Origin of the sequence: Klebsiella sp. HMSC16C06 (assembly GCF_001808325.1) — a bacterium.
Classification (GTDB): domain Bacteria; phylum Pseudomonadota; class Gammaproteobacteria; order Enterobacterales; family Enterobacteriaceae; genus Klebsiella; species Klebsiella variicola.
Genome location: NZ_KV792994.1, coordinates 20,389 through 131,260, shown reverse-complemented (window position 1 = coordinate 131,260; position 110,872 = coordinate 20,389). Strand labels below are relative to the sequence as shown.

At 57.5% G+C, this 110,872-nt stretch carries 113 protein-coding genes, 2 tRNA genes, 3 pseudogenes and 1 other annotated feature (2 of these 119 running past the window's edge); of the genes and pseudogenes, 57 read left to right on the top strand and 61 right to left on the bottom strand.

The window, feature by feature from the left end:
- Nucleotides 1–46, bottom strand: a sequence feature (Thr leader region); it reaches 72 nt to the left of the window's first position.
- From thrL to yjjY, 3 genes are all read right to left on the bottom strand, one after another.
- Nucleotides 1–53 carry the 5' portion of a thr operon leader peptide gene (gene thrL, locus HMPREF3142_RS27600; RefSeq protein ID WP_004222578.1) on the bottom strand. The gene continues 16 nt to the left of window position 1, outside the view, so only the first 53 of its 69 coding nucleotides appear in the window; its start codon is at nucleotides 51–53; its stop codon lies beyond the left edge, outside the window. It overlaps the preceding feature by 62 nt.
- Before the next feature lie 211 nt (nucleotides 54–264).
- Nucleotides 265–951: a tRNA/rRNA methyltransferase gene (locus HMPREF3142_RS08390; RefSeq protein WP_008807510.1), complete on the bottom strand. Its 687-nt coding sequence runs from the start codon at nucleotides 949–951 to the stop codon at nucleotides 265–267.
- Between the two features lie 396 nt (nucleotides 952–1,347).
- A complete protein-coding gene (gene yjjY / locus HMPREF3142_RS28975) occupies nucleotides 1,348–1,488 on the bottom strand; it encodes a YjjY family protein (RefSeq protein WP_001541509.1) in 141 nt (46 codons plus the stop codon).
- A gap of 95 nt (nucleotides 1,489–1,583) precedes the next feature.
- On the opposite strand from yjjY, the gene arcA reads away from it, so the two are divergent.
- Complete coding sequence (gene arcA, locus HMPREF3142_RS08385; protein WP_002887843.1) at nucleotides 1,584–2,300, top strand: two-component system response regulator ArcA; 717 nt, start codon at nucleotides 1,584–1,586, stop codon at nucleotides 2,298–2,300.
- A 62-nt stretch (nucleotides 2,301–2,362) separates the two neighbouring features.
- On the opposite strand, the gene creD is transcribed toward arcA, so the two are convergent.
- Genes creD through creA form a run of 4 tightly spaced genes read right to left on the bottom strand, consistent with a single transcriptional unit; the run spans nucleotide 2,363 to nucleotide 6,378 of the window.
- Nucleotides 2,363–3,721, bottom strand: a complete 1,359-nt coding sequence (gene creD / locus HMPREF3142_RS08380; protein WP_043875811.1) for a cell envelope integrity protein CreD — start codon at nucleotides 3,719–3,721, stop codon at nucleotides 2,363–2,365.
- A gap of 60 nt (nucleotides 3,722–3,781) precedes the next feature.
- Nucleotides 3,782–5,206, bottom strand: a complete 1,425-nt coding sequence (gene creC, locus HMPREF3142_RS08375; RefSeq protein WP_044613952.1) for a two-component system sensor histidine kinase CreC — start codon at nucleotides 5,204–5,206, stop codon at nucleotides 3,782–3,784.
- Nucleotides 5,206–5,895 carry a two-component system response regulator CreB gene (gene creB / locus HMPREF3142_RS08370; protein WP_043875812.1) on the bottom strand — a complete coding sequence of 230 codons (690 nt, stop codon included), beginning with the start codon at nucleotides 5,893–5,895 and terminating at the stop codon, nucleotides 5,206–5,208. Before creB ends, creC begins: the two co-directional genes overlap by 1 nt.
- A 12-nt stretch (nucleotides 5,896–5,907) precedes the next feature.
- Nucleotides 5,908–6,378, bottom strand: a complete 471-nt coding sequence (creA, locus tag HMPREF3142_RS08365) for a protein CreA (RefSeq protein ID WP_070611978.1) — start codon at nucleotides 6,376–6,378, stop codon at nucleotides 5,908–5,910.
- 209 nt (nucleotides 6,379–6,587) lie between these two features.
- Here creA and robA point away from each other — a divergent pair, with 209 nt between their 5' ends.
- The gene (robA, locus tag HMPREF3142_RS08360; protein WP_023322045.1) at nucleotides 6,588–7,457 is read left to right on the top strand and encodes an MDR efflux pump AcrAB transcriptional activator RobA; all 870 of its coding nucleotides are present in this window, start codon (nucleotides 6,588–6,590) and stop codon (nucleotides 7,455–7,457) included.
- Here robA and gpmB read toward each other — a convergent pair.
- On the bottom strand, nucleotides 7,454–8,101 hold the full coding sequence (gpmB, locus tag HMPREF3142_RS08355; protein WP_008807516.1) for a 2,3-diphosphoglycerate-dependent phosphoglycerate mutase GpmB: 648 nt from the start codon (nucleotides 8,099–8,101) through the stop codon (nucleotides 7,454–7,456). The genes robA and gpmB overlap by 4 nt on opposite strands.
- A 113-nt stretch (nucleotides 8,102–8,214) precedes the next feature.
- Between gpmB and yjjX the strand changes: the two genes are divergently transcribed.
- Nucleotides 8,215–8,730 carry an inosine/xanthosine triphosphatase gene (gene yjjX, locus HMPREF3142_RS08350; protein ID WP_008807517.1) on the top strand — a complete coding sequence of 172 codons (516 nt, stop codon included), beginning with the start codon at nucleotides 8,215–8,217 and terminating at the stop codon, nucleotides 8,728–8,730.
- On the opposite strand, the gene trpR is transcribed toward yjjX, so the two are convergent.
- Together trpR and sltY are read right to left on the bottom strand one after the other, a co-directional pair.
- Nucleotides 8,717–9,046 (bottom strand): trp operon repressor, encoded by a 330-nt coding sequence (gene trpR / locus HMPREF3142_RS08345; RefSeq protein WP_008807518.1) that lies wholly within the window; start codon nucleotides 9,044–9,046, stop codon nucleotides 8,717–8,719. The genes yjjX and trpR overlap by 14 nt on opposite strands.
- Nucleotides 9,047–9,134: 88 nt before the next feature.
- Nucleotides 9,135–11,072 carry a murein transglycosylase gene (gene sltY, locus HMPREF3142_RS08340; protein ID WP_048964730.1) on the bottom strand — a complete coding sequence of 646 codons (1,938 nt, stop codon included), beginning with the start codon at nucleotides 11,070–11,072 and terminating at the stop codon, nucleotides 9,135–9,137.
- 228 nt (nucleotides 11,073–11,300) lie between these two features.
- Between sltY and ettA the strand changes: the two genes are divergently transcribed.
- Entirely contained in the window at nucleotides 11,301–12,968 is a 1,668-nt protein-coding gene (gene ettA / locus HMPREF3142_RS08335) for an energy-dependent translational throttle protein EttA (RefSeq protein ID WP_012968984.1), read from the top strand.
- 175 nt (nucleotides 12,969–13,143) lie between these two features.
- Here ettA and nadR read toward each other — a convergent pair whose 3' ends face one another.
- Genes nadR through serB form a run of 3 tightly spaced genes read right to left on the bottom strand, consistent with a single transcriptional unit; the run spans nucleotide 13,144 to nucleotide 16,761 of the window.
- A complete protein-coding gene (nadR, locus tag HMPREF3142_RS08330) occupies nucleotides 13,144–14,376 on the bottom strand; it encodes a multifunctional transcriptional regulator/nicotinamide-nucleotide adenylyltransferase/ribosylnicotinamide kinase NadR (protein WP_002887802.1) in 1,233 nt (410 codons plus the stop codon).
- 21 nt (nucleotides 14,377–14,397) lie between these two features.
- The gene (radA, locus tag HMPREF3142_RS08325; protein ID WP_002887800.1) at nucleotides 14,398–15,780 is read right to left on the bottom strand and encodes a DNA repair protein RadA; all 1,383 of its coding nucleotides are present in this window, start codon (nucleotides 15,778–15,780) and stop codon (nucleotides 14,398–14,400) included.
- Nucleotides 15,781–15,789: 9 nt separating this feature from the next.
- Complete coding sequence (gene serB, locus HMPREF3142_RS08320) at nucleotides 15,790–16,761, bottom strand: phosphoserine phosphatase (RefSeq protein ID WP_016160266.1); 972 nt, start codon at nucleotides 16,759–16,761, stop codon at nucleotides 15,790–15,792.
- Nucleotides 16,762–16,865: 104 nt separating this feature from the next.
- On the opposite strand from serB, the gene HMPREF3142_RS08315 reads away from it, so the two are divergent.
- Complete coding sequence (locus tag HMPREF3142_RS08315) at nucleotides 16,866–17,513, top strand: YtjB family periplasmic protein (protein WP_012542920.1); 648 nt, start codon at nucleotides 16,866–16,868, stop codon at nucleotides 17,511–17,513.
- Nucleotides 17,513–18,529, top strand: a complete 1,017-nt coding sequence (gene lplA / locus HMPREF3142_RS08310) for a lipoate--protein ligase LplA (protein WP_012542921.1) — start codon at nucleotides 17,513–17,515, stop codon at nucleotides 18,527–18,529. Before HMPREF3142_RS08315 ends, lplA begins: the two co-directional genes overlap by 1 nt.
- A 79-nt stretch (nucleotides 18,530–18,608) precedes the next feature.
- Here lplA and deoD read toward each other — a convergent pair whose 3' ends face one another.
- From deoD to HMPREF3142_RS08250, 12 genes are all read right to left on the bottom strand, one after another.
- Nucleotides 18,609–19,328 (bottom strand): purine-nucleoside phosphorylase, encoded by a 720-nt coding sequence (deoD, locus tag HMPREF3142_RS08305; RefSeq protein WP_002887789.1) that lies wholly within the window; start codon nucleotides 19,326–19,328, stop codon nucleotides 18,609–18,611.
- A 102-nt stretch (nucleotides 19,329–19,430) separates the two neighbouring features.
- Nucleotides 19,431–20,654, bottom strand: a complete 1,224-nt coding sequence (gene deoB / locus HMPREF3142_RS08300) for a phosphopentomutase (protein ID WP_012542922.1) — start codon at nucleotides 20,652–20,654, stop codon at nucleotides 19,431–19,433.
- A 52-nt stretch (nucleotides 20,655–20,706) separates the two neighbouring features.
- On the bottom strand, nucleotides 20,707–22,029 hold the full coding sequence (gene deoA / locus HMPREF3142_RS08295) for a thymidine phosphorylase (protein WP_070611976.1): 1,323 nt from the start codon (nucleotides 22,027–22,029) through the stop codon (nucleotides 20,707–20,709).
- 113 nt (nucleotides 22,030–22,142) lie between these two features.
- Nucleotides 22,143–22,922, bottom strand: a complete 780-nt coding sequence (gene deoC, locus HMPREF3142_RS08290; RefSeq protein ID WP_002887784.1) for a deoxyribose-phosphate aldolase — start codon at nucleotides 22,920–22,922, stop codon at nucleotides 22,143–22,145.
- A 416-nt stretch (nucleotides 22,923–23,338) separates the two neighbouring features.
- Nucleotides 23,339–24,124, bottom strand: a complete 786-nt coding sequence (locus tag HMPREF3142_RS08285) for a metal-dependent hydrolase (protein WP_012542923.1) — start codon at nucleotides 24,122–24,124, stop codon at nucleotides 23,339–23,341.
- Nucleotides 24,121–25,194, bottom strand: coding sequence for a patatin-like phospholipase family protein (locus tag HMPREF3142_RS08280; protein ID WP_032756177.1), 1,074 nt, complete (start codon nucleotides 25,192–25,194; stop codon nucleotides 24,121–24,123). Before HMPREF3142_RS08280 ends, HMPREF3142_RS08285 begins: the two co-directional genes overlap by 4 nt.
- Nucleotides 25,195–25,347: 153 nt before the next feature.
- Nucleotides 25,348–25,509 carry a DUF1328 domain-containing protein gene (locus HMPREF3142_RS08275; protein WP_002887716.1) on the bottom strand — a complete coding sequence of 54 codons (162 nt, stop codon included), beginning with the start codon at nucleotides 25,507–25,509 and terminating at the stop codon, nucleotides 25,348–25,350.
- A 129-nt stretch (nucleotides 25,510–25,638) separates the two neighbouring features.
- Nucleotides 25,639–26,259, bottom strand: coding sequence for a molecular chaperone OsmY (gene osmY, locus HMPREF3142_RS08270; RefSeq protein WP_008807528.1), 621 nt, complete (start codon nucleotides 26,257–26,259; stop codon nucleotides 25,639–25,641).
- A 219-nt stretch (nucleotides 26,260–26,478) separates the two neighbouring features.
- Nucleotides 26,479–28,068 carry a peptide chain release factor 3 gene (prfC, locus tag HMPREF3142_RS08265; protein ID WP_008807529.1) on the bottom strand — a complete coding sequence of 530 codons (1,590 nt, stop codon included), beginning with the start codon at nucleotides 28,066–28,068 and terminating at the stop codon, nucleotides 26,479–26,481.
- A 90-nt stretch (nucleotides 28,069–28,158) separates the two neighbouring features.
- Nucleotides 28,159–28,836, bottom strand: coding sequence for a pyrimidine 5'-nucleotidase (yjjG, locus tag HMPREF3142_RS08260; protein ID WP_008807530.1), 678 nt, complete (start codon nucleotides 28,834–28,836; stop codon nucleotides 28,159–28,161).
- Between the two features lie 14 nt (nucleotides 28,837–28,850).
- Nucleotides 28,851–29,297 (bottom strand): ribosomal protein S18-alanine N-acetyltransferase, encoded by a 447-nt coding sequence (gene rimI / locus HMPREF3142_RS08255; protein WP_008807531.1) that lies wholly within the window; start codon nucleotides 29,295–29,297, stop codon nucleotides 28,851–28,853.
- Complete coding sequence (locus HMPREF3142_RS08250) at nucleotides 29,266–29,679, bottom strand: DNA polymerase III subunit psi (protein WP_004146046.1); 414 nt, start codon at nucleotides 29,677–29,679, stop codon at nucleotides 29,266–29,268. Before HMPREF3142_RS08250 ends, rimI begins: the two co-directional genes overlap by 32 nt.
- 102 nt (nucleotides 29,680–29,781) lie before the next feature.
- On the opposite strand from HMPREF3142_RS08250, the gene rsmC reads away from it, so the two are divergent.
- From rsmC to HMPREF3142_RS08235, 3 genes are all read left to right on the top strand, one after another.
- Nucleotides 29,782–30,810 (top strand): 16S rRNA (guanine(1207)-N(2))-methyltransferase RsmC, encoded by a 1,029-nt coding sequence (gene rsmC / locus HMPREF3142_RS08245; RefSeq protein ID WP_016160258.1) that lies wholly within the window; start codon nucleotides 29,782–29,784, stop codon nucleotides 30,808–30,810.
- Between the two features lie 171 nt (nucleotides 30,811–30,981).
- Nucleotides 30,982–31,068: transfer RNA gene (locus HMPREF3142_RS08240), tRNA-Leu, on the top strand.
- 28 nt (nucleotides 31,069–31,096) lie between these two features.
- A tRNA-Leu gene (locus HMPREF3142_RS08235) sits at nucleotides 31,097–31,183 on the top strand.
- A gap of 21 nt (nucleotides 31,184–31,204) precedes the next feature.
- On the opposite strand, the gene HMPREF3142_RS08230 is transcribed toward HMPREF3142_RS08235, so the two are convergent.
- A complete protein-coding gene (locus HMPREF3142_RS08230) occupies nucleotides 31,205–31,444 on the bottom strand; it encodes a DUF1435 domain-containing protein (RefSeq protein ID WP_023297035.1) in 240 nt (79 codons plus the stop codon).
- A 70-nt stretch (nucleotides 31,445–31,514) separates the two neighbouring features.
- On the opposite strand from HMPREF3142_RS08230, the gene HMPREF3142_RS29360 reads away from it, so the two are divergent.
- From HMPREF3142_RS29360 to fhuF, 3 genes are all read left to right on the top strand, one after another.
- Nucleotides 31,515–31,685 carry a hypothetical protein gene (locus HMPREF3142_RS29360; RefSeq protein WP_012542929.1) on the top strand — a complete coding sequence of 57 codons (171 nt, stop codon included), beginning with the start codon at nucleotides 31,515–31,517 and terminating at the stop codon, nucleotides 31,683–31,685.
- A gap of 23 nt (nucleotides 31,686–31,708) precedes the next feature.
- Complete coding sequence (locus tag HMPREF3142_RS08225) at nucleotides 31,709–32,755, top strand: GGDEF domain-containing protein (protein ID WP_008807534.1); 1,047 nt, start codon at nucleotides 31,709–31,711, stop codon at nucleotides 32,753–32,755.
- A gap of 111 nt (nucleotides 32,756–32,866) precedes the next feature.
- The gene (gene fhuF / locus HMPREF3142_RS08220; RefSeq protein ID WP_016160257.1) at nucleotides 32,867–33,655 is read left to right on the top strand and encodes a siderophore-iron reductase FhuF; all 789 of its coding nucleotides are present in this window, start codon (nucleotides 32,867–32,869) and stop codon (nucleotides 33,653–33,655) included.
- A 48-nt stretch (nucleotides 33,656–33,703) separates the two neighbouring features.
- Here the strand turns inward: fhuF and HMPREF3142_RS08215 are convergent, their stop codons facing one another.
- A complete protein-coding gene (locus tag HMPREF3142_RS08215; protein WP_008807536.1) occupies nucleotides 33,704–35,047 on the bottom strand; it encodes a PTS cellobiose transporter subunit IIC in 1,344 nt (447 codons plus the stop codon).
- Nucleotides 35,048–35,380: 333 nt separating this feature from the next.
- Between HMPREF3142_RS08215 and HMPREF3142_RS08210 the strand changes: the two genes are divergently transcribed.
- Nucleotides 35,381–35,839 carry a YbaK/EbsC family protein gene (locus HMPREF3142_RS08210; protein WP_008807537.1) on the top strand — a complete coding sequence of 153 codons (459 nt, stop codon included), beginning with the start codon at nucleotides 35,381–35,383 and terminating at the stop codon, nucleotides 35,837–35,839.
- A gap of 5 nt (nucleotides 35,840–35,844) precedes the next feature.
- On the opposite strand, the gene bglJ is transcribed toward HMPREF3142_RS08210, so the two are convergent.
- From bglJ to pobA, 4 genes are all read right to left on the bottom strand, one after another.
- Complete coding sequence (bglJ, locus tag HMPREF3142_RS08205; RefSeq protein ID WP_016160256.1) at nucleotides 35,845–36,519, bottom strand: DNA-binding transcriptional activator BglJ; 675 nt, start codon at nucleotides 36,517–36,519, stop codon at nucleotides 35,845–35,847.
- Nucleotides 36,480–37,202, bottom strand: coding sequence for a helix-turn-helix transcriptional regulator (locus HMPREF3142_RS08200; RefSeq protein ID WP_008807539.1), 723 nt, complete (start codon nucleotides 37,200–37,202; stop codon nucleotides 36,480–36,482). Before HMPREF3142_RS08200 ends, bglJ begins: the two co-directional genes overlap by 40 nt.
- 264 nt (nucleotides 37,203–37,466) lie before the next feature.
- On the bottom strand, nucleotides 37,467–38,348 hold the full coding sequence (locus HMPREF3142_RS08195; protein ID WP_049157500.1) for a helix-turn-helix domain-containing protein: 882 nt from the start codon (nucleotides 38,346–38,348) through the stop codon (nucleotides 37,467–37,469).
- 16 nt (nucleotides 38,349–38,364) lie between these two features.
- A complete protein-coding gene (gene pobA, locus HMPREF3142_RS08190; RefSeq protein ID WP_022065581.1) occupies nucleotides 38,365–39,549 on the bottom strand; it encodes a 4-hydroxybenzoate 3-monooxygenase in 1,185 nt (394 codons plus the stop codon).
- 281 nt (nucleotides 39,550–39,830) lie between these two features.
- On the opposite strand from pobA, the gene HMPREF3142_RS08185 reads away from it, so the two are divergent.
- The 6 genes from HMPREF3142_RS08185 to opgB all read left to right on the top strand — a co-directional run bounded on the left by HMPREF3142_RS08185 (nucleotide 39,831) and on the right by opgB (nucleotide 45,562).
- Nucleotides 39,831–40,607, top strand: a complete 777-nt coding sequence (locus tag HMPREF3142_RS08185; RefSeq protein ID WP_032731593.1) for a threonine/serine exporter family protein — start codon at nucleotides 39,831–39,833, stop codon at nucleotides 40,605–40,607.
- Complete coding sequence (locus HMPREF3142_RS08180) at nucleotides 40,598–41,071, top strand: threonine/serine exporter (RefSeq protein ID WP_012542936.1); 474 nt, start codon at nucleotides 40,598–40,600, stop codon at nucleotides 41,069–41,071. The genes HMPREF3142_RS08185 and HMPREF3142_RS08180 overlap by 10 nt, the downstream gene beginning before the upstream one ends.
- A 102-nt stretch (nucleotides 41,072–41,173) precedes the next feature.
- Nucleotides 41,174–41,713 (top strand): primosomal protein DnaT, encoded by a 540-nt coding sequence (gene dnaT / locus HMPREF3142_RS08175; protein ID WP_008807544.1) that lies wholly within the window; start codon nucleotides 41,174–41,176, stop codon nucleotides 41,711–41,713.
- Between the two features lie 2 nt (nucleotides 41,714–41,715).
- Nucleotides 41,716–42,453, top strand: a complete 738-nt coding sequence (dnaC, locus tag HMPREF3142_RS08170) for a DNA replication protein DnaC (protein ID WP_008807545.1) — start codon at nucleotides 41,716–41,718, stop codon at nucleotides 42,451–42,453.
- A gap of 65 nt (nucleotides 42,454–42,518) precedes the next feature.
- Complete coding sequence (locus HMPREF3142_RS08165; protein WP_008807546.1) at nucleotides 42,519–43,013, top strand: YjjA family protein; 495 nt, start codon at nucleotides 42,519–42,521, stop codon at nucleotides 43,011–43,013.
- 257 nt (nucleotides 43,014–43,270) lie between these two features.
- On the top strand, nucleotides 43,271–45,562 hold the full coding sequence (opgB, locus tag HMPREF3142_RS08160) for a phosphatidylglycerol--membrane-oligosaccharide glycerophosphotransferase (RefSeq protein ID WP_070611974.1): 2,292 nt from the start codon (nucleotides 43,271–43,273) through the stop codon (nucleotides 45,560–45,562).
- A gap of 60 nt (nucleotides 45,563–45,622) precedes the next feature.
- Here opgB and HMPREF3142_RS08155 read toward each other — a convergent pair whose 3' ends face one another.
- The 10 genes from HMPREF3142_RS08155 to HMPREF3142_RS08110 all read right to left on the bottom strand — a co-directional run bounded on the left by HMPREF3142_RS08155 (nucleotide 45,623) and on the right by HMPREF3142_RS08110 (nucleotide 56,808).
- A complete protein-coding gene (locus HMPREF3142_RS08155; RefSeq protein ID WP_165451823.1) occupies nucleotides 45,623–46,561 on the bottom strand; it encodes an Rpn family recombination-promoting nuclease/putative transposase in 939 nt (312 codons plus the stop codon).
- Nucleotides 46,562–46,694: 133 nt separating this feature from the next.
- A complete protein-coding gene (locus tag HMPREF3142_RS08150; RefSeq protein WP_070611972.1) occupies nucleotides 46,695–47,705 on the bottom strand; it encodes an SIS domain-containing protein in 1,011 nt (336 codons plus the stop codon).
- Nucleotides 47,706–47,722: 17 nt separating this feature from the next.
- Nucleotides 47,723–48,784 (bottom strand): SIS domain-containing protein, encoded by a 1,062-nt coding sequence (locus tag HMPREF3142_RS08145; RefSeq protein WP_064171333.1) that lies wholly within the window; start codon nucleotides 48,782–48,784, stop codon nucleotides 47,723–47,725.
- A gap of 12 nt (nucleotides 48,785–48,796) precedes the next feature.
- The gene (locus tag HMPREF3142_RS08140) at nucleotides 48,797–49,648 is read right to left on the bottom strand and encodes a PTS system mannose/fructose/sorbose family transporter subunit IID (RefSeq protein WP_008807551.1); all 852 of its coding nucleotides are present in this window, start codon (nucleotides 49,646–49,648) and stop codon (nucleotides 48,797–48,799) included.
- Nucleotides 49,626–50,405, bottom strand: a complete 780-nt coding sequence (locus tag HMPREF3142_RS08135) for a PTS mannose/fructose/sorbose/N-acetylgalactosamine transporter subunit IIC (protein ID WP_008807552.1) — start codon at nucleotides 50,403–50,405, stop codon at nucleotides 49,626–49,628. Before HMPREF3142_RS08135 ends, HMPREF3142_RS08140 begins: the two co-directional genes overlap by 23 nt.
- 16 nt (nucleotides 50,406–50,421) lie before the next feature.
- Nucleotides 50,422–50,892 carry a PTS sugar transporter subunit IIB gene (locus HMPREF3142_RS08130; RefSeq protein WP_012542941.1) on the bottom strand — a complete coding sequence of 157 codons (471 nt, stop codon included), beginning with the start codon at nucleotides 50,890–50,892 and terminating at the stop codon, nucleotides 50,422–50,424.
- A gap of 14 nt (nucleotides 50,893–50,906) precedes the next feature.
- On the bottom strand, nucleotides 50,907–51,329 hold the full coding sequence (locus HMPREF3142_RS08125; RefSeq protein WP_012542942.1) for a PTS sugar transporter subunit IIA: 423 nt from the start codon (nucleotides 51,327–51,329) through the stop codon (nucleotides 50,907–50,909).
- Between the two features lie 99 nt (nucleotides 51,330–51,428).
- On the bottom strand, nucleotides 51,429–54,194 hold the full coding sequence (locus HMPREF3142_RS08120) for a sigma 54-interacting transcriptional regulator (RefSeq protein WP_044612941.1): 2,766 nt from the start codon (nucleotides 54,192–54,194) through the stop codon (nucleotides 51,429–51,431).
- Nucleotides 54,195–54,328: 134 nt separating this feature from the next.
- Nucleotides 54,329–55,774: a tagaturonate reductase gene (locus HMPREF3142_RS08115; protein WP_046882146.1), complete on the bottom strand. Its 1,446-nt coding sequence runs from the start codon at nucleotides 55,772–55,774 to the stop codon at nucleotides 54,329–54,331.
- A gap of 11 nt (nucleotides 55,775–55,785) precedes the next feature.
- Entirely contained in the window at nucleotides 55,786–56,808 is a 1,023-nt protein-coding gene (locus HMPREF3142_RS08110; RefSeq protein ID WP_032756154.1) for a zinc-binding alcohol dehydrogenase family protein, read from the bottom strand.
- Nucleotides 56,809–56,944: 136 nt separating this feature from the next.
- Between HMPREF3142_RS08110 and HMPREF3142_RS08105 the strand changes: the two genes are divergently transcribed.
- Together HMPREF3142_RS08105 and HMPREF3142_RS08100 are read left to right on the top strand one after the other, a co-directional pair.
- Complete coding sequence (locus tag HMPREF3142_RS08105; protein ID WP_008807558.1) at nucleotides 56,945–57,859, top strand: GntR family transcriptional regulator; 915 nt, start codon at nucleotides 56,945–56,947, stop codon at nucleotides 57,857–57,859.
- A gap of 179 nt (nucleotides 57,860–58,038) precedes the next feature.
- Nucleotides 58,039–59,400 (top strand): MFS transporter, encoded by a 1,362-nt coding sequence (locus HMPREF3142_RS08100; protein ID WP_012542946.1) that lies wholly within the window; start codon nucleotides 58,039–58,041, stop codon nucleotides 59,398–59,400.
- A gap of 3 nt (nucleotides 59,401–59,403) precedes the next feature.
- On the opposite strand, the gene HMPREF3142_RS08095 is transcribed toward HMPREF3142_RS08100, so the two are convergent.
- Nucleotides 59,404–60,240 (bottom strand): GNAT family N-acetyltransferase, encoded by an 837-nt coding sequence (locus HMPREF3142_RS08095; protein ID WP_070611970.1) that lies wholly within the window; start codon nucleotides 60,238–60,240, stop codon nucleotides 59,404–59,406.
- 32 nt (nucleotides 60,241–60,272) lie between these two features.
- Between HMPREF3142_RS08095 and HMPREF3142_RS08090 the strand changes: the two genes are divergently transcribed.
- Nucleotides 60,273–60,806 (top strand): GNAT family N-acetyltransferase, encoded by a 534-nt coding sequence (locus HMPREF3142_RS08090; RefSeq protein ID WP_032736636.1) that lies wholly within the window; start codon nucleotides 60,273–60,275, stop codon nucleotides 60,804–60,806.
- Between the two features lie 28 nt (nucleotides 60,807–60,834).
- Here the strand turns inward: HMPREF3142_RS08090 and HMPREF3142_RS08085 are convergent, their stop codons facing one another.
- The 5 genes from HMPREF3142_RS08085 to HMPREF3142_RS08065 all read right to left on the bottom strand — a co-directional run bounded on the left by HMPREF3142_RS08085 (nucleotide 60,835) and on the right by HMPREF3142_RS08065 (nucleotide 66,989).
- Nucleotides 60,835–61,845, bottom strand: coding sequence for an Ldh family oxidoreductase (locus HMPREF3142_RS08085; protein ID WP_048267421.1), 1,011 nt, complete (start codon nucleotides 61,843–61,845; stop codon nucleotides 60,835–60,837).
- An 11-nt stretch (nucleotides 61,846–61,856) separates the two neighbouring features.
- Nucleotides 61,857–63,458: an APC family permease gene (locus HMPREF3142_RS08080; RefSeq protein WP_012542949.1), complete on the bottom strand. Its 1,602-nt coding sequence runs from the start codon at nucleotides 63,456–63,458 to the stop codon at nucleotides 61,857–61,859.
- 15 nt (nucleotides 63,459–63,473) lie between these two features.
- On the bottom strand, nucleotides 63,474–65,078 hold the full coding sequence (locus HMPREF3142_RS08075; RefSeq protein WP_070611968.1) for an aldehyde dehydrogenase (NADP(+)): 1,605 nt from the start codon (nucleotides 65,076–65,078) through the stop codon (nucleotides 63,474–63,476).
- A gap of 14 nt (nucleotides 65,079–65,092) precedes the next feature.
- The gene (locus HMPREF3142_RS08070; protein ID WP_008807565.1) at nucleotides 65,093–66,013 is read right to left on the bottom strand and encodes a dihydrodipicolinate synthase family protein; all 921 of its coding nucleotides are present in this window, start codon (nucleotides 66,011–66,013) and stop codon (nucleotides 65,093–65,095) included.
- A 151-nt stretch (nucleotides 66,014–66,164) separates the two neighbouring features.
- Nucleotides 66,165–66,989 (bottom strand): helix-turn-helix domain-containing protein, encoded by an 825-nt coding sequence (locus HMPREF3142_RS08065; protein ID WP_008807566.1) that lies wholly within the window; start codon nucleotides 66,987–66,989, stop codon nucleotides 66,165–66,167.
- A gap of 310 nt (nucleotides 66,990–67,299) precedes the next feature.
- Between HMPREF3142_RS08065 and HMPREF3142_RS08060 the strand changes: the two genes are divergently transcribed.
- The 4 genes from HMPREF3142_RS08060 to HMPREF3142_RS08045 are packed head-to-tail and all read left to right on the top strand — an operon-like array spanning nucleotide 67,300 to nucleotide 70,856.
- The gene (locus HMPREF3142_RS08060; protein WP_048267419.1) at nucleotides 67,300–68,247 is read left to right on the top strand and encodes a 4-hydroxyproline epimerase; all 948 of its coding nucleotides are present in this window, start codon (nucleotides 67,300–67,302) and stop codon (nucleotides 68,245–68,247) included.
- The gene (locus HMPREF3142_RS08055) at nucleotides 68,244–69,353 is read left to right on the top strand and encodes an NAD(P)/FAD-dependent oxidoreductase (protein WP_070611966.1); all 1,110 of its coding nucleotides are present in this window, start codon (nucleotides 68,244–68,246) and stop codon (nucleotides 69,351–69,353) included. Before HMPREF3142_RS08060 ends, HMPREF3142_RS08055 begins: the two co-directional genes overlap by 4 nt.
- Nucleotides 69,350–69,613, top strand: a complete 264-nt coding sequence (locus HMPREF3142_RS08050; RefSeq protein WP_023322030.1) for a (2Fe-2S)-binding protein — start codon at nucleotides 69,350–69,352, stop codon at nucleotides 69,611–69,613. The genes HMPREF3142_RS08055 and HMPREF3142_RS08050 overlap by 4 nt, the downstream gene beginning before the upstream one ends.
- Nucleotides 69,594–70,856: an NAD(P)/FAD-dependent oxidoreductase gene (locus HMPREF3142_RS08045; protein ID WP_012969002.1), complete on the top strand. Its 1,263-nt coding sequence runs from the start codon at nucleotides 69,594–69,596 to the stop codon at nucleotides 70,854–70,856. Before HMPREF3142_RS08050 ends, HMPREF3142_RS08045 begins: the two co-directional genes overlap by 20 nt.
- A 3-nt stretch (nucleotides 70,857–70,859) precedes the next feature.
- Here HMPREF3142_RS08045 and hpaR read toward each other — a convergent pair whose 3' ends face one another.
- The gene (hpaR, locus tag HMPREF3142_RS08040) at nucleotides 70,860–71,300 is read right to left on the bottom strand and encodes a homoprotocatechuate degradation operon regulator HpaR (RefSeq protein ID WP_002887503.1); all 441 of its coding nucleotides are present in this window, start codon (nucleotides 71,298–71,300) and stop codon (nucleotides 70,860–70,862) included.
- A gap of 64 nt (nucleotides 71,301–71,364) precedes the next feature.
- On the opposite strand from hpaR, the pseudogene HMPREF3142_RS29355 reads away from it, so the two are divergent.
- The 12 genes and pseudogenes from HMPREF3142_RS29355 to HMPREF3142_RS07985 all read left to right on the top strand — a co-directional run bounded on the left by HMPREF3142_RS29355 (nucleotide 71,365) and on the right by HMPREF3142_RS07985 (nucleotide 82,013).
- Nucleotides 71,365–71,529: pseudogene (locus tag HMPREF3142_RS29355) on the top strand (hypothetical protein).
- Nucleotides 71,530–71,587: 58 nt separating this feature from the next.
- Complete coding sequence (locus tag HMPREF3142_RS08035; RefSeq protein ID WP_012969003.1) at nucleotides 71,588–72,220, top strand: fumarylacetoacetate hydrolase family protein; 633 nt, start codon at nucleotides 71,588–71,590, stop codon at nucleotides 72,218–72,220.
- Nucleotides 72,217–72,981 carry a fumarylacetoacetate hydrolase family protein gene (locus HMPREF3142_RS08030; RefSeq protein WP_008807571.1) on the top strand — a complete coding sequence of 255 codons (765 nt, stop codon included), beginning with the start codon at nucleotides 72,217–72,219 and terminating at the stop codon, nucleotides 72,979–72,981. The genes HMPREF3142_RS08035 and HMPREF3142_RS08030 overlap by 4 nt, the downstream gene beginning before the upstream one ends.
- Complete coding sequence (hpaE, locus tag HMPREF3142_RS08025) at nucleotides 72,978–74,444, top strand: 5-carboxymethyl-2-hydroxymuconate semialdehyde dehydrogenase (protein WP_008807572.1); 1,467 nt, start codon at nucleotides 72,978–72,980, stop codon at nucleotides 74,442–74,444. Before HMPREF3142_RS08030 ends, hpaE begins: the two co-directional genes overlap by 4 nt.
- 1 nt (nucleotide 74,445) lies before the next feature.
- Complete coding sequence (hpaD, locus tag HMPREF3142_RS08020; protein WP_002887492.1) at nucleotides 74,446–75,303, top strand: 3,4-dihydroxyphenylacetate 2,3-dioxygenase; 858 nt, start codon at nucleotides 74,446–74,448, stop codon at nucleotides 75,301–75,303.
- 9 nt (nucleotides 75,304–75,312) lie between these two features.
- On the top strand, nucleotides 75,313–75,693 hold the full coding sequence (locus tag HMPREF3142_RS08015; RefSeq protein ID WP_070611964.1) for a 5-carboxymethyl-2-hydroxymuconate Delta-isomerase: 381 nt from the start codon (nucleotides 75,313–75,315) through the stop codon (nucleotides 75,691–75,693).
- 108 nt (nucleotides 75,694–75,801) lie between these two features.
- Entirely contained in the window at nucleotides 75,802–76,605 is an 804-nt protein-coding gene (hpaH, locus tag HMPREF3142_RS08010) for a 2-oxo-hept-4-ene-1,7-dioate hydratase (protein WP_002887487.1), read from the top strand.
- Between the two features lie 10 nt (nucleotides 76,606–76,615).
- The gene (gene hpaI / locus HMPREF3142_RS08005) at nucleotides 76,616–77,413 is read left to right on the top strand and encodes a 4-hydroxy-2-oxoheptanedioate aldolase (protein ID WP_015368432.1); all 798 of its coding nucleotides are present in this window, start codon (nucleotides 76,616–76,618) and stop codon (nucleotides 77,411–77,413) included.
- A 21-nt stretch (nucleotides 77,414–77,434) separates the two neighbouring features.
- Nucleotides 77,435–78,793, top strand: coding sequence for a 4-hydroxyphenylacetate permease (gene hpaX, locus HMPREF3142_RS08000; RefSeq protein ID WP_004222447.1), 1,359 nt, complete (start codon nucleotides 77,435–77,437; stop codon nucleotides 78,791–78,793).
- Nucleotides 78,794–78,802: 9 nt separating this feature from the next.
- Nucleotides 78,803–79,693: a 4-hydroxyphenylacetate catabolism regulatory protein HpaA gene (hpaA, locus tag HMPREF3142_RS07995; protein WP_023297015.1), complete on the top strand. Its 891-nt coding sequence runs from the start codon at nucleotides 78,803–78,805 to the stop codon at nucleotides 79,691–79,693.
- Nucleotides 79,694–79,918: 225 nt separating this feature from the next.
- On the top strand, nucleotides 79,919–81,481 hold the full coding sequence (hpaB, locus tag HMPREF3142_RS07990; protein ID WP_002887473.1) for a 4-hydroxyphenylacetate 3-monooxygenase, oxygenase component: 1,563 nt from the start codon (nucleotides 79,919–79,921) through the stop codon (nucleotides 81,479–81,481).
- Between the two features lie 19 nt (nucleotides 81,482–81,500).
- A complete protein-coding gene (locus tag HMPREF3142_RS07985; protein WP_012542962.1) occupies nucleotides 81,501–82,013 on the top strand; it encodes a 4-hydroxyphenylacetate 3-monooxygenase reductase subunit in 513 nt (170 codons plus the stop codon).
- A gap of 74 nt (nucleotides 82,014–82,087) precedes the next feature.
- On the opposite strand, the gene HMPREF3142_RS07980 is transcribed toward HMPREF3142_RS07985, so the two are convergent.
- Both HMPREF3142_RS07980 and HMPREF3142_RS07975 read right to left on the bottom strand, forming a co-directional pair.
- Complete coding sequence (locus HMPREF3142_RS07980) at nucleotides 82,088–82,798, bottom strand: transcriptional regulator (protein WP_074183194.1); 711 nt, start codon at nucleotides 82,796–82,798, stop codon at nucleotides 82,088–82,090.
- A 127-nt stretch (nucleotides 82,799–82,925) separates the two neighbouring features.
- Nucleotides 82,926–83,550: pseudogene (locus tag HMPREF3142_RS07975) on the bottom strand (hypothetical protein).
- A 384-nt stretch (nucleotides 83,551–83,934) separates the two neighbouring features.
- On the opposite strand from HMPREF3142_RS07975, the gene HMPREF3142_RS07970 reads away from it, so the two are divergent.
- From HMPREF3142_RS07970 to HMPREF3142_RS07955, 4 genes are all read left to right on the top strand, one after another.
- Nucleotides 83,935–86,085, top strand: coding sequence for a carbon starvation CstA family protein (locus HMPREF3142_RS07970; RefSeq protein ID WP_008807580.1), 2,151 nt, complete (start codon nucleotides 83,935–83,937; stop codon nucleotides 86,083–86,085).
- 109 nt (nucleotides 86,086–86,194) lie between these two features.
- On the top strand, nucleotides 86,195–86,398 hold the full coding sequence (locus HMPREF3142_RS07965; protein ID WP_048267412.1) for a YbdD/YjiX family protein: 204 nt from the start codon (nucleotides 86,195–86,197) through the stop codon (nucleotides 86,396–86,398).
- A gap of 11 nt (nucleotides 86,399–86,409) precedes the next feature.
- Nucleotides 86,410–87,366, top strand: a complete 957-nt coding sequence (gene yjiA / locus HMPREF3142_RS07960) for a GTPase (protein WP_023322022.1) — start codon at nucleotides 86,410–86,412, stop codon at nucleotides 87,364–87,366.
- 393 nt (nucleotides 87,367–87,759) lie between these two features.
- Entirely contained in the window at nucleotides 87,760–88,305 is a 546-nt protein-coding gene (locus tag HMPREF3142_RS07955) for a YfaZ family outer membrane protein (protein ID WP_004204167.1), read from the top strand.
- Between the two features lie 96 nt (nucleotides 88,306–88,401).
- Here the strand turns inward: HMPREF3142_RS07955 and HMPREF3142_RS07950 are convergent, their stop codons facing one another.
- Together HMPREF3142_RS07950 and HMPREF3142_RS07945 are read right to left on the bottom strand one after the other, a co-directional pair.
- Nucleotides 88,402–89,772, bottom strand: coding sequence for an NAD-dependent succinate-semialdehyde dehydrogenase (locus HMPREF3142_RS07950; protein ID WP_022065036.1), 1,371 nt, complete (start codon nucleotides 89,770–89,772; stop codon nucleotides 88,402–88,404).
- 158 nt (nucleotides 89,773–89,930) lie between these two features.
- Nucleotides 89,931–90,869 (bottom strand): Rpn family recombination-promoting nuclease/putative transposase, encoded by a 939-nt coding sequence (locus HMPREF3142_RS07945; protein WP_070611959.1) that lies wholly within the window; start codon nucleotides 90,867–90,869, stop codon nucleotides 89,931–89,933.
- A 217-nt stretch (nucleotides 90,870–91,086) separates the two neighbouring features.
- Here HMPREF3142_RS07945 and HMPREF3142_RS07940 point away from each other — a divergent pair, with 217 nt between their 5' ends.
- The 8 genes and pseudogenes from HMPREF3142_RS07940 to HMPREF3142_RS07905 form a co-directional block, all read left to right on the top strand.
- Entirely contained in the window at nucleotides 91,087–91,902 is an 816-nt protein-coding gene (locus HMPREF3142_RS07940; protein ID WP_048267410.1) for an AraC family transcriptional regulator, read from the top strand.
- Between the two features lie 47 nt (nucleotides 91,903–91,949).
- On the top strand, nucleotides 91,950–92,612 hold the full coding sequence (locus HMPREF3142_RS07935) for a LysE family translocator (RefSeq protein ID WP_008807586.1): 663 nt from the start codon (nucleotides 91,950–91,952) through the stop codon (nucleotides 92,610–92,612).
- Nucleotides 92,605–93,897, top strand: coding sequence for a DUF445 domain-containing protein (locus HMPREF3142_RS07930; protein WP_008807587.1), 1,293 nt, complete (start codon nucleotides 92,605–92,607; stop codon nucleotides 93,895–93,897). The genes HMPREF3142_RS07935 and HMPREF3142_RS07930 overlap by 8 nt, the downstream gene beginning before the upstream one ends.
- Nucleotides 93,898–93,950: 53 nt before the next feature.
- The gene (gene mdtM, locus HMPREF3142_RS07925; protein ID WP_070611957.1) at nucleotides 93,951–95,198 is read left to right on the top strand and encodes a multidrug efflux MFS transporter MdtM; all 1,248 of its coding nucleotides are present in this window, start codon (nucleotides 93,951–93,953) and stop codon (nucleotides 95,196–95,198) included.
- A 25-nt stretch (nucleotides 95,199–95,223) separates the two neighbouring features.
- Nucleotides 95,224–95,463: a DUF2164 domain-containing protein gene (locus HMPREF3142_RS07920; RefSeq protein ID WP_008807589.1), complete on the top strand. Its 240-nt coding sequence runs from the start codon at nucleotides 95,224–95,226 to the stop codon at nucleotides 95,461–95,463.
- Nucleotides 95,464–95,560: 97 nt separating this feature from the next.
- Nucleotides 95,561–96,712, top strand: a complete 1,152-nt coding sequence (locus HMPREF3142_RS07915) for a double-cubane-cluster-containing anaerobic reductase (RefSeq protein WP_038422075.1) — start codon at nucleotides 95,561–95,563, stop codon at nucleotides 96,710–96,712.
- A 9-nt stretch (nucleotides 96,713–96,721) separates the two neighbouring features.
- Nucleotides 96,722–97,489 carry a putative 2-hydroxyacyl-CoA dehydratase activator YjiL gene (yjiL, locus tag HMPREF3142_RS07910; protein WP_008807591.1) on the top strand — a complete coding sequence of 256 codons (768 nt, stop codon included), beginning with the start codon at nucleotides 96,722–96,724 and terminating at the stop codon, nucleotides 97,487–97,489.
- A pseudogene (locus HMPREF3142_RS07905) lies at nucleotides 97,486–97,737 on the top strand (DUF3343 domain-containing protein); the annotation flags it as partial. The gene yjiL and the pseudogene HMPREF3142_RS07905, both read left to right, overlap by 4 nt.
- A 134-nt stretch (nucleotides 97,738–97,871) precedes the next feature.
- Here the strand turns inward: HMPREF3142_RS07905 and HMPREF3142_RS07900 are convergent.
- Genes HMPREF3142_RS07900 through HMPREF3142_RS07890 form a run of 3 tightly spaced genes read right to left on the bottom strand, consistent with a single transcriptional unit; the run spans nucleotide 97,872 to nucleotide 100,139 of the window.
- Entirely contained in the window at nucleotides 97,872–98,975 is a 1,104-nt protein-coding gene (locus HMPREF3142_RS07900) for a M20 peptidase aminoacylase family protein (protein WP_048267409.1), read from the bottom strand.
- A gap of 20 nt (nucleotides 98,976–98,995) precedes the next feature.
- Nucleotides 98,996–99,463, bottom strand: a complete 468-nt coding sequence (locus HMPREF3142_RS07895) for a YjiG family protein (RefSeq protein WP_038422074.1) — start codon at nucleotides 99,461–99,463, stop codon at nucleotides 98,996–98,998.
- Nucleotides 99,456–100,139, bottom strand: coding sequence for a nucleoside recognition domain-containing protein (locus HMPREF3142_RS07890; RefSeq protein ID WP_008807594.1), 684 nt, complete (start codon nucleotides 100,137–100,139; stop codon nucleotides 99,456–99,458). Before HMPREF3142_RS07890 ends, HMPREF3142_RS07895 begins: the two co-directional genes overlap by 8 nt.
- Before the next feature lie 363 nt (nucleotides 100,140–100,502).
- On the opposite strand from HMPREF3142_RS07890, the gene HMPREF3142_RS07885 reads away from it, so the two are divergent.
- Nucleotides 100,503–101,417, top strand: a complete 915-nt coding sequence (locus HMPREF3142_RS07885; protein WP_008807595.1) for a LysR family transcriptional regulator — start codon at nucleotides 100,503–100,505, stop codon at nucleotides 101,415–101,417.
- 2 nt (nucleotides 101,418–101,419) lie between these two features.
- On the opposite strand, the gene HMPREF3142_RS07880 is transcribed toward HMPREF3142_RS07885, so the two are convergent.
- The 4 genes from HMPREF3142_RS07880 to HMPREF3142_RS07865 form a co-directional block, all read right to left on the bottom strand.
- Nucleotides 101,420–102,484, bottom strand: a complete 1,065-nt coding sequence (locus HMPREF3142_RS07880) for a DUF2955 domain-containing protein (protein WP_008807596.1) — start codon at nucleotides 102,482–102,484, stop codon at nucleotides 101,420–101,422.
- Complete coding sequence (locus HMPREF3142_RS07875; protein WP_008807597.1) at nucleotides 102,474–103,541, bottom strand: HlyD family secretion protein; 1,068 nt, start codon at nucleotides 103,539–103,541, stop codon at nucleotides 102,474–102,476. Before HMPREF3142_RS07875 ends, HMPREF3142_RS07880 begins: the two co-directional genes overlap by 11 nt.
- A 6-nt stretch (nucleotides 103,542–103,547) precedes the next feature.
- Nucleotides 103,548–104,012 carry a MarR family winged helix-turn-helix transcriptional regulator gene (locus HMPREF3142_RS07870; protein ID WP_012969020.1) on the bottom strand — a complete coding sequence of 155 codons (465 nt, stop codon included), beginning with the start codon at nucleotides 104,010–104,012 and terminating at the stop codon, nucleotides 103,548–103,550.
- A 165-nt stretch (nucleotides 104,013–104,177) separates the two neighbouring features.
- On the bottom strand, nucleotides 104,178–104,342 hold the full coding sequence (locus tag HMPREF3142_RS07865) for a DUF1127 domain-containing protein (protein ID WP_008807599.1): 165 nt from the start codon (nucleotides 104,340–104,342) through the stop codon (nucleotides 104,178–104,180).
- A gap of 177 nt (nucleotides 104,343–104,519) precedes the next feature.
- On the opposite strand from HMPREF3142_RS07865, the gene HMPREF3142_RS07860 reads away from it, so the two are divergent.
- Nucleotides 104,520–105,932 (top strand): aminotransferase-like domain-containing protein, encoded by a 1,413-nt coding sequence (locus HMPREF3142_RS07860; RefSeq protein ID WP_012969021.1) that lies wholly within the window; start codon nucleotides 104,520–104,522, stop codon nucleotides 105,930–105,932.
- A gap of 72 nt (nucleotides 105,933–106,004) precedes the next feature.
- Here the strand turns inward: HMPREF3142_RS07860 and fosA are convergent, their stop codons facing one another.
- Together fosA and HMPREF3142_RS07850 are read right to left on the bottom strand one after the other, a co-directional pair.
- Complete coding sequence (fosA, locus tag HMPREF3142_RS07855; RefSeq protein ID WP_016160220.1) at nucleotides 106,005–106,424, bottom strand: FosA5 family fosfomycin resistance glutathione transferase; 420 nt, start codon at nucleotides 106,422–106,424, stop codon at nucleotides 106,005–106,007.
- Entirely contained in the window at nucleotides 106,418–107,326 is a 909-nt protein-coding gene (locus tag HMPREF3142_RS07850; RefSeq protein ID WP_016160219.1) for a LysR family transcriptional regulator, read from the bottom strand. Before HMPREF3142_RS07850 ends, fosA begins: the two co-directional genes overlap by 7 nt.
- A gap of 86 nt (nucleotides 107,327–107,412) precedes the next feature.
- Between HMPREF3142_RS07850 and HMPREF3142_RS07845 the strand changes: the two genes are divergently transcribed.
- From HMPREF3142_RS07845 to HMPREF3142_RS07825, 5 genes are all read left to right on the top strand, one after another.
- On the top strand, nucleotides 107,413–108,195 hold the full coding sequence (locus tag HMPREF3142_RS07845; protein ID WP_012542981.1) for an NAD(P)H-dependent oxidoreductase: 783 nt from the start codon (nucleotides 107,413–107,415) through the stop codon (nucleotides 108,193–108,195).
- 141 nt (nucleotides 108,196–108,336) lie between these two features.
- Entirely contained in the window at nucleotides 108,337–108,921 is a 585-nt protein-coding gene (locus HMPREF3142_RS07840; protein ID WP_004182816.1) for a TetR/AcrR family transcriptional regulator, read from the top strand.
- A gap of 21 nt (nucleotides 108,922–108,942) precedes the next feature.
- Nucleotides 108,943–109,746, top strand: coding sequence for a winged helix-turn-helix domain-containing protein (locus HMPREF3142_RS07835; RefSeq protein ID WP_048267404.1), 804 nt, complete (start codon nucleotides 108,943–108,945; stop codon nucleotides 109,744–109,746).
- On the top strand, nucleotides 109,743–110,261 hold the full coding sequence (locus HMPREF3142_RS07830; RefSeq protein WP_023297001.1) for a FidL-like protein: 519 nt from the start codon (nucleotides 109,743–109,745) through the stop codon (nucleotides 110,259–110,261). The genes HMPREF3142_RS07835 and HMPREF3142_RS07830 overlap by 4 nt, the downstream gene beginning before the upstream one ends.
- Nucleotides 110,262–110,707: 446 nt before the next feature.
- A partial coding sequence (locus HMPREF3142_RS07825; RefSeq protein WP_077270037.1) for a BMC domain-containing protein occupies nucleotides 110,708–110,872 on the top strand: 165 nt, incomplete at its 3' end.

Sequence of the window (110,872 nt, the reverse complement as noted above, 5' to 3'; positions counted from 1 at the left end):
CCTGTGGTAATGGTGGTGGTGATAATGGTGGTAATCATGCCGATGCGATTCATGGATGTTGTGTACTCTGTATTTTTATCTGTCTGTGTGTCCTGCCTATATTGGTTAAAGTATCTGCCTTCTTAAGTCAATGAATTTCTCAATTAACCCCATTTCAGCCAGCTTACGTATTGCGCCGTCATGGCAAGAAAAAACATCCAGTTCGGCGGAATTCAGCCCACAAAAACAGCACAGATAACTATAAACAAAAAATATGACAGAGCTTTATTCTGGCAGGTTTTTTTCAATATCATGCAGCAATCGATGCAACATTGCCGTGTCGCGCTGCTGCAGCAGCCCCATTCGTTGCGCCAGCCAGTCGGCCAGTTTGGCATCCTCTTCCACGCCTAAACGCGAAAGCAATGCCTCGGTGCGGATGCGTAATGCCTGCAGCTGATGATGATCTGCCGCGGCGGCGGCGGGAGCCGTTTGTTGCATAAGCGATGCTAATTGATAACAGTAGACCATCACCGACTGGCCGAGATTGAGCGATGGATAATCCGCTACCATCGGCACGCCGGTGAGCACATCGGCCAGGGCCAGCTCCTCATTGCTCAACCCGGAGTCTTCACGGCCAAAAACCAGCGCCGCGTGCGTCATCCACTGCGCCTTCTCCTCCAGCAGCGGCAACAGTTGCTGCGGCGTGGCGTAGTAGTGAAACCGCGCGCGACTGCGGGCGGTGGTGGCGACGGTAAAATCGACGTCGTGCAGCGCCGCAGCAAGGGTTGGATAGGTAGTGACGCCATCGAGGATGTCACCTGAGCCATGCGCCACCCAGCGTGCCGCTGGCGCCAGGTGGGCTTCACTGTCCACGATCCTGAGATCGCGAAATCCCATCGTTTTCATTGCTCTGGCAGCGGCACCGACGTTTTCTGCCCGGGCTGGGGCGACTAAAATAATCGTTAAACGCATTGCGGTTTCTTTCTCTCTCTCAGGCGTTGGCGAAGCGCTGGCCCCACCATTTTACGCGGTGAAAATTTACAAATTTGCAACAAAAATCACTAAAATTGCGTTTGCTTACCCATAAAAAAATCTAAACTGTTCTCAGGAGGCCATGACGAGGAGTATGTTAACAGAACCCATTTATCCATATGATGGGCAATGAAATTTCATCTGAGCCATCGTTCCATGCATTGGATTCACTGTATTTATTAATTTATCCACGCAACTAGTTGAGCTGTGTAAGGATTGTGACTATAAAGAGCATGACGATGCAATGATTTCACAAGACTGTTAACGTGCTACAATTGAACTTGATATATGTCAACGAAGCGTAGTTTTATTGGGTGTTCGGCCTCTCTTAGCCTGTTATGTTGCTGTTAAAATGGTTAGGATGACAGCCGTTTTTGACACCGTCGGGTCCAGAGGGAAAGTACCCACGACCAAGCTAATGATGTTGTTGACGTTGATGGAAAGTGCATCAAGAACGCAATTACGTACTTTAGTCATGTTACGCCGCGCATGTTAATTTGCGACATGCAGCAGGCAGGTCAGGGACTTTGGTACTTCCTGTTTCGATTTAGTTGGCAATTTAGGTAGCAAACATGCAGACCCCGCACATTCTTATCGTTGAAGACGAGTTGGTAACACGCAACACGTTAAAAAGTATTTTCGAAGCAGAAGGTTACGATGTATTCGAAGCGACCGATGGCGCGGAAATGCATCAGATCCTGTCTGAAAATGATATCAACCTGGTAATCATGGATATCAACCTGCCGGGTAAAAATGGTCTTCTGCTGGCGCGCGAGTTGCGTGAGCAGGCTGACGTCGCGCTGATGTTCTTAACCGGCCGCGACAACGAAGTGGATAAGATCCTTGGCCTCGAAATCGGCGCTGACGACTATATCACTAAACCGTTTAACCCGCGTGAGCTGACCATCCGCGCGCGCAACCTGCTCTCCCGTACCATGAATCTCGGTACCGTGAGCGAAGAGCGCCGCAGCGTGGAGAGCTACAAGTTCAATGGTTGGGAACTCGATATCAACAGCCGCTCACTGGTGAGCCCGAACGGCGAGCAGTACAAGCTGCCGCGCAGTGAATTCCGCGCGATGCTGCACTTCTGCGAAAACCCGGGCAAAATTCAGTCTCGCGCCGAGCTGCTGAAGAAAATGACCGGTCGCGAGCTGAAGCCGCATGACCGTACCGTTGACGTGACCATTCGTCGGATTCGTAAACACTTCGAATCCACTCCGGATACCCCGGAAATCATCGCCACCATTCACGGTGAAGGCTACCGTTTCTGTGGCGATCTGCAGGAATAATGCGTTTTATTCCGCAGCCATGATGTGAAAACGGCGCCTCAGGGCGCCGTTTTTTTATGTCATCACTCTTTCCAGAGGCGCAGTTTGTCGTCATCGGCAGCCGGCGGCGGGGGCGCACTGCCTTTCGGTAACGATAACGCATACCAGTCCACCCGGCGGGTCAAAAACATCAGGACGCTCAGCGCCAGTACCAGTACCCCGGTACCCAGCAGTAGCGCGCTGTCCTCGGAATGCAGCAGAAACCACATCACACCATCCAGCAGCAGCAGCGCGGCGACAAACAGCAGGCTGTTACGCCATCCCCTGAGCACTGCCTGTAAATAGACCCCGTTCATCACCGCGCCGGACAGGCTGGCCGCCAGCCAGGCGGCGGTAAATCCAACGTGCTCCGAGAGCGCCAGCAGCACCAGGTAAAACAGCACCAGCGACAGGCCCACCAGCAGATACTGCATCGGATGCAGGGGACGACGGGTCAGGCTCTCGAACACGAAAAAAGCCATAAAGGTGAGCCCGATTAACAGGATGGCATATTTTGTCGCCCGATCGGTTAGCTGGTACTGGTCGGCAAGGGACATCACATCGGCACTGAACGCCGGCAGCCGCGACCACGGGATCTCCATATCATCCTTAAAATAGCTCCCCATATCGTTGGCGAACCAGCTGCTTTGCCAGTGGGCGCGATAGCCGGCAGCACTCACTTCCCGTTGCGTTGGCAGGAAGCTGCCGAGAAAGCCGGGATGCGGCCAGTTACTGGTTAACTGCAGCTCGCTGTTACGCCCGATCGGCACCAGTGAAAACTCTCCCGTCCCGTTCAGATCGAGTGAAAAGGCAATCTCAAGCGGCTTGTTGTCCTGCGCCAGCGCAGGCATTGGCATATGAATACCTGCGCCATCGCCGCTTATCCCCAGCCCCGGCTCCACGCTTAATACGTTACCGTTGACCTCCGGGGCATGGATGGCGCCAATACCGCGGGCATCGCCGACGCTCACCACCAGCCGCGGCGGGCCTAAGACGATATTCGTTTTTCTCAGCGCCGCCAGACGCAGCGGATCAAACGAGGCCTTAATCTGCAAGGCGTTATGCCAGACCTGGCCGCTGTAGATGCCCACCCTCCTCGACTCCACGGTCTGTTTGCCGGTGACCGCCAGCGACTCCGGCAGCCAGTAGTACTCCCAGCTCCGCTGATAGTTGACCTCTTTTTGGTTCTCCATGCGGGACAAGGTCTCGGTTATCGGAATAGCGATCAGCGGCCCGGCAAGTTTTTGCGAACCACTGGTGCTTTGCTCAATGGCGTCCACCACTTCGCTACGATAATCCGCCCGCTCATTAATAAGCTCCCTGACCATCATTAACGGCAAAGATAACAGCACAACACAACCGATTAACGTGGTGATTTTCCAGAATAACGGTGATTTCAACATAGCCTTTCTCCCTATCGTGATGGCCTCACTGTAGAGCGGCTATGTGGGGGGAATTTGAAGCTATGTGAAGGGACGGTGAAGTCGCAGCGTGGCCACCACGCCGCCTTCGGGCCGATTGTGCAGATTGATATCGCCGTGATGCAGGCGCGCGACTTCACGAACGAACGCCAGTCCCAGGCCGCTGCTCTTATGGCCGTCTTCGCGCGGTAGCGAGTAGAATCGCTCAAAGATTCGTTCCAGGGCATAGTCCGGAATACCGCACCCGTTGTCGATAACGCTCAATTGCACCTCTTCATTTCGCTTCTCCGCAGCCAGGGCGATCTCGCCGCCCTTGGGGGTAAAGTCAATCGCGTTGTCGAGCAGATTACCCAGCGCCTGGGCCAGCAGCTCGCCATCGCCATTGACCAGCATCCCACTCTCCCGCCAGCGCAGGGTGATAGCTTTCGCCGCCAGAGCGATGTCACGCTCCTCCGTCAGCCGTTGGTATAGCGCATCTATCGACACCGGCTGCGGCTTTATCTCCAGCCGGCTTTCCAGTCGCGCCTGCTGGAGCAGCCGCTCCACCAGCAGTTGCATCCGGGTGTTTTGCGCGAGGATATTATCAGTAAACCGCGCCGCCACAGCAGGCGGCGGCCCTTCGCGCAGGATCTCCGCCGCGCCGCGGATGGCCGCCAGCGGGCTTTTCAGTTCATGGGTCAGGTCATAGACATAGTTTTCGATGGCATTCTTACCTTCGAGCTTTACCCGCATGCTCTCCAGGGCCTGGGCCAGCTTGCGCAATTCGCTGCTGCCAACCTCCGGCAGCGGCAGCGGGCGCTCAGCGGTCACCGAGTCCGCATAGCGCACCAGCTTGCCGATAGAGAAATTGATCCACCAGACGACGCCGACGCCAATCAACAACGCAATGCCCAGCAGGGCGCCGCCGGCCCAGAGGATCCGCCGTTCGCTGCGCTTGATGACCGGCGTCATCGCCAGGTTGGGTTTACCGACGCTCAGCACCCCGATAATCCGCCCCTTATCCATCACTGGCGCGGCGATATACATGACTGAGCTGGTTTCATCATGCGGATCGCTGCGCGTACTACGCGCGCCGTACTGGCCGCGCAGGGTGAGCCAGACGTCATTCCAGCGCGAATAGTCCTGCCCTGTCGCCTGTCCGCTGGAGTCAAACACTACCTTGCCCCTGGCATCGGTCAGATAGACACGGTACTCATTACGCACCTTTTTAATTCCGCCAATATGGGCGTTGATCGGCTGCTGGTTGAGCCGTTGAAAGGCCTGAGCCAGCCTGCCCTGCTGCGGATTTGCCGCCAGCAGATCCTCACGCGCCAGCGCCGCCAGCAGCGTGGCGGTATCGTTGAGGGTCCCCTCCGTCGCCCGGCGCACGCCTGGCTTCACTTCCTGGACAAAGATCGACAGCACAAACCACGCGGCGATAGCGACGATAAGAAAATAGCCCAGCAGCAGGCGCATGCCGATACGCATCAGCCACGCCCCAGGCTGTAGCCCATGCCACGATGGGTATTGATCGGCGTAACCTCGGGATTCACGGCCCGCAGCTTGGCGCGCAGGGTTTTGATATGGGTATCGACGGTACGGTCGAGGCTTTCCCAGGCATCGCTCCACACCAGCTCCATCAATTGCTGACGGGAGAAGACGCGACCAGGCGCGTGAAGCAGGGTTTTCAACAGCAGGAATTCGTAGCGCGTCAGGTTCAGCGGCTGGCCGAACCAGCTTATCGACGCCGCCTGCTCATCGAGCACAAACTCGCCGACGCGCACCACCGGCGAAGGCGCGGCAAACTTCTGCAGTCGCCGCAGCACGGTTCGCACCCGCGCGCAGACTTCGCGCGGCGAAAACGGCTTGGCGATATAATCGTCAGCGCCGATTTCCAGCCCCAGCAGCTTATCGACCTCGTCGCTCCGCGCCGTCAGAAACAGCACCGGCAGCGCCGGATAACGCGTCTGCAGGCGCCGACAGAGCTCAAAGCCGCTGATATCCGGCAAGCCGACGTCAAGGATGGCGACATCGGGCGCCTGATGCGCCGCCGCCTCCAGCGCGGGCAACCCGCGGCCAAAGACGGTGACCTGGAAGCCCTCCTGCTGCAGCATGTAAACCAGGGTATCAGCGATACTCTGTTCATCCTCAACTAACCAAATCCGTGGCTGCTGCATGCGCGCTCCCGTTTATTTATTCCATGGCATGATCGGCACGGCGCTGATGGCGTTCTTCGGCGAGCCATCAACCACTTTATCCGAGTAGGTCAGATAGACCAGCGCATTGCGCTTCGCATCATAGAAACGCACGACCTGCAGTTTTTTAAACACCAGCGAGGTGCGCTTCTGGAACACCACGTCACCCTGGCTTTTGCCGTTTTTGATTTTGTCCGTCAGCTCAATCGGCCCGACCTGCTGGCAGGAGATGGCCGCGTCAGAGGTATCTTCCGCCAGCCCCAACCCGCCTTTGATCCCGCCGGTTTTCGCCCGGCTGATATAGCAGGTCACGTTCTGCACATCCGGATCGTCAAAGGCTTCGACGACAATTTTGTGATCCGGCCCTAACCATTTGAAGACCGTATCCACGGAACCAATCTGCTCCGCCTGAGCCATCTGGCAGCCGGCCAGCAGCAGGCCCATCGCAAACTTCTTGTATTTCATATTGTTACCATTATTAAAAAATATAGCTGAGTGATTATCACGCACTTAGCAGAAAAGGTTTATAGATCACAGCTTTACAAAATTATCGTTCAGCTCCACTGACCTTCCGCATTTAAAAGCAAAAAAAACACTGAATGCTAAAACATCAAAAAATGCTATTATCCGCTACTTTAATATCAGGCACCTGTGTTTAAGGATGGGGACATTTTATGGATCAAGCAGGGATTATTCGCGATCTCCTTAGCTGGCTGGAAGGTCACCTGGATCAGCCGCTTTCTCTGGACAATGTGGCGGCGAAGGCAGGTTATTCCAAGTGGCATTTACAGCGAATGTTTAAGGATGTCACCGGCCATGCCATCGGTGCCTATATTCGCGCGCGCCGGTTATCGAAATCTGCTGTCGCATTACGTCTAACCGCCCGTCCAATCCTTGATATTGCGCTTCAGTACCGTTTCGACTCCCAGCAGACCTTCACCCGGGCATTTAAAAAGCAGTTCTCGCTGACGCCGGCGCTCTACCGCCGCTCCCCGGACTGGAGCTCGTTCGGTATGCGTCCGCCGCTGCGTCTTGGCGAATTCACGCTGCCAAAACATGAATTTGTCGCCCTGCCCACCACTCAGTTGCTCGGCGTCACCCAGAGCTATACCTGTAAGCTCGAGGAAATCTCCGATTTCCGCAACCAGATGCGCGTCCAGTTCTGGCGGGACTTCCTCGGCAATTCGCCGTCGATCCCTCCGGTGCTCTACGGGCTGCATGAGCCGCGTCCGAGCCTGGAGAAAGACGATGAGCAGGAAGTGTTCTATACCACCGCGTTGACGCCGGAGATGGCTAATGGTCATCTGCAGAACGCCCACCCGGTCACCCTGGAGGGCGGCGAGTATGTCATGTTCACGTATGAAGGACTGGGCACCGGCCTGCAGGAATTCATCCTGACGGTCTACGGTACCTGCATGCCGATGCTAAACCTGACCCGTCGCAAGGGGCTGGATATTGAACGCTTCTACCCTGAAGATGAAAACCGGGATCAGGCTACGCCGATTCAGTTACGCTGCGAGTATCTGATCCCGATTCGTCATTAACGCTGCAGCTCGTCCATCGCGGGGGCGTCAAGATGCGAGACGTCGCCCGCCGTTTCCACCACCCAGCCGGAAGCCAGCCACGGGCTTTGCTGATAGTCAACGCGCGAGATAGAGCAGTTGCGCAGTCGCAAACGACGCTCAGCGTATGCTGGCAGCCCTAAAATCGTGCTCACCAGGCAGCCCAGCGCAATCCCATGACTCACCAGCAGTGGTCGGCTACCGGCCGGTAATTCCAGACAGGATGCCAGCGCCGCATGCATCCGCTCGCTGAGCTCCTGCATCGATTCGCCCTGCGGAATACGGCCATCCGGCGTGCCGTTGACCAGTTGGCGACGCCAGCCCTCTTCTTCGTCGCTGAGCGAGTCGATATGGCGCTTCTCCAGCACCCCCATATCCAGCTCGCGCAGACGCGCATCGGCGATCACGCTGCAGCCGCAGGCTTCGGCGATAATCTCTGCTGTGCGGCGGGTTCGTCCCAGATCGCTGGTAATAATATGGGTGATCCCCAGCGTTCTGGCGCGCTCGCCAACCTGCCAGGCCTGGCGCTCACCGTGTGCGGTCAGCGGGCTATCGGACTGACCCTGAATACGTCGCTCGGCGTTCCACTGCGTTTCACCGTGGCGAACAAGGTATACCTGTAACATGCTTTTTTTCCGTTCTGGACTCGTTATCAACCGGGTTTGGGCATTACCGCCTGCCCTGAGGGTGATTTAGAGTATACTGCGATGACGTTAGTTTATTCTGAGTTGTTTTGATTATGCACCATGTTGTCTCAGCGACCACTAATCCCGCCAAAATTCAGGCAATTCTGCAGGCTTTTAACGAGATTTTCGGCGAAGGATCCTGCCATATTGAGTCCGTCTCCGTCGAGAGCGGCGTGCCGGAACAGCCCTTCGGCAGCGAGGAAACGCGCGCTGGCGCACGAAATCGCGTCGCCAATGCGCGTCTTGTCCAACCCAGTGCCGATTTCTGGGTGGCCATTGAGGCCGGTATCGACGATGGCAGCACCTTTAGCTGGGTGGTCATTGAAAGCGCTGATCGGCGCGGAGAAGCGCGCTCAGCCACGCTGCCGTTACCTGAGGTTATTCTTGAGCAGGTTCGCGCTGGTGAAGCCCTGGGACCGGTCATGTCGCAGTATACCGGCATCGACCAGATCGGTCGTAAAGAGGGAGCGATTGGAGTTTTCACCGGTGGAAAATTAACCCGCAGCAGCGTTTACCATCAGGCGGTCGTGCTGGCGTTGAGCCCGTTTCATAACGCTATTTATCGCTAGCCAACAGCGTCTGTTCCAGCCACTGACGCAGTTCGGCCGGCGCTGATTTCAGGCTGTTCGACCCGCGGGTAATGGTCGCAATCCCGGCGCCGAGCTCATTTTTCAGTTCGCGCTGGCTCATCTCACCGCGCAGCAGCTCTTCAATAATGCGCACCCGGGTGCCCAGCGCTTCGCGCTCGTCGGGGGTCAGCATCAGCTGCAGCAATGGCAGATGCAGATCCTCAGCATAGGCCTGCTGTAACAGCGCCACAAAGCGCAGCCACTCCTGATGACGTTGTTCGGCAACGGCCGCGGAATAAGGAGATTGTTGGGTCATATCGCGCCACCATATTGAGACGGGCAGCTTACGCTGCCCGTCGAATGTACTCTTCAACGAGTACAAAGCATAACATACTTCCCGGCGATCAGTAACGCTGCCGCCACTCCGCATCGCTGAAGAGCTTATCCTGCTGCCCCATAAAGTAACGATAGTAGGCATCATAGGAGAGGACATTCTTCACGTAGCCGCGGGTTTCAGAGAACGGAATACTCTCGACAAACGCCACCGCATCGATCCGTCCGGCGCTGTTCCCCTGCCAGGTACGAACCCGGCCCGGCCCGGCGTTATAGGCCGCCGAGGCATAGATACGGTTATTGCCGAACTGCTGGTAGACATACTGCAGATAGCTGGTGCCGATGTTGATGTTGGTTTCCGGATCCAACAGCTGCGACGGGCCGCTGTAGCCGGGAATGCTGAACATGCTGACGGTATGCGTCGCGGTGCCCGGCATAATCTGCATCAGTCCGCTGGCGCCAACCGGCGAGCGCACTTTCGGGTTCCAGGCACTCTCCTGGCGGGCAATCGCCATCGCATAGCTCTGCGGGATATCTTTGCCACTGATGTAACGCGCGAACAGATCGTTATACGCCAGCGGGAAGCGCTCCTCCAGCTGATCCCACAGTTTGCCGGCGATCGTCGCCTGCACGCTCAGATCCCACCAGTGCTGATCAAAAGCGTAACGCGCCAGCTGCGCCTGCTGGGATTTGGTTCGGCTGGTGACGAGGTTCGCCCATTCGGTGCGCGCGGTGTTATCCATATTCCAGTACATCAGCTCGCGTACCCGCGCCATCTCCGGACCGGAAGCCAGCGCCGGATCGATCGTTCCCGAGGCTTTATCGATGCGGAAGGTATACTCCTCGCCAAGTCGCTGCGCAGCGACCATCGGATAGAAGCCTCGCTGTTGCATCAACGAGCGAAGGATCGCCTGCGCCTCCTCGTCCCTGCCGCGCTCCAGCAGCAGATCCGCTTGCCAGTAGCGCCATTCGTCTTTCTCTTTCGCCTCCATCGGCAGGCGCGCCAGCCAGGTGTTCAGGCCATGGCGATCGCCCGTTCCCAGCGCCATCCGCACGCGCCGCTCCACCAGCGGCGTGGACTGTGAGCGCATAATCGCGTCATCGCGCCAGATAGCCTGCTCTTCGGTTACATCGGTACCCATCAGGCGCCAGGCGACAATATCACGTAGCTCCTGAGTTTGATCCTCGTTGAGCTGCTGAGCCTGCACCAGCGAAGGGATCATCAGGCGGGCATTTTCCACATCCTGACGGGCGACGCTGGCGAAGGCGACGGCGGCCATCTGGCGGGTAAAGTCCGTCGCCCCGGTGGTGCGGGCGAAGGTCAGAACGCTGTTTGGATCGTTAGCCAGGGCGACGACGGCGGAAGCGATGCTCTGATAGTTGCCGGGCATTTGCTGAGCCAGCGATTTGACCAGCCCGATATTGCCGGCCTTCATCGCCAGGCGGATCCGTTCGAGATAGGCCAGCGGATCCTGCTGTCCGGAGTCGCGCCAGGCGTTGAACAGCGGCTCACAGGCGCCAGGCTGGTTCTTGCCCGTCAGCCACAGGTCTTTCGCCCCGCTCCAGGCTTCCTGCGACTGCCCCACGCTCAGCTTGGCGTAGTAATAGTTGCACTGTGCCTCGGTGCTGGTCGGCTTATCGGGACTAAACGCCAGTAGGCCGCGCCAGTCGCTGCGCCGGGCCAGTTCATTCACGAAGCGCGAACGTAATGAACGCGCCGGGGGCAGCGTCGGATTGGCGTCAATAAAGTTTTTCACCACCAGTGCCGGCTGGTTCATCAGATCGTCGGTGATCTGCCGGTACTGCAAATAGGGGTACAGGGGATAGGTGCTTAACGTGGGCATCAGCTGGTCGACTACATCCATCTGCCGGTTATCCCACGCCTGCTTAATTTGTGCGTAGCGGTTGCGCTGTTCATCCAGTGAATCCGCATGCGCCAGCTGACTCAACGTCAACAGACCAACGCTGGCAGCCAAAAGACGCCACGCCATTTTTTTGGCTTTTTCCACAAGCTCTTCCTCTTTCCGGTGCATTTTCGCAGCATCGTGCCGCTTAAAAGCCCCCGCCGGTTCGGCAGGCAGCTTTACTTATGCTAATCAGACAACGCTAAACGCGCCATGTCCTGGACATTTTTTTACGCTTCTGTGAATCCTGTCGCCTCGCTGGGATTAGCGCGCGAAAAAGGCTACACTTCGGCTTTGAACTATCTATCAAAATAGAAAGAGGCGAAGTCCAACGTGGCTCAATTCGTTTATACCATGCATCGTGTCGGCAAAGTGGTTCCGCCGAAACGTCATATTTTGAAAAATATCTCCCTCAGCTTCTTCCCTGGCGCGAAAATCGGTGTGCTCGGTCTGAACGGCGCCGGTAAGTCCACCCTGCTGCGCATCATGGCCGGTATCGACACCGAGATCGAAGGTGAAGCGCGTCCGCAGCCTGGTATCAAAATCGGCTACCTGCCGCAGGAGCCGCAGCTCAACCCGGAGCACACCGTGCGCGAGTCCGTTGAAGAAGCGGTCGCCGAAGTGGTTAACGCGCTGAAGGGTCTGGACGAAGTGTATGCCAAATACGCCGAGCCGGATGCGGACTTCGATAAGCTTGCCGCCCAGCAAGGCAAGTTCGAAGAGATTATCCAGGCGCACGACGGCCACAACCTGAACGTGCAGCTGGAGCGCGCGGCCGATGCCCTGCGCCTGCCGGACTGGGATGCGAAAATCGCGAATCTTTCCGGTGGTGAACGCCGCCGCGTCGCGCTGTGCCGCCTGCTGCTGGAAAAACCAGATATGCTGCTGCTCGACGAACCGACTAACCACCTGGACGCCGAGTCCGTCGCCTGGCTGGAACGCTTCCTGCACGATTTCGAAGGCACCGTGGTGGCGATTACCCACGACCGTTACTTCCTCGATAACGTCGCCGGCTGGATCCTCGAACTTGACCGCGGCGAAGGTATTCCGTGGGAAGGCAACTACTCCTCCTGGCTGGAGCAGAAAGATCAGCGTCTGGCGCAGGAAGCTTCTCAGGAAGCGGCGCGTCGTAAATCCATCGAGAAAGAGCTCGAGTGGGTTCGCCAGGGCGCGAAAGGCCGTCAGTCCAAGGGCAAAGCCCGTCTGGCGCGCTTTGAAGAGCTTAACAACGTCGAATACCAGAAACGCAACGAGACTAACGAACTGTTCATTCCGCCAGGCGCGCGTCTGGGCGATAAAGTTCTGGAAGTCAGCCATCTGCGCAAATCCTACGGCGACCGCGTGCTGATTGACGATCTGAGCTTCTCGGTACCGAAAGGCGCTATCGTCGGCATCATCGGTCCGAACGGCGCGGGTAAATCCACCCTGTTCCGTATGATGTCCGGCCAGGAGCAGCCAGATTCCGGCACCATCACCTTGGGTGAAACCGTTAAGCTGGCCTCCGTCGATCAGTTCCGCGACGCGATGGACAACAGCAAGACCGTGTGGGAAGAAGTATCCGGCGGCCTGGATATCATGAAGATCGGCAACACCGAGATGCCGAGCCGCGCCTACGTGGGCCGCTTTAACTTCAAAGGCGTCGATCAGGGCAAACGCGTTGGCGAGCTGTCCGGCGGTGAGCGTGGTCGTCTGCACCTGGCGAAACTGCTGCAGGTCGGCGGTAACGTCCTGCTGCTCGATGAACCGACCAACGACCTGGATATCGAAACCCTGCGCGCGCTGGAAAACGCCCTGCTGGAGTTCCCGGGCTGCGCGATGGTTATCTCGCACGACCGCTGGTTCCTTGACCGTATTGCCACCCACATTCTGGATTACCAGGATGAAGGTAAGGTTGAGTTCTTCGAAGGTAACTTTACCGAATACGAAGAGTATAAGAAACGCACCCTCGGCGCCGACGCGCTGGAGCCGAAGCGAATCAAGTACAAGCGTATCGCGAAATAAAACGCAAAAAGGCAACTTCGGTTGCCTTTTTTAGGGTTTGCTCCCTCTCCCACCGGGAGAGGGTTGGGGTGAGGGCAAGGTAAATGCAAAAAGGCAACGCAAGTTGCCTTTTTTAGGGTTTGATCCCTCTCCCACCGGGAGAGGGTTGGGGTGAGGGCAACAGCCCGCAGAGGACCTACCCCTGCTCGCCCATCAGCTGCTTCACCAGCTCAACGCAGCGCAGGAACCGGGCATCGTAGTCCGACTCCTTAACATGGACGAATTCGATCTCGTTCTCTTTCAGCAGCGACACCAGCAGCGACTGAAACTCTTTACGATCCACCGAGCTCCCAAGGCTGCGTAACCCATCGGCCACCCACGGGGTATTGTTCTCCAGCAGGATCACCAGGTCGAAACGGTATTCATCAATCAGCGCCTGCACGAACGGGTGCTCACGCCCCTCGTACTTCAGGCAGAAGGCCTGAGTGCTGACGAAGTCGGTATCGATAAACGCCACCTTGTTGGCGTATTTCACTGCAAAATCAATATACTGCGCATGTCCGAGGGCAATTTTATCGTAATCCGAATACTGGAGCGCCATCTCATCGCCGCCGAGATGTGAAAAGACATAATCCCGGCCATATTCCCAGGCGCTGGTGGTATTGAAGATATTGGCGAGCTTATTGACCAGCGTCGATTTACCGCTCGACTCGCCGCCGAGGATCGCCACCGTCCGCACAAAGAACGGTTTCACTTCCGTCGGAATATATTCCCAGTAGCGGAACGGGTTCTCGCGGATCTGCCCGCCGCTAATATTCATAAAGGTCCGCTTAGGATCGATAAGCACCGTCTCGATCCCCAGATGCTCAAGGTACTGCGGCGCATCGGCCTCTTCCGAGGTATAGATCCGGTTCGGCTCGATCCCTTTTTCACTCATAAAAGCGCGGATCCCATGGCTCCAGACGTCCCAGCCATGCGGATAGGGCTCCATCCCCTCTTCATTGAAGGCGTGGATGCGAATATTCTTCTGATATTTAAAGGTCTGCAGCAGCCAGCGCAGGCGGTCAGGCACCGTCGGCTGCTGCGACATGGCGCTCTCTTCAAACAGCTCGCGGTCGCGGGTATCGTCATAGCCCATGATGATATGCAGCTCATCGACCTGGCTACAGGCGCGCTGTATCAGATAGATATGCCCGGTATGCAGCGGGTAAAACTTACCAAACACCACCCCGACGCTTTTCTGCCGGCGGGGAAACTCCAGCCCGAGGAAACGATGCAGCGCTTCAAGCTTCTGCGCGCTCGGGCTTTTGATTTTGGCATTCAGCAGCTGGCTGAGATACCCCTTGGTCATTCCGCTGGCTTCCGCCACCTGCTGCAGGGTACAGCCTTTCTGCTTAATGGCGCTTTTTAAATAGTCAAATGACGACATCGCTAATCTCCTTTTAACTTATTATAAGTCGTCAAAAACGCTTAGCGCGTCTGAAAGCTTTTTCACACCAAAGATTTGCATGCCTTCCGGTACTTTTTTCGGCACATTGGCCGCCGGGACGATGGCGCGGCGGAAACCATGCTTCGCCGCTTCGGATATACGCTCCTGACCGCTCGGCACCGGGCGAATTTCCCCGGCCAGCCCGACTTCGCCAAAGACCACCAGATCCTGCGGCAGCGGGCGATCGCGCAGGCTGGAAACCATCGCCAGCAGCAGCGCCAGGTCAGCGCTGGTTTCGGTGACCTTCACCCCGCCAACCACGTTGACGAAGACGTCCTGATCGGCCATCTGCAGGCCGCCGTGACGATGCAGCACCGCCAGCAGGATCGCCAGACGGTTCTGTTCCAGCCCCACCGCCACGCGGCGCGGGTTGGACATCATCGAGTGATCCACCAGCGCCTGGATCTCCACCAGCAGCGGGCGGGTCCCTTCCCAGACCACCATCACCGAACTGCCGGAGGTGATTTCATCTCCCCGGCTAAGGAAGATAGCGGAGGGGTTGCTTACTTCGCGCAGGCCCTGCTCGGTCATGGCGAAAACGCCGAGTTCATTGACCGCGCCAAAGCGGTTTTTGTGGCTGCGCAGGGTGCGGAAACGGGAATCGGCATCGCCGTCCAGCAGCACCGAGCAGTCGATACAGTGCTCCAGCACCTTCGGACCGGCCAGCGAGCCATCTTTGGTGACGTGGCCGACCATCACAATCGCCACGCCGCGAGTTTTAGCAAAGCGCGTCAAATAAGCCGCGGTTTCACGTACCTGGGCGACACTGCCCGGCGACGACTGCACGTCGGCCATATGCATCACCTGGATGGAGTCGATCACCATCAGCTGCGGCTTTTCTTCATCGGCGATCTGACAGATCTGCTCAATGCTGGTTTCCGAGAGCATGTTCAGGTTGGCCGTCGGCAACCCGAGACGATGGGCGCGCATCGCCACCTGTTGCAGGGACTCCTCCCCGGTGACGTACAGGGTTTTCATCCCCTCCGCAAGTTTGCAGAGGGTTTGCAGCAGCAGCGTCGATTTCCCGGCGCCGGGGTTGCCGCCAATCAGGATCGCGCTGCCCGGCACTACGCCGCCGCCCAGCACGCGGTCAAACTCTTTAAAGCCGGTGGAGAAACGCGGCAGCGCCTCCAGGCTGATATCTGACAGCTTCTGCACCTTCGACACGCCGGCGTTACCGGCATAGCCTGAAAGACGCTCGTTTCTCGCCACCTGCGGCGACGCGGCGATGCGCATCTCGGTGATGGTGTTCCAGGCATGGCAGGCGCTGCACTGCCCCTGCCAGCGCGGATAATCCGCACCACATTCATTACAGACAAATGCGCGTTTTGGAGCTTTCGCCACGTTTACCTCTTACTTTTGGTTCATGCTGCCCGAGAGAATACAGAATACCCCCATCAGGTCAGCGTGGCGGATAGTCACTTCCGCCTGTTCATTCACTTTAGGCTTCGCGTGATAGGCGATGCCGAGGCCTGCCGCCTTAATCATCGGCAGGTCGTTGGCGCCATCACCGATAGCCACAGTTTGCGCCGTTGGGATCTCATACTTTTCCGCCAGCTTGCGCAGCGTATTGGCTTTATATTTCGCATCGACGATATCGCCGAGCACGTTGCCGGTGAGCTTGCCGTCGCGGATCTCCAGCTCATTGGCGAACACCGCGTCGAGATGCAGCTTGTCGCGCAGGTACTCCGCAAAGAAGGTGAAGCCGCCGGAGGCGATCGCCACTTTCCAGCCTAACGTTTCCAGCTTGAGCACCAGCTGCGCCAGGCCCGGCATCAGCGGCAGCGCGTCGCGCACCTGCAGCAAAATACTGGCATCCGCATCTTTCAGTGTCGCCACGCGCTGGCGCAGGCTGGCGGTGAAGTCCAGCTCCCCACGCATCGCCCGCTCGGTCACTTCCGAGACCAGCTCGCCGGTGCCGGCCAGTTTCGCAATCTCATCGATGCATTCGATCTGGATCGCCGTGGAGTCCATGTCCATCACCAGCAGGCCCGGGGTGCGCAGATGGGGGATTTTACCCAATGGCGCGACGTCCAGCCCCGCCTCATGCGCCAGTCGCGTCGCACGGGGAGTCAGCGAACCGGCCAGGCGGATCACCTGGTAATCCTCGACCACCCAGGAGGCAACGATCACTAACGCGGCGCCCAGCTCGCGCTGCCAGTCCGTCAGACGGCGCTTATTCAGCCCACGCCCGTACAGCAGCCAGCCGCTGCGCCCGGCGTGATAATCCAGCGGCATGACCTCATCGCCGCTCAGGGAAAGCGGCAACCCAGGCCACAGGGAAACGTCTTCAGGCAGGTCGCACCAGGTCAAACTGTTAGGCATTACGGCTCCACATCTCTTCATTCAGGCGAGGAAAATAACGCATGAGGCTACCTTGTAACCAGCGCTTCTGGCAACATTAAGCTGCAAATTTTCAAAGGTGGAATATGGTTCGCGCAAAACTGAAATTCCGGCTGCATCGTGCGGTCATTGTCCTTATCTGTCTGGCGCTGCTCGTCGCACTGATGCAGGGCGCCTCGTGGTTCAGTCAGAACAGTCAGAAACAACGCAATCCGCAGCTGGAAGAGCTGGCCCGCACGCTGGCGCAGCAGGTGGTACTGAATCTCGTGCCGCTGATGCGCAGCGAAACACCGGACGAGAAGCGCATTAATCAACTGTTGACGCAGCTGACCCATAACAGCCGCGTACTGGACGCCGGCGTGTATGACGAACAGGGCGACCTGGTGGCACGCTCTGGCGAAAGCGTCGAGGTTCGCGACCGGCTGGCGCTGGATGGCAAAAAAGCCGGCGGCTACTTCAACCAGCAGATTGTCGAGCCGGTTCCGGGAAAAAACGGCCCGCTGGGCTACCTGCGTCTGACCCTCGATACTCATACCCTGGCGACCGAGGCGAAGCAGGTGGATAATACCACCAATATATTACGCCTGATGCTGTTACTGTCCCTGGCTATCGGCGTGGTGCTAACCCGCACGCTGCTGCAGGGCAAACGCACCCGCTGGCAGCAATCGCCCTTCCTGCTCACCGCCAACAAGCCGGTTGAGGATGAAGACGATGAAAAGAAAGGAAATCTATAATGTCCACATTGCGCCTCCTGCTCTCTGACTCTTACGACCCGTGGTTCAACCTGGCGGTCGAGGAGTGTATTTTCCGCCAGATGCCCGCCACCCAGCGGGTGCTGTTCCTGTGGCGCAATGCCGATACCGTGGTCATCGGCCGCGCGCAGAATCCGTGGAAGGAGTGTAATACTCGCCGCATGGAGGAAGATCACGTGCGGCTGGCCCGTCGCAGCAGCGGCGGCGGCGCAGTGTTCCACGACCTCGGCAATACCTGCTTTACCTTTATGGCAGGCAAACCGGAGTACGACAAAACCGTCTCCACCGCTATCGTGCTGGCGGCGCTCAATTCACTCGGCGTAACCGCCGAAGCCTCCGGGCGCAACGATCTGGTGGTCAAAACCGACAGCGGCGATCGCAAGGTGTCTGGTTCCGCCTATCGTGAGACCATAGACCGCGGTTTCCATCACGGCACCCTGCTGCTGAATGCCGATTTAAGTCGCCTCGCTAACTACCTTAACCCGGACCAGAAAAAGCTACAGGCCAAAGGCATTACCTCGGTGCGCGGTCGCGTGGCGAACCTGGTTGAGCTGCTGCCGGGCATTACCCATCAGCACATTTGCGAGGCGATTCAGGAGGCGTTCTTCAGCCATTACGGCGAACGGGTGGACGCCGAGGTGATCTCCCCGGACAACACGCCGGACCTGCCGAATTTTGCCGAGACCTTCGCCCGCCAGAGCAGCTGGGAGTGGAACTTCGGCCAGGCGCCGGCCTTCTCTCATCTGCTGGACGAGCGCTTTCGCTGGGGCGGCGTTGAGCTGCATTTTGACGTCGAGAAAGGCCATATCACCCGCACGCAAGCCTTTACCGATAGCCTGAACCCGGCGCCGCTGGAGGCCCTGGCGGCACGCTTAGTTGGCTGTCAGTATCGGGCGGAAGTCTTGCTGCAGCAGTGTGAGGCGCTGGTCGGCGATTTCCCGGAGCAGGAAGCGGAACTCAAAGAACTGTCGGCGTGGATGGCCGGCGCGGTGCGCTAATAAAAAAGCCCGCTGCGCTTAGCGGGCCTGGAAAACCGTAGGCCGGGTCAGGCGAAGCCGCCACCCGGCACAACAGGTCTTATTCTTTATCGCCCAGCAGTACCGATTCCAGCGCGATTTTGATCATATCGTTGAAGGTCGTCTGACGCTCAGCGGCAGTGGTCTGCTCGTGGGTACGGATGTGGTCGGAGACGGTGCAGATGGTCAGCGCTTTCGCGCCGAACTCCGCCGCCACGCCGTAGATCCCGGCCGCTTCCATTTCCACGCCCAGGATGCCGTATTTTTCCATCACGTCGAACATGGACGGATCTGGCGTGTAGAACAGGTCAGCGGAGAAGATGTTGCCCACGCGCGCGTCAACGCCCAGCGCTTTCGCCGCGTCTACCGCGTTACGCACCATGCCGAAATCGGCAATCGCCGCGAAATCATGGTCTTTGAAACGCAGACGGTTCACTTTAGAGTCGGTACACGCGCCCATGCCGATCACCACGTCACGCAGTTTGACATCTTCACGCACCGCGCCGCAGGAGCCCACGCGGATGATTTTCTTCACGCCGAAATCGGTGATCAGCTCTTTGGTGTAGATTGAGCAGGACGGGATACCCATCCCGTGGCCCATCACGGAGATTTTGCGGCCTTTATAAGTACCGGTGAAGCCCAGCATGCCGCGCACGTTGTTCACTTCACGAACGTCTTCAAGGAAGGTTTCTGCAATGTGCTTCGCGCGCAGCGGGTCGCCCGGCATCAAAACGACGTCAGCGAAATCGCCCATTTCTGCGTTAATGTGAGGAGTTGCCATCTTCAGTTCCTTTTACATTGTTGTTTTTGCCGGGTGGCGGCTACGCCTTACCCGGCCTACAAATCGTAGGCCCGGATCGCTGTGCGCCACCGGGCAATGACCTCAGAACATGGCTTTGCCATATTCCATGTCAGACGTACCAAAGTATTTCGCAATAGTCTGGCCGATGTCCGCGAAGGTTTCACGGTGACCGAGCGAACCCGGTTTCACTTTCGGGCCGTACACCAGCACCGGAATATGCTCGCGGGTATGGTCGGTACCGGTCCAGGTCGGGTCACAGCCATGGTCGGCGGTGAGGATCAGAATGTCGTCCTCGCCAACCAGCTCCATCAGCTCCGGCAGACGGCGGTCGAACAGCTCCAGACCCGCCGCGTAGCCGGCGACATCGCGACGGTGGCCCCAGGAGGAGTCAAAGTCGACGAAGTTAGTGAAGACGATGGTCTCGTCGCCCGCTTCCTTCATCTCTTTGATGGTCGCGTCGAACAGCGCGTCCAGCCCGGTGGCTTTCACTTTCTTAGTGATGCCGCAGTTGGCGTAGATGTCGGCGATTTTACCCACGGACACCACGTGGCCGTTCTTCTCGTCAACCAGCTTCTGCAGCACGGTCGGCGCCGGCGGTTCGACCGCCAGATCGTGACGGTTGCCGGTACGCTGGAAGTTACCGGCTTTGTCGCCGATAAACGGACGGGCGATGACGCGGCCAATGTTATAGCCGCCTTCGGTCAGCTCTTCACGCGCGATTTCGCACAGCTCATACAGCTTGTCGAGGCCAAAGGTCTCTTCGTGACAGGCGATCTGGAACACCGAGTCAGCGGAGGTATAGAAGATCGGTTTCCCGGTTTTCATATGTTCTTCGCCGAGCTGATCGAGGATCACCGTCCCGGAGGAGTGGCAGTTGCCGAGGTAGCCCGGCAGGTTCGCACGCTTCACCAGCTTATCCAGCAGCTCCTGCGGGAAGCTGTTTTCATGGTCGCTAAAGTAGCCCCAGTCAAACAGCACCGGCACGCCGGCGATCTCCCAGTGGCCTGACGGCGTATCTTTACCAGAAGAGAGTTCATGCGCCCAGGCATAGGCACCAATCACTTCGGCATTGCCATCCATTCCGGCGGCAATTTTACCGGTAGAACCTTCATGCGCTTTCACCAGACCCAGACGGGTCAGGTTCGGTAAATTCAGCGGGCCTTTGCGGCCATTGTCAGCCTCGCCTTTGGCGCAGGCTTCCGCAATGTGGCCCATCGTATCGGCGCCGACGTCGCCAAAGCGGTCTGCGTCTTCCGTTGCACCAATCCCAAAGGAGTCCAGCACCATGATAAATGCACGTTTCATCTTGTTCTCCATACATCTTGCGCTGCAAAAAAGCGATCAGATCAGTATATCGCTATTCAGTGATGCGGCGATAGACTGTCGGTGTAATTTCCGGGGCTTTATCGTCCAGTTTAATGGCCGCTTTGACCGCTTTCGCGGCCTCCTGCCAACTGTTCTCGTCTTTGGCATGGATCACCGCCAGCGGACGCTGTCCGTCAACGTGGTCACCCAGACGCGCCATATCGGTAAAGCCAACGCTATAGTCAATGGTATCTGATGCCTGGCGGCGGCCGCCGCCCATAGAAACCACTGCCATTCCCAGCGCGCGAGTATCCATCGCGCTGATAAAACCTTCGGTATCAGCATAGACCGCTTTGCTCAGCATCGCCGTCGGCAGATAATGATCATAATTCTCGACAAAGTCGGTCGGCCCTTTCTGCGCCGCGACCATGCGGCCAAAGACTTCCGCCGCTTTACCGTTATCCAGCACCGCCTGCAGCTTCGCGCGCGCCTCGGCGTCATCCGCCGCCAGCTTGCCGGAGATCAGCATTTCCACACACAGCGCCATCGTCACGTCGAACAGGCGTGGGTTGCGATATTCGCCGGTCAGGAACTGCACCGCTTCGCGAACTTCAACGGCGTTGCCGGCGCTGGATGCCAGCACCTGATTCATATCGGTCAGCAGCGCGGTGGTACGCACGCCGGCGCCGTTGGCAACACCCACGATCGCTTCGGCCAGCGCGGCAGAGAGTTCATAAGTCGGCATAAAGGCGCCGCTGCCGACTTTGACGTCCATCACCAGCGCGTCCAGCCCTTCCGCCAGTTTCTTGGCCAGAATCGAGGCGGTAATCAGCGGGATGGAGTCCACCGTCGCGGTAATATCGCGGGTGGCATAGAAACGTTTGTCAGCCGGCGCGAGCGAGTTGGTCTGCCCGATAATCGCCACGCCGACATCTTTAATAATTTCGCGGAAACGCGCGTCGTCCGGGAAGATATCAAAACCCGGGATCGCTTCCAGTTTATCCAGCGTACCGCCGGTATGGCCGAGACCACGCCCGGAGATCATCGGTACGTAACCGCCGCAGGCGGCCACCATTGGCCCCAACATCAGCGAGGTCACGTCACCCACGCCGCCGGTGGAGTGTTTATCGACGATCGGGCCGTTGAGGTTAAGGCTTTTCCAGTTGAGAACGGTGCCGGAATCCCGCATCGCCATGGTCAGCGAAACACGCTCCGGCATGGACATATCGTGGAAGAAAATGGTCATCGCCAGCGCGGCGATCTGCCCTTCTGAGATAGTATTGTCGCGGATGCCGTTGATGAAAAAGCGGATCTCTTCATCGCTTAATGCATGACCATCACGTTTTTTACGAATAATTTCTTGTGCGAGAAACACGGTAACCTCCCAAAGAGAATAAATTGCCGGATGACGGCGCGAGCGCCTTATCCGGCCTACAGGCATCCATTCGTAGGCCGGATAAGCGCAGCGCCATCCGGCAAATCAAGGGATTAGTAGCTGCTGGCGCTCTTGCCGTCGCCGTGACCCAGCGCTTTCAACAGGCTAGCCAGCAGGCTGGATGCGCCAAAACGATAGTGACGAGAATCGGCCCAGTCGGCGCCGAACAGTTCATCAGCGATCGCCAGGAACTGCTGCGCATCTTCCGCGCTGCGTACGCCGCCGGCAGGCTTGAAGCCAACGGTTTTCTCAACGCCCATATCGCGGATCACTTCCATCATGATGCGCGCGCTTTCCGGCGTCGCATTCACCGGCACTTTACCGGTCGAAGTCTTGATAAAGTCAGCGCCTGCCTTGATAGAGATTTCAGACGCTTTGCGGATCAGCGCTTCTTCTTTCAGCTCACCGGTTTCGATGATCACTTTCAGCAGCACGTTGGCCGCCGCGCAGGCCTCTTTACAGGCTTTCACCAGCTCGAAACCGACCTGCTCGTTGCCGGCGATCAGCGCGCGGTACGGGAAGACCACGTCCACTTCATCGGCACCGTAAGCGATCGCTGCGCGGGTTTCCGCCAGCGCAATGTCGATATCGTCATTACCGTGCGGGAAGTTGGTGACCGTGGCGATGCGAATATCCGGCGTTCCTTGCTCGTTCAGCGTTTTACGGGCAATCGGGATGAAGCGCGGGTAGATACACACCGCCGCAGTGTTACCCACCGGGGTTTTCGCCTGATGACACAGGGCAATGACTTTCTCATTGGTGTCGTCGTCATTCAGGGTGGTCAGGTCCATCAGTTTTAACGCGCGCAGGCTGCTTGCTTTTAAATCAGTCATTTCATACTCCGCCGGCGTCATGCCGGATCAATAGTTTGTTCACCTTGCGAGTCTGTTACTATTGTAACATCCACTCGCTGTTACACTTCGACATTCATCACAGTTAATGAAAACTACTTACTAATTTGCATTACTGTGATGTGATGTGAGTCACAATTAATCATCCATCATCGCGACGCTTACCTTTACGTCCTGTTTAAGCATAACCGGCAAAGCGCAGTGAGTGATGATGTTATTATTCTAACATACCCTACTAAGGTTTCTCGACTCCATGGCGCACAATTTGTGCACATCGTCGCCATAAACAACAGTTTATTATTGAGATATAAAGAATTTTAGATGGACAATAAAATGATGGAATTATCACAGCAGGCCAAAATCGAGGCCTGCTTCGTCTCAGGCGGAAAAGGAGAGGCTTAGCCCGCGAGCGCGGAAAAGAGGCTTTTTGTATTCGCCAACACCGCGGCTTCAATCGTCGGTGCCGGTTCCGCGCGCAGTTCACATAGCGCGTCAAATACGCGCGCCACCTGTTCAGGGCGGTTGGGCTGACCCTGAAAACCATTCAGCGGCATATCCGGCGCATCGGTCTCCAGCAGCAGCGCGGAAAGCGGCAGACGCGCCATCACTTCGCGGGTTTTGCTGGCGCGCGGATAGGTAATAGTGCCGCCAACGCCAATCTTATAGCCGAGCTGAACGAAGCGCTCGGCCTGCTGTAGGCTGCCGGCGAAGCCATGTACCACGCCGGTGCGCGGCAGGGCATGTTTTTTCAGCAGCATCGCCAGCTTATCGTGGGTACGTCGGGAGTGGAGGATCACCGGCAGATCGTAACGCTTCGCCAGCCTCAGTTGCTCCTCCAGCAGCGCTTGCTGGCGGTCAAACTGCGGATCGTCGCGATAGAGATCGAGGCCAATCTCCCCCACCGCCACCAGTTTTGGCGGACGCAGGGACAGACACCTCTCCAGCTGCGCCAACCCCTCATCGGCATGCTGCTCAATGACGATCGGATGCATGCCCAGCGCGGCGTACAGCGCCTCATGCTGCGCCGCCAGCGCCAGCACCCGGTTAAAACGCGCAGCGGAGATGGCCGGGACAATGATCTGCCCGACACCGGCCTGGGCCGCGCGCGCCAGGCTGGCGGTTTCATCCTCGGCGAAGGGAGGAAAATCGAAGTGGCAGTGGGTATCGATAAAACGGTGGCTCATGCCAGATCCTCATGATCAAAGCTGGCGTCATTCGCCTGCGGTGCAGGAATGACAGTCGCCTGAGGCGCTTCATTGGCCACCGGTACGGGCGGCACCACCACCGGCGCAGCCCGGGCAATACGCGGCGCATGGCGCAGCAGCGGCGGCTGGTCGGCCAGCAGTTTACCCACCGTCGCCAGGAAATAGCGGCCACACTGACGTCCGGTTTTGTAGTCCTCCAGCAGCGCCGGCAGTCGACTGCCAAGCGCCATACTGCGCAATGGCCGCTGCGGGTAGATTTCGAAGATCCGCAGCTTACCGGGCGGCTTCTCGATGAACTGCTGGATAGCGCGGTAAGTGTTTTCGTGGTGGTGCACCAGATTGACCAGCGACTGCAGGCTGCTCTCCCCCAGCCAGCGCTCCATCCGCTTAAACCACTGCGGGGTATAAAACATCTGCGAGGGGACGGTACGGATCACCACGATGGTCTGCGCGCCGCGGCGGGCCGCCTCCTGCACCGGGATCGCATCGCTGACGCCGCCGTCAAGGTAGCTGACGCCGTCGAGCAACACGCCGCTGCGATAAAAGCCGGGGATGGCGCTGGAGGCGCGGATCAGGTCCAGCCAGGTTTGCGGCGTCGGCGAAAAATAGCTGGCAGAGTAATCGTCACCGCGGCAGGCGCACAGCCACAGCTCTTTCCCCAACGCGAACTGCGCTTCAGCATAATTCATGGCCAGCGGCATCTGCTGCGAAGTGGCCTCCACCAGCCAGTCGAGATCGATAAGGTTGCCGCCGCGCACAAAGCGCATCGGATCGAAAAACTGGCGTGAGGTGGTGTAGCGGGTGATAACTTTGCGGGCATAGCCTTGCTGATTACACATGTAGGCGGAGAGGTTTTGCGCGCCGGCGGAGGTCCCCAACATCAGATCAAAGGGGTTAAATCCGGCGCGCATAAATTCGTCCAGCACCCCGGCAGTAAAAATCCCTCGCTGTCCCCCGCCTTCGCATACCAGCGCCAGCTTACCTGGTCGGAAGGGTTTAACCGCCAGCGGGGCGATATTGCCCAGCGTGACGGGAATGCGTTGCCCCACCCTGCTTTCCTGTTCGATTGGTCTTCTCCTGACAAGGTAACGCAATTTGCCCATCGCTTAAACCGCGAAAGCCAGTCCGCAGGACTGGCTTTGTGTAAGATGACGTGTCAGTAAAAATGCTCAGGCTTCAGCATCGCCCGCATCGCGGGCCACCTAAGGACGTCTGCGTCCTGTAAACAGGCTCACCAGGAACAGGATAATCCCGACGACAAAGACGATTTTCGCGGCGCCAGCGGCAGTACCCGCCAGACCACCAAAGCCCAGGGCCGCAGCAATTAATGCAATGACCAGAAAAATAATTCCCCATCGAAACATACTTTTCTCCTTACCATAATGGACGGTGAACAGCGGTTTGCGCACCCTTTCTGTATAGCTCATCGCTCAGAGGATGCTGCTATTCGTTCGGCAACCTTGGCCAGACAACACTTTTGTTAATAACTCGATTTACTTAACGCTAAGATCGTTGCGGACGCTTTTCACGCCGGAGACCGCTTTCGCAATCTCTGCCGCACGCTCCGCCTGCGCCGCGGAAGCCACCGTACCGGTCAGATGCACCGCACCGGCGTTGGTTTCGACTTTCACATTGCGCGAAGGGACAATGTCATCCGCCAGCAGCTTGGCTTTCACTTCGCTGGTAATGGCGGTATCCCCGGCATAGCCTTTCAGCGTCGCCGTCTCGCTCGATGATTTATGATGGACCGTCAGCTTGTCGTTAACGTGCGAGACGCCTTCGACCCCTTTCGCTACGCTCAGTGCCTGACTTTTCTGTTCAGTACTGGTGACGTCGCCGCTGAGGGTGACCACTTTATTCTCTGTTTTCACCGAAATATCGCCGGAGTTAATATCTTTATGGTCGATCAACGCCGCTTTTACCCGCGCGGTAATGGTGCTGTCATCCATAAAATCGCCGACTTTATTAATCGAATTGTCTACCGCCTCTCCCGCATTGCTGGCAGCCGACTTCGCACTGTCTACCGTTGTTTTTTCCGTCTCTGCCGAGGCGTTCAACGCGGCTAAGCCTAAGAAGAGCGCCAGCAACATATTGGCATTCTTTAGTCTGGTCATCGTGATGTCCTCGTTTTTTCACCAGCGCTGGCGTCTGAAAGCAGTGAATTACGCCAGCATTTTTAAAATCACGAATTAAATATAGTAGACAGACGAAGGGGTTGCGGATGATATGGACAAAAAACAGACGAATTAGCGGTGTTTTAAGAACTTTCCAGAAGGAGGGAAACGCGAGCTTGGAAAGAAAAAAGCGCGGGCTATGCCGCGCTTCATCAGGGATTAGTGCTCGCGCGTTTTGCGGAACACCACGTCAGGATAACGCTCCTGCGTCAGGTTCAGGTTGACCATTGTCGGGGCGATATAGGTCAGATTATCGCCGCCATCCAGCGCCAGCTGAACTTCGTTTTTACGTTTGAACTCTTCGAATTTCTTCACATCCGTGGATTCAACCCAGCGCGCGGTGGCCACGTTGACCGATTCGTAAATCGCTTCCACGTTGTATTCGCTTTTCAGACGCGCTACCACCACGTCAAACTGCAGCACACCAACGGCGCCGACGATCAGGTCGTTATTGGCGATCGGACGGAAGACCTGTACCGCGCCCTCTTCAGAGAGCTGAACCAGCCCTTTCAGCAGCTGTTTCTGCTTCAGCGGATCCTTCAGGCGAATACGACGGAACAGTTCCGGTGCGAAGTTCGGAATACCGGTGAACTTCATCATCTCGCCCTGGGTGAAGGTATCGCCAATCTGAATGGTGCCGTGGTTATGCAGGCCGATGATATCGCCCGGATACGCTTCTTCAACGTGAGAACGGTCGCCGGCCATAAAGGTCAGCGCGTCGGAAATCACGACGTCTTTACCGATACGCACCTGACGCAGCTTCATGCCTTTTTCATATTTGCCGGACACCACGCGCATGAAAGCCACACGGTCGCGATGTTTCGGGTCCATGTTGGCCTGAATTTTAAACACGAAGCCGGTAAATTTCTCTTCCGTGGCGGTGACTTCACGCGTGTCGGTGTTACGCGGCATCGGCGCCGGCGCCCACTCCACCAGGCCATCCAGCATATGGTCAACGCCGAAGTTACCTAACGCAGTCCCGAAGAACACCGGGGTGATTTCGCCCGCCAGGAACAGATCTTTATCGAACTCGTTTGACGCGCCCTGCACCAGCTCCAGCTCGTCGCGCAACTGCTGCGCCAGGTCTTCCCCCACCGCTGCGTCGAGTTCCGGGTTGTTGAGCCCCTTCACGATGCGCACTTCCTGAATGGTGTGGCCTTTACCGGTCTGATACAGGTAGGTTTCATCTTTGTAGAGATGATAAACGCCTTTGAACAGCTTGCCACAGCCGATAGGCCAGGTAATCGGCGCGCAGCCGATTTTCAGCTCATTCTCAACTTCATCCAGCAACTCCATCGGATCGCGGATATCACGGTCGAGTTTGTTCATAAAGGTGAGGATCGGCGTGTCGCGCAGACGGGTAACTTCCATCAGCTTACGGGTCCGGTCTTCAACGCCTTTCGCCGCGTCGATCACCATCAGACAGCAGTCAACCGCCGTCAGAGTACGGTAGGTATCTTCGGAGAAGTCTTCGTGCCCCGGCGTATCCAGCAGGTTCACCAGGCAGTCGTGATACGGGAACTGCATCACCGAGGTGGTGATTGAGATCCCACGCTGCTTTTCCATCTCCATCCAGTCGGACTTTGCATGCTGGCTGGAGCCACGGCCTTTTACGGTACCGGCGGTCTGAATCGCCTGTCCGAACAGCAGCACCTTTTCGGTGATGGTGGTCTTACCGGCATCCGGGTGAGAAATAATGGCAAAAGTGCGGCGTTTGGCCACCTCTTGCAGATAAGGAGACAACGTCATAATTAATCTTCTAAGTAAACGCAGCAACGGGCTGCGCATGTGGAATACGAAAAATTGCGGCTATTTTACCCATCAATGGGGGGGAGGCAATCAGTGTTTACACAGGAGCTGCTCCAGTTCGCTTAACGAGGTCACCGTCCAGTCGGGCTGCAGGTCTACCGGCAGCGTTTGCTGGTGCGCATTCAGCCAGCAGGTCGCCAGGCCGGCATTCACGCCGCCGCGGATATCCGACTCGGCGGTATCACCGACCATCAGTACTCGCGAGCGCGGTGGATTACCCGCCTGCGCCAGCGCGTAATCGAAGATGCGCGCATCCGGCTTGGCGACGCCGACTTCTTCAGAAATAATCAGTAAATCAAAGTGATCGCGTAAACCTGTGCGTTCCAGACGAGTCTGCTGCAGCGAGGTAAAACCGTTGGTGATGATGCCCATCCTGACCTTGCCCTGCAGCGCGTTGAGCAGCGAGACCGCCCCCGGCAGCGGGGCACAGATTTCCGCCATCGCATTCATAAACGCGTCGTTGAGCTCACCCGGCTTAACATTCAAACGTTCCGCCCAGCTGTCAAAGCGCTGGTGCTGCAGCTGCAGCGAGGTGATGACGCCGTTTTGATAATCCACCCACAGCGGCTTATTCACGGCCTGATAGTCCTGAAAATCTTCGGCGGTAAATGTCACGCTGTAGTCGAGAAACATCCGCTGTAAGCCGCTGAAAGAATCAAACGAAAACAACGTTTCATCGGCATCAAAGAAAATCCAGTCCCATTTCATCGTATCACCTTGTCTTACATACTGATTGGCAGAGCCATAATAATGGCGTCTTCGCGCCCGTCGACCGTCGGATAGTAGTTGCGGCGGATGGTCGCTTCGTTAAAACCCACGCTTTCATAGAGCGCAATGGCGGCAGCGTTGGAAGCGCGCACCTCCAGCCACAGCGTGACGACGCCGCGTTTTTCAACTTCATCAATAACATGTTCCAGCAGTTCCCGTCCCAGGCCACGGCGCTGGTATGCGGGGTCGACGGCGATGTTAAACAGCGTCGCTTCATCAAGGACAATCTGAGTAATGGCAAATGCCGCCATTTCCCCATCCACTGCCAGTTGGTAATTCAGATAACGTTCACCCTGATTGCTGGCGAAGGTCTGTTCGCTCCACGGGAAAGCGTGGGCGCGTTTTTCGATTTGCCAGGCGTTGGATAAATCAGCCGTGCTGAGGGTAGAAATCGTGTTCATGTGCGCAGATTTGTTGCCAGAGCGCCCTGCGAGCAGGCGCGCTGGTCTGAAGTTCATCAAAAGCGGGGGTGGACACCTGGGCGCCCGCCAGCGGCAGCGACGCCTCTGTGCCCAACCGCCAGCTGTTGCAACGGCTGTCCTGCGGCAGCATCGCCACCCGCTCGGGGGTAAGCTGCAGGACCTGATCTGGCGTCACGGCCAGCGCGCGTAATATGTCGCCAATCAGCGGCTCTGTCAGCGACGGCGGGGTTTCTGCCACCATCACCAGACGAATATGTTCAGGAAGCGAGATAGCGATTTCGCCCTGCAACGCCCCCGGTCGGCGCAGCGACCACTGGGTAATGCCCAGCTGCTGTAATTGCCAGTCTCGTCGGGATGTCATAGCGAAACACTCCTGGTAAACAAGCGCGCAATATAGCAAATCCGTCGTATCTGCGCCAACAAACTACTATAATCGGCGCCAGTCTTAATGAAGGAGTGTTTCATGTCCGCTTTTACCCCGGCAAGTGAAGTCTTGCTGCGCCACAGTGATGATTTCGAGTCCGCCCGCGTTCTGTTTGCCGGTGACCTGCAGGATGACCTGCCTGCGCGTCTGGATACCGCGGCCAGCCGCGCTCATACCCAACAGTTCCACCACTGGCAGGTGCTGAACCGTCAGATGGGTGACAACGTCCGTTTTAGCTTAGTGGCCGAGGCCGCCGACGTCGCCGATTGCGACACCCTGATCTACTACTGGCCGAAGAACAAACCCGAGGCGCAGTTCCAGCTGATGAACCTGCTCTCTCTGCTGCCGGTGGGAATCGATATTTTCGTCGTCGGGGAAAACCGTAGCGGCGTTCGCAGCGCAGAGCAAATGCTGGCCGAATATGCCCCGCTGAATAAAATCGACAGCGCCCGTCGCTGTGGCCTCTACCATGGTCGTCTGGAAAAGCAGCCGGCCTTCGACGCCGAAGCATTCTGGGGCGAGTATGCGCTGGATAATCTGACGATTAAAACGCTGCCTGGCGTGTTTAGTCGCGACGGTCTGGACGTCGGCAGTCAGCTGCTGCTGTCCACTCTCGAGCCGCATACCAAAGGGAAAGTGCTGGATGTCGGCTGCGGCGCGGGCGTGCTGGCCGCAGTGCTGGCCAGCCATTCGCCGAAGGTGCGTCTGACCCTGTGCGACGTCAGCGCCCCGGCGGTCGAAGCCAGCCGCGCGACGCTTGCCGCTAATGGTTTTGCAGGCGATGTGTTTGCCAGCAACGTCTTTTCGGAGGTCAATGGTCGCTTCGACATGATCATCTCCAACCCGCCATTCCATGATGGGCTGCAGACCAGCCTCGAAGCGGCCCAGGCGCTGATCCGCGGCGCGGTTCGCCATCTGAACAGCGGCGGCGAACTGCGCATTGTCGCCAACGCCTTCCTGCCGTATCCCCAGGTGCTGGATGAGACATTTGGCTTCCATGAAGTGATCGCCCAAACAGGACGGTTTAAGGTCTATCGCACCATCATGACCCGCCAGGCGAAAAAATAATCGTCTTCTGGCGCCAGCGGCCCACTTGCGGTGCCGCTGGCTCTTCTTCGCGGCAAACCCGCCCATTTTTGCAGCAATCGATACAACCTGCATAATTAACTATTGACGTGCCGCCGAAAACCACTAGAATGCGCCTCCGTGGTAACGATACTTTCATAGTATCGATGGTATGCGAAGGTGGCGGAATTGGTAGACGCGCTAGCTTCAGGTGTTAGTGTCCTTACGGACGTGGGGGTTCAAGTCCCCCCCCTCGCACCATAATCCACAAAGATATTGCTCGCACTGGGCGAAGGTGGCGGAATTGGTAGACGCGCTAGCTTCAGGTGTTAGTGTCCTTACGGACGTGGGGGTTCAAGTCCCCCCCCTCGCACCAATATTCTTTTCTCTTCCGGCATTATCCCCCCAGTTTAAAATCCAGAATCATCAGCATTATTCCACCAATCAATGCAACGCAAGATGGCAGCAGGATAAAATGGCGCAGTTGACGATGCCATATCATCGCTGCGGACATCAGCATGCCCACCGTGACCAGCGTCCGCCACACATCGGCCGAGACTCCGGCATACCCGAGAGCGGCAATCAGCACGCCGGGAACCACCACACCCCAACCACTCCCTAATGCCCGCTGCAACATGGTTTCACCTCTCAAAACGATAATGATAACCAATATCATATGATAACATTTATCATTTGTCATTTGCGATGTGCTTTGCGTCTTTTTCTTTACGTTCGCGGTAATGACATACATTCATGAAGGTGATAAATTAAGCGGATTATCGATATATATTAAATATTTTGCTTATTTTGCAAATAACCTTTTTTTGCACATTGTTATCAGACTCTTCATTTTTGGCTTTCATCATTTTGAAATTTAACGACTAATAATGATTCTTCCGATATGACTGCACAAACCTGGCGAGCACACTACGCACAAAAATATCAATATTCCTTACGGCTTTTTTTACTGCTTAATTTCATTTCCTCCTCTCTGTCGCTGGTCAGCCCACTATTTACGGTAGTTCGTTTTACGCTGCCCTGCGCCCTGATCGTGGCCTGCAGCGGGCTGTTGCTGCTCTGGCACTGGAAATGGCCGCAAGCGAAAATAAATATTCCGGCTATCTCGTTGTTATTTGGCATGCTCTGGGCATGGCACGTGGTGGCAAAAGCGATGCTATTGACACCGCCGCATTTTAACTATCTGGTAATCGCCCTATTAAGCATTCTGTTTATCGGCACCATCGCTTTTTCCAATAATATCACTGCCTTTACCCTTCACTCTTTACCGACTTTCCTTATCTGCCTGATAATGTCAGAGGGGGAACAATGGTTGCGCATGACCTACTGTTTTGTGCTGCCTATTGCCGGTATTACCCTGCAAAATATTATCCAGAAGCGCAACGATGCCTTCACGCAAGGATTAATGGATAAACTGATGCAGGAACGCAACACGCTCAACGATCTCAGTATGCTGGATCCCCTGACCGGTTTGTATAATCGCCGCGGGCTACAGAACCGCCTCGACACCCTGCTGGCGCTGGACGGAGACAACCACTTTGTGCTGCTCCTCGATATCGATCACTTTAAAGCCTATAACGACCACTATGGTCATATGATGGGCGACCAGGCGCTGATTCGCGTCTCTGCCGCGATCCGCAACGCCGTGCGCTCACGCGATATTGTCGCTCGTTTTGGTGGGGAAGAGTTTATGGTCCTGCTGACCAACAGCAGCGAGGAAACCGCCTGGCAGGCTGCCGAACGCATTCGCCAGCGGGTCTATGATCTGAAGATCCCGCATATGTTTAATGAAAGTGTCGCCACAAACGTGACCATCAGCATTGGCCTGACGCCGCTCATTGATGACAACATTGAGCAAGCGCTGGCACGAGCCGATGGCGCACTGTATGAGGCCAAAAATAAAGGACGCAATATTATTCTTGCCAGTTAGCTTTTCCTTCGCGCGCCGCGGTATCGCGGCGCCGACAAACTCCTTGCCATGCCGCCTGCAAACAACTAATATCAGGAATCATTATCATTTAGATTTGTATCTGGAAATCAAATGGCCTGGCGCTCCCTTTCTCTTAGCGACGAACTCATCTGGCGGGCTCCCTTCCCGACGGCTGAACGCGCGCTGGCGGAGAGTCTTCGGGCAAAAATCACTGCCCTGCGCCCTCATCTGCTGGATTTCCTGCGTCTGGATGAGCCTGCCCCGCCGCATGCGTTAACGCTCGCCGAGTGGTCGCAACCCATCGCGTTACGCTCCCTGCTGGCCACCTGGTCCGATCATATCTATCGTCATCAGCCCACGCAGCCGCGTGAACAGAAGCCCCTGCTCTCGCTCTGGGCCCAGTGGTATATCGGCCTGCTGGTGCCGCCGCTGATGCTGGCGCTGCTTAATGAACCGCAGGGACTCAGCCTGGCGCCAGAACATTTCCATGTCGAATTTCACGAGAGCGGTCGGGCTGCCTGCTTCTGGATTGATGTGCATAACGATGCCAGGATAGCAGCGCTTTCACCGCAGGCGCGGATAGATGCCCTGGTGATTCGTACCCTGCAGCCGGTTGTTGAGGCGCTGGAAGCGACGGGCGAGATCAATGGCAAACTTATCTGGAGTAATACCGGCTATCTGATCAACTGGTATTTAGGTGAAATGCGCACGCTGCTGGGCGATGAGCAGGTCGCCGCTCTGCGTCAGCACTGCTTCTTTGAAAAACAGCTCGCCGATGGTCAGGATAACCCGCTGTGGCGAACGGTGGTGCTGCGTGAAGGGCTGTTAGTCCGACGCACCTGCTGCCAGCGCTATCGCCTGCCGGATGTCCAACAGTGCGGCGACTGCACGCTGAAATAACGCCCCCTACCTCAAAATTAACGGGCGGCCCTTGCCGCCCGTTGCTATTTATGCGGTCTGTTGACTCTCCTGCTCCGCCCGCTCGGCCTCTTCCGCTTCCTGAGCAAGCAGCTGTTTCTCATACACCTTAAAGAACGGGAAGTAGATAATCGCCGACACGCAGGCCAGAACGATCACCAGAACCGCCGCCCGAAAATCCCAGCCCAGCGCCCAGGCGCCGCCAATCGGTGCTGGCGCCGTCCACGGTACCACCGAGATAACGCGGCCAATCAGATCCAGCTTCATTGCTGCCCAGGCCAGCACCGCGTTCACCATTGGCGCCAGCAGGAACGGAATAAAGAACACCGGATTCATGACGATAGGCGTCCCAAAGATAACCGGCTCGTTAATGTTAAACAGGCTTGGCACCACGCTCAGACGGCCAATGGAGCGCAAATGCGCTGAGCGGCTACGCAGATAACAGAACACCAGCCCCATGGTCGCCCCGGAACCACCAACCACTATGAAGAATGTCCAGAACGCCTCCATGAAGATATGCGGCAGAGGCGCCCCCTGGGCCAGCGCCTGCTGGTTCATACCGAGGTTGGTCAGCCAGAACATCTGCAGCATCCCGGACACAATCGCGGCACCGTGGATCCCGGCGAACCACAACAGGTGGCCAATAAGCACCGCCAGCAGAATTGCCGGCAGAGAGTCGGCTGCCGAAACCAGCGGTTTGAAGATGGCCATAATGGCCTGCGGGATCAGCATGTCAAAATGGTGCTGGATAAACAGACTCAGCGGATACAGCGTCAGCACGACCACCAGCACCGGGATCAACAGATCAAAGGAGTTTTTGATCATCGGCGGAACCTGGTCCGGCAAGCGGATCCCAATGTTGTGCGCTTTCAAAAAACGCATCATTTCCACGCAATAGATCGCCACCAGAATCGCGGTAAAGATCCCGGTCCCCCCGAGGCTATCCACCGGCAGCGTGCCATTGGTCTTCGGCGCAGCAATCAGCAAAAAGGCCATGATCGACAGCATTGCGCACATAAAGGGATCGAGCTGATTGGATTTCTCGTAGTGCTTACCGAGGTTATAGGAGATCGCCGCGCAGATGTAGATCGACATGATCCCCATCGTCATATCAAAGGGGGTCAGAATACGCCCCTCAAACTCTTTTGCCAGATCCAGCCAGGCGCGGGCAAAACCCCAGGTGGTATCCGGTGAGAAAGGTGGATAAGCAAACACCAGCAGGAACGATCCGACGATCATAAATGGCATCGCTGAGATAAAACCGTCACGGATAGCCATGACGTGGCGCTGCGATGAGATCCGCCCTGCTATGGGGCTTATGTAATTTTCTACAAAGCGAAATATCAAATTAAACGCAGCATGGTTAGCAGACATAGTAGCCCTCCTGACAGGCTATTGATACTGGCCCAACAACGATTACCCTGCCGTTACGATGACCGCTTTTTGATGCAGCAGGCCGCTGATGGATTACCGGCTATACTGCTCATGACGCAACGATTCATACACGGCTCTTATGTTATAAATAAAGTGAGAAGTGACTGTTCCAGTATTCATCTCTACGCGCCCAACCGCAACCGGTTACAGTAACCGGTTACGGTGAATGTGAAGGAGATCGACAAAATAGAAAGAATCTGGATTGTCCGCGCTGTTATTTACACTCCGCCAGGCTTGTGACAGATTTAACCAGGCTTAAATCAGGAGAATCCAATGAGTCTGCAGTCTGTACGGCAGTTTTTTGCCGAACACGCCCCCGATATCGAAATTATTGAGTTAAATCAGAGTACCGCCACCGTCGCGCTCGCCGCTGCCGCACACAACGTTGAGCCTGGACAAATCGCCAAAACGCTGTCGCTAAAGATCAAGGATAAGATTGTACTGATCGTCGCCAGGGGCGATGCGCGGCTGGATAACAAAAAGCTGAAAGAGACCTTTGGTGCGAAAGCCAGAATGTTAAGCAGCGATGAGGTGGTGACCTGGACCGGTCATCCGGTAGGCGGCGTGTGCCCTTTTGGTCTGGAAAATCCGCTGGCCGTCTATTGCGACGTCTCGCTCAGGCACTATCAGGAGGTGCTACCCGCAGCGGGAGCCATTCACAGCGCCGTTCGTATTGAACCAGAACGATTGGCGCAGCTCACCGATGCGACATGGGTAGACGTGTGTTTATAGCCGCGTTACGCCACCTGTTTAACGGCGTTGTTCGCGCTGCTCATCGGTAGATGCAGCAAGATATCCGCCGCGTTTAATAAACCGATGTCTGAGCGAACCCCGAGCTTGGTCATGGCGTTAAATTTATGCGCGCGGATAGTTTTAATGTTCCGGTTCAGCTGTATCGCAATATCAGAAAGCGAATATCCCCACGACATATACCGAAGGATGGCGTGCTCCGTTGGACTTAGCGGATCGTTGCACGCCTCTCTGTCGCAAAATTGTTCGCTGCCGCTGAGGTGATGATTGTCCAGCAACTGTAACAAACGCTCCTGTAACCCGCGTCGCGGCGCGGATTTATTCAGTATGCCGTGCAGACAAGCCGGCATAAGATGGCCGATCAGATGCATTTCACTTTCATTATTAGCCAGAATAATTGCCTGGACTTCCGGCCGACACCGCGCCATTTCATGAACAAAAAGCAGACTCTCAGCTCGTGAAGAACGGCTTCCCGAAAGAGAAAAGATAATGGCCGACCAGGAAAACGATGTTTCCGCCGCCCTGAGCATACTGACATTTTTAAACAGATGAATATGATATCGGCTATTATCTTCACGACTAAAGATATAGCGCCAGGCCATTTCCGTCATCACACATTTCTCTACGATGGCGACATGGCGGGTTGTGCTATTTTTTTCCATTCCATTTGCTCCCCGTAAGCTGAATTGATATTCAGCTCTTGCATTCCCTGCACGCTGTTGATCCAGGCATACATTTCAGCATTGCTTCGCAGTGATAAGCGTCGCATTGCGCTATTTTTCTGCGCACTGATGGTTTTATTGCTCTTTTTCAACAGCGCAGCGATCTGATTGATTCCCCATCCCTTTGCCAGAAGACGCAAAACCTTGCGTTCCGAAAGGGTCAGCATCGCCGCAGAGTGGTAGCTTGCGAAATCGCTATCCTCGTCTCCGGTGAACAACGTCCGGCTAATTTGCTCAGCGGCACGACTGCCGGCGCAAATCACCTCAATCAACCGGTTAACCGGCTCACTCTCCGAGATCAGCGAGCTTTCAGGGCGAATTAAAAGCTCAACGGCCAATGGATAGAGGCTGTCACTGACCATAAAAACCCAGTGAATATCACGATACTGCGTCATCAGAGAGTAATAACGCTCGCAGACGGCACGGGGATGCGCAATCTCGCCGGAGATATCCGCGACGACCAGCACTGCCCGCCGCAGTTGCAAAAGGGTGAGCTCATCATGAGAACGACAAAAACTGAGTTCGTAATCAGGGAGATTTTCATTGAAGATAACCTTTAACCCTGACTGCATGACGGGAATTTTACTAATAACAACACCAAACTTACCTTGTCCTGGTAACATAACACCTCCGCTTCCTGTCGAAGTTCTTTCGCCTGCCGGCAAACAATCGGCGCTTAACATCATCGCCTTATCATTCTCTGAATGAATATAAAAAGTATATTCATGGCCTGCGTACACGGTATACGTAACGACCGAACCGTGGTCATACCGTGTAAATATTATTGCTGTGTATACTTGCGATTAATATTAGCACAGACGCTCCTGCGCTAATAAATTAGAAAAGATAAAACTATTATTTAGCAAAAGTAATTTCAGGCACGTGAGTTATAAAGCATTATCTTTGATTGTTTCTCTAAATGCTTTAGGCGACATCCCGCTATAGCGGCGGAAAAAGCGAGAAAAATAGGCAGCATCACTAAACCCTAAGTAATCAGAGAGTTGTGTTACCGTCATGCGGGTGTACTGCAGATTGCGTCGCGCTTCCAGCATCAGGCGTTGATGCAATACTCCCAGCGCGCTACAGCCATAGAACTCGCGGCATAAATAATTTAAGTGCGTGACCGACAACCCAATTAGCTTCGCATACTCCGCCAGCGGGAGATGCTGCCGGTAGTGGCTCTCAATAAGCCGGGAAAAGTGGCGCATCATACTGCGCTTCCGCTCCGCTTTATCTTCCGCGGGCGGTGCGGGACGGCACTGCCGGTTCAGCCAGACCAGCAGCGTCCCCAGCAACGAGTACAGCATCATCTCCCGGGCATCATGCTCTTCGCAATATTCCTCGCGAAGCGCCGAAAATAGCGTATGCATATGCCCCCGGGAACGGCCTACCGGCACGCACTGCGGTACGCTAAGCACATCCAGCGGCTGGCCGAACTGGTTTTCAAACCGGCTCAGCAGCGGCAGCGCCAGGGAGAGCACATACCCTTGTGTCCCGGGTGAAAAATGAAACCCATGAATACAGAGGGCGGGAACCACCTGGATGCAGGACGCCGTCATCACCGCGGTGGCGCCTTCAATTTCGATCTCCGCCCGGCCCTGATGCAGGTAGAGGAGCTGGACCATTTCCGCATGCTGATGAACGCGAATATGCCACTCGTACAGACTGCTACGCTGCAAAATCGACTCGCAGTGCAGCAGGTCCGGCGTTGGCCAGCCGCGCTCTTCGCCATACAGCTTAAATACGGGGACGGCTTGCATGGGCGGCATAATCACTCCTCTTTAGTCAGGTAACGCGTTCCATGGGCAAGCCCACGTAGTTTTCCGCGATGGTGGTCAGCCCGGCGCGGGAGCCAAGGTAGTAGCGGCGGTCGGCGGCCTGCATTTTGGCGTCGAACGCATTCTGGTCCGGGAAATCATGCAGCAGGCGAGTCATAAACCAGCTAAAGCGTTCCCCTTTCCACACCCGATCCAGCGCCAGTTGCGAGTAGGTCGCCAGCAGATCGCTGCGGCCACGATGATAGTATTCACGCAGGATCCGCCACAGGTAGTTAACATCCGATGCCGCCAGGTTTAACCCTTTGGCGCCGGTTGGCGGAACGATATGCGCCGCATCTCCCACCAGAAACAGCCGCCCATACTGCATCGGCTCCACCACGAAACTGCGCAGCGGGGCAATGCTCTTCTCAAGTGAGTGACCAGTCACTAACCTGGATGCCAGGTCCTCCGGCAAGCGGCTTTTCAGCTCCTGCCAGAAACGTTCGTCCGACCAGGCTTCAACCTTATCGCTCAGCGGAACCTGTAGATAATAGCGGCTGCGCGTAAGTGAGCGCTGACTACACAATACAAACCCCCGCTGATGGTGTGCATAAATCAGCTCCGGATTGACCGGCGGCGTATCCGCCAGCAGGCCTAACCAACCAAACGGCCACACGCTCTCGTAGGTTTTGAGAATGTCAGCGGGAATGCTTTGCCGTGACACCCCGTGAAAACCGTCGCAACCGGCGATAAAGTCGCACTCCAGGCGGCAGGTTTCACCTTCGCTGAGGTAGGTGACCGTCGGTCGGTCGCTTTTCGCGTCATGAATAGCCACCTCGCTCACGCCATAGACGATCGGCGCGCCGCTGGCGGCCCGGGCCGCCATCAGATCGCGGGTCACTTCCGTCTGGCCATAAACCATCACACTCTTGCCGTCAGTCAGCTCGCTCAGTGCGACGGGTACCCGCTGGCCATCAAACAGAAACTCCACCCCATGATGCACCAGGCCTTCGGCATCCATCCGCTGCGCCACGCCCGCTTCGCGTAGCAGATCGACGGTGCCGCTTTCCAGAATTCCCGCGCGGATGCGCCCCAGCACATACTGTGGCGTTTGACGCTCGAGGATCACGGTATGGATCCCGGCGTTGTGCAACAACTGCCCCAGCAGCAGCCCGGAGGGACCTGCGCCAATAATCGCGACCTGTGTTTTCATAGGGTTGTCTCACTCTTGCAGGGTTAATTATTTGTATATTTTTTGTTTAATAAAAGTGCTTTCCTGCATTTTTGATAAGTCAGACGGGAAAAAGAAGGGATGAATGGCGGCAAAAATTGCACTTTTCACCAAACTGGCAAAAGTGTGGGATGCTTCAAATTCTGCCGCCCCGCCAGCCGGGACATTTTTGCATATTATTTGATCCCGCCCCCCTCAGTCGCTACGGCGCTTCAGGTTAAAGTATCGACAGATAACCAGACGTCGCGGACAGCAGAGGAATTATGCAGGTTGATCGGTCACAGCAGCGGGCAATCACACGATTGTGCATCCAGTGTGGTCTTTTTTTGTTACAGCACGGCGCCGAAAGTGCGCTGGTGGAAGAGCTATCCACCCGCCTCGGACGGGCGCTGGGAATGGACAGCGTCGAAAGCGCCATCTCGTCTAATGCCATCGTGCTGACCACCATTAAAGATGGCGAATGTCTCACCTCAACGCGTAAAAATGTCGACCGCGGCATCAATATGCATGTGGTAACGGAAGTGCAGCACATTGTGATCCTCGCCGAACATAAGCTGCTCGACTATCGCGATGTCGAGAAGCGCTTTTCGCAGATCGTTCCCTTGCGTTATCCGCGCTGGCTGCTGGTCATCATGGTGGGGCTCTCCTGCGCCTGTTTCTGCAAACTGAATAACGGCGGCTGGGACGGTGCGCTGGTCAGCTTCTGCGCCAGTACGGTAGCCATGTACATTCGCCAGGTGCTGACCCACCGGTCCATGCATCCGCAGATCAACTTCTGCATCACCGCCTTTGTCGCCACAACCATCTCCGGGCTGCTGCTGCGCCTCCCGGCCTTTGCCAGTACGCCGACCATTGCCATGGCCGCCAGCGTCCTGCTGCTGGTTCCGGGTTTTCCTTTGATCAACGCCGTCGCCGATATGTTTAAAGGGCATATTAATACGGGGCTCGCCCGCTGGGCGATCGCGAGCCTGTTAACCCTTGCCACCTGCATTGGCGTGGTGATGGCGATGACCGTATGGGGGCTGCGCGGATGGGCATAATCTCGTTTATTTTCGCACTGGCGGAAGACATGCTGCTGGCGGCAATCCCTGCCGTTGGTTTTGCCATGGTCTTTAATGTCCCCCAGCGCGCCTTGCGCTGGTGCGCGCTGCTGGGGGCGATCGGTCACGGCTCGCGCATGGTCATGATGAGCGCCGGTTTTAACATTGAATGGGCCACCTTTCTCGCCGCGCTGCTGGTGGGCAGCATCGGCATTCAGTGGTCACGCTGGTATCTGGCGCATCCGAAGATTTTTACCGTCGCCGCCGTGATCCCGATGTTTCCCGGCATCTCGGCCTATACCGCGATGATCTCCGCGGTAAAGATCAGCCATTTTGGCTATTCTGAAGAGATGATGATTTTGCTGCTGAGCAATTTTTTAAAGGCGTCGTCTATTGTGGGCGCCCTTTCTATTGGCCTGTCGATACCCGGTCTGTGGCTGTATCGTAAGCGCCCTCGCGTCTGACCCCGGCGTCGCGGTACAGCCGCGACGCTCCTTCCGCGATGGGCTCTGTGCTACTATGTGCAGATCACCCCACTCTTTGCAGTTCAGAGTTGAGATAGAGTTATGTCTTCGCGAATTTTAACCTCCCATTTTAGCGGCCTGGAAGAGTTCCTCCAGCAGCACGCGGCGCTGCTGGCGAAATCAACTGACGGCACCGTTGCCGTTTTTGCCAATAACGCGCCGGCATTCTATGCGCTGACGCCAGCGCGGCTGGCGCAGTTGCTGGAGCTGGAAGCCAGGCTGGCGCGCCCCGGCAGTGACATCGCCCTTGACCCGCAGTTTTTCGAGGAGCCATCCGCGGCGCCAGTTGCGGTGCCAATGGGCAAATTTGCCATGTACGCCGACTGGCAGCCTGACGCCGATTTTCAGCGCCTGGCCGCGCTATGGGGCATTGCCCTGAGCCAGCCAGTCACGCCGGAAGAGCTGGCTGCCTTCGTCGCTTACTGGCAGGCGGAAGGTAAAGTGTTTCACCACGTGCAGTGGCAGCAGAAGCTGGCGCGTAGCGTGCAAATCAGCCGCGCCAGCAACGGCGGACAGCCGAAGCGCGATGTGAACAGCGTGAGCGAACCCGACAGTCATATTCCGCGAGGTTTCCGAGGATGAGCATGAAAAACGTGGGCGACCTGATGAAGCGTCTGCAGAAAATGATGCCGGCCCATATCGAACCGGCGTTTAAAACCGGCGAAGAACTGCTGGCCTGGCAAAAAGAGCAAGGCCGGCTGCGTTCCGAAGCGCTGGAGCGGGAGAATCGCGCGATGAAAATGCAGCGCACCTTCAACCGCTCAGGGATCCGCCCGCTGCATCAGAACTGTTCCTTTGATAACTACCGCGTCGAGTGCGAAGGACAGATGAACGCCCTCGCCCGCGCACGTCAGTATGTGGAAGAGTTCGATGGCAATATCGCCAGCTTTATCTTCTCCGGTAAACCGGGGACCGGCAAAAATCACCTGGCGGCAGCCATCTGCAACGAGCTGCTGCTGCGCGGGAAGTCGGTCTTAATCATCACCGTGGCCGATATTATGTCGGCGATGAAAGATACCTTTGGCAACCGGGAAACGAGCGAAGAGCAGTTACTGAGCGACCTCAGCAAAGTCGACCTGTTAGTGATTGATGAAATTGGTATGCAGACGGAGTCTCGCTATGAGAAGGTCATTATCAATCAGATAGTTGACCGTCGTTCTTCATCCAAACGGCCTACCGGGATGCTCACCAACAGTAATATGGAAGAGATGAACAAGCTGCTCGGCGAACGGGTAATGGACCGTATGCGGCTGGGGAACAGTCTGTGGGTTATCTTCAACTGGGAAAGTTACCGGCACCGCGTCACTGGCAAGGAGTATTAAGAGATTTCCGGACGATGACGGCGTTATACTAAAGCGATTATTCAGTCACGCTTATGAGTCCGTCTATGAAATCGTTTAAAAATGGCTTACTTGCCGCTTTTGCCGCCAGTGCATTTACCCTCGCCGGCGCTCACGCTGCCTCCTGGCAGGATTCTCTTAACAGCGCCGCCAGCCAGCTTAGCGGCAGCAGCACCCAGGCTGGCAGCGGCGGCATGTCCGTCTCCTCGCTAACCAGCCTGCTCAGCGGCAGCAGCCAGTCTCTGACCGCCAGCAGCATGAATAATGCGGCCGGGATCCTGTCATATTGCGCGCAACAGAAACTGGCCTCCGTGACCAGCGCCGATAACGTCAAAAACCAGGTGCTGGATAAACTGGGACTCAGCACGCCGGAAAAACAGAAACAAGACACCAACTATCTCGATGGCCTGCAGGGCTTGCTCAACAGTAATAACGGCCAGCAGCTGGACCTGAATACGCTTGGCAACAGCTCGCTGGCGAAACAGGTGAAAACCAAAGCCTGCGATCTGGTCTTAAAACAGGGCGTTAACTTCCTCTCCTGATACGTACTGCTCATGCCGCGTTTGTTGCCTTCGCGACGGCAGCGCGGCCTGAAACGGTTTTTTTACCCTTTTTCCCTCTCCGCTTCCCCGCCACACCCGATGCGACACCGATCAAAAAAGGCAACATCTAAACCAATTCTGAATAACTGCACAGTTTCATGACGCTAGAATTGCAGCAAGATGGCGCTGCAATTACAGTGTGGCGTGAAAAGTAATCTATTCTGCCAGCCGACAACTGGCGCTAATGAGGATGAGCTGTGTCAGAGTTGTTATCCATCGCCTTATTTTTAGCTTCGGTGGTGCTGTATGCCTGGAAAGCGGGTCGTAACACTTGGTGGTTTGCCGCCACGCTCACGGTGTTAGGTCTGTTCGTGGTGCTGAACATCACCCTCTACGCCAGCGACTACTTTACCGGCGACGGCATCAACGACGCGGTGCTCTATACCCTGACCAACAGCCTGACTGGCGCCGGGATCGGCAAATACATTCTGCCGGGCGTCGGGGTGGGCGTCGCGCTGGTTGCCGTCTTTGGCGCGCTGGGCTGGGTGCTGCGCCGCCGTCGGCATCATCCTCATCACGTCGGTTACAGCCTGGCGGCGCTGCTGCTGGCGCTGGCCTCCGTGGATGCCAGCCCGGCCTTCCATCAGATCAGCGAGCTGGTGAAATCGCAGTCACGGGAAGGTGACCCGGACTTTGCCGCATACTACAAAGAGCCGTCGAAGCGTATCGACAATCCACAGCTGAACCTGGTCTATATCTATGGCGAAAGCCTCGAGCGTACCTATTTTGATAACGATGCCTTTCCTAACCTCACCCCTGAGCTCGGCAAAATAAAAGATCAGGGCCTCGATTTCAGCAATACCATGCAGCTCCCGGGGACGGATTACACCATCGCCGGTATGGTCGCCTCGCAGTGCGGCATTCCGCTGTTCGCGCCGTTTGAAGGCAACGCCTCGGCCTCGGTCTCCAGCTTCTTTCCCCAGAATATCTGCCTTGGCGATATCCTGAAAAACTCCGGCTATGAAAACTATTTTGTGCAGGGAGCCAACCTGCGCTTTGCCGGCAAAGACGTGTTTCTCAAATCCCACGGCTTCGATCACCTGTACGGGGCGGAAGAGCTCAAAACTACGGTAGCGGATCCCGCCTATCGCAACGACTGGGGCTTCTATGACGACACCGTGCTCGATGAGACGTGGAAAAAATTCGAAGAGCTGTCGCGCTCCGGTAAACGCTTCTCGCTGTTCGCCCTGACGGTGGATACCCACCACCCCGATGGCTTTATCTCGCGCACCTGCGAGCGTAAACGCTATGACGTGGACGGTAAGAAAAACCTCTCCTTCAGCGCCGTTAGCTGCAGCCAGGAACATATCGCCGCGCTGATAGAGAAGATTAAAGCCTCACCCTATTTCAAAAACACGGTCATCGTGGTCTCTTCCGATCACCTGGCCATGAAAAACAGCGCCTGGGATTACCTCAACAAGCACGATCGCAGCAATCTGTTCTTCGTCCTGCGCGGCGATAAACCGCAGCAGGAGACCCTGGCGGTGAAACGCAACACCATGGATAACGGCGCGACGGTGCTCGATATTCTCGGCGGCGATAACTATATCGGCCTCGGGCGCAGCAGCCTCTCCGGCCAGTCGCTCTCCGGTATTTTCATGAATATGAAAGAGAAGGTCCTGGCCTGGAAACCGGACGTGATCCGCCTGTGGAACTTCCCGAAAGAGATGAAAAACTTCACCATCGATTCGCAGAAGAACATGATCGCCTTCTCCGGCAGCCATTTCCGTCTGCCGCTACTGCTCAGGGTATCAAACCAGCGCGTTGAACCGCTGCCGGAGAGCGAATACTCTGCGCCGCTGCGCTTCCAGCTGGCCGATTTCGCGCCGCGGGATAATTTCGTCTGGGTCGATCGCTGCTATAAAATGGGGCAGCTGTGGGCGCCTGAACTCGCGCTCTCTACCGACTGGTGCGTCTCGCAGGGGCAGCTGGGCGGTGAGCAAAAGGTTCAGCACGTCGATAAGCCGCAGTGGCAAGGCAAAACCGCTTTCAGGGATACCCTTATCGATATGGAGCGCTATAAGGGGAACGTCGATACGCTAAAAGTCGTCGACAACGATATTCGCTACAAGGCCGACAGCTTCGTGTTTAACGTCGCCGGCGCCCCGGAAGAGGTCAAGCAGTTCAGCGGCATTTCGCGTCCCGAGTCCTGGGGTCGGTGGTCCAATGCCCAGCTGGGCAGCGACGTGAAGATTGAATATAAAGAGCCACTACCGGAAAAATTTGATCTGGTGATCACCGCCAAAGCTTACGGCCCAAACGCCAATAAGCCGATCCCGGTGCGGGTAGGTGAAAGTGAGCAAGTGCTTACGCTGGCCAATGATGTGACCACTACGACGCTGCATTTCGACAACCCGTCGCGCAGCAACACCCTGACCATCCCTCCGCCGGACCCGCAGTCCACCAACGAGGGCAATATCCTTGGTCACTCCCCACGTCAGCTGGGGATCGGCATGGTGGAGATCAAAGTGGTGAAAAGCGAAGGCTAAAACCATCCTGCCCGGCGGGTTTCCGCGCCGGGCAACGGTTGCCGTGGCAGGGCGTTAACCCTACAGCGGCTGTAGTTCATCAGCCGACAGTCCGGTAATTTTCTGTACCATCTCTTTGTCGAGGCCATTTTGTAACATACTGCCGGCAATGCGCAGCGCCTCGCGCCGGCTTCCTTCCTGCAAGCCCTCCTGGTGCCCTTCTTCCCGGCCTTCTAGTCGACCTTCCTGCCGACCTTCCTGCTTAAGCTTTTGCGCGATAGACATCAGTGTCTCCTCATACTGTGGCAGACGGCGGGCCAGCCGGCGGAGAAACACGCCCGGCTCGGCCGTATTACCGTACTGCAGCATATAGTGAAACAGCATTCTCAACTGCCGACGGTTAGTGTATCCCAGCATCACAACGGCCGCCAACGACTCCGTTATGCCGCTGAGATCGCGCTGACGAATATGTTTTTGCATCAGCTCCAGCAAGGCGACTCGCCGATGCTGCACGATGTCATCGTCCGGCATCACCGTAACGTCGATCAACGGAAACGAACAGCCATACAGCGTCTTCGCCATTTGCGGGTCGGCAAATTCATCCAGCCAGTTGAGGGAAAAGGGGTATGGACTGGTCACACCGTGATAAAAAAGCATCGGCACCACCAACGGCAGCGTTTTGTGCCCGGCATCCAGATGGCGCTGCATTGCGGCAATCGCATAGCGCATCAGGCGAAACGCCATATGGTTATCCGGTGAGCTCTGATGCTCTATCACCACATAAACATACCCCGCACCGCAGGTAGTTTGCACCGACCAGAGGACGTCCGAATACCAGGCGCGCAGATCCTCATCGATAAAGCTCGCCGATTGCAGTCTCAGGGTAGCGAAATCGCACTGCTGGCGGATCGCTTCGGGAAGGTAGAGGGCGAGGAAATCATTCGCCGTCTCCGGGTGGCGAAGAAATCGTTTAAAGACCGCATCGTGCGGCGTCGAGGTCATCCGTTTTTTCATGGCCATCCGCTTGCCTGAAAGAGAAGGAAAGCCGGACTCTACCACCGGTTTTTACCCGAATGGATTTGACGATAATTTTCTGGGAAGCGCCTCGGAGAATAGCATGGCGGCCAGCCCGGCTGGCCGCCATCAACACAGCTTAGTAATCAAACTGACGGTAGTAACGGCGGATATTGAGGTCGTGGCCGGTATGGTGTTCAAAGTGGGCCGCCAGCCGATCCACCAGCAGGGTGGACACCACGCACGGCGCCATAATCCAGCGGAACGCGTCATCAATGCCGTTCAGCGGATAGTCGCGCGGGTCGATTACCACCAGATGGTCAGTTATCTTTTCGGCAAAGCGTTCGACGCGCTCGTCCAGCGCCCGGCATTTCCCCTCTCCTTTCACCAGAAACAGCGGGACCTCTTTTTCCAGCAGCTCCAGGGTGCCGTGGAAAAATTCAGCCGAGCTCACGGATTTCGTCCGCTTCCACTGCATCTCTTCGAGAATACACATTGAGAACAGGTAGACCTCGCCCCACATTTCCGCGCCGCCAATCCACATCATATAGTCGCAGTCGTGGTATTGTGCGGCAATGCTATCCGCCTGGAGATCGAACTGGCGTTTGGCCTGCAGGAGATTTTCCGGCAGTAATTCGAGCTGGCTGGAAAATCGCGCATAATTTTCAAACTCGCCGTGACGATAAATAACGCGGAAGAATAACCAGTACAGCAGCATATATTCATATTCCACACCGTTTTTGTGGCACATCGGAATATGCCAGCTGGCGGCGGCGGCCAATGGCGAGTCGGCATGACGGGTAATAGCCACCACGCGGATCCCCTGCGCCTTGCACCACTCGGCAATAGCCACCGACTCTTTGGTATCACCGGATTTAGATAACGTTACGACAACTGCATCTTTATTTAATTTTTTATGTCCGCGATGAATTAATTCGGCCGCCTGCTCAAGATATACCGGCACACTGGTTAATTCTTTGGCAAACTCATTAATGGCCATCATCGGTGCCAGAGAACCGCCTACCGAGGCAAAAAATAATGCGCTGCAGCCGCTGTCATAAATATCGTCGGCCACGATTTCAGCCTGTTTACGCGCAGCGATGATCTCGCGAGCACTGGTCAGGTACTCGTCCTGATTAAAACCCAACATAGTTTTCTCCTGAATATTCAGATTTTACTTTTTAATACGCGGTCAAAATCGTCAAAAATACGTTTAGCCAGATCGATGCCTTTCAGTCCGGCGGTATGCCAGGCCAGCATCTGGACGGAAACAATCAGCAACAGCGGCGCCAGGTGATGCTCGCACGGACAGTTTAGCGCCAGCGTCTGCGCATCCTCGTCATCGCTCAGCGTTAGCGTAAAAGCCCGGGCAATGGACGGCGCCATATAGTCCCGCAGCGCCCGGGTTCGCGCATCCGGCGCATCTTCAATAAACAGCATCACATGGCGGGCGTTGGCTTCCAGATAGGGACCGTGCATATAGGCTTCCAGCTCAAAGCCGCTGGAAGGCACGCGCACCGTTTCAGTAAATTTGGTTTCAAATTCCTTCGCCACGCCAACCAGCGCACCGTAGCCGGTGGCGACAAAGCGCTCCCCGCTCCGCAGCGTTTCGCTATACCGGTCGATAAAGCGCGAGGTGCGGGCGATAACATCCGGGATCGCCGCAACCAGCCGCTGGAATTCAGCGAGATAGTGCTGCTCCTCGACCTCGCTGACTTTCCCCTGCTGACGAGCAATGATCAGCGCTATCAGCAACAGATTCAGCACCGTCGCGCTAAAACCGCGGGTCACAAACCCTACGCTCTCGATCCCGGTATTGATATCCAGAACGCCATCGCAAGCGCGGGCTATCGGGCTTTGCGGGTCGGAGGTCAGGGCAAATACCGGCAATCCTGAGGCCTGTACCTTACGCATCGCCTCCAGCGTTGACGCGCTTTTCCCGCTCTGTGAAATCGCCACCACCAGATCGGTATGCGGGTCGATCGCTTCGTAATGGGTAAAGTTGTACGGCTCTTTAATGTCAACCAGCACGCCGAAGCGTTGTTCAAAGAAATAGCGCGCGCACAGCGCGGCATTCAGCGACGATCCGGTCGCCAGCAGCAAAATTCGGCGTACCGGGTGCTGGCGGGCAAAGGTCTCAATCGCCGCCAGCTTTTGCCGGTAGCCACGCAGGATCTGCGCCAGGCAGGCCGGCTCTTCACGGATATAGGTCATCATTGTTGGTCGCATAGCTCACTCCCGTTAAAACAATCCGATCCACGAACCCAGAATGCCCACCAGCGCCATGCCGCCAATAATTGAGAGCGGTTTAACTTTCCGTCCCAGCAGCCAGTAGACGATGCCAAAACTCACCAGCGGCAGCATGCAGGGCAGAATGTCATTGATAATGTCCTGCACCTGAGTTTTGGCTTCTCCGGCACCAAAGGAGAGAGGGATGGTGATATCGATCATTGAGGCGGTCATCGCCCCGACCACCATCAGGCCGATAATCGACGCTCCGTAGGTCAGGCTCTCCATCATTCCGCTCTTCTGGATCCGCTGCAGGACCCCGGTTCCCAGCACGTAGCCCCAGCGGGTAAAGCACCAGCGCACCAGAATGTGCGGCACGTTAAACACCAGCAGAAACAGGATCGGCCCGAGGATGTTGCCCTTCAGCGCCAGGCTGGTGCCGATCCCGGTGGCGATCAGGCGCAGCGTCCCCCAGAAGAAAGAGTCCCCCAGCCCGGCCAGCGGCCCCATCAGCGAGGCTTTGACGTTATCAATCGCAGTGGCATCCATGTTTTTCTGCTGGCTGTTTTTCTCCTCCATCGCCGTGGTGATCCCCAGCAGCAGGGTGACGATATGCGGCGTGGTATTGAAAAACACCAGATGACGTTTCAGCGCCCTGGCTAGCTCCTCTTTGCGCGGATAGAGCTTTTTCAGCACCGGAATCAGCGCGTAAACAAAGGCGAGATTCATCTGCCGCTCATAGTTCCACGAGAACTCCATCTGGAAGGAGCGCCAGAACACCCGGCGTAAATCTCGTGGCGTAATCTGGGTTTCTTCCTGCTCCTGCGGTTGCAGGGTCTCTTCAGAAATCGTCTTCGTCGTCATCGCTGACTCCTTGTTCTGTCGTCGTACGAGGTGAATTCAACGCGGTGACGTTAACCATGACCACCGCCACGATGGCGCCGAGAATGGCGATGCCGGTCACCGGGATTTTCAAATAAGCCATTAGCACAAAGCCGAGGAAAAAGTACGGCGCCACTTTCTTGTTAATCAGCAACCTGGCAAGCATCGCGAAGCCGAGCGCCGGGATCATGCCGGTGGCGACGCTGAGCCCGTGTTTGATAAATTCCGGGATGGTATCGAGCAGGGATTTCACCGCGTTGCTGCCCACCAGGAATGAAACGGTGACCACCGTGGCCAGCATCAGCGACAGCCCGAAGCCGGCAATCAGATGCATCCGCTCAATGCCCCGCGTATCCGCCCGTTCCGCATACCCGTCCGCCTTCTGGCTGAGCATCGGGATAAACATCCCCAGATAAACGTTTTTCAGGATCAGGGTCAGGGTGGCGATAGGCAGGCCGAGCAACAGCGCCGTTTCCGTGCCCGCGCCGGAGGTGATGGCGAACGCCACGCCGAGAATACCGCCCGTCACCACGTCGGGCGGGATCGAGGCACCAACGGAGAAAGAGCCGATAAACGCCAGCTCCAGCGTCGCGCCCATAATGACGCCGGTCTGTACATCCCCCAGCACCAGTCCGGTCAACAGCCCGGTGACGATAGGCCGGGAAATCAGCGACGTCCCTAAGGCATATTCCGATTGCGCGATAAACGCCACCAGACCCAGTAAGAGAGCCTCTACCATAATCTGTCCTCCGGAATTACACGCATTCCGTAAAAAGCTGTTTGCGATCGTTCGGGACCTGGCGAATCTCCACCTCGACGCCCTTCCCCACCAGTTGTTGTAGCTGCTCTATTTCTGTCGGCAGTAAATTAATCGCCTTAGAGATATTTTTACTGCCCTCTTTAGCCTTAATTCCGCCGAGATTTATGCTTTTTATTTCCCCGATAGCGCAGGCAATACGCCAGGCGTCATTGACCGATTCCACGACAATAAATAAATTATATTTATCGGTCACCCCACTTTTTATCGCCTCAATAGCATCATTGATATTTTTAATCACCAGTTTTACCGAGGGCGGTTTGGCAAGCTTAATGGTGGTTTTCCGCAGTTCATCTTCAGGGACACTGTCGTTGGCGATCAAAATGCAATCGGCGCCGACATATTGGGTCCAGGAAAAGGCCACCTGGCCGTGAAGTAATCGATGGTCTACCCTTAATAACGTAATCATCATGCTTCCTCATTTCAGAAGTCTTTATCCATAGTCATCGCACTGGCAATCGTTTGATTGCAGTACTGAATGCTCTCTTTGGCGCTGGTTAATGCTTCGGTAATTAATTTTTCAGTATTCTCTTCCGCTGCGGAAATCAGCAAGTCAATAATTAACGGCAGATTTAAACCTGATAATAAATGGAAGTGTGGGCGTGATAAAAAACGCACAAACTCGTTATTCACACTACCGGCGAAAATATCCGTAATCACTATCAGCTCATCCTGTGCCGGGAAACGCGCCAGTAGCGCCTCCACCTGCTGCGTGAGATCGGACTCCTCTTCTACATAGGCGCACAGGGTATGAATATCCGGCTGTTTACCGAGGATTAGCTCCACGGAGTTCAGCAAACCGTTAGCAAAGGTGCCATGGCTGGCAAAAATATAGTGTCGTTTCATCCTTACCTCGAAAGCGCATTCCACTGCTTTCTTAATTGCAACCGGCGTGCCAGAAACAGTGGCGCGCTGGTTAGCGCAAAGACGAACGGACTGAGGGAACTAAAACTCTTGATCTTCCTGAATAAATTCCGTTTCCCGCGTCAGGATATCATGAATGTAGCAGAGCTCGACGACGGGGATTTTGACACTATACCCGCTCTCTATGACACTAAAAGCCTCGCGGAGCGTCGCCAGCTCGCTCTGCGGACACTGCCTTCCGGAATAATGGGATGGCGACGCGTTGCGGATCAGGCGCTCTATCAGACAGCTGATATGCACATACAGCGCCACCTTGCGATCGTTGGGCACGTCGCAGCCGGCCAGATGCTCATAGCGCAGTAAAAACTGCTCGACCTGATTGATGACCTTTGCGGTATCGAGGATCGTCACCGACTCGATCACCCGGCGCAGCGAGAAATTTTTCAGGATCAGGTTATTGATCTCGCTGACTTGTTCAGAGGAGGCCAGCTCGCCGAAGATACGCATCAGCGGGCGGCTGCCCTGGCCGGAAATCAGCGAATCCAGCGAGATCCACGGCAGATCGGCAAGCTGCGGATCCAGGGTACCGACGATCGCCAACACCTCATAGCGGCTGAGCATCGGTTGCCGCCGCGCGGGATCGGCGAGCGTTTCCACATCACAGGCCACAATATCGATCCCCAGCGCTTCAGGAATGCTGGCTTTTAACAGCGCCGACAGATTCGCTGCCGCGCCCAGACCGGTCGCGCAGGTCGTAAGAATCGCCCGCGGTTTATCGGTTTGCGGGTAATAGAGCTGGTGCTCAACCGCAAGGTCATCGCCGAGGTCGCGGACGATATCTTCCAGCATAACGCCCTGCAAAATGCGCTCCCCAACGTACATCGCCATCCCGGTCGAGACGTTATTAATTATCGCCATCGGCGTACTCAGCCGACGATTAAAATGGCGATGAATGGCGTTCAGCGATCCCATATCGACCAGAATGATCAACCCTGACGCCAGAGCGTGGCTCTCAATCCAGGCCATCACCTGGTTAGCAATAGCCTCCGGCGTCACGTCGAGCGGCATATCGAATGACTCAAACAGCTGGCTTTTCAGCAACCGGTTCGCCACGTTGGCGATGCTGCTGGCGGTGGCGTAACCGTGGGCGAGGATAATTGCCCGGGTCACCTGCTGCTGGCTGATGGCGCCATTTTTATGTAACCACAGCACCAGCAGCAGCAGGTCAATGCGCCGGGGTTCAATGTCCAGCTTCAGCGCCAGCGCAGCGAGGATCTCTTCGCAAAAGCGATACAGCAGCGGATATTTCTGCGCCAGAAAATCCTCCAGCAGGCGGCTTTTCTCGTTGCTCATCGTGGACGGCCCCTGCCGGGAACGATGTATCAGGTAGTGGCTTAAAGCGTAGATACAGTTGCCGTTAAACTGGATATTGAAGCGCTTTTCAAGGCGATAAAACTCCTCCCGCACCTGATGCGTTATCAGCAGCAGCATATGCGAACTATTGGCATCGTGATTATCGAAAATCAGCCGATCGAAGAGGGTTTCAATCTCCTCGCCCATGCTTTTTTGCGCCTCATCCCAGAGCGTTTTTTTACTCTGCACCGCCTCATACAGCGCGAGAACGCGGCACTGAGTATCATAAATCAGCCCCTGAATCGGGTCGCGCGCGCGCAGCAGCCAGACCAGGCTGGTCTGCGGCTCGATAAGCAGCGGCTCCTGCTGTCCCATCGCTTCACTGAGCGCTGGCGTCGCAGCCATGATATTTTCCGGCAGATCGTGCAGCGTCACGGTAAGCATCTCGCTGCCCGGACACCTGGCCCAGGCCGACGCCACGGTGTATTTCACCACATTCTTCAGCTCACCGACGTTACCGCGATAAACATAGTGCGTCAGCACCTGTAGCAGCCGGGGCGTCAGCTGCAGCCGGGTAGCCAACGTGCGCGCCTCCTGCCAGAAAAACTGCAGCGTGAGCGCGTCTTTTTCGTGGCGGCTGCGGGTCTGTAAATCAGGCAAGCTAACGAGGATCGGGATACGACGAATAAAGGTGGTCAGAAACGTGCTGTGAATATCTTCGGTGGTGGCAAACACCAGCCTCAGCGAAATCGGCATCCCCTGCGCCGTTTCCCCCACCCGATAGATCTCCTTACGGTCCAGCCAGGTGAACAGCTTCTCCTGCCCCTGCGCATCCAGGCGGTGGACTTCGTCGAGAAACAGCACGCCGCCGTTTGCCGCTTCAAACGCCCCGGCTTTATCGCTCTGCGCGCCGGTAAACGCGCCTTTGACGTAACCAAACAGGTTGGCGGCCAACAGCTCCGGGTTGCTGGCATACTGGGCGCAGTTAAAGCTGACAAAAGGCGCATCGGGCGGCAGCAGCCCCTGGGCGATAGCAAACTCATGCATCAGCTCCGCCATATAGCTCTTGCCAGTTCCGCTGTCGCCAACGATCAGCAGCGGAAGCCCACCGTTGGGATAAAACAGCGCGGTTTTCATCTGTTCGATAGGCTTGCGCAGGCTACCGTCATGGCCGGTCAGCAATGAGAAATGATCCGCCTGCTCCGGCTGCCGGTCGCTCTCTGCGAGCAGTTCCGCCATGCTGGCGTACTCGCTGCGGGAAAGAGGGAAAAACTGCTGGCAGAAGGCGGCTTTATGCAGGAAATAGACTGGTCGAGTATTGATCTTCACCAGCACATCCTGGGCCACCAACTGATTCAGATAGTGGCTGGCGGTATTTCTTTGCATCGCAAAACGCCGGGCCAGGTAGCCAGCGGTGAAGACCTCGCTCAGGTTATCCGGATCAAAAAAATCGGTCTGATTTTGCAGAAAAGCCAACAGTTCCGTTTTACGCATGACATCCCCCTCTTCACCTTACAGAGGCTTATGATGCGGGAAATCCACCAGGCGTTGGCGCTAAATTCACTTTTTGCGGTTCGGAGCACAAAAAAAACGGCGCCCAAATCCGCGGACGCCGCATAACAAAACCGTTACAGCCGCGCCAGGGCCTCCCGCATTCCTGAGCGCAAAATCATTTCCAGATAGCGCGTGACCTGGTCGGAAAGGCCGGGAATAGCCGTCAGATCCTCGCCCCAGTGCGCGTTATCCTGTAAAACCTCCAGCACCAGTCCATGCAGCGGGCTCCCGTTCGCCACCTGCTTCCATCCTTGCGAGAAGCGGGTTAACCAGACGTCATCATCCTGCAGCGGATACACCTGTCCGTCGCGCTGGCCGCGATAGAAGGCGATAAGCGCCGCCAGGGCAAACGTTAGCCGCGGCGGGATCGCGCCGTGCTGGCGGATTGTCGTCAGCAGCTGCGGCAGGATCCGGGTGCGGAACTTAGTCATGCCGTTCAGGGCGATGGCGAGCAATTGATGGCGAATATAGGGATTAAGAAAGCGCCCGGTGACCGCATCGGCAAACTGACGAAGCTCCTCGGCCGGTAAATCGAGCGCCGGGATAATCTCTTCATCAATCGTCTGCTGTACATAATGGCGAATGGCTTCGTCCTGCATCGCTTCGCCAACGGTATCCACCCCGCACAGCCATGCTACCGGCACCAGCGCGGTATGCGCACCGTTAAGAATGGCAACCTTGCGCGCTTTATAGGGCCGGATATCCTCTACGATGCGGATATTAAGCGGGTAGCGATCCAGCCGCAGCGTTTCCGCCAGCGCCTGCGGACCCTGAATGACGAATAACCAAAAGTATTCGGCGGTATCAAGGAAAGCATCATGGTAGCCCAGCTCCGCCTCCAGCTTTTCCGCATCCTCACGCGGATAGCCGGTGACGATGCGGTCAACCAGCGTCGAACAAAATGTATTGGCGGTCTCAACCCAGTCGCGAAAAGCCGCAGGCAGTTGCCACTCTTTGGCGTAGCGTAGCACCAGCGCCTTCAGCGCTTCGCCGTTGTAGTCGATCAGCTCGCAGGGGATAATCGTCCACCCCTTATCCGCAGCGCCATTGAAATGGCGGAAACGTTCGAGCAGCAGTTGGGTCAGCTTCGCCGGGAAGCTAACCGGCGGCTTATCGTCAGGCCGGTCTCCGGCATGATAGCTAATACCCGCTTCGGTAGTATTTGAAAATACGAACGCGATCGCCGGATTACGAGCCAGCGCCAGATAGCTGGCAAAATCCTGCCAGGGATTGAGCTCGTTATTAACGGAGCGAATAATCCGCGATTCGCTCACCGCCTCGCCGCGTTCATTCAACCCACGAATGATCGTGGTATAGAGTCCGTCCTGGGTATTTAACGACGGCGGAAACGCGGTGTTGATCGGGCGAATAATGGTCACGCCCGCCGCCAGATCGGTTTGCTCATTCAGCAGATCCAGCTGCCAGTCAATAAATGCCCGCAGGAAGTTGCCCTCGCCAAACTGAATCGCGCGCGTCGGGTACTGCGGCCCGGGAAAATCTTGTCTGTTTAACGATTTCATAAGCTTACCTGCTAAAAATGAATAACGCCTTTGATCAGCTGACGATTGTTAATCACGTCGCTTTCGTAAATGTCCGCCAGCGATTTGAAGTCGTAACGGTGGGTTAGCATCATCCTGGCGGTGATTTTCCCCTCGGCCATCAGCCGCCCAACTTTGGCAAAATCCTCTTCCGTCGCGTTACGGCTGCCCATCATCGTCGTCTCTTTCTTATGAAATTCCGGGTCGGAGAACTGCAGTTCTCCCTTAAACAGACCAACAAAAATGATGCTGCCGCCGTGACGGATTAAATTAACGGTGTTATTCATCGCCTGCTGATTTCCCGTCGCGTCAATCACTTTCTGCGCCAGAGAACCGCCGAAGGCTGCGCACAGCTGTTCGATAAACTGCGGGTCGGAAGGGTCGAGCGTTGTCAGACCGAGATGCTGTGCCACATGATCGCGCCGCGCCGGGCTGGTATCCGCCACCACCACCTGCGCGCCGTCAGCCTTAGCGATCGCCGCCGCTCCAAGGCCGATGGGGCCCGCGCCAACCACCAGCACCTGCTCCCCTGCCCGGATAGCGGCGCGGCGCACCGCGTGGGCGCTGATGGCGAAGGGTTCAATTAGCGCTGCGGCTTCCGGCTCAACGTCATCCACCACCAGCAGATTGTTTACCGGCACGCAGAGATACTCGCTAAACCCGCCGTCCCGATGCACGCCGATCACCGAAATCTTCTCGCAGCAGTTTGTCCGGCCGTTCAGACAGGCCGGACACTGGCGGCAGGCGACATAGGGAATCACAGCAACCTGTTGGCCGCTCTTCAAATTAAGAATATTTTTACCCAGCCCAATTATCTCACCGCATATTTCATGTCCAAGAACACGCGGATAACTAAAAAAAGGCTGATTGCCGCCCCATGCATGAATGTCTGTCCCACAAATCCCCACAGCCTTTATTTTAATGAGCACTTCATCATCGCCGGGAATGGGAATCTGGCGTTTTTCCCAGTGTAGTTTTTTAGGTTCCTGACACACTAAAGTATTCATCGACGTCATAATAATTGCCTCCGTATTTGTTGGCTTAGATATCAATGAAAAATAGAAGCAGAGTGAAAGTCATTGCAAAATCTGTGAAATGTCGCGCACAAAACTGTTTTAAATCCGGCTTTAATGGATAAAAAAGGAAAACGTTATGAGTCGCTCACAAAACCTACGTCACAATGTTATTAACCAGGTCATCAACGATATGGCGCGCGGCTTTATCCCCTCGCCGCTACCCTCGCAAAGCGCACTGGCGGAGATGTATAACATCAGCCGCACCACGGTGCGCCATATCCTTTGCCACTTATGCGAGCGCGGCGTCTTGAGCCAGGTCAATCACGACTACCAGATCCTTCGTCAGCCGGAAGTACAGGACGGCTTCGATGGTTCCAGCGCCTCGCTGACCGAACAAAACCGTCTCTTTGAACAAGCGTTTTTCACCATGATTAACCAGCGTCAGCTACGCGCCGGGGAGCGGTTCTCCGAACTGCAACTGGCGCGTGCCGCGGGCGTCAGCCCGGTCGTGGTCAGAGAATTTTTACTGAAATTCAGCCGCTACAACCTGATTGAAAGCGAAAAGCGCGGCCAGTGGAACATGAAAAAATTTGAGCAATCCTGGGCCGAACAACTGTTCGAATTGCGGGAGATGCTGGAAACCCACGCACTTCAACACTTTCTTAATCTGCCGGACAGCGATGCCCGCTGGCTGCAGGCCAAAACCCTGCTTGAGCGCCACCGCACCCTGCGGGACAGCATCGGCAACAGCTTTCGTATGTTCTCCCAGCTCGATCGTGATTTTCATTCGCTGCTGCTTTCCGCTGCTGATAATATATTTTTTAATCAATCACTTGAAATTATTTCCGTGATCTTTCACTTCCACTATCAGTGGGATGAAAGTGACCTTAAACAGCGCAATATCATCGCCATTGATGAACATATGACGATCCTGAGCGCACTCATCTGTCGCAGCGATCTGGATGCCAACCTGGCGCTACGTAACCACCTGAACTCTGCGAAGCAATCCATGATTAACTCTCTCAAGCAAAGTGAATCGCTGGCACATTAAGTACCGATTAAAAACAGAAAATGATTAGCAACAGCACAAATCCAAAAACGTAATCCGGCGCCCTCAAAAAGGTTATTTATGCTGAAAACAAGTCGACTTACTTTACTGTGAAACAGGTGGGTGATGTTTACCCCCTTCGTTGTCACTTGGTATTCAAACATAATAATCAGGAGGCAGGCGTGGAATCACAAAATATAACCATAGACCCGCAGACCGACTTTAAAAAGGGGGAAGCGGAAACCCTTTCAGTTCCCTTAGAAAATACACTACAACGTAGTTCTCGTATTAAAAAGATTCAAACAACGGCAATGATTCTGTTATTTCTGGCGGCGGTGATTAACTACCTTGACCGAAGTTCATTGTCCGTTGCGAACTTAACGATTCGCGAGGAGTTAGGGCTTACCGCCACTGAAATCGGGGCGCTGTTATCGGTTTTCTCTCTGGCCTATGGCATTGCGCAACTGCCCTGCGGGCCGTTGCTGGATCGCAAAGGTCCACGCATCATGCTGGGGCTAGGCATGTTTTTCTGGTCGCTATTTCAGGCGGTCTCCGGGATGGTGCACAGCTTTACGCAGTTTGTCCTGGTGCGTATCGGCATGGGGATCGGCGAAGCGCCGATGAACCCGTGCGGCGTCAAGGTGATCAACGACTGGTTTAATATTAAAGAGCGCGGCCGCCCAATGGGCTTCTTTAACGCCGCCTCGACGATTGGCGTGGCGATCAGCCCGCCGATCCTTGCCGCGATGATGCTGATGATGGGCTGGCGCTGGATGTTTATTACCATCGGCGTACTGGGGATCTTTGTCGCTATCGGCTGGTATATGCTTTATCGCAACCGGGAGGATATCCCCCTCACCGCCGAGGAGCAGGCCTACCTTAATGCCGGAAGCGTCAACGTGCGCCGCGACCCGCTGAGCTTTGCCGAATGGCGCAGTCTGTTTAAAAACAAAACCATGTGGGGAATGATGTTCGGCTTCAGCGGCATCAACTATACCGCGTGGCTATATCTGGCATGGCTGCCGGGTTACCTGCAAACGGCGTATAACCTCGATCTGAAAAGTACCGGGTTTATGGCCGCCATTCCTTTCCTGTTTGGTGCCGCCGGTATGCTGATCAATGGCTACGTCACCGACTGGCTGGTCAAAGGTGGCATGGCCCCGATCAAAAGCCGCAAGATCTGCATTATTGCCGGGATGTTCTGCTCCGCGGCGTTTACGCTGATCGTGCCGCATGCCACCACCTCAATCGCGGCGGTGCTGTTAATCGGTATGGCGTTGTTCTGTATTCATTTTGCCGGAACGTCCTGCTGGGGATTGATCCACGTCGCCGTAGCATCAAGAATGACGGCTTCCGTCGGCAGTATTCAGAATTTCGCCAGCTTTATCTGCGCTTCATTCGCACCGGTGGTGACCGGATTTATTGTCGATACCACCCATTCCTTCCAGCTGGCACTGGTTATATGCGGCTGTGTGACCGCTCTCGGCGCACTGGCCTACATTTTCCTGGTTCGCCAGCCGATTAGTGACCCGCGTAACGACTGAATCTTAACGCCCTGCTGACCGCAGGGCATTCATCGTTGCGCTCATTTCATACTGCTGCAGCGATAGCGGCGCATATCCCGCCGCGGCAAACAGCGGTGTAAACGTTTCCGGGACCGTCACCGAAGTCCCCACACCCGGGAACTGCTGCGCCAGCGTCACCAGCAGCTCACGCGCCAGCCCCTGACGGCGGGCGGCGGGCTCCACCCACAAAAATTGCAGTACAGGCCGTGAGCCCGCCGTCGTTAGAACCGCGAAGGCGCGCTGTTCCAGCGTCACGACCTGACATGGCAGGGTGGCGAAGGTGAGCGGATCCAGCAGCCATGGGAGCTGACTGTTACTCTCGTCAATGACGCGCCGTAGCAGGGCCAGGGTGGGATAAAGCTGTAATACGCCCGGTACCGGAGCCAGAGGTTCATTGCTCAGGTAGCCGCAGAGCCCATAGCGTCGCGTAAAGCCCAGCGTCTGATATAGCGCGACGGCCGCATGGTTATCGCGGATCACCTCCAGAGATACCGTCTCAACCCCCTGCTGTTGCAGGAGCATTAGCAGATCTCGCATCAGTTCCCGGCCCAGGCCTTTGCCGCGCCAGGCCGGGCGCAGGGCAAAGGCCGCCAGGCGAGCGGCACTTCCCCGGCGGGCGACAATCGCGATCGCCGCCGGTTCATCTCCGGCCAGCCAGACGCGGGAATCGATCAGGCTCATTCCTTCGGCGCTAAAACGCTGTACAAATCCCGCCACCGACTGGGTAACAGGCACCAGATAGGCTTCAAAACAGGCGTTGAGAATATCCGTTAACTGCACGCTGCTGAACTGCGTGGCGGGAACGGCGGTCAGCTCCATACTTTTCTCCCGAAGGCTGCTATGCTGAGGTGATGAAAACTAACACTATAACTGCCGATGCCGTATTACGCCTGACTCAGGAGAGCGATATCGCCCTTCTGCCCGCCATTGAACGTTCTGCCGCCCAGGCATTTCGCCAGATCCCCTCTCTCGCCTGGCTGGCGGACAGCGAGGTGATTAGCGTTGCGCGTCATCATGATTATCTGGAAACCGAGCATAGCCTGCTGGCGGAAGCCGCCGGGCAGCCGATTGGCTTTATTCTGACCGAACCGCTCGACGATGCGTTATTTATCGTCGAAGTCGCCGTCCATCAGGACTGGCAGCATCAGGGCATCGGCCGAATGCTGCTGAAGCAGGTTATTGAGGGCGCACAGCAGATGGGCTACCCGGCGGTAACCCTCACCACCTTCCGCGAGGTGCCGTGGAATGCGCCGTTTTATACCCGTCTGGGATTCACCATGCTCGATGAGCTGACCCTGCCTGCCGGACTGGCGGCAAAAAGGGAACAGGAGACCCGGCACGGCCTGCCGCCAGAGTCGCGCTGCGCCATGCGCCTGTCGCTCTGATGGTCGGCCCGCCGCGCTCCGCGCTTTACTATGGCCGCAAGGCGCAAATCTCATCATGCAATGAACGGCTGATGGTAACCCCCTGCTGCTCACTCTGCTGACGGCAGGCGAAACGCCGCTCGCCCGGCAGCCGCGCCCCCTGATCCTGCATCGCATTGAACAGCGTTTCGGCGCGCGCCAGCTGCTCTTGTGCCTGCGCGCCGAGAAAGCGCTGCGGATCCAGCGCCAGGATAAGCTCGCCGCCGTAGGGGAGCCCACCCGCGCCGTTATCCCACGCCAGCGATTCGGCGCTGGTCATATCGCCGATAAGCGGCCCGGCCAGCAGCTCAACCATTGCCGCCAGCGCCGAGCCCTTATGGCCGCCAAAGGTTAACATCGCGCCGTTCAGCACCTCCGCGGCATCGGTCGTTGGCTGTCCCTGACTGTCGATTCCCCAGCCTTCCGGTAGCGCTTTGCCGGCACGCTGATGCAGCTGGATCTCGCCGCGCGCCGCGGCGCTGGTCGCCATATCAACAATAAACGGCGGTTTGTCCCGCCGCGGCCAGCCAAAGGCGATAGGGTTGGTGCCGAACAGCGGACGCGTGCCGCCCGCCGGGGCGACCCAGGCGTGGCTTGGCGTGCAGGCCAGCCCCACCAGCCCTGCCTCGGTCAACGGCTCAATATCGGCAAACAGCGCGGAAAAATGGACGCAGCGGTTAATCGCCAGCGCCGCAATGCCGTTTTGCCGCGCCTTCTCCAGCAGCAGCGGCAGCGCGCGCTCGTAGGCCAGCAGTGAAAAAGCGCCCCCGGCGTCCGCCCGCGCAATCGCCGGCGCCTGGTCATGGATCTGCGGCTCGGCATCGGGCGATACCTTACCTTTGCGCAGGGTATCGACAATGCCCAACAGCCGCCACAGGCCGTGGGAAGCGCAGCCATCGCGTTCCCCGGCGGTCACATTGCGGGCAATCGCCGCCGCGTGGTCGGCGCTAAATCCATTGGCGCTGAGTACCTCCAGCGCCAGGTCATAAGCTTCAGGTAACGATAGAGTTACCGACTCCATACTGTTCTCCTTTACTCTTCTTCGTCTCCGCTAAAGTTAGCCTGCGGCAGGCAGCTGCGCGCGCCCCAGTAGTAAATCCCCAACGACATCGCCGCCACCAGCACCGTATCCCAGGGGTGACCGATAACATTAAGCCCGCCGAAGCTGCCCAGCCAGGAAAAGAGGATAATCAACGCATAAAACACGATCAGCCACAGCGAAGACTTCACCTGCTGCGCCAGGCTCACGGTATGTTCCGGCACCTTACCTTTGCACATCACGTAGACGACAAACATCACGATTTGCAGCCCCAACAGCCACGAGAGCGTATTCCAGCCGGACCAGTAGACAATCAGCGCCGAGATCATAAACGATACCGGGCCGATGATGCCGAAGGCGCGCACGCGGAACGGCCGCGGCAGATCCGGCGCGTTGCGGCGCAGCCCGGCGGCGGTTACCGGGGCGATGGCGTAGCTCAGCACCAGGGCCGCCGACACCACGCTAATCAGCTGTTCCCAGGAGGGGAACGGCAGCGTCCAGAAAATCGACAGCCCAAAGGTCAGCCATAGCGCCGGGCGCGGAATACCGGACGCTTTATCGATATGGGTAAAGGCTTTAAAGAAAGTACCCGCCTTCGCCCAGCCGTAGATCACCCGCGGCGTCGCGTTCATATAGATATTGCCGGTGCCGCTCGGGGAGATGATCGCATCGCTTATCACCATAAAGGCCAGCCAGCCCATGCCGAGGGTAATGGCGATATCGCGATACGGCAGCGAAAACTGTTTGCTCACCTCGGCCCAACCGCCGTTCAGCATTTCGGTGGGGATACTGCCAAGGAACGCCAGCTGCAGCAGCACGTAGATAATCGTCGACAGCACCACTGATAAAATCAACGCAATAGGGATAGTCCGCTGCGGCTTTTGTACTTCGCTGGCCACCGAGATAATCGGCGTCAGTCCCAGATAAGCGAAGATAATTCCGCCCGCGCTGATCGCCGCTTCCACCCCGGACATGCCGAATGGCGCAATCCCCTGCGCGTGCAGGTTCTCCGGTTTAAAGAAGGCGAACAGCGTCACCACCACCAGCAGCGGCACCAAAAACTTGAGCACGCTGATGAAGTTGTTCGATCGGGCGAAGGTCTTAACGCTGTAGTAGTTAAGCGCAAAGAAGAAACAGAGCAGCAGGAACTGCACCACCCACCCCAGCAGCGTCGGCGAACTGGAGCCCGGTTGGGTCAGCGCCGGAAACCAGGCGGCGGCATATTGCCGGGCGGCGACAATTTCAATCGAGATCAGGCTGGAGAAAGCGATCAGGGTGATGAACCCCAGTAGATAGCCCATCAGCTCGCCGTGGGAAAAGACCGGATAGCGAATAATGCCGCCGGCGCGCGGCAGCGCCGCCCCCAGCTCGCAGTAGACAATCCCCAGCAGCAGCACCGCAAAGCCGCCGATCACCCACGATGCGATCCCGGCCGGACCGGCGATGGAGGCCACGTGGCTGGCGGCGAATAACCATCCGGAGCCGAATATCGCCCCCAGGCCGATAAAGGTGAGATCGGTCAGGGTCAGCTGTTTTTTAAACTTACCCGACTCAGCAACGCGGGTTTGACTGTTATGCGTAGTGTGAATGGTCATGGTGATGCCCTTGCGTCAATGAGAGGAGGAAATCGCTTCCCGGGTCCACTGGCCGTTGACCAGGCGCAGCAGGTTCAAAGGGTTCGCATCCTGCAGCGCCGGCGGTAACAGGGCAGCCGGCGCGTTCTGCAGACAGACCGGGCGCAGAAAACGCTCAATCGCCCGGCTGCCGACCGAGGTCCCGCGTGCGTCGGTGGTCGCCGGCCACGGGCCGCCGTGGACCATCGCATCGCACACTTCCACGCCGGTAGGATAACCGTTAAACAGCACCCGTCCGGCCTTCTCACAAAGCAGCGGTAGAAGACTCGCCGCCAGCGGGCCATCATCCGCCTCGGCATGCAGCGTCGCGGTGAGCTGACCCTGCAGCGCTTTCACCACCGCCTGCAGCTGGGCCACGTCGTCCACTTCCACCAGTAGCGATAACGGGCCGAAAACTTCGGTCTGCAGCAGCGTATCCTGCGCCAGCAGATCTTCGACCTGAGCCTGCCACAGCAGGGTCTGCGCCTGCCCGGCGCCGGCGGCGATGCCGCTCGCCAACTTCTCGATACGCGGGTGCGCCGCAAGCGCCGCCACGCCCTGACGGTAGTGCTGAAGGGTCGGCGCATTGAGCAACACCTGCGGCGTGGAGCCCGCTACCGCCGCGCACAGCGCCGACTTAAAGCGTTCCAGCCCGGCGCCGCGCAGCGCCAGAATCAGCCCCGGACGGGTACAGAACTGGCCACCGCCGAGGGTGAATGACGCCACCAGCTCGTTTGCCAGCGCCTCGGCCCGCGTCTGCAGCGCCTGCGGCAGAATAATCAATGGGTTAATCGCCGACATTTCAGCAAACAGCGGAATTGGCTGCGGTCGCTGCTGCGCCAGCTGATACAGCGCCTTACCGCCGGCCAACGAACCGGTAAAGCCAACGGCCTGAATCGCCGGATGACGGACCAATTCGGCGCCGATATCGGTCCCGAAAATCATATTGAATACGCCGCCGGGTAAACCGCACCGTACCACCGCCCTGACGATCGCCTCGGCGGTCAGCTCGGCGGTGGCCATATGGCCCGGATGGGCCTTCACCACCACCGGGCAGCCAGCCGCCAGCGCCGAGGCGGTATCGCCGCCAGCGGTAGAAAAGGCCAACGGAAAGTTGCTGGCGCCAAACACCGCCACCGGCCCTAACGCCTGCTGATACTGGCGCAGATCCGGGCGCGGCAGCGGCTGACGGTCGGCTAAGGCGGTATCAATACGGGCGGCGAAGGTATCGCCGCGCAGGATCACGCCAGTAAACATCCGCAACTGGCCGCTGGTGCGCGCCCGCTCTCCCTGTAGCCGCGCCAGCGGCAGCGCGGTCTCCTGCCCGGCGATAGCAAAAAACGGCTCGCCCAGCGCGTCCAGTTCATCAGCAATGGCGTTGAGAAAGCGCGCCCGCTGCTGCGGCGTGGTTTGTGAATAGACGGCAAAGGCCTCCTGCGCGGCTTCTGCGGCCTGAGCGGCTTCCTCACAGGAAGCCGGATAAAAGCGGTGGCCGGTGGCTTCGCCGTCCACCGCCCGCAGGCTCAATAGCGTCGCCTCACCGCTGGCAATACGGCGTCCGGCGATAAACTGCCGTCCCGCCATGGTCTGAGATGCATTCATAGTGACTCCTGTGCTCAGAGGCCGACATCCGGCAGCGTCGGACGAGTGGCCAGCGCCTGTTCAACGATCGCCACCACCTGCTGGCGCGTTTCGCCTTCCAGCGCCAGACGCGGCGGACGGGTAATGGCGCTGCCGCGGCCCAGCAACTCTTCACACAGCTTGATGCACTGCACCAGATCCGGACGCGCATCGAGATGCAGCAGCGGCATGAACCAGCGGTACAGCGCCATCGCCTCTTCGTAACGCTGCTGGCGGGCGAGACGGAATAACGTTTCCCCTTCGCGCGGGAAGGCGTTGGACATTCCGGAGATCCAGCCTTCCGCGCCGACGGCGATGCTTTCCACCACCACGTCATCCAGCCCGGCAAACAGCACGAAGCGGTCGCCAACGGTGTTACGCAGGTCGATAAAGCGGCGGGTATCGCCGGAGGAGTCTTTAAAGCAGACGATGTTGTCGCAGTCAGTCAGGGTGGCGAGAATGTCCGGCGTCACGTCGTTTTTGTAAATCGGCGGGTTGTTGTAGACCATAATCGGCAGGTCGGTAGCGCTCGCCACGCTGCGGAAGTGGGCCGCGGTTTCATGCGGTTTTGAGGAGTAGACCAGCGCCGGCATCACCATGATCCCGTCGACGCCGACGCGCTCCGCCTCTTTCGCCATTTTCTGGGCGAAGGCGGTGGTGAACTCGGCCACCCCGGCGATGACCGGAATTTTGCCGCCGGCGGCATCCTTCGCCACCTCGATAATCTGTAGTTTTTCATCGGTGCTCAGCGAGGTGTTTTCACCCACGCTGCCGCATACCACCAGCCCGGAAACGCCATCTTTCACCAGGTTTTTCATCACCGCGTGAGTGGCGTCTAAATCGAGGGAGTAATCGCTACGAAACTGCGTGCTGACCGCCGGGAATACGCCGCTCCAGTGAATCGCTTTTTTGCTCATGCTCGGTTCCTTGTCGTCATTTTGTTAAGTCGAAGTGAATGAATGGTGAATATTCACTGACAGATTGACGTGTCGCGGAACCGGCGGCTTGTCGGTTTTCCCTCAATACGATGACGAAATTAGCACAGTCGGCAAAAGTGTGAGCCAGCGTTTATCCGAGCAGCGTGAGGCGAAAATCGCGCGGCGTCGAGCCGGTCATCGCCTTGAACTGGCGGCTAAAGGCGCTGTGATCGGTATACCCGCACTGCAGGGCGATATCGGTAATCGGCGTATCGCCAGCCAGCAGTTCGGTCGCTTTTTCCAGCCGCACTTTGTGGATCATCTGCCGCGGAGTGAGATGAAAGATCCGTTTGCAGTAGCGTTCGATCTGCGCAATCGACATCCCGCTTAAGGCGGTTAACTCTTCCATGGCGATCGGCCGGTGATAATGGCGGCGGATATGATCGTCGACGATCGCCAGCCGCTGCCACGCCGGATGGCGGGCATGAGCCTCCTGCAGATCGTGCGAGATCCCGGCCATGCCGATCACCTGCCCGCGGACATCGCGCAGCGCCAGTTTCTGCGTCAGGCACCAGCCGCGCTCGCGGCCATTGTAGAGATGCATTTCCAGCTGATCGCGCAGGGTCACACCTTCGCGCAACACCCGCAGATCCTGTTCGGTATAACCCTGACCCAGCGCGGAAGGAAAGACATCGGCGGAGGTTTTGCCCAGCAGCGAGGAGACGCTTTTGAAACCACAGCGGCGGGCCAGCGTCAGGTTCGCCAGCAGATAGCGCGCCTGACGATCTTTGATAAAAAAAACCACATTAGGAATGGCATTGAGCAGGGGCGCAATCAGCGCCAGCGCATTCAGCAGCGCGGGCATATTTTCCGGCCGCTGGCGCGCCAGCCCTTCGCAGATCTGGCTCAGTTCATCGACGGCCAGCTCAGGTTGGTTAACCGCGCGCGGCGGCGCCGCATCAGAAACACCGATCATAAGGCCTCCTCATGGTAAGTGACCGAAGGATATTTATTCACTTTCCGTTAACACCTCAAGCAGCATCCCTCGGTTTTGCGATCCTGGATCCGCTTTACGCCTTCCCCTGATTTAGCCACTGGCGCAATGGTCACTTTCGGTTTACCACAGCATTAAGCAAGTGATTAATAAGAAATAACTATGTGAAATAGAAATATGCCGCGCGCATGACTGTGCAGATTTCGTCATTTTCTCTGACGAAAGCGCTCAAGCAGGTCGGGAAAGGTTGCGCCAGCATGATGAAACATGTTGTTAACTTCCGGAGAGCCTGATGACCGCGCCACGCCCCCCTGTTACGCTGAGAGCTATTGATTCACACACCGGCGGCGAACCGACCCGCCTGATCGTTGACGGATTCCCCGACCTCGGCGATGGCAGCATGGCGGAGCGCCGCGACCGCTTCGCCCGCGACTTCGACCATTGGCGTCAGGCGGCCATTCTCGAACCGCGCGGCAATGACGTACTGGTCGGCGCGCTGCTGTGCAAACCGGTCTCGGCAGCGGCTACCGCTGGCGTGATTTTCTTCAACAACGCCGGTTTTCTGAATATGTGCGGCCACGGCACCATCGGGCTTATCGCCTCGCTGGCCTGGCTTGGGCGTATCCAGCCCGGCGTACATCTGATTGAAACCCCGGTCGGCGACGTAAGCGCTACGTTGCACGACGATGGCAGCGTATCGGTGCAAAACGTCCCGGCCCGCCGCTGGAAAAAACAGATCCGCGTTGAGACCGCGCATGGTCCCGTCATCGGCGATATTGCCTGGGGCGGCAACTGGTTTTTCCTGATTAACGACCACCCGTTCGCCATTACCCCCGAACATATTCCACAACTCACCGCCTACGCCTGGGCAGTGCGCGAGGGGCTGGAAGCCGCGGGGATCCGCGGCGACGACGGCGGCGTTATCGACCATATCGAACTCTTCGCCGATGACGATACCGCCGACAGCCGCAACTTCGTACTCTGTCCGGGAAAGGCCTGGGATCGCTCGCCGTGCGGTACCGGCACCAGCGCCAAGCTGGCCTGCCTGGCGCAGGATGGCAAGCTGCAGCCGGGGGAAATCTGGCGTCAGGCCAGCATCATCGGCAGCCAGTTTACCGCCAGCTACCAGCGCACCGCGGAAGGCATCATCCCAACGATCCGCGGCGAAGCCTGGGTGTGTGGAGACAACCAGTTGATCCTCAACCCTGACGATCCCTTCTGCTGGGGGATCGCGCCGTGAAGCAGTGCGACGTCATCGTGATCGGCGCCGGGATCATCGGCGCCGCCTGCGCGTGGCAGCTGGCGAAGCGGGGGCAGAGCGTGACGCTTATCGATGACGGTCAGCCCGGCGCGACGGCGGCCGGTATGGGCCATCTGGTGTGCATGGATGACGACCCCGCCGAGCTTGCCTTGTCGGCATGGTCGCTGGAACGCTGGCGCACTATCACGCCACGGATGCCCGACCATTGCGCCTGGCGCGGCTGCGGCACGCTGTGGCTGGCGGAAAGCGAAGAAGAGATGGCCGTGGCTGGCGACAAACAGCGGCGGCTGGCCAGCTATCAGGTGCCCAGCGAACGCCAGACCCCGCAGCAGATCGCCGGACGCGAGCCGCTGCTGCGCGGCGGGCTGGCGGGCGGCCTGTGGGTGCCAGGCGATGGTATCGTCTACGCGCCAAACGTCGCCCGCTGGCTGATGGCCGATGCCGGAGACCATCTTACCTGCCTGCACGACAGCGCGCAGGCGATTACCGAACCGCAGGTGCTGCTCGCCAGCGGCAAACGGCTACAGGCGCGGGCCATCGTGGTGGCCTGCGGACTTGAAGCCAACGCGCTGTTAGCGGAAAACTGGCTGCGACCGAAAAAAGGCCAACTGGCGATTACCGATCGCTACCGGCCGCGGGTGCATCACCAGCTAGTTGAGCTGGGTTACGGCGCCAGCGCCCATGGCGGCGGCACCTCGGTGGCGTTTAACCTTCAGCCGCGGCCAACCGGCCAGCTGCTGATTGGCTCTTCGCGTCAGTTTGATAACCGTGAGCGCGAGTTGGATCTGCCCTTGCTGGCGCAGATGCTCGATCGCGCCCGCCATTTCGTGCCGGCGCTGGCGACGTTGAATATCATCCGCTGCTGGAGCGGCCTGCGCGCCGCCTCGCAGGATGGCAACCCGCTGATCGGCCCGCATCCCACGCGCCGTGGCGTATGGCTGGCGCTGGGCCATGAAGGGCTGGGCGTCACCACCGCTCCGGCCACAGCTGAACTGCTGGCGGCGCAGATCCTCGATGAACGCTGCCCAGTGGCGCCCGACGCCTGGCTCCCGGCCCGTTTGTGTCAACAGGAGGCGATTGCATGAAGGCCACGCTCACTATCACCATTGATGGCGAAGCGCTGACGGTGCCGGAAGGCATTAGCGTGGCGGCGGCGCTGGCGTTGACCGGCGACCCCACCACCCGCCAGGCGGTTAACGGCGAGCTCCGCGCGCCGTTTTGCGGCATGGGCGTCTGCCAGGAGTGCCGGGTCACCGTCGATGGCCTTCGGGTGCTGGCCTGCCAGACCCTGTGCCGGGCCGGTATGCAAATAGAAAGGAGCCACGATGAACACGCTGCGCTGTGACATTTTAATCCTCGGCGCCGGCCCCGCCGGCATGGCGGCCGCGCTCTCCGCCGCCGCCTGCGATAAACAGGTGATTATTCTCGACGATAACCCCGCCCCTGGCGGACAAATCTGGCGCGCGGGTCCGCAGGCGACGCAACCCGCCCTGGCCCGGCGCTACCGCGACGCCATCGCCGCGTCTGCCGCCATCCGGTTAGTGAACGGCGCGCGGCTGATTGCCCGCCCCTCCGCGTACAGCGTGCTGTTTGAAACCGCCGACGGCGGCGGCGTGGTTTGCTGGCAGAAACTGATCCTCTGCTGCGGCGCGCGCGAGCTGTCGCTGCCCTTTCCCGGCTGGACCTTACCCGGCGTAACCGGCGCGGGCGGCCTGCAGGCGCAAATCAAACAGGGCCTGTCGCTGAAAGGAGAAAAGGTGGTGATTGCCGGCAGCGGTCCGCTACTGCTGGCGGTGGCGGATACGGTGAACAAGGCCGGAGGCGACGTGACGAATATCATTGAGCAAGCGCCGCTCCCGGCGCTACTGCGCTTCGCCAGCGGGCTGTGGCGCTGGCCGCAGAAGCTGCGCCAGTTAGCGACGCTGGCCCCGAAAGGCTATCTGAGCGGCGCGCAGGCGATCCGCGCTCACGGCACAACGCGGCTGGAAGCCGTTACGCTTCGCCAGCGCGGCGTCGAGCGAACTATCGCCTGCGATCGGCTGGCTATCGGCTACGGGCTGATACCCAATATCGAGACGGGGCTGCTGTTTGGCTGCGCCACGGCACAGGAGGCGATCCAGGTTAACCGCTGGCAGCAGACCAGCGTCACGGATATCTATGCCGCCGGCGAGTGCACCGGTTTCGGCGGTAGCGAGCTGGCGCTGGCGGAGGGCGAAATCGCCGGGTATGCCGCCGCCGGGGCCAGCCAGCAAGCGCAGGCGTTATTTACCCGCCGCGCCCGCTGGCAGCGTTTCGCCGAAGCAATCAACCGTACCTTCCGGCTGACGGAATCCTTGAAAGACGCCGCAACGCCGGAGAGCCTGCTGTGCCGCTGCGAGGATGTACGCTGCGGCGATGTGGCGGCCGCCGGAGGCTGGCTGCAGGCCAAACTGACCCAGCGCTGCGGAATGGGCGCCTGTCAGGGGCGTACCTGCGCCGCCAGCGCCCGCTGGTTGTACGGCTGGCCGCTGCCGCAGCCAAGAGAACCGCTGGCCCCCGCCCGCGCGGAAACGCTTATTGCCCTCGCCCGGCCGAGCGCCGAGCCGTAACCGCTACTCTTCTTCATCACCGCGCCCGGCAGGGACGCCAAGCGCAATAAACTCCTCCAGCAGCGAGGTCAGTTGCTGCAGCTTTTCCGTGGTGAACTGGGCCTCCAGCAGACGATAGGTTTCTTCCACCTCGGCCTGAGCGCTTTCATACAGCGCGGTTCCGGCAGGCGTCAGCGAGACGTACAGCTTGCGCTGATCGTTAACCGGCTTTAAGCGCAGCACCAGCCCATCCCGCTCCATGCGCGTCAAAATCCCGGTCAGGCTGGGGCGCAGGATGCAGGCGCGAAAGGCCAGATCGTGAAAATCCATCGACGGACGTTCGGCGAGAATTCGCACGATCCGCCACTGCTGTTCGGTGAGATTGTGCCGTTTGACGATCGGCCGAAAGTAGGCCATCGCCGCCTCACGCGCCTGCAACAAGGCAATGGTTAATGAATCATGCATAGTATCCCCTCTACAGCCTCATCCAAAACTTATTAACAACTTAATAATTAGCTTTAATCCTGCCATGTACAACCGGTTTCTGCACCTGAAAAGTACCAGCCTCTTCCTGAAAAACAGTCAACTCATTGATTAAAAACCAATAAATTATTGATGTGTAAATATTGTGTTAATCAGATCACAAAACATTCACTTCCAGTTGCTAAACCTGGCCGCAAAGCATAAAAGATGATCATTAACATATTAATGAAATGCATTTAAATCCGAAATCAGTACCAGAGGAGTGGTGAATGAAAGGTACCATCTTCGCCGTTGCGCTCAATCATCGCAGCCAGCTCGACGCCTGGCGCGAAGCGTTTCAACAGGCCCCCTACAAGACGCCGCCGAAAACCGCGGTCTGGTTTATCAAGCCGCGCAATACCGTGATTGGCGACGGCGAGGCGATCCCCTATCCGCAGGGCGAGACCGTACAAAGCGGCGCGACGGTGGCGCTGATTGTCGGCAAAACCGCGCGTAAAGTGGCGGCGGCAGAGGCAGCGAACTATATCGCCGGCTACGCGCTGGCTAACGATGTGAGTCTGCCGGAAGAGAGTTTTTATCGCCCGGCGATCAAGGCGAAATGCCGCGATGGCTTCTGCCCCGTCGGCGCGCTGTCGGCGGTGCGTAACGTCGATAACCTGACCATCATCACCGAAATCAACGGCCGCGAGGCGGATAGCTGGCATACCGGCGATCTGCAGCGTAACGCCGCGCAGCTGCTGAGCGCCTTAAGCGAGTTCGCCACCCTCAATCCCGGCGACGCGATCCTTATCGGCACGCCCCACTCTCGCGTCACGCTGCGCCCCGGCGACCGCGTACGTATTCTCGCCGACGGATTCCCGGCGCTGGAAAACCCGGTTGTCGCAGAAGGAGAGCTGGCATGAAACAGGCACGCATTGAATGGCAGGGACAGGTACGCGACGTGCTGGTCGATGAACGCGACCAGGTGCGCCTGAACGATGGCACGGTATTGAAAGAAGGCGAATTCCGCTGGTTGCCGCCCGCCGACGGCACGCTGTTCGCGCTGGGGCTGAACTACGCCGACCACGCCAGCGAGCTGGAATTTAAGCCGCCAACCGAGCCTTTGGTGTTCATCAAAGCGCCGAACACCTTTATTGGCCACCAGCAGCAGTCGGTACGCCCGGATAACGTCGAATACATGCACTACGAAGCCGAACTGGTGGTGGTGATCGGGAAAACCGCGCGCCGCGTCAGCGAAGCCGAGGCCATGGACTATGTCGCTGGCTATACCGTGTGCAACGACTACGCGATCCGCGACTACCTGGAAAACTACTACCGCCCGAACCTGCGGGTCAAAAGCCGCGATACCCTGACGCCGATTGGCCCGTGGATCGTCGCCAAAGAGGCGATCCCGGATCCGCATAATCTGGCCCTGCGCACCTGGGTCAACGGCGAACTGCGCCAGCAGGGCACCACCGCCGATCTGATCTTCAGCATCCCGTTCCTCATCGCTTATTTAAGCGAATTTATGACCCTGCAACCGGGCGACATGATCGCCACCGGCACACCGAAAGGGCTATCCGATGTGGTGCCGGGCGACGAGGTGATCGTTGAAGTCGAGGGCGTGGGCCGCCTGGTCAACCATATCATCAGCCAGCAAGCGTATGAGGAGACACTGTCATGAAAAAGATTAACCATTGGATCAACGGTAAAAACGTTGCCGGCGCAGACTATTTTCATACCACCAACCCGGCCACCGGCGAGGTACTGGCTGAAGTCGCCTCCGGCGGCGAAGCCGAAATCAACCAGGCGGTAGCGGCGGCGAAAGAGGCCTTCCCGAAGTGGGCTAACCTGCCGATGAAAGAGCGCGCGCGCCTGATGCGCCGCCTCGGGGATCTGATCGATCAGAACGTCCCGGAGATCGCGGCGATGGAAACCGCCGATACCGGCCTGCCTATCCACCAGACCAAAAACGTGCTGATCCCGCGGGCGTCGCATAACTTCGAATTTTTCGCCGAAGTATGCCAGCAGATGAACGGCAAGACCTATCCGGTCGATGACAAGATGCTTAACTATACCCTCGTGCAGCCGGTTGGTGTGTGCGCGCTGGTGTCGCCGTGGAACGTACCGTTTATGACCGCGACCTGGAAGGTGGCGCCGTGCCTGGCGCTGGGGAATACCGCGGTGCTGAAAATGTCCGAGCTGTCGCCGCTGACCGCCGATCGTCTGGGCGAGCTGGCGCTGGAAGCCGGGATCCCGGCTGGCGTGCTCAACGTGGTGCAGGGCTATGGCGCCACCGCCGGCGACGCGCTGGTGCGCCATCATGATGTGCGCGCCGTCTCCTTCACCGGCGGCACCGCCACCGGCCGCAACATCATGAAGAACGCCGGTCTGAAAAAGTACTCTATGGAGCTCGGCGGAAAATCGCCGGTGCTGATTTTTGAAGACGCCGATATTGAGCGAGCGCTCGACGCCGCGCTGTTCACCATCTTCTCGATCAACGGCGAACGCTGCACCGCCGGTTCGCGCATTTTCATTCAGCAGAGTATTTATCCGGAGTTCGTCAAGCGCTTCGCCGAGCGCGCCAACCGCCTGCGCGTGGGCGATCCGACCGATCCGAATACCCAGGTCGGCGCGCTGATTAGCAAGCAGCACTGGGAGAAAGTGTCCGGCTACATTCGCCTCGGCATCGAAGAGGGCGCCACCCTGCTGGCCGGCGGCGCGGATAAACCGTCCGACCTGCCGGCGCATCTGAAAGCCGGCAACTTCCTGCGCCCGACGGTACTGGCGGATGTCGACAACCGCATGCGCGTCGCCCAGGAAGAGATTTTTGGCCCGGTCGCCTGCCTGCTGCCGTTCAAAGACGAAGCGGAAGGGCTGCGCCTGGCGAACGATGTGGAATACGGCCTGGCGTCGTATATCTGGACCCAGGACGTCAGCAAAGTGCTGCGTCTGGCGCGCGGTATTGAAGCCGGGATGGTGTTCGTCAACACCCAGAACGTGCGCGACCTGCGTCAGCCGTTCGGCGGCGTGAAGGCCTCCGGCACCGGCCGCGAAGGCGGCGAGTACAGCTTTGAAGTGTTCGCCGAAATGAAAAACGTCTGCATCTCGATGGGCGACCATCCGATCCCGAAATGGGGAGTCTGATATGGGTAAGTTAGCGTTAGCAGCAAAAATCACTCACGTGCCGTCGATGTATCTGTCTGAGCTGCCGGGGAAAAACCACGGCTGCCGCCAGGGCGCGATCGACGGGCATAAAGAAATTGGCAAGCGCTGCCGTGAAATGGGCGTCGATACCATCATCGTGTTCGACACCCACTGGCTGGTCAACAGCGCCTATCACATCAACTGCGCCGACCATTTTCAGGGCGTCTACACCAGTAACGAACTGCCGCATTTTATTCGCGACATGACCTACGACTACGACGGCAACCCGGAGCTGGGCCAGCTTATCGCCGACGAGGCCGTAAAGCTCGGCGTACGCGCCAAAGCACACAATATTCCCAGCCTGAAGCTGGAGTACGGCACCCTGGTGCCAATGCGCTACATGAACAGCGATAAGCATTTCAAAGTGGTGTCCATTTCCGCCTTCTGTACCGTTCACGACTTTGCCGACAGCCGCAGGCTGGGCGAAGCGATCCTCAAAGCCATTGAGAAATATGACGGCACCGTAGCGGTGCTGGCCAGCGGTTCGCTGTCGCACCGCTTTATCGATGACCAGCGCGCCGAAGAGGGCATGAACAGCTACACCCGCGAGTTTGATCATCAGATGGATGAGCGCGTGGTGAAACTGTGGCGGGAGGGCAAATTCAAAGAGTTCTGCACCATGCTGCCGGAGTACGCCGACTACTGCTACGGCGAAGGCAACATGCACGACACGGTGATGCTGCTCGGTCTGCTGGGTTGGGATAAATACGACGGCAAGGTGGAGTTTATCACCGAGCTATTCGCCAGCTCCGGTACCGGCCAGGTTAACGCCGTGTTCCCGTTGCCAGCGCAGGCGTAAGGGGGCCCCATGCCGCATTTTATCGCCGAATGTACCGACAACATCCGCGAACAGGCCGATCTGCCAGGGCTGTTCGCCAAAGTCAACGAGGCACTGGCCGACACCGGCATCTTCCCCATCGGCGGCATTCGCAGCCGCGCCCACTGGCTGGATACCTGGCAGATGGCCGACGGCAAGCAGGATTACGCCTTCGTGCATATGACCCTGAAAATCGGCGCCGGGCGCAGTCTGGAGAGCCGTCAGGACGTGGGAGATATGCTGTTCGCGCTGATCAAAGCCCATTTTGCTGCGCTAATGGAGAGCCGCTATCTGGCGCTGTCGTTCGCCATGGAAGAGCTCGACCCGACGCTGAACTACAAACAGAACAACGTGCACGCGTTATTTAAATAATGTGCAAATTGCCCGGTGGCGCTGCGCTTACCGGGCCTACAACGGCCATGAATTTGTAGGCCGGATAAGCGAAGCGCCATCCGGCAATACAATGCCACAGGAATCACTATGCTCGATAAACAGACCCGCACCCTGATTGCCCAGCGGCTGAACCAGGCCGAAAAACAGCGTGAACAGATCCGCGCGATCTCGCTGGATTATCCGTCGATCACCATTGAGGACGCCTACGCCGTCCAGCGCGAGTGGGTCGAGATGAAGATCGCCGAAGGCCGCGTGCTCAAAGGCCACAAGATCGGCCTGACCTCTAAAGCGATGCAGGCCAGCTCGCAGATCAGCGAGCCGGACTACGGCGCGCTGCTCGACGATATGTTCTTCCACGACGGCAGCGATATTCCCACCGACCGCTTTATCGTTCCGCGTATTGAAGTCGAGCTGGCCTTCGTGCTGGCCAAACCGCTGCGCGGCCCGAACTGTACGCTGTTTGATGTCTACAACGCCACCGACTACGTTATCCCGGCGCTGGAGCTTATCGACGCGCGTTGCCACAACATCGACCCGGAAACCCAGCGTCCGCGCAAAGTGTTCGACACCATCTCCGATAACGCCGCCAACGCCGGGGTGATCCTCGGCGGCCGGCCGATTAAACCGGATGAGCTCGACCTGCGCTGGATCTCCGCCCTGCTGTATCGCAACGGCGTGATTGAAGAGACCGGCGTCGCCGCGGGCGTACTCAATCATCCGGCCAACGGCGTGGCCTGGCTGGCCAACAAACTGGCGCCGTACGATGTCCAGCTCGAAGCCGGGCAAATTATCCTCGGCGGCTCCTTCACCCGCCCGGTCCCGGCGCGCAAGGGCGATACCTTCCACGTCGACTACGGCAACATGGGCGCCATCAGCTGCCGCTTTGTTTGAGGAGAGCAACATGAACAACGCATTTAAAGAGGCGCTCAAGGCCGGCCGTCCGCAAATCGGCCTGTGGCTTGGGCTGTGCAGCAGCTACAGCGCCGAACTGCTGGCCGGCGCGGGCTTCGACTGGCTGCTGATCGACGGCGAACACGCGCCCAACAATGTACAAACGGTGCTGACCCAGCTTCAGGCCATTGCGCCCTACCCCAGCCAGCCGGTGGTGCGTCCGTCGTGGAACGATCCGGTACAAATTAAACAACTGCTGGACGTCGGCGCGCAAACCCTGCTGGTGCCGATGGTGCAGAACGCCGAAGAAGCGCGGCTGGCGGTCAGAGCCACCCGCTACCCGCCTGCCGGCATTCGCGGCGTCGGCAGCGCACTGGCCCGCGCCTCGCGCTGGAATCGCGTCCCGGATTATATCCACCGGGCCAATGACGCCATGTGCGTACTGGTGCAGATTGAGACCCGCGAAGCGCTGAAAAATCTGCCGCAGATCCTCGATGTCGAAGGGGTGGATGGCGTGTTTATCGGCCCGGCGGATCTCAGCGCTGATATGGGCCACGGCGGCAACCCACAACACCCGGAAGTGCAGGCCGCCATTGAAGATGCTATCCAGCAAATCCGTCAGGCCGGCAAGGCACCGGGGATCCTGATGGCCAATGAACAGCTGGCGAAACGCTATCTCGAACTGGGCGCGCTGTTCGTCGCCGTCGGCGTCGATACCACCCTGCTGGCCCGCGGCGCAGAAGCGCTGGCGGCCCGTTTTACCCACACCGCAACCACCACAACCGATAACAATAAATCCGTCTATTGAACGGATAATGTGGAGCGCAACATGACTACCTCTACCCTGCAACACAATGATAATAAAGCCGTTGAAGTAGAAAACCGGGTGATCAAAAAGCTGTTCCGCCGCCTGATTACCTTCCTGTTTGTTCTCTTTGTTTTCTCATTTTTGGATCGAATTAATATCGGCTTCGCCGGTCTGACGATGGGTAAAGATCTCGGCCTGACCTCCACCATGTTCGGCCTGGCGGCGACGCTGTTCTACGTCACCTACGTGCTGTGCGGGATCCCCAGCAATATCATGCTGGCGAAAGTTGGCGCGCGCCGCTGGATCGCCGGGATCATGGTGGTCTGGGGGATCGCCTCGACCTGCACCATGTTCGCCACCAACCCGCATACGCTGTACATCCTGCGCATGCTGGTCGGCATCGCCGAGGCCGGTTTTCTACCGGGGATCCTCGTCTATCTGACCTGGTGGTTCCCGGCCTACCATCGCGCCCGCGCCAACGCCCTGTTTATGATCGCCATGCCGGTGACCATGATGCTCGGCTCGATACTTTCCGGCTATATTCTGGCGCTCGACGGCCTGTGGAACCTGAAAGGCTGGCAGTGGCTGTTTCTGCTGGAAGGCCTGCCGTCGGTGGTGCTCGGCGTCGTCACCTGGTTCTTCCTCAACGACACGCCGGATAAAGCCAACTGGCTGGATAACGAAGAGAAACAGGCGCTGAAGGCGATGATCGATCGCGAACGGGAACATGCGGCGATCGTCCCGGCTTCGCCGCGCTCCACGCTGCGCGAAGTACTGACGCCAGCGGTGCTGATGTATACCCTCGCCTACTTCTGCCTGACCAATACCCTCAGCGCCATTAATATCTGGACGCCGCAGATCCTGCAGAGCTTTAACACCGGCAGCAGCAATATCATGATTGGCCTGCTGGCGGCGATCCCGCAGTTCTGCACCATTTTCGGTATGATCTGGTGGAGCCGCCGCTCCGACCGGCGCAAAGAGCGCAAGATGCATACCATCCTGCCCTACCTGTTCGCCGCGGCGGGTTGGCTGCTGGCTTCGGCAACGCACCACAGCCTGATCCAACTGATCGGCATTATTATGGCTTCGGTGGGATCCTTTACCGCGATGGCCATTTTCTGGACCACCCCGGATCGGGTGATCAGCCTGCAATCGCGTGCGGTAGCGCTGGCGGTGATCAATGCCATCGGCAACGTCGGCTCTGCCGTCAGCCCGCTGTTGATCGGCATATTACGCGATACCACCGGCAGCTTTAGCTCCGGGCTGTGGTTTGTCGCCGGGCTGCTGATCGTCGGCGCGCTGGTGCTCACCCGCATTCCGATGAGCCAGCGCGAGGACGCCGCCGCCGCACCGGGCTTAGCGGCGCAAAAAGGCCACTAAGGAGCGGGTATGTGCCAGCATCCAATCGCCAACATCGACATCAATAAAGATTACGACGAGAGCCTGGGCACCGAAGAGGTGCACTACCAGTCGTTTTCCCGCATGGCGGCCTTTTTTGGCCGCGACATGCAGGCGCATCGTCACGACCGTTATTTCCAGATGCACTACCTTGATACCGGGCAGATTGAGCTGCAGCTTGATGACCATCGCTATTCGGTGCAGGCGCCGCTGTTTGTGTTAACGCCGCCCTCGGTGCCGCACGCGTTTATTACCGAGTCCGATAGCGATGGTCACGTGTTGACAGTGCACGAAGAACTCATCTGGCCGCTGCTGGAGGTGCTTTATCCCGGCACGCGGGAGACCTTCGGCCTGCCGGGGATCTGTCTGTCGCTGGCAGATAAACCCGACGAGCTGGCGGCGCTGGCCCACTACTGGCAGCTGATTCGTCGGGAATCTACCGCCCAGTTGCCCGGGCGGGAACACACCCTGGCGCTGCTGGCGCAGGCGGTATTTACCCTGCTGCTGCGCAACGCCAGGCTCGACGATCATGCCGCCAGCGGCATGCGCGGCGAGCTGAAATTATTCCAGCGCTTTAACCAGATGATCGACAGCCACTTCCATCAACACTGGACGGTACCGGATTACGCCAGGGAGCTGCATCTGACCGAATCGCGGTTGACCGATATCTGCCGCCGCTTCGCCAACCGTTCGCCGAAGCGGCTGATATTCGACCGCCAGCTGCGCGAGGCGAAGCGGCTGCTGCTGTTTTCCGATAGCGCGGTCAATGAGATTGCCTGGCAGCTGGGGTTTAAAGACCCTGCCTATTTTGCGCGCTTTTTTAGCCGCCAGGTCGGCTGCTCGCCCAGCAGCTACCGGGCGCAAAAAGTACCTGTGTCGTAATACCCCGGCGGCGCTGCGCTTGCCTGGGCTACAGACCACAGGGCGGGTCAGCGCCGCGCCACCCGCCAAAAGCTGCCGAGATCACAAAATTTAATCCCGCCTGAAAAGTACCCGCCGTTGTCGCAAACGTCCCTTCACGACAAGCGCAATAACCGCTTCAATTAAACAACAAAAACAAAACATATATTTAACATTATTTTTCCGATAAATACTGAAGAGGCCCCTATGAAACCTGAAGATTTCCGCGCCGACGCGAAACGCCCGTTAACTGGCGAAGAGTATTTAAAAAGCCTGCAGGATGGCCGCGAAATTTATATCTACGGCGAGCGCGTGAAGGATGTCACCACGCATCCGGCCTTCCGTAATGCCGCGGCTTCTGTCGCTCAGCTGTACGATGCGCTGCACAAACCGGAGATGCAGGATTCCCTGTGCTGGGGCACCGATACCGGCAGCGGCGGCTACACCCATAAATTCTTCCGCGTGGCGAAAAGCGCCGACGACCTGCGCCAGCAGCGCGACGCCATCGCCGAGTGGTCGCGCTTAAGTTACGGCTGGATGGGCCGCACCCCGGACTACAAAGCCGCTTTCGGCTGCGCGCTGGGCGCCAACCCGGCGTTTTACGGCCAGTTCGAGCAGAACGCCCGCAACTGGTACACCCGCATTCAGGAAACCGGCCTGTACTTTAACCACGCTATCGTCAACCCGCCGATCGACCGCCACAAGCCGGCTGATGAAGTGAAGGATGTCTACATCAAGCTGGAAAAAGAGACCGATGCCGGGATCATCGTCAGCGGCGCGAAAGTGGTCGCCACCAACTCAGCGCTGACCCACTACAACATGATCGGCTTCGGCTCCGCACAGGTGATGGGCGAGAACCCGGACTTCGCGCTGATGTTCGTCGCGCCGATGGATGCCGAAGGCGTCAAGCTTATCTCCCGCGCCTCCTATGAGATGGTCGCCGGTGCGACCGGCTCCCCGTACGACTATCCGCTTTCCAGCCGTTTCGACGAGAACGACGCGATTCTGGTAATGGATAAAGTGCTGATCCCCTGGGAGAACGTGCTGATTTACCGCGACTTTGACCGCTGCCGTCGCTGGACCATGGAGGGCGGTTTCGCCCGCATGTATCCCCTGCAGGCCTGCGTACGCCTGGCGGTAAAACTGGACTTTATCACTGCCCTGCTGAAACGCTCTCTGGAATGTACCGGCACCCTCGAGTTCCGCGGCGTACAGGCCGACCTCGGCGAAGTAGTCGCATGGCGCAACATGTTCTGGGCGCTTAGCGATTCCATGTGCTCGGAAGCGACGCCGTGGGTCAACGGCGCATGGCTGCCGGATCACGCCGCGCTGCAGACCTATCGCGTGATGGCCCCGATGGCCTACGCCAAGATCAAGAACATCATCGAGCGTAACGTCACCAGCGGCCTGATTTATCTGCCGTCCAGCGCCCGCGATCTGAACAACCCGCAGATCGACCAGTATCTGGCGAAGTACGTGCGCGGCTCCAACGGTATGGATCACGTTGAACGTATCAAGATCCTCAAACTGATGTGGGACGCCATCGGCAGCGAATTCGGCGGTCGCCATGAACTGTATGAGATCAACTACTCCGGTAGCCAGGATGAAATTCGCCTGCAGTGTCTGCGCCAGGCGCAGAGCTCCGGCAATATGGACAAAATGATGGCGATGGTCGACCGCTGCCTGTCCGAGTACGACCAGAACGGCTGGACGGTGCCGCATCTGCACAATAACGCTGATATCAACATGTTGGATAAGCTGCTGAAGTAATTCACAGCGGGAGGTCATAATGCAATTAGATGAACAACGCCTGCGTTTTCGCGATGCCATGGCCAGCCTGTCGGCGGCGGTTAACGTTGTCACCACCGAAGGCGAAGCCGGTCGCTGCGGCATTACCGCCACGGCGGTGTGCTCGGTGACGGATACGCCGCCATCGGTGATGGTTTGTATCAACGCCAACAGCGCGATGAACCCGGTGTTTCAGGGTAACGGCAAGTTGTGCATCAACGTGCTGAACCACGAACAGGAAATCATGGCCCGTCATTTCGCCGGGATGACCGGGGTGACGATGGAAGAGCGGTTTGCCCTCAGCGGCTGGCAGCAGGGCGCGCTCGGGCAGCCGGTACTGAAGGGTTCGCTGGCCAGTCTCGAAGGCGAGATTAGCCAGGTGCAAACCATTGGTACCCACCTGGTGTATCTGGTGGAGATCCGCAATATTACCCTGAGCCCGCAAGGGCACGGCCTGATTTACTTTAAACGCCGTTTCCACCCGGTGATGATGGAAATGGAAGTCGCAGTCTAAAATCCGCGCCCAGGTTTACTTATCGCCCGATGCGTAAACCTGGCGCTTAATATGCGTCATCTCACCCGCCAGCCTTATTCAACAGCGCGACATGAAGCCCAATCAAAACGTCCACCGCCGCGGAAATTTTGTTCCCGGTAGTCAGCAGGTAATGTTAAGTGCCAGCCTTTTCGCCTGGCGGTACAGGCAATAACCGGAAATTGAGAATAATCTATAGCGTCATGAATAAATTGTTGTTTACCTATATTTGTTAAAAAGGCATCTCCCCGATTCCAGATAGCTTTTTTTAACTTGATATTCCAGGTCTGATAGCTTTCGCCAGCAATTGTATAACCTTCACCTTCAGGCGCTTTTTTGGTCCAGTCAATCTCGCCGCCATCGTATAAATATTGCCATACAGCATAGCGCTCAAGGGTAAACTGGCTGGGTAAAGTACTGACATTTTTAGAATCGATTTTATCGAGTAATTGCGAATTCGCTAACAGTAGCGCCATGGCTTTATGCATGTAACCCAACATAATATCGGGACGTTCGGGCACTCCCTCTTCTGCTTCAAACAAAGAGATATAAGCGAGATAGAGCGCATCATCACGCACTTTTTGACCGTTCGCCGCGGCGTTGGCGACGATTTTCGCCGCCCGATATTGTAAACTTCCCCAGGATTCCTCACCGCTAACAGGCCTGTAGCGATTATTGTATTTTTCTCCCGTCAGGTAGCCCTGAGCTGCGTTTAAATCGTTAGCGTTTAACGCCGATTTAGCGCGCTGATGGTCGGATAAGGTCATTATATTGCGCCCCGTATTTCTGGCAATATAATACGACTGACGACAATCAGAAAGGAGCATAACCATAATGACCATGGCAATAATTCTAAAAAAAATCTTATATATTCTCACCGTGAAGTCCTTTAATTTATTTATAAATATAATGTTTGGAAACTTGTCTCGGTTCGATGTATAGCAAAACGGTTACCCGACCTTTTTTTATAAGTACGTTGCCAGGTAGAACAATTTGTTATTTTATTCAGATCTAATCTTTTACTATACCACCCCTGCTGTTTTGCAATGCAGGCGGAAAGACTTTGATAGAATTTCCCTTTGTCTGCAATGAACTCTTCTTTGATTGTCGCTGGCCCATATTCTCGATCAAGGACCTTAACTTCCTCATTATATAAGGCGAGTGCTTCCCGGCCATCATCAACTTTATAGGCCTGCTGACTGGAATCAACATCAGCGCTAACAAAAACACTTTTCAGCCCTTTATTCTTATCGAAATAAAGCTTCATCTCCTGATATTTCAATGCCCCCACTTCCTGGGGAGTCAGCGTTGAGATAATCAGATCCGGGTCTTTTCCGGCATAATTGATATCTGATACCTCAAGAGAATATAAAGGCGTGTTTCTGGCTTCATCGTAACTCATCCCCCAGCGCAAATTATAAGGGGCTGCCGGCTCATCAACAGCCTGATGTATCTCTCTTGCATGAGCAAATGTTAAATAAAAAGCACTGGCGACGATCATTATCTTTACAAATTTCATAACACGAATTCCCTTTGCTAAACGCTATCCATACGACATGACAAAGCCAGCATAATATCAAAATACCTCTATTTGAAATAAAGATTGTAATCTGCGGGTGATAAAAACCGTTATCCTCAGTTTGAAAGCATATCTTTGAGATGCGCAGAATAATATTGTGAACTTAATCACACATTTACGCGCTCTCGTACTCATATCTAACCGCTTACCCCTTCCAGTAACCGCTTAACCCCCTATACAACCACTCACCGATTTACCCAACTTTACGCGCGCGCTGTTCTGGCAAGATCGAAGGCAGCCTAGCTAATCAATACCTCCATCAACCCTTACTTAAAACCAGACGGCTTCGGCCAATTATTCATCTAATTAACGCCAGGTTTTACTATGGATACCAAAAAACTATTCAAGCACATACCCTGGGTGATTCTCGGAATCATCGGGGCATTTTGCCTCTCAGTCGTCGCGTTGCGCCGCGGTGAGCACGTCAGTGCCCTGTGGATCGTCGTCGCCTCGGTTTCTGTGTACCTCGTCGCCTACCGTTATTACAGCCTGTACATCGCGCAGAAGGTGATGAAGCTTGACCCAACGCGCTCGACGCCGGCGGTCATTAATAACGATGGCCTGAACTACGTGCCAACCAACCGCTACGTGCTGTTTGGCCACCACTTCGCCGCCATTGCCGGCGCCGGCCCGCTGGTTGGCCCGGTACTGGCCGCGCAGATGGGCTATCTACCGGGCACCCTGTGGCTGCTGGCCGGCGTGGTGCTGGCGGGCGCGGTACAGGACTTCATGGTGCTGTTTATCTCCTCGCGGCGTAACGGCGCCTCGCTGGGCGAGATGATCAAGCAGGAAATGGGGCCGGTTCCGGGCTCTATCGCGCTGTTCGGCTGCTTCCTGATTATGATCATCATCCTCGCGGTGCTGGCGCTCATCGTGGTGAAAGCGCTGGCGGAAAGCCCGTGGGGCGTCTTTACCGTCTGCTCGACGGTGCCTATTGCCCTGTTTATGGGGATCTACATGCGCTTCCTGCGCCCTGGCCGCGTGGGTGAAGTCTCGGTTATCGGTATCGTGCTGCTGGTGGCGTCCATCTGGTTTGGCGGCATCATTGCCCACGACCCGTACTGGGGCCCGGCGCTGACCTTTAAAGACACCACCATCACCTTTACTCTGATTGGCTACGCGTTTATCTCCGCGCTGCTGCCGGTATGGCTGATTCTGGCGCCGCGTGACTATCTGGCCACCTTCCTGAAAATCGGCGTAATCGTCGGCCTGGCGCTGGGGATCGTTATCCTCAACCCGGACCTGAAAATGCCGGCGGTGACCCAGTACATTGATGGTACCGGCCCGCTGTGGAAAGGCGCGCTGTTCCCGTTCCTGTTTATCACCATCGCCTGCGGCGCGGTCTCCGGCTTCCACGCGCTGATCGCCTCCGGCACCACGCCGAAGCTGCTGGCCAACGAAACCGATGCCCGCTTTATCGGCTATGGCGCGATGCTGATGGAGTCTTTCGTGGCCATCATGGCGCTGGTCGCGGCATCGATTATCGAACCGGGTCTCTACTTCGCGATGAACACCCCGCCGGCAGGCCTGGGCATCGTCATGCCGAACCTGCATGAGATGGGTGGCGAAAACGCGGCGATGATCGCTGCACAGCTGAAAGAAGTGACCGTCCATGCGGCGGCGACCGTCAGCTCCTGGGGCTTCGTGATCTCCCCTGAGCAGATCCTGCAGACGGCGAAAGATATCGGCGAACCTTCGGTACTGAACCGCGCCGGCGGCGCGCCGACGCTGGCCGTCGGTATCGCCCATGTGTTCCATAAAATCATCCCGATGGCGGATATGGGCTTCTGGTACCACTTTGGTATCCTGTTTGAAGCGCTGTTTATCCTCACCGCGCTGGATGCCGGTACCCGCGCAGGCCGCTTTATGCTGCAGGATCTGTTGGGTAACTTCGTGCCGTTCCTAAAAAAAACCGACTCGCTGGTCGCCGGGATTATCGGTACCGCGGGCTGCGTCGGGCTGTGGGGCTACCTGCTGTATCAGGGCGTGGTCGACCCGCTGGGCGGTGTGAAGAGCCTGTGGCCGCTGTTCGGTATCTCTAACCAGATGCTGGCCGCCGTGGCGCTGGTGCTTGGCACCGTGGTGCTGGTCAAAATGCAGCGCACCAAATATATCTGGGTCACCGTTATCCCGGCAGCGTGGCTGCTGCTGTGCACCACCTGGGCGCTGGGTCTGAAGCTGTTCAGCAGCAATCCGCAGATGGAAGGCTTCTTCTTTATGGCTCAGCAGTATAAAGAGAAGATTGCCGCCGGCGGCGAGCTGACCGCGCAGCAGATTGCCAACATGAATCATATCGTGGTCAACAACTACACCAACGCCGGGCTGAGTATCCTGTTCCTGGTGGTGGTGTACAGCATCATCTTCTACGGCATCAAAACCTGGCTCAACGTGCGCAACAATAAAGTGCGTACCGACAAAGAGACCCCGTACGTGCCGGTACCGGAAGGCGGCGTGAAGACCTCGTCACATCATTAACCCTGATGCCGGATAGTGCTACGCGTATCCGGCCTACCAAAAGCGCATCAACGTAGGCCGGATAAGGCGCTAGCCGCCATCCGGCTTTATTCGTTATCTGGAACTTACAATGTTTGGTAACTTAGGTCAGGCAAAAAAATATCTCGGTCAGGCGGCAAAAATGCTGATTGGCATTCCGGATTACGACAACTACGTCACCCATATGCGAACCAACCATCCGGATCAGCCCTACATGACTTATGAAGAATTCTTCCGCGAACGCCAGCAGGCCCGCTACGGCGGAGACGGCAAAGGCGGCGTACGCTGCTGTTAATGGAGGCAATAATGGCACCGATTGCAGTCACCCTACTCACCGGTTTTCTCGGCGCAGGAAAAACCACCCTCCTGCGCCATATCCTGAATGAGCAGCACGGTTTCAAAATCGCCGTGATTGAAAATGAATTTGGCGAAGTCTCCGTTGACGATCAGCTGATCGGCGACCGCGCCACGCAGATCAAAACCCTGACCAACGGCTGTATCTGCTGTACGCGCTCCAACGAACTGGAAGACGCCCTGCTCGATCTCCTCGACAGTCGCGATCGGGGCGAAATCGAGTTTGACCGGCTGGTGATTGAGTGCACCGGCATGGCCGACCCGGGGCCGATTATCCAGACCTTTTTCTCCCATGAGGTGCTCTGCGAGCGCTATCTGCTGGACGGCGTGATCGCCCTGGTGGATGCCGTCCATGCCGACCAGCAGATGGATCAGTTCACCATCGCCCAGTCGCAGGTCGGCTATGCGGACCGCATTTTGCTAACCAAAACCGATGTTGCCGGCGACACCGAGAAGCTGCGCGAACGGCTGGCGCGCATCAATGCGCGGGCGCCGGTTTATACCGTCATTCACGGCGATATCGATCTAAGCCAGCTGTTTAACACCAGCGGCTTTATGCTGGAAGAAAAGGTTGTCAGCGCCACACCGCGTTTTCATTTTGTTGCAGAAAAGCAGAACGACGTCTCGTCGATTGTGGTCGAGCTCGACTATCCGGTGGATATCAGTGAAGTTTCACGGGTAATGGAAAACCTGTTGCTCTCCTTCGCCGAGCAACTGATGCGCTATAAAGGCATGCTGTGGATCGACGGCGAGCCAAATCGCCTGCTGTTCCAGGGCGTGCAGCGCCTCTACAGCGCCGACTGGGATCGCCCGTGGGGCGATGAAACTCCGCACAGCACGCTGGTGTTTATCGGCATTCAGCTGCCGGAAGAGGAAATTCGCGCCGCATTTCTCGGGTTACGACGCTAACCTGCCCGCCTGCGCCCCAAGGCGCAGGCACCATCCTCTCTCTGACACCTCGCCAAAAACAGGGACCAAACGTCGGCAGCGCGTCGAAAAATGTAAAGCAACGTTTTAATAAGTAACAGCAGAAACACTTTTGGAAATAATAAGAAACTAAATGAATAGGATCCTTAATAATTAATGCCCGCCCTGTTCAGTTTCTGTTTAGCCCACCCATTAAACCGCGGCTAAACAGACCAAATTTGCTGATTGACCTCGCCGTAACCCAACGTCATTACAACATTTTCAAAACACCGCCCTGACAAACCCAGCATAAAAAATTGACGTAAGTCACATTTGCAGAGGTAAACATCGATTGTTAAGGTGCGCTCAGACAAATTTAATGACGAGGAGCAAACCATGAAAAAGCTTAACATCCTGATTGTTGCTGCCCTGACCGCGGTCTCTGGTTCCGCCATGGCGATGGGATTTACCGTTGAACAAGGTAAAAACTTCACCAATCTGAATATGGAAATGGGTAAATCCTCTTCTGGCCTGTACGCCGAAAGCCACTGGCTGAAGAATACCGATGATGGTAGCCAGACCGGCGGCGTTGGCGCGGGTTACAATCTGGAAGTAGGTCCGGTTATGCTCAACGCTGGCGCGAAAGCTATCTACCTCGGGCCGAAAAAAGGCGATAACGGCGTCGCGTTTCCGGTCGGCGGCGGGGTGAACGTGGCCCTGACCGACAGCATCCACGTGTTTGGCGAAGGGTATGTCGCGCCGGACGGCCTGAACAACAGCGTAAAAAACTATGTCGAAGCGAACGGCGGCGTAAGCTGGTCCCCGGTTGGCCCACTGACCCTGAAAGTGGGTTACCGCCATGTGAGCGTTGACGGCAAAGAGGGTCGCCCGAACCACACCCTGATTGATGGCGCCTACGTGGGCGGCGGGGTCACCTTCTGATAGCGGCCAACGTCCCTGCAATAAGATTGACATGCAATAAGGTCTATTCATAAAAAACCTGCCGGATGGCAGGTTTTTTATTGCCGGGTTAAGGGCTTAGCGTCGCACCACCACCAGCTTCTGGTTCACAAACTCTTTGATGCCGAGATCGGAGAGCTCCCGTCCGTAACCGGAACGCTTCACGCCGCCAAACGGCAGCTCCGGCGCGGTATCGGTAAGCCAGTTGATATAAACCATCCCGGTTTCAATGGCGGAGGCCATCCGTTTGGCGCGTTCGATATCCTGACTGAAGACCGCGCCGCCCAGACCATAGTGGGAATCATTGGCCAGCTGGATTGCCTCCTCGTCATTTTTCACCACGTAGATCTGCGCCACCGGGCCAAAGAACTCTTCGAAGTACGCCGGGTTGTCACGGGTGATACCGGTCAAAATGGTGGGTTCAAAGAAATTGCCTTCTCGTGCCACCGCTTTGCCGCCCAGATGCAGCGTAGCGCCATTTTTCACCGCCTCGTCCACCTGTTTGCTTAGGGTGTCCAGCGCATCTTTGGAAGAGAGCGGCCCCAGCGTGGTGCTTTCATCCAGCGGATCGCCGATTTTCACCTGGCGAAACGCCTCACTAAATTTCGCCAGAAACGACTCAGCGATATTTTCGTGCAGGATAAAACGCTTGGCAGCGGTACACACCTGGCCGGCGTTATTCAGCCGCGCCTGGACGCCGATTTTCACCGCGCGTTCCAGGTCGGCATCGTCCAGTACCACAAATACATCGTTACCGCCCAGTTCCAGCGTCGATTTCTTAATATGCTTCGCCGCCTGCGCCGCCACCACGCTGCCGGCTTTCTCCGACCCGGTGAGCGCCGCGCCCTGCACGCGATCGTCGGCGATAATCTTCGCCACCTGCTCCTGGGAGATAAACAGGTTGGTCCACGCCCCTTCCGGTGCGCCGGCCTCACGCACCAGATGGGCAAAGGTCTCCGCGCAGTGCGGCACAATGCTGGCGTGTTTGGCGATAACCGGGTTGCCGGCCGCCAGGTTTGGCGCCAGGACGCGCATCAGCTGGTAATAGGGGAAGTTCCACGGCTCCACCGCCATTAAGACGCCGATGGGATGATGCTCAACCCAGGCGTCGCCGAGTTCGGAGGGATATTTCACCGGCGCCAGCAACGATTTGGCGTTATCGGCATAATAGCGGGCGATCTGAGCGCAAAGTTTCACTTCGCCGCGGCTCTGCTTAATGAGTTTCCCCATCTCCTGGCTGGCGATTTTTGCCAGTTCCTCCGCCCGGCTGTCGATCAGATCAGCCAGCTTATGCAGTACCGCCAGCCGCGGTTCAATATCGCCTTTTGCCCAGGCTGAATGGTAGAGCGCATCCGCCTGCTGCAGCGCCGCCTCCACGTCCGCGTCGCTGTGCGCCGGGTACGTTTTAATAAGCTGATTATTCGCAGGATTCACCGTCTGATAGGCCATATCGCATGTCTCCTTGTTATCGCTATTAAGGCAGTCAAAAATGCCGTTAAGGATATTAAGGGTAGTCGAGATGGCTGGCGATGCGGGTAAAGTTAGGTATATCCGGAATATTCCATAAAGAGGCTAACCGGGGCTACCTTCAGGCCGCCCCGGCGTTATCAATGTTCCAGCGCGGCGATCTCGTCGGCGGCCAGGCCAGTGATTTTCACTACCGTCTCGCGGGCAATACCGTCGTCCAGCATCCTCTGTGCAATGCGCAGCGCCTCGGCATGCTGTCCTTCTTGTCTGCCTTGTTGCCATCCTTCTTGCCGGCCTTCCCGTTTGCCTTTTCTGCGGCCCACTTCCTGTAATCTTTCGGCGATGGTCATTAAGCTCTCCCTGTGCTGAGGAACCCGTTGCGCCACTTCGTGGATAAACCGGCCAAAGCGGCGCGCGTTGCCAGTCTGCAGCAGATAATTAAACAGCGTTTTTAGCTGTCTGTCATTAGCGTCCCCGCTAAGTAAAATCGTCGTCAGCTGCTCAACAATCCCCATTAAATCGCGCTGGCGAATATGCTTCTGTATCAGCTCAAGTAACGCCACGCGCCGGTGGCGAACGATCTCATCGTCGGGGATCACCGTGACATCCACCAGCGGAAAGGGCGATGCATAAAGCTCACTCGCCAGCTGTGGATCGGCAAAACAGTCCAGCCAGTTGAGTGACCACGGGTATGGCGTGGTCGCTCCGTGATAGAACAGCATCGGCACCACCAGCGGTAGTTTTGTATGACCCCCATCAAGATGGCGCTGCATCGCGGCGATGGCGTAGCGCATCAGGCGGAAGGCCATCTGCGCATCCGGCGAGCTCTGATGTTCGATAACCACATAAATGTAGCCCTCGCCAGACGCGGTTTTGAGTGACCACAGCACATCGGAGTACCAGGCCCGCAGGCTCTCCTCGATAAAGCTTGCCGATTCCAGCTGTAAGGTATCGAGGTCGCAGCGCTGACGCAGCGCAGGCGGTAAATGGATCGCCAGGAAATCACGCGCGGTGTCGGCCTGAGTGAGAAACTGTTTAAACACCGCATCATGCGGCGTCGAGGTGGTACCCTTTGCCATCGGCTCATCCCTGCCTGCTTATCCTGCAGGGACTCTACGCGCTCGGAATGTCTCTGACACCCGGGCAATACAACCTTTACGCACCGCCACGAAAATAGATTTCCCCGGACTGCAAGCGCGACATCCTTTTTCGAGGCGGTACGCAAATCCAGGCGGGCGACAGCCTCCGCGCAGCATGCTATAAACGACCTCTCCCTCCTCAGCAAAGGTCGATGCGGTGAACCATACCCGAGATATCCCCCAAACCTTCTGGCGAGACGATCGTCTACCGTGGCTGGAGCTGCGCAGCACCTGGCGCAGCCGCCAGGCCTACAAACGCCACAGCCACCCGCAGCTCTCGGTGGGGGCGATTATCGAGGGGGAAACGCGCTCCCTGTGCAATGGTGAGGAATATCTCCTGCAGCCCGGGGATCTGATCGTGATCCCCCCGCACGCGCCGCATAGCTGTAATCCGCTGCATGACAGGCCGCGCAGCTATCATATGCTGTACCTGGAGGCGGCATGGTGCCACGCGCAGCGCCCGGATATTCCCCCTGGCGCCAGTATCGCCTCGCCGCAGCCACTGTTGCGCGACAGCCCTCTCTTTGCCTGTTTCCAGCAGGTTGTCGCCCTGATGAGCCGCGGGAGCCTTGAACAACTGCCCGCCCGGCTGGCGCAACTCCTGCACGCGCTGCCGCTGTGCGCCGCCGCGCCGCAGGCGCCACATCACGCCAGCGCCCTGCTGTTTCAGCGCCTGGCGACAGATCTGCCAGCGCCGCCGTCGCTGGATAAGCTGGCCCACGACAGCGCGCTTCGTAAAGAGACCGTTATCCGCGCCGTGAAACAGGATACCGGCCTGACACCCGCCAGTTTGATCAACATGGCGCGCATCGAATATGCGAAAACGCGCTTACGCGCCGGGGACCCTATTGCCGATGTCGGCTATCAGGCTGGCTTTGCCGATCAGAGCCATTTCCATAAAACCTTTGTCAGCTATACCGCCGCCACGCCGCGGCAATATGCGCACAGCAGATCAATATCCGACAATAAGTAATACGGCACTTCGCTTAGGGTGGCCTCAGTACCATTATCGAGGCCACTATGCATACCTTATCGACGCTCTTTCCCGCCGCCTTCCCGGCGCTAGCCCTGTCTCACTTTGTCGCTCTGCTCAGCCCGGGCCCTGATTTTTTTCTGCTGGTCGGCTACGCCGTGCGCTACCGGATCCGCGGCAGCATCGGATTGTGTCTCGGCATCGCCGCCGGCAATGCGCTGTATATTGTTCTCGCCATCGTCGGCTGGGGGCTTCTGCGCCAGGCGCCGCTGCTGTTTTTGCTCATTGAGCTGTTGGGGGCGGGCTATTTACTGTGGGTTGGCAGCCTGCTGATACGCAGCCGTCCCGCGACGCTGGCGGTGGAGAGCATTCGCGCATCGCGTCCGGGGTTCGGCAGGCAGCTGCTGCTCGGGCTGGGGTCATCGCTGCTCAACCCCAAAAACGCTCTGTTTTATCTGGCGCTGATGACTTCCCTGCTCGGGCCGGCGGTCACCCTGCTGCAGCAAACGGTGAGCGGGTTGTGGATGGTCAGCGTGGTGTTCTTCTGGGATTTACTGCTGGTGAGTGCGATTGCGCTGCCGCAGGTACAGCGCCGCCTGGGCGCCATCGTCTGGCGAGTCGAGCGGGCGGCAGGGGCGGTCCTGATGATCTTCGGTCTGTGGATTATCTGGCGATTTTTGCACGACCTCGCCGTCAGGTTATATGCTTAAGTTTATGGAAAAACTCGCTGAACTCAAACGCGCCAAACTGCTGGCGCTGTCGCTGCTGCTGATCGCCGCCGCGCTATTTATCACCACCCTGCTGCTGCCGCCGACGCCGTGGGTCAGCGCGCTAAAGGCCATTTCCGAAGCGGCGATGGTCGGGGCGCTGGCCGACTGGTTTGCGGTGGTCGCGTTGTTTCGTCGTATTCCGCTGCCCTTTGTCGCCCGACATACGGCGATTATCCCGCGTAACAAAGACCGCATCGCCGATAATCTTGGCCGCTTTGTCGAGGAGAAGTTCCTCGATACCCCGTCGCTGGTCGCGTTGATCCGCCGCTATGAGCCAGCCCTGATGCTCGGCAACTGGTTCAGCCAGCCGGAGAATGCCCGGCGGGTCGGCCAGCATCTGCTGCAGGTGATGAGCGGTTTTCTTGAACTGACCGACGACGCACGCATTCAGCGCCTGCTGCGCCGCGCGGTACATAAGGCGATCGATAAAGTCGACCTGACGCAGACCAGCGCCATGATGCTGGAGGGAATGACCCGCGACAATCGCCACCAGAAGCTGCTGGATTCGCTGATAAGCCAGCTTATCGCCCTGCTGCAGCGGGACAACTCCCGCGCCTTTATCGCTCGCGGCATCGTGCGCTGGCTGGAGACCGAGCACCCGCTGAAGGCCAAACTGTTACCCACCGAGTGGCTCGGCGAGCACAGCGCCGAGATGGTCACCGATGCGGTGAATACCCTGCTGGACGAGGTGAGCCATGACCGTACCCACCAGATCCGCCAGGCCTTCGACCACGCGGTGCAGAAGCTTATCGACAACCTGAAATCCGACCCGCTCATGGCGCAGAAGGCCGAGAACATCAAAGCATATCTGAAAAATGATGAGACCTTTAACCGCTATCTCGGTGAAGTGTGGGGCGACCTGCGCAGCTGGGTAAAAAACGATATCAGCAGCGATGACTCACGTATTAAGCAGCGCATCGCCGAGGCTGGCCAGTGGTTCGGTGAAACCTTACTCCGCGACGACGCCCTGCGCGAATCGCTTAACGAACACCTGGAACAGGCGGCGCACCGGGTGGCGCCGGAGTTCGCCGCCTTCCTCACCCGCCATATCAGCGACACGGTGAAGAGCTGGGACGCCCGCGATATGTCGCGGCAGATCGAGCTCAATATCGGTAAAGATCTGCAGTTTATCCGCATCAACGGCACCCTGGTGGGGGGGACCATCGGCCTGATGTTGTGGCTGTTCTCGCAGATCCCCTCGCTGCTGCATCTGCATATTGGTTAGCAATGATACTATCCGAACAATAGCGCTGATAAATATTCCACAGGGAGGGAGAAATGATGCACCGGATTTCCCACTGGCTGACCCGCCACGCCGCCGCGCTGTTCTTCCCGGCGGCGCTCATTCTGTATGATTTTTCAGCCTATCTTACTACCGACCTGATCCAGCCGGGGATCCTCCACGTGGTGCGGGATTTCAATGCCGATGTGGCGCTGGCTCCTGCCTCGGTGAGCCTGTATATGGCCGGCGGCATGGCGCTGCAATGGCTGTTGGGGCCGCTCTCTGACCGGATCGGACGGCGTCCGGTACTGCTCATCGGCGCGCTGATTTTCACCCTCGCGTGCCTGGCGACGTTGTTCACCACCTCCATGACCCAGTTCCTGATTGCCCGCTTCGTGCAGGGCACCAGCATCTGCTTTATCGCCACCGTCGGCTACGTCACCGTGCAGGAGGCCTTTGAGGAAAAAAGATCGATCAGGCTGATGGCGGTGATCACCTCCGTCGTGCTGGTGGCGCCGATCGTCGGCCCGCTCTCCGGCGCGGCGCTGATGCATTTCATCCACTGGAAAGCGCTGTTCGGCATCATCGCCGCCATGGGGCTGGTGGCCTGGCTCGGCCTGCTGTTGACCATGCCGGAGACGGTGCGCCGCGGCGATGTGCCATTCAGCCTGCCCGGCGTGCTGCGCGATTTCCGCGCCGTCTTTCGTAACCGCATCTTTTTACTCGGCGCCGCCACGCTGTCGCTGAGCTATATTCCGCTGATGAGCTGGGTGGCGGTATCGCCAGTGATTTTAATGGACGCCGGCGGGCTGACCACCAGCGAGTTCGCCTGGAGCCAGGTACCAGTCTTTAGCGCCGTCATCATCGCTAATCTGTCGGTGGCGCGCTGGGTAAAAGATCCCACCCGCCCGCGCTTTGTGCTCAGCGCGGTCCCCATACAGATGCTCGGCCTGGCCATCCTGATCGTTGGGAATCTGATATGGCCGCACGTCTGGCTGTGGTCAGTGCTCGGCACCTGCTTCTACGCCTTCGGCATCGGGCTGATTTTCCCGACGCTGTTTCGCTTTACCCTCTTTTCCAACGACCTGCCGAAAGGCACGGTCTCCGCCTCGCTGAATATCGTGATCCTCAGCGTCAGCGCGTTATCGATTGAAGGCGCGCGCTGGCTGTGGTTCCATGGCGGCAGACTCCCCTTCCACCTGTTGGCGGTGGCCGCCGGGATCGTCGCCGCCTGCTGCCTGGCCGGACTGTTACGCCATCAGCGCCAGTGTGGGCAAGCGGTGATCGAAGCCCGGCAGTCGTGAGCCCTTTTACGGAGAAAGCTCCATCATGAACGACATTGAACTCAGCCCGGCACAGCGCGACCTGCTGCGCGACAAGCTCAGCAAGTACTGCGAAGAGACCTTCAACCTCGAGCTGGAGCAGTTTGACGCCGAGTTTTTTGTCGACTTTATCGCCAAAGAGCTGGGGCCGCTGTTTTACAACGCCGGTATCGAAGAGGCTATCCGCACCCATCTGGCGTGGAGCGAGCGGATCCAGGAAGAGATGGATTTGAAGAAGGTCTATTAACGCCGCGCGCAGACGCAGGAGATCAATAAAAGCTCACAAACAACAGGGCTATAATGGCGACTCTTTCAGCATCTCCCGTGTACGGGGAAGGAAAATCATGTCGCTTATCACCGATCTACCCGCTATTTTTGACCAGTTCTCAGAAGCTCGCCAGAAGGGCTTTCTCACCGTCATGGATCTTAAAGAGCAGAACGTGCCGCTGGTGGGCACCTACTGCACCTTTATGCCCCAGGAGATCGCCATGGCGGCGGGCGCCATTGTCGTTTCACTGTGCTCCACCTCCGATGAAACCATCGAGGAAGCGGAAAAAGATCTGCCGCGCAACCTCTGCCCGCTGATCAAAAGCAGCTATGGCTTCGGCAAAACCGATAAATGCCCCTACTTCTATTTCTCTGACCTGGTGGTCGGGGAAACCACCTGCGACGGTAAAAAGAAGATGTACGAGTACATGGCCGAGTTCAAGGCGGTCCACGTCATGCAGTTGCCGAACAGCGCCAGCGACGCGGCTTCCCGCGCGCTGTGGAAAGCGGAGATCCTGCGCCTGCAGCAGGTGATTGAGGCCCGGTTTGGCACGCCGATTAGCGAGGCGGCGCTGCGCGAAGCCATCGTGTTGAAAAATCGCGAGCGCCGGGCGCTGGCCCACTTTTATCGTCTCGGGCAACTCAATCCGCCGGCGCTCAGCGGCGGCGACATCCTGAAAGTGGTATATGGCGCCACCTTCCGTTTCGACAAAACCGCCCTGATTGATGAACTGCATGCCATGGCGGACCGCATCCATCAGGAGTGGCGGCAGGGTAAACGGCTGGAACCTCGTCCGCGGATCCTGATCACCGGCTGCCCGATCGGCGGCGCGGCGGAAAAAGTGGTCCACGCCATCGAGGAAAACGGCGGCTGGGTGGTCGGCTATGAAAACTGCACCGGCGCGAAAGCCACCGAGCGCTGCGTGGCGGAAGAGGGCGACGTCTACGACGCCTTAACCGATAAATATCTCGCCATCGGCTGCTCCTGTATCTCCCCCAACGACCAGCGTCTGCAGCTGCTGAGCCAGATGGTGGAGGAGTATCAGGCCGACGGAGTGATCGACGTCATTCTGCAGGCCTGCCATACCTATGCCGTGGAATCGCTGGCGATTAAACGCCATCTGCGCCAGCAGCACGACCTTCCTTATATGGCGATAGAAACCGACTATTCGACGGCGGACCTCGGCCAGCTCAGCACCCGCGTCGCCGCCTTTATCGAAATGCTGTAAGGAGCTGGCGTGAACTATACGGTTGGCATTGATTCCGGCTCCACCGCCACAAAAGGCATCCTGCTGGCGGACGGCGTCATTGTACGCCGCTTCCTCTGCCCCACTCCCTTTCGCCCCGCCGACGCCATCCATAAGGCCTGGGAAACGCTACGCGCTGGCCTCACGGAGACGCCTTTTTTAACCCTCACCGGCTATGGTCGCCAGCTGGTGGATTTTGCCGATAAGCAGGTGACGGAGATCTCTTGTCACGGCCTCGGCGCTCGCCTGCTGGCGCCGGACACCCGCACGGTGATTGACATCGGCGGCCAGGACAGCAAAGTTATCCAGCTGGACACTGAGGGCAATCTCAGCGACTTCCTGATGAATGATAAATGCGCCGCCGGTACCGGACGTTTCCTGGAGGTCATTTCACGGACGCTTGGCGCCAGCGTCGAACAACTCGACAGCATCACCGCAGGCGTCGAGCCGCATGCGATTACCAGCATGTGCACGGTGTTTGCCGAATCGGAGGTCATTAGTCTGCGGTCGGCGGGGGTCGCGCCAGAGGCGATTCTGGCCGGGGTGATTAACGCCATGGCCCGGCGCAGCGCGAACTTTATTGGCCGCTTATCGGCGCAGGGGCCACTGCTGTTTACCGGCGGCGTCAGCCACTGCGCCACCTTTGCCCGGATGCTGGAAAGCCATGTCGGCATGGCGGTGACAACCCATCCCGACGCCCAGTTTGCCGGGGCGATCGGCGCAGCGCTGATCGGCCAGCGCCAGCGGAGGCGCGGATGACAACCTTCCTGTTTTTATTTCATTCCACGGTGGGGGTGGTGCGGATGCGCAAAGCCCTGCAGGCGGCGGGAATGACCTTCGAGGTGAAGGATATTCCGCGCCAGCTGCGCAGCGGCTGCGGGCTGTGCATTTACCTGAGCTGCATGCCAGGCGATGAGCAACGATGGGTTATACCCGGCGAAACGGCAGCCCTGTTTCGCGTCGCCGGAAATGACTATCACCTGTTGGCGACCTATGCGCACCGCGGTAGCCCGGATGAGGCGTTAGCCGACATCCGGGACGCTTCCCCGGTAGCGCTTACGCTTACCGGGGCTACCGACAAAATGCCCAACCGTAGCCCGGGTAAGGCGTAAGCCGCTACCCGGGGGCTGGCAGCTTAGCTTCAGCCCAACAGCTGGCGAACGCAGGATTTGAATACCCGCACGCCATCCGCCAGCGCGGTGCGATCGAAATGCATTTCCGGATGATGCAGGCCCGGCAGCAGGTTGCAGCCCAGTCCCCAGAAGCCACCTTTCACCGCCGGGCGCAGACGCAAATAGTGGAAAAAATCTTCGCTGCCCGGCGTACTCTTCGCGGTCGTTAAGCCTGCCTCGCCAAAGGTTTCGCATATTGCCTGGCTTATGATAGCCGTGGCTTCTGCGTCGATAATCGCCGCCGGCATCTCTTTGACTACCCGGATGTCGACGCTGGCGCCATATGCTGCTGCGCTACTCTCGATAGCCCTGACCACGCGTTCTTTGAGTGTCGCCATGCCGTCATTTTCCTCGCAGCGCAGATCCCAACAGACGTGCGCTTTCGCCGGCACCGAATTGGTGACGCCCGCATCGCAAAGAAAGCGCGTCGCTTTCGCGCTCCAGGTAAGCGACGGCGCCAGATGGATACCGTTCACCGCCTGTACTGCATGCGAGGCGGCATCCAGCGCGTTAATGCCCAGATGCGGACGAGCGGCGTGAGCGGCTTTGCCGTGAAAATCCACCATCACCGTCGCCGAAGCGGAATAGTACATTGCCGGTACCGCCTGGCCCATCTGACACTCTTCCAGCGGCCGGAGATGGAAGCCGAACAGCATCTCTACGTCATCCAGTACCCCGGCCTCCGTTAAAGCGATCGCGCCCGTCCCCAGCTCTTCAGCAGGCTGAAAAAGCACTTTTAACTTCCCACGCTTTACCAGCCCCTCGGCGAGGATCTCTTCGGCGGCGGTTAATACCACCGAAGAGTGGCCATCATGACCGCAGGTATGACGGGCCTCTAAGCGGCCATCGATAATATGGCCCAGCGCATCCATATCTGCCCGTAGCGCCACCACTGGCCCCGGTTCCCCGCTATCGATTTCGGCGACAATCCCGGTAGTCCCGCCAACGTTGCGGTGAACCCGGAACCCTGCCGCCGCCAGGGCGTCGCCGATGTAAGCCGAGGTTTTGTACTCCTCAAAGCCCAGCTCAGGTATTTGGTGCAGATAATTGAAATGCTCTAACGTTCGCGACACGACTGACTCCTTGCCTTTCATTATGCCATCACGCGCATGACCAGCATGGCGATGACGGCGTTGATAATGCTCACCGCCATCAGCAGCGGCCAGTATTTTTTCGGTACATCCGCCACCCCAAGCAGCCGCCCCATATACTGTAGTTGCGAACCCATCAGGAAGATGGCCGGGATCAGGATGGTGACGTCCGCCACGTTGAGGGTGCCTTTACTCAACAGGCTCACCGCCACTCCCGTCCCCGCCGAGGCGGAAAGCCAGGAGGTGAGCAGCACGGTAATCGCTTCGCCCGGTAAGCCAAACAGGCCCATCAGCGGCGCGCAGACCTGGCCTATCAACTGCATCACCCCGAGCAAATTAAGCATTTCGGCGATCACATATGCCATTAATACATTCGGCATCAGGTTGTTTATGGCAATATTAAATCCTTTACGTGCACCGATAACAAAAATATCAAACGGATTACTGGCCACTTTTTCCGAATTACTCATTATCAAAATCCCCTTTATAGGCCGTATTCAAAACCAGACGGGTGATTGCCGCGCCAACGAATTTCAGCACAAACATTAACAGCAGCGGAATAATAATAGGGATGGTTAACGACGCGAAAAGCGCTGAGCCAATGGAGAAATAGTTATTGATCAGACCGGCGCCGGAATATTGCCATGCCCCCATAATCACCACATCTTTCCGACTAATTTTTTTGCTGTCATACAGCTCTTTGGTCAACGCGGCCCCGGCATCGGTGCTTTGGAGGTCGGTAATTAACGCCAGACCGGTATAACCCGGGATCCCCAGTAACGGGCGTAACAACGGCGTCAGCAGCTTATGCGCTGCACGTATCGCGCCATAATGGGTAAAGATTTCCAGCAACCCCAGCGCCAGCATCACCGTAGGGACCAGCGACAGCGCAAACAAGAAACCGGCCTTGGCGCTGATGCCGCCGCTGCCGATAAAAGTGTTAGTTTCCGGGGTCTTCATCGTACCAAATGCGCCGCCGAGGGTGGTAAAGTCGAAAGCCCCCAGCCAGGCCATCCCTTCCACTTTAAACAGCAGCCCGGAGAAGACTAATAACACCACCACCAGCGAGATCCATGCCCCAGGTCCTACCCGCCACTCATTTGTCGCGTCGTCGGAGGAACGTTCCAACGTTTTATTTTCACTCATACCCTGTCCTCACATTATGAAATATCTTATTGGTCTTTTGCCATTTGGACGCTTTTCAATGTATTGGTTTTGGCATTGATTATTTTGACGTAAAACACCCATCAATAAATAAGGTGCCTCTCTTTTCCCGAAAAGCCGGCAACTGGCATATACCTCACTTATTTATCTTTTTACTGGCATATCGATATCTTATTATTGGCAACCACCGGTGGTACTGGTTTATTGCCATGGCAGTTAATCCGTTCCGTGACTCCCCTTGTCTGTTATGTACCTGAATCACGATTATCTATAACTAGCCGGGATGATAAATGTCTGGTAAAGGATGTTATTGTTGACCTGAAGTCAACAAAGGAGGGAGACAGGATGTTGCACGAACGTCCCATGAGCTATCTGTACGAAGTGGGGATCCAGGGGGGCATTCGGCGGGCCGCTGATATTCTGGGGATTAATCCGTCGGTTATCAGCCGCCAGATAGCGCAGCTGGAGCGAACGCTGGAACTCCCTCTGCTGGAGCGACAGGGGCGCAATGTGGCGCTCACTGAAGCCGGACGTTTGCTGGCCGAGGATTACCACGAAAGCCGCCAGCGGCGGGAAAAGCTGGAGAGTCATCTAAAGGATTTACGCCATATGCGTGGCGGCACCATCTCTGTGAGAATTGGCGGGGGGTTGGTGACGACCTTTATCGAGTCGGTGATGAGCACGTTTTCGCAGTCGTGGCCGAACGTATTCGTTGATATTAGCGTCGGCAATATGCAGGAGATGCTCAACGATATCGCCAGCGGTGAAGCGGATATGGCGGTCGCCTTCGGCCCCATCGGCAATCCGGAGCTTAAACGCCACAGCTTCCAGTGGGGGCCCATCTGCGCGGTGGTCTCTCCGCAGCATCCCATCGCGCGACAGTCAATGGTGACCATCGATGAGCTAACGCAATATCGCCTGATCGCCCTGACAGAAAGCTTTGGCCTACAGCGCCATATGAACGCCATGTTTAAAACCGCCGGGCGGCAGTTTCATCCGGCCTATCGCTGCAACCTCTTTTCCACCGCCATGAGCCTGAGCCAGGCCGGTCTGGGGATCTCTTTCATGACCGAATTCGCCGCCCGGGAAGCAATCGCTCACGGCATACTAAAGGCGGTCCCCATCGACCATCCGATCGCCAGCAGCGCCCAATGCCACTTATTACGCAACTCGAACCGCCGCTTTCCCCCCGCCGCGCACCATATGTGGCGCTTACTCCATAACGCCTTTCGCGATGCGCAGCGGGCGATGACGGTGTGACCCTATTCGCTCACCACAAAGCGCGTCGCCGCAAAGCAGTTCAGAAGACGGTGCATGAGAAAGACCAGAGTCAGCGTCACCACCAGCGAGACCGTCACCGAGGTGATGCGGTACAGGTCGCTGAATACCAGATCCTGATAGGGATGCAGATTCTGGCCGAACATAATGCCGATGGTGGTGATGCTGGCGAAGCCCACCCCGGCGCCCACTTTCTCCATCACGTGCAGGCGGGCGCTGAAGGCCAGCCCGAGACCAATCAGCGGCATCATCAGGATCATGTGGTTGCTGAAATCATAGATGATCAGTTGCACCACCAGAATATAGAGACAGGCCAGCACCACCCCGACGACGCGCCAGATCGAGCTGATCACCGCCCCGCGATAGTGCATCGGAAACAGGATCAGGATCCCGGCCATCAGCGCCGACAGCGAGTCACTGAGATCGCAGATCTGGAACACCACAAAGATGATCGTCGCGACCGTACCGGAGAGCAGCGACTCGTGGCGAATGCGGGCGGCGTCTTTTTCAATGCGCGGCGGCGGCTTGCGCGGTTCGACGTCCGGGATCAGGTAATGCAGCAGCGCGCTCAGCGCCACCGCCAGCACGCAGGCTTCCATATTGGAGAACATCAGGGTGTGCCAGTTGCTGGTGGGATAGCTCATAAAGTTGAGCATCGTGCTCTGGCACACCACGCCCATCGACCCCAGCAGAAACAGCGGCCCCTGGCTCATAAAGCGAAAACGCATCACGTACAGGGCGAACACCACCAGGGTCATGATCACCGGCCACTGTGACAAATAGCCGACAATCAATACCATTTCGACGCAGTTCACCGCCGCGCTGAACACAAACTGGCGGGCGACATGGCGGTTGAACACCGGCACCAGCGACATCAGCATCAGCGGATACACCACAAAAAATACGCCGTACTGCACGTCGTAGAAGGTGGAGATACTGAGCGCAATCGTCCCGGCCACGGCGATACGCACCGTCTGGCGAAAATCATTCGCCGTGTAGACGATATTGCCGTGCGGCGTAAAGACGTGCGCCAGGGTATTAATAGACATAGTGCAACCAGCTCACCAGGTGGATCTGCAGGCCGGCGAAGGTGCGGGCGAAAGGTCCCTCGCTATTGTACAGCTGCACCGTGGCGCGGGCGCCGGTCGGCAGCGGTTTCGCCAGCGGCTGATCCAGCGCGACGTGAATGCGCATGCGCTGTGCGTCGCGCACCCAGCGGGTGGACTGCTCCGGCTGCGACAGCTGGCCGTTCACCGCCTCCTGCCCCGCCAGAATCCCGGCATCGCTGCTGGTGACGTGCGCCGGGAAGACTTGCCCCGGCAGGGCATCAAAGACCACCGCTGCATCGGTATTCACCGCCGTGTGGCGCAGGCTCTTTTCACGGAAGTCGGCGACGATGTCAGTGTTGTTGTTGACCAGCGCCAGCACAGCCGTCGCCGCGGTGGCGTAGATCCCCGGGTTAAGCTGCAGGTTGCTGACCATACCATCAGTTTCGGCACGTACCTGGGTCCAGGCCAGGTTCAGCTGCGCCTCCTCCAGCGCATTACGGTATTTCTGCAGAGTGACGTTGCGCTTATCGTCGCGCTCGCCGCGCTGGATCAGCAGGTTCTGGATCTGCGCGTTCAGCGCCGAGACCGACTGCTCGCTGGTCTGCCAGGTGGTCCGCACCTTATCGAGGTCGGACTGCGAGACGTTCTGCATCGTACTCAGGCGCTGGTAGCGATCGAGCGTGACCTTATCGTTACGGGCGGTGTACTGTGCGGTGCGCAGGTTGGCGCGGGCGGCGGCGATTTGTGCATCCAGTTGCTGGTTGCTCAGTTTCGCCTGCTCAAGGGCGATTTGCGCCGCTTCAACTTTATTAATGAATGGCGTTGGGTCGAGCTCATACAGCAGGTCGCCCTTTTTCACCTGGCTGTTGTTGTGCACGTAAACGTGCGAGACATAGCCGGAGACCCGCGACGATACCGGGGTCACCACGCGCATCACGGTGGAGTCCGGCGTCAGCGGGATCCAGATATCGGCAACGATAAACCAGGCGAATATTCCCAGAAAAGCGGCAATACTCACCCGTACCCAGCGGGCAAATTTTTGTTCAGGCGTCATCATAGTGTGTTAGATCTTGTTATCTTCTTCGCGGATATTCCGCAAACGGCAGGCGATTTGATTTAATGTGGCGCTGAAGGTGGCGAGGTCGGCCTCCGGGATGGTCTGAGTCACGCGTTCCTGATAGGTCTCGATCACGCAGCTCAGTTTTTCCAGAATCGCCCGCCCCTCGGCGGTCAGCGTCAGCAGGCGAATGCGTTTGTCATATGGCGATGTAGAACGCACCAGATAGCCCTGCTTTTCCAGTAACGAGAGGGTGCGCATCAGCGGCGGCAGTTCAATTCCCTGCACCTCCGCCAGTTCGCTGACCGAGACGTTGTCTCCCAGCTGATGCAGTTGCATCAACACCGTCCAGCTGGACTGGGTGAGTCCGGTATCGGTGATAGCGGAGTCAATAATGGCGCGCCACTGGCGCACCACCATGGCCATTCTCATCCCCAACGGGCGGCGGACAAACAGGTCGTCTTCGGTCACAGGTTTTCCTCTCATTGTTGAGAAGAAAATAATACTTATCAGGGTAAGTATCAAGAAACGGACGATCGCGCCGCATCAATTGATAAATTTCGTGAATGTATTCCCCGGCGTCGCCAGCGCTTACCGGGGCAAAGAAGGAATGATGCCTGAAAAAAACCGCACTTTTTAATTGATCTGATCCCGACGCAGGCCGATGTCTTTCAGCTGTTCGTCGCTCATTCGCTGCAAAGCTCTGCGCGTTTGCTCCTGAAGCCACCATTTTTTGATAAACCGCACCAGCAGTACGAAACCGATAAATGGCTGTCTTGCCCTGTTCTCGTGAAATTCCATCCTCTACCTCCTCACCTTGCCAGAGGCTTTATCTTCACGGATTTGGGGCCAAGGAATACAGATTCACAAAACGCTTTTCTTTAACATACAGATTAGCTAAAACGTACACCAGAGCCCAATTTTTACGCCAATCTGTACTGGTTATTCCATCTGTATGGCGGAAATTAAGGATACAGCATGACCCGCTACCAACATCTCGCTACGCTGCTGGCCGAACGCATCGAACAGGGCCTGTATCGCCACGGCGAAAAACTGCCGTCGGTGCGCAGCCTGAGCCAGGAGCACGGCGTCAGCATCAGCACCGTCCAGCAGGCCTATCAGTTGCTTGAGCAGCAGCAGATGATCGTACCGCAGCCGCGATCGGGCTATTTCGTTGCCCCGCGCAAGGCCCAGCCGCCGGTGCCGCCGATGTCGCGTCCGGTACAGCGCCCGGTGGAGATCACCCAGTGGGATCAGGTGCTGACCATGCTCGACGCCCGCTACGATAAATCGATTATCCCCTTCGGCGGCGGCTCGCCGGATGTCACACAGCCAAGCCTGAAGCCTATCTGGCGCGAACTGAGCCGGGCGATCCAGCATAACCTCAGCGAAGTGCTGAACTATGACGAGCTGGCCGGGCGCCGCGAGCTGAGGGAGCAGATCGCCCGTCTGATGCTTGACGGCGGCTCGATAGTGACGGCTGACGATCTGGTGCTCACCAGCGGCTGCCATAGCGCGCTGTCTCTGGCCTTGCTGTCGGTATGCCAGCCTGGCGATATCGTGGCGGTGGAATCTCCCTGCTACTACGGCACGATGCAGATGCTGCGCGGACTGGGATTAAAGACCATTGAGATCCCTACCGATCCGGAAACCGGGATCAGCATTGAGGCCCTGGAGCTGGCGCTGGATCAGTGGCCGATCAAAGGGGTGATCCTCGTGCCAAACTGCAATAACCCGCTGGGCTTTATCATGCCGGACGCTCGCAAGCGCGCGGTGCTGAACCTGGCCCAGCGCCACGATATCGTGATTTTCGAGGATGATATTTACGGCGAGCTGGCCACCGAGTACCCGCGCCCGCGCACCATTCACTCCTGGGATATCGACGGCCGGGTGATGCTCTGCAGCTCTTTTACCAAAACCATCGCCCCCGGCCTGCGCATCGGTTGGATAGCGCCCGGGCGCTACTACGACAAGCTGCTACAGATGAAGTACGCCGCCAGCGGCACTAACGTCCCTTCAACCCAACTGGCGGCTTGCAATTTTATTCGCGAAGGCCACTACCACCGTCACGTGCGGCGGATGCGGCAGATCTATCAGCGTAATATGGAGATCTACACCTGCTGGCTGCGGGAATTTTTCCCCTGCGGGATCTGCGTCACCCGCCCAAAAGGTGGTTTTATGCTGTGGGTGGAGCTCCCGGAGCAGGTGGATATGGTCTGCGTCGCCAAACAGCTGTGCCGGCTGAAGATCCAGGTCGCGCCGGGCTCGCTGTTTTCGGCAGCGGGCAAGTATCGCAACTGCGTCAGGATCAACTGCGCCCTGCCGCCGACCGAGAAACATAAAGCAGTGATGGTGAAGCTGGGAGAAGCGGTGAAGGTGGCGATGGAGTGAAGTTTAATCTGTTCTCCCCGCTGGCGCTGCGCTTACCGGGGCTACGGGTTACCCCGCGTCCGCAAATCAGCTTCACTGGTCAAAAAACACCATTCCCTTATACGGCTGCTCACGGCAGGCGGCCAGCCTCTGGGCGAGACTGCCGACGTGCAGCTCCAGCTTGTGGCCATCGGGATCGAGGAAATAGTGCGAGGCGCCTTCGCTGCGGTTTAGCTTCCAGACCGCCACGCCGGCAACCTCCAGGCGGGCGGCGAAGCTGGCGAAATCCGCCTCGCTAATGCTAAACGCATAATGGGTGTAGTCGCTCTCTTCCGACGGGGTGATGCGCCGCTGCGGATCCAGCGACAGGCACAGCCACAGATCGCCGCAGGAGAGATAGGCGCCACTGTCCCAGCGGGCGTGCAGCGTCATGCCCAGCAGTTGCTGATAAAACGCCACGCTCGGCGCCAACTGGCTGACTGCCAGGGTCAGGTGATTCAGTCCACTCAGCATGTCTGTTCCTCCAGTGAATTCACAATGAACTGACGCAGCCATTGATGCGCCGGGTCGCGGTGCCAGCGCTCGTGCCACAGCATCAGCATCTCAAAGCCGGCGACCGCCAGTGGCGGCTCGACGACTTCCAGCCCGCTCTGCCCGCGCACCAGCCGCTCCGGCAGCACCGCCACCAGATCGCTATTGCGCAGGGTCTCCAGCATAAACAGGAAATGTGGCACGGAAAGGACAACCCGCCGCGCCAGGCCAAGATTCGCCAGCGCGGTATCGGTCGCCGCGCTGAAGCCGCCCCCGTCCGGGGAGACGATCACGTGCTCCAGCTGACAGAACGTTTCCAGGCTAAGCCCAGGCCGCAGCGCCGGATGCTCCGCCCGGCCTGCCAGCACATAGCGTTCGCGAAACAGCAGGCGCTGATGTAGCCCCGGCGGCGCGCCCTCGCGGGTATGAAAGAAGAGATCTACTGTATCGCTGGCCGCCTGCTGCTCCAGCCGCGCCGGCTGTAGCTCGAACACCGCCAGCCGACTGCCGGGAGAGGCCAGCCGTAGCCTGCCCAGCATCGGCAGGAGGATCGCCGAGGCCATATAGTCCGTCGCTGCCACCCGCCAGGTCTCCGCCGCCGTCGCCGGATCAAAAGGGCTGACCGGCGCCACCGCCTGCTCCAGTGCGGCTAGCGCTGCGCGCAGCGGCTGGCGAAGCTCATCGGCACGGGCGGTGGGCTGCATGCCGCGCGGGCCCGGCATCAGCAGCGGGTCGGCGAAAATCTCCCGCAGCCTGGCGAGCTGAATGCTCACCGAGGGCTGCGACAGATTCAGCCGCTGCGCCGCCCGGGTGACATTATTTTCACTGAGCAGCACATCAAGCGTGCGCAGCAGATTAAGATCCAGACGATGTAAATTAATCACGGCTATACCTGGAATTTAAGTAATTAATTTCTACTATAACGTCAGCTTTCCTACTCTGCAGCTCTCCATACGCCAGAGGTGATGTTATGAAAGTACTGCTGATTTACGCCCATCCGGAACCGCGCTCGCTTAATGGCGCGCTGAAAAATTTTGCCGTCCGCCATCTGCAGCAGGCCGGGCATGAAGTGCAAGTCTCCGATCTCTACGCCATGCGCTGGAAGGCCGGGTATGACGCCGATGACAGCGGCGCCCCGCCGGTCGGCGAGTTCTGGCGGCCGACCCTCGATTCCAAACAGGCCTTTGCCCAGGGCACCCAAAGTGCGGATATCGCAGCCGAGCAGGAAAAGCTGCTGTGGGCCGATACGGTGATTTTCCAGTTCCCGCTGTGGTGGTTCTCAATGCCCGCCATCATGAAGGGCTGGATCGACCGGGTGTACGCCTGGGGCTTTGCCTATGGCGTCGGCGAGCACAGCGACCGCCACTGGGGCGATCGCTATGGGGAAGGCACCTTCGTCGGCAAACGGGCGATGCTGATCGTCACCGCCGGCGGCTGGGCGGAACACTATTCACCGCGCGGGATCAATGGCCCCATCGACGACATCCTGTTCCCCATTCAGCACGGTATGCTGTTCTATCCCGGCTTTGAGGTGCTTCCGCCGCTGGTGTTCTACCGCACGGATAAAACCGATGCCGGGCAATTCGCCGACCAGTGCGCCACGCTGGCCGAGCGGCTGGACACGCTGTGGCAAACCGAGCCCATTCCATTCCGCCGGCAGAATCATGGCGATTATCTGATCCCGTCGCTGACGCTGCGCCCGGAGCTGGCGCCGGGGCAAAGCGGCCTGGCGGTGCATCTGGCAACGAAATAAACCTCAACGCGATAGCCCATCCGGGTTATCGCGTTCATTAATATGACAATTTGTGAGCCTCCACGCATTAACGGTATCCCGTCGCACGAAGCCACCTCTCATATTGATAGCGATCAAGAATAATCATACCGTCTGGTCGGTATGATTCCGGCCATGAATATGGAAGCCCAGCATCGTAAAAAAGATCCCGTCCGTCTCCACCGTCAGTTGCTTGAATCGGCAGCGATGATTGCCGGCCGGGATGGTATCGCCGCCCTGTCGCTGAACGCCGTCGCCCGCGAGGCTGGCGTGAGCAAAGGTGGCCTCCTGCATCACTTTCCCAATAAGCAGGCGCTGATTTTCGCCCTGTTCGCCCGGCTGCTGGCGATCATGGAAAAGGCGATTAGCGAACTGATGGCCGCCGATAACATCGCTTACGGGCGCTTTACCCGCGCCTATTTGCGCTATCTGTCCAACCCGGAGCTGACGGACACTCACGAAAGCCGCCAGTTGATGGTGCTGTCGCTGGCGATGCCGGACGAGCCGGTGCTGCGAAAATGCTGGCGCGACTGGATGCTGGATCACCTGGCGCAGGGCGATGCGCTGGATAACGGCCCGACCGGCACGCTGGTACGCTACGCGGCCGACGGCATCTGGTTATCGGAACTGACCGAAGGGCGCACCATGAGCAGTGAACACCGCCAGTCGCTGGTGAACGATCTGACCAAAATGACGCTTCCCGCGTGAAGCGAATAGAGTGAGGCCGCGATGCGCTACAACATCAATGCCCGTCTCATTTATGATGCAACGGACGGCACGCTTACCCTGCCCGGCAGCGATGAACCGGATAGCCAGCTATCCATCACCGCCAGCGCGCTACTCTATTTTTTTCTCCGCCATACTGGCGTCGTCAGTCGCGATGAAGTGTTGAAAAAAGTCTGGGATGATAATGGCTTAACCTCTTCCAACAGCAACCTCAATCAATACCTGAGCATGCTGCGTAAAACCTTCCGCCACTACGATATCGATAACATTATCGTCACTGTATCGCGCGGCATGCTGCAGCTGAATCAGGATCTGAGCATTGAACTGCTCGATGCCGGGCCGGCGCTTACCGAGGGTGCTAATCCACCCGAGAGGGCTGTTGAAACCGCCCCTCCGGCGGCGACAACGCCGCCCACCGATTCGCCACATGCGCGCGGAATGTGCTGGTATCTGGCCGGCGGCTGTCTGCTGATCATCGCCCTGCTGCTGGTGGCATTCACTTTTGCCGGTACCCACGTCGCCCGACCGATCAATCTGACGCTGATGAACCACAGCCAGTGCGAACTGCTGGCCAGCGATGAAATGCTGCGTTCGGTTTCCGCCACGGCCTACGGTAAGAATTTCGATGAGGTGCGTCAGCGGCTGAAGCTCGGCTGCAAGCCGGGGGAGCGTTTCGTTTTCTTCTACGGCGACCGGCTGGAGACTAACGGCCTGGGCCGGGTATTTCTCGCCCACTGCGCGATGCACGAGGACAACCCGTTTAGCTATTGCGATAACTACTTTTACTACTCCTGGAAGCCGCAATGAAACTCGCGCCCCGCCCCTTTTTCGCCCTTTCCGCTCTGGCATTTGTCGCCGCCGCCGGTTTTAGCGTCTGGCGCCTGCTGCCGGATGCCAACGATGGCGTGATGAGCTGCTCCACCAAAGCGATCATGCGTTTTGAAAACATGGAAAAAGAGAATGTGAACGGCAATATCCATTTTAACTTTGCCGCTAACGGCAACGGTTCGATGGTGGTGGAAGGCTATACCGATTCTGCCGCCGGCTGGCTCTACCTGCAGCGCTACGTCAAATTCAGCTACACCAGCCAACGCATCTCGGCAACCGAACGCCACTACCGCATCAAAAAGTGGGAATCCAGCGCCTCATCCATCGACGAATCGCCGAATGTCATCTTCGACTACTTCATGCGCGAAATGTCCGACAGCCATGACGGCCTGTTCCTCAACGCACAAAAGCTTAACGACAAAGCTATCCTGCTGAGCTCTATCAACTCGCCGCTCTACATCTGCACGCTGAAGTCCGGCAGCACGCTTAACTAACCCGTCCCCCCTGAACCGCCGCGAGGAAAATGCGCCCTCGCTCACGCGCCATTATTGTCCCCTCTTTCCACGATGCTAAAAGCGCACGTTTTGCATTTAGCTTCGACGCCAAAACATGAGCATACCCACAATTATCACGCGGCTATATTACTAACCGCTGGCAAGTAATTAACATCTTATTAACATTCATCTCCCGCCGATAAATAGCCTAAAAAAGCGCCATATCATCATAAAAATCAATACGCATAAAACAGAACGAACAGATAAAAATAAGTTTAAATAAGGCTAAATAACAGAGTAAAAACCTAAAATATTCATCTACACGGATTTAAATTTCACTTCCTTCCCCATTCCCTATAGTGAACCCCGAACGCCGCTTCCGCGTGTTGATGCCGTTACGCGGACGGTTTTCCCGAATAACAAAACCTGTTCTGGAGGAGATCACGATGGGTGATGCATTGGGGCTTATCGAAACCAAAGGTCTGGTGGCCTGTATTGAAGCAGCGGACTCGATGTGTAAAGCCGCCAACGTCGAACTGATCGGCTATGAAAACGTCGGCTCTGGCCTTGTCACCGTGATGGTGAAAGGCGACGTCGGCGCGGTAAAAGCG

Excerpts from the sequence above, each read along its gene's own strand:
- creD (WP_043875811.1), bottom strand. The coding sequence starts at position 3,721 with ATGTTGAAATCACCGTTATTCTGGAAAATCACCACGTTAATCGGTTGT.
- hpaB (WP_002887473.1), top strand. The coding sequence starts at position 79,919 with ATGAAACCTGAAGATTTCCGCGCCGACGCGAAACGCCCGTTAACTGGC.
- creA (WP_070611978.1), bottom strand. The coding sequence starts at position 6,378 with ATGAAATACAAGAAGTTTGCGATGGGCCTGCTGCTGGCCGGCTGCCAG.
- HMPREF3142_RS07930 (WP_008807587.1), top strand. The coding sequence starts at position 92,605 with ATGCTTAAGTTTATGGAAAAACTCGCTGAACTCAAACGCGCCAAACTG.
- HMPREF3142_RS08110 (WP_032756154.1), bottom strand. The coding sequence starts at position 56,808 with ATGACGTCGATGAATACTTTAGTGTGTCAGGAACCTAAAAAACTACAC.
- HMPREF3142_RS08200 (WP_008807539.1), bottom strand. The coding sequence starts at position 37,202 with ATGTTACCAGGACAAGGTAAGTTTGGTGTTGTTATTAGTAAAATTCCC.
- HMPREF3142_RS08065 (WP_008807566.1), bottom strand. The coding sequence starts at position 66,989 with ATGATCGGTGTTTCTGATGCGGCGCCGCCGCGCGCGGTTAACCAACCT.
- robA (WP_023322045.1), top strand. The coding sequence starts at position 6,588 with ATGGATCAAGCAGGGATTATTCGCGATCTCCTTAGCTGGCTGGAAGGT.
- lplA (WP_012542921.1), top strand. The coding sequence starts at position 17,513 with ATGTCCACATTGCGCCTCCTGCTCTCTGACTCTTACGACCCGTGGTTC.
- nadR (WP_002887802.1), bottom strand. The coding sequence starts at position 14,376 with ATGTCGTCATTTGACTATTTAAAAAGCGCCATTAAGCAGAAAGGCTGT.
- HMPREF3142_RS08315 (WP_012542920.1), top strand. The coding sequence starts at position 16,866 with ATGGTTCGCGCAAAACTGAAATTCCGGCTGCATCGTGCGGTCATTGTC.
- hpaR (WP_002887503.1), bottom strand. The coding sequence starts at position 71,300 with ATGCATGATTCATTAACCATTGCCTTGTTGCAGGCGCGTGAGGCGGCG.
- HMPREF3142_RS07885 (WP_008807595.1), top strand. The coding sequence starts at position 100,503 with ATGTTGCACGAACGTCCCATGAGCTATCTGTACGAAGTGGGGATCCAG.
- bglJ (WP_016160256.1), bottom strand. The coding sequence starts at position 36,519 with ATGGAAAAAAATAGCACAACCCGCCATGTCGCCATCGTAGAGAAATGT.
- HMPREF3142_RS08145 (WP_064171333.1), bottom strand. The coding sequence starts at position 48,784 with ATGCGACCAACAATGATGACCTATATCCGTGAAGAGCCGGCCTGCCTG.
- HMPREF3142_RS07980 (WP_074183194.1), bottom strand. The coding sequence starts at position 82,798 with ATGACCTTATCCGACCATCAGCGCGCTAAATCGGCGTTAAACGCTAAC.
- HMPREF3142_RS08165 (WP_008807546.1), top strand. The coding sequence starts at position 42,519 with ATGAAATCGTTTAAAAATGGCTTACTTGCCGCTTTTGCCGCCAGTGCA.
- HMPREF3142_RS07835 (WP_048267404.1), top strand. The coding sequence starts at position 108,943 with ATGCGCTACAACATCAATGCCCGTCTCATTTATGATGCAACGGACGGC.
- HMPREF3142_RS08105 (WP_008807558.1), top strand. The coding sequence starts at position 56,945 with ATGAGTCGCTCACAAAACCTACGTCACAATGTTATTAACCAGGTCATC.
- HMPREF3142_RS07875 (WP_008807597.1), bottom strand. The coding sequence starts at position 103,541 with ATGATGACGCCTGAACAAAAATTTGCCCGCTGGGTACGGGTGAGTATT.
- HMPREF3142_RS08090 (WP_032736636.1), top strand. The coding sequence starts at position 60,273 with ATGAAAACTAACACTATAACTGCCGATGCCGTATTACGCCTGACTCAG.
- HMPREF3142_RS08135 (WP_008807552.1), bottom strand. The coding sequence starts at position 50,405 with ATGGTAGAGGCTCTCTTACTGGGTCTGGTGGCGTTTATCGCGCAATCG.
- deoB (WP_012542922.1), bottom strand. The coding sequence starts at position 20,654 with ATGAAACGTGCATTTATCATGGTGCTGGACTCCTTTGGGATTGGTGCA.
- HMPREF3142_RS08390 (WP_008807510.1), bottom strand. The coding sequence starts at position 951 with ATGCGTTTAACGATTATTTTAGTCGCCCCAGCCCGGGCAGAAAACGTC.
- HMPREF3142_RS08070 (WP_008807565.1), bottom strand. The coding sequence starts at position 66,013 with ATGAGCAAAAAAGCGATTCACTGGAGCGGCGTATTCCCGGCGGTCAGC.
- HMPREF3142_RS07830 (WP_023297001.1), top strand. The coding sequence starts at position 109,743 with ATGAAACTCGCGCCCCGCCCCTTTTTCGCCCTTTCCGCTCTGGCATTT.
- rsmC (WP_016160258.1), top strand. The coding sequence starts at position 29,782 with ATGTCCGCTTTTACCCCGGCAAGTGAAGTCTTGCTGCGCCACAGTGAT.
- HMPREF3142_RS08275 (WP_002887716.1), bottom strand. The coding sequence starts at position 25,509 with ATGTTTCGATGGGGAATTATTTTTCTGGTCATTGCATTAATTGCTGCG.
- HMPREF3142_RS07865 (WP_008807599.1), bottom strand. The coding sequence starts at position 104,342 with ATGGAATTTCACGAGAACAGGGCAAGACAGCCATTTATCGGTTTCGTA.
- creB (WP_043875812.1), bottom strand. The coding sequence starts at position 5,895 with ATGCAGCAGCCACGGATTTGGTTAGTTGAGGATGAACAGAGTATCGCT.
- fhuF (WP_016160257.1), top strand. The coding sequence starts at position 32,867 with ATGGCCTGGCGCTCCCTTTCTCTTAGCGACGAACTCATCTGGCGGGCT.
- HMPREF3142_RS08230 (WP_023297035.1), bottom strand. The coding sequence starts at position 31,444 with ATGTTGCAGCGGGCATTAGGGAGTGGTTGGGGTGTGGTGGTTCCCGGC.
- hpaE (WP_008807572.1), top strand. The coding sequence starts at position 72,978 with ATGAAAAAGATTAACCATTGGATCAACGGTAAAAACGTTGCCGGCGCA.
- HMPREF3142_RS08050 (WP_023322030.1), top strand. The coding sequence starts at position 69,350 with ATGAAGGCCACGCTCACTATCACCATTGATGGCGAAGCGCTGACGGTG.
- HMPREF3142_RS08075 (WP_070611968.1), bottom strand. The coding sequence starts at position 65,078 with ATGAATGCATCTCAGACCATGGCGGGACGGCAGTTTATCGCCGGACGC.
- HMPREF3142_RS08125 (WP_012542942.1), bottom strand. The coding sequence starts at position 51,329 with ATGAAACGACACTATATTTTTGCCAGCCATGGCACCTTTGCTAACGGT.
- HMPREF3142_RS08015 (WP_070611964.1), top strand. The coding sequence starts at position 75,313 with ATGCCGCATTTTATCGCCGAATGTACCGACAACATCCGCGAACAGGCC.
- hpaX (WP_004222447.1), top strand. The coding sequence starts at position 77,435 with ATGACTACCTCTACCCTGCAACACAATGATAATAAAGCCGTTGAAGTA.
- HMPREF3142_RS07880 (WP_008807596.1), bottom strand. The coding sequence starts at position 102,484 with ATGTCTATTAATACCCTGGCGCACGTCTTTACGCCGCACGGCAATATC.
- HMPREF3142_RS08185 (WP_032731593.1), top strand. The coding sequence starts at position 39,831 with ATGCAGGTTGATCGGTCACAGCAGCGGGCAATCACACGATTGTGCATC.
- HMPREF3142_RS08030 (WP_008807571.1), top strand. The coding sequence starts at position 72,217 with ATGAAACAGGCACGCATTGAATGGCAGGGACAGGTACGCGACGTGCTG.
- HMPREF3142_RS07915 (WP_038422075.1), top strand. The coding sequence starts at position 95,561 with ATGTCGCTTATCACCGATCTACCCGCTATTTTTGACCAGTTCTCAGAA.
- HMPREF3142_RS07945 (WP_070611959.1), bottom strand. The coding sequence starts at position 90,869 with ATGGCAAAGGGTACCACCTCGACGCCGCATGATGCGGTGTTTAAACAG.
- HMPREF3142_RS08140 (WP_008807551.1), bottom strand. The coding sequence starts at position 49,648 with ATGACGACGAAGACGATTTCTGAAGAGACCCTGCAACCGCAGGAGCAG.
- yjjY (WP_001541509.1), bottom strand. The coding sequence starts at position 1,488 with ATGACTAAAGTACGTAATTGCGTTCTTGATGCACTTTCCATCAACGTC.
- HMPREF3142_RS08095 (WP_070611970.1), bottom strand. The coding sequence starts at position 60,240 with ATGGAGCTGACCGCCGTTCCCGCCACGCAGTTCAGCAGCGTGCAGTTA.
- hpaH (WP_002887487.1), top strand. The coding sequence starts at position 75,802 with ATGCTCGATAAACAGACCCGCACCCTGATTGCCCAGCGGCTGAACCAG.
- HMPREF3142_RS08195 (WP_049157500.1), bottom strand. The coding sequence starts at position 38,348 with ATGCCGCCCATGCAAGCCGTCCCCGTATTTAAGCTGTATGGCGAAGAG.
- HMPREF3142_RS08130 (WP_012542941.1), bottom strand. The coding sequence starts at position 50,892 with ATGATTACGTTATTAAGGGTAGACCATCGATTACTTCACGGCCAGGTG.
- rimI (WP_008807531.1), bottom strand. The coding sequence starts at position 29,297 with ATGAACACGATTTCTACCCTCAGCACGGCTGATTTATCCAACGCCTGG.
- serB (WP_016160266.1), bottom strand. The coding sequence starts at position 16,761 with ATGCCTAACAGTTTGACCTGGTGCGACCTGCCTGAAGACGTTTCCCTG.
- HMPREF3142_RS08060 (WP_048267419.1), top strand. The coding sequence starts at position 67,300 with ATGACCGCGCCACGCCCCCCTGTTACGCTGAGAGCTATTGATTCACAC.
- deoD (WP_002887789.1), bottom strand. The coding sequence starts at position 19,328 with ATGGCAACTCCTCACATTAACGCAGAAATGGGCGATTTCGCTGACGTC.
- fosA (WP_016160220.1), bottom strand. The coding sequence starts at position 106,424 with ATGCTGAGTGGACTGAATCACCTGACCCTGGCAGTCAGCCAGTTGGCG.
- HMPREF3142_RS08215 (WP_008807536.1), bottom strand. The coding sequence starts at position 35,047 with ATGTCTGCTAACCATGCTGCGTTTAATTTGATATTTCGCTTTGTAGAA.
- HMPREF3142_RS08285 (WP_012542923.1), bottom strand. The coding sequence starts at position 24,124 with ATGAGCCACCGTTTTATCGATACCCACTGCCACTTCGATTTTCCTCCC.
- HMPREF3142_RS07965 (WP_048267412.1), top strand. The coding sequence starts at position 86,195 with ATGTTTGGTAACTTAGGTCAGGCAAAAAAATATCTCGGTCAGGCGGCA.
- arcA (WP_002887843.1), top strand. The coding sequence starts at position 1,584 with ATGCAGACCCCGCACATTCTTATCGTTGAAGACGAGTTGGTAACACGC.
- hpaD (WP_002887492.1), top strand. The coding sequence starts at position 74,446 with ATGGGTAAGTTAGCGTTAGCAGCAAAAATCACTCACGTGCCGTCGATG.
- HMPREF3142_RS08225 (WP_008807534.1), top strand. The coding sequence starts at position 31,709 with ATGACTGCACAAACCTGGCGAGCACACTACGCACAAAAATATCAATAT.
- deoC (WP_002887784.1), bottom strand. The coding sequence starts at position 22,922 with ATGACTGATTTAAAAGCAAGCAGCCTGCGCGCGTTAAAACTGATGGAC.
- yjjG (WP_008807530.1), bottom strand. The coding sequence starts at position 28,836 with ATGAAATGGGACTGGATTTTCTTTGATGCCGATGAAACGTTGTTTTCG.
- hpaI (WP_015368432.1), top strand. The coding sequence starts at position 76,616 with ATGAACAACGCATTTAAAGAGGCGCTCAAGGCCGGCCGTCCGCAAATC.
- dnaC (WP_008807545.1), top strand. The coding sequence starts at position 41,716 with ATGAAAAACGTGGGCGACCTGATGAAGCGTCTGCAGAAAATGATGCCG.
- HMPREF3142_RS07860 (WP_012969021.1), top strand. The coding sequence starts at position 104,520 with ATGACCCGCTACCAACATCTCGCTACGCTGCTGGCCGAACGCATCGAA.
- dnaT (WP_008807544.1), top strand. The coding sequence starts at position 41,174 with ATGTCTTCGCGAATTTTAACCTCCCATTTTAGCGGCCTGGAAGAGTTC.
- HMPREF3142_RS07970 (WP_008807580.1), top strand. The coding sequence starts at position 83,935 with ATGGATACCAAAAAACTATTCAAGCACATACCCTGGGTGATTCTCGGA.
- HMPREF3142_RS07935 (WP_008807586.1), top strand. The coding sequence starts at position 91,950 with ATGCATACCTTATCGACGCTCTTTCCCGCCGCCTTCCCGGCGCTAGCC.
- yjiA (WP_023322022.1), top strand. The coding sequence starts at position 86,410 with ATGGCACCGATTGCAGTCACCCTACTCACCGGTTTTCTCGGCGCAGGA.
- HMPREF3142_RS07895 (WP_038422074.1), bottom strand. The coding sequence starts at position 99,463 with ATGAGTAATTCGGAAAAAGTGGCCAGTAATCCGTTTGATATTTTTGTT.
- trpR (WP_008807518.1), bottom strand. The coding sequence starts at position 9,046 with ATGACCCAACAATCTCCTTATTCCGCGGCCGTTGCCGAACAACGTCAT.
- HMPREF3142_RS08115 (WP_046882146.1), bottom strand. The coding sequence starts at position 55,774 with ATGAAATCGTTAAACAGACAAGATTTTCCCGGGCCGCAGTACCCGACG.
- mdtM (WP_070611957.1), top strand. The coding sequence starts at position 93,951 with ATGATGCACCGGATTTCCCACTGGCTGACCCGCCACGCCGCCGCGCTG.
- HMPREF3142_RS08120 (WP_044612941.1), bottom strand. The coding sequence starts at position 54,194 with ATGCGTAAAACGGAACTGTTGGCTTTTCTGCAAAATCAGACCGATTTT.
- HMPREF3142_RS07985 (WP_012542962.1), top strand. The coding sequence starts at position 81,501 with ATGCAATTAGATGAACAACGCCTGCGTTTTCGCGATGCCATGGCCAGC.
- creC (WP_044613952.1), bottom strand. The coding sequence starts at position 5,206 with ATGCGTATCGGCATGCGCCTGCTGCTGGGCTATTTTCTTATCGTCGCT.
- HMPREF3142_RS08155 (WP_165451823.1), bottom strand. The coding sequence starts at position 46,561 with ATGGCCATGAAAAAACGGATGACCTCGACGCCGCACGATGCGGTCTTT.
- HMPREF3142_RS07955 (WP_004204167.1), top strand. The coding sequence starts at position 87,760 with ATGAAAAAGCTTAACATCCTGATTGTTGCTGCCCTGACCGCGGTCTCT.
- osmY (WP_008807528.1), bottom strand. The coding sequence starts at position 26,259 with ATGACCAGACTAAAGAATGCCAATATGTTGCTGGCGCTCTTCTTAGGC.
- HMPREF3142_RS08250 (WP_004146046.1), bottom strand. The coding sequence starts at position 29,679 with ATGACATCCCGACGAGACTGGCAATTACAGCAGCTGGGCATTACCCAG.
- HMPREF3142_RS08035 (WP_012969003.1), top strand. The coding sequence starts at position 71,588 with ATGAAAGGTACCATCTTCGCCGTTGCGCTCAATCATCGCAGCCAGCTC.
- HMPREF3142_RS08210 (WP_008807537.1), top strand. The coding sequence starts at position 35,381 with ATGAGTCTGCAGTCTGTACGGCAGTTTTTTGCCGAACACGCCCCCGAT.
- HMPREF3142_RS07920 (WP_008807589.1), top strand. The coding sequence starts at position 95,224 with ATGAACGACATTGAACTCAGCCCGGCACAGCGCGACCTGCTGCGCGAC.
- HMPREF3142_RS07890 (WP_008807594.1), bottom strand. The coding sequence starts at position 100,139 with ATGAGTGAAAATAAAACGTTGGAACGTTCCTCCGACGACGCGACAAAT.
- HMPREF3142_RS08150 (WP_070611972.1), bottom strand. The coding sequence starts at position 47,705 with ATGTTGGGTTTTAATCAGGACGAGTACCTGACCAGTGCTCGCGAGATC.
- prfC (WP_008807529.1), bottom strand. The coding sequence starts at position 28,068 with ATGACGTTGTCTCCTTATCTGCAAGAGGTGGCCAAACGCCGCACTTTT.
- HMPREF3142_RS07840 (WP_004182816.1), top strand. The coding sequence starts at position 108,337 with ATGATTCCGGCCATGAATATGGAAGCCCAGCATCGTAAAAAAGATCCC.
- yjjX (WP_008807517.1), top strand. The coding sequence starts at position 8,215 with ATGCACCATGTTGTCTCAGCGACCACTAATCCCGCCAAAATTCAGGCA.
- HMPREF3142_RS07950 (WP_022065036.1), bottom strand. The coding sequence starts at position 89,772 with ATGGCCTATCAGACGGTGAATCCTGCGAATAATCAGCTTATTAAAACG.
- HMPREF3142_RS08045 (WP_012969002.1), top strand. The coding sequence starts at position 69,594 with ATGAACACGCTGCGCTGTGACATTTTAATCCTCGGCGCCGGCCCCGCC.
- hpaA (WP_023297015.1), top strand. The coding sequence starts at position 78,803 with ATGTGCCAGCATCCAATCGCCAACATCGACATCAATAAAGATTACGAC.
- pobA (WP_022065581.1), bottom strand. The coding sequence starts at position 39,549 with ATGAAAACACAGGTCGCGATTATTGGCGCAGGTCCCTCCGGGCTGCTG.
- HMPREF3142_RS07845 (WP_012542981.1), top strand. The coding sequence starts at position 107,413 with ATGAAAGTACTGCTGATTTACGCCCATCCGGAACCGCGCTCGCTTAAT.
- gpmB (WP_008807516.1), bottom strand. The coding sequence starts at position 8,101 with ATGTTACAGGTATACCTTGTTCGCCACGGTGAAACGCAGTGGAACGCC.
- HMPREF3142_RS08180 (WP_012542936.1), top strand. The coding sequence starts at position 40,598 with ATGGGCATAATCTCGTTTATTTTCGCACTGGCGGAAGACATGCTGCTG.
- HMPREF3142_RS08085 (WP_048267421.1), bottom strand. The coding sequence starts at position 61,845 with ATGGAGTCGGTAACTCTATCGTTACCTGAAGCTTATGACCTGGCGCTG.
- HMPREF3142_RS08080 (WP_012542949.1), bottom strand. The coding sequence starts at position 63,458 with ATGACCATTCACACTACGCATAACAGTCAAACCCGCGTTGCTGAGTCG.